The organism is Streptomyces sp. NPDC101160, assembly GCF_044768205.1.
Classification (GTDB): Bacteria; Actinomycetota; Actinomycetes; order Streptomycetales; family Streptomycetaceae; genus Streptomyces.
Genome location: NZ_JBIWPJ010000001.1, coordinates 4,986 through 115,557, shown reverse-complemented (window position 1 = coordinate 115,557; position 110,572 = coordinate 4,986). Strand labels below are relative to the sequence as shown.

Below are 110,572 nucleotides of genomic sequence, written 5' to 3'. Positions count from 1 at the left end.
TCACCGCGGTTGATGGGCGCTGCGGTGGCGACTCGGCGGTGTTCCCTATTGACGGGTGAAGGCCGGGAGAAGGCCGACACCGAGGCGTAGCCGACGCTTCTGGCCACGGCCGGCAGCGCGTATCGGAGCCGTCACGGAGGCGCCGGCCGGCCAGTTCCAGGCGCCAGCGGGTGAGGTACGCCAGGGGTGACTCGCCGACGAGGTCCGTGAAGCGGCGGGAGAGCGTGGCGCGGGAGACGCCGACCCGGTGCGCCAGTTCCTCGACGGTCCACGGCCGGGCCGGGTCCTCGTCCAGGAGCGAGATGGCGGCGGCGATCTCCGGGTCGCGCAGGCCCAGGATCCAGGAGGCTCCGTGCTCGTCCCGGTCCGCGGTCCAGCGGCGCAGGATGTGGACGAACAGCACGTCGGTCAGCCGGTCGATGACCGTCTGGGAACCGGGCCGGGGTTCGGCGAGTTCGGCGGTGAGCATGCGCAGGGTGTCGGCGAGTTCGCTCCGCTCGGGCGTCTTGCCGTCGGTAGTGGGGAGCACCAGCACCGGTGGAAGAGTGAGCAGGGGGGGAGACGCGTCCGTCGAAGCGGTAGCCGCCGCAGATGATCCGGGTGCGGGGACCGGGGCCCGGGATGTGGATCTCCGACTCCCGGTGTCCGGGGCGGGCGGCCACGAGGTCGTCATAGGCGGCCGCCGGGCCGCTCGCGGCGTCGGACATGACGTGGCCGGCGCCGACGGGCAGCAGGACCAGGTCGCCGGTGGAGAGTCGGATCGGCTCGGTCCCCGGGCGGCGCAGCCGGCAGGAACCGCTGACGACGGTGTGGAAGACCGCGATCGGCAGCTTCGGGAACTCGATGCCCCAGGGTGCCGCCACGACGACCCCCTCGCCAATCTGGCCAGCCTCCGGCGCATGCTCGACCTGGGCCCCGAGCGGCTGCACGCAGGTCACGGCGGCATGCTGGACCCCGAACCGGTACGGCGGTGGGTGGCGAAGGAGCAACGACGACTGGAGCGACTGCAGGCGAAGGGACGGTTGCGGGTACGAGCGGATGGTGACGTTCCCGTCGAGGCCTGAGGGCCCGTCACCGCCAGGCGTCACCAAGGCCGTTGAAGGTCCGGGCGTCGCCCCGAAGCCACGCCCCGCGCCGAGCCTACGAGCCTCGTCGCACGCGGGCGGCCTTGCGGGCCTCGGCCGTGCGCCGTGCCTCGGCGGACTTCCGGGACTCGTTCTTGGCGCGGCCGGCCTTCCCCGGGACGGTGCCGATGCCACGGAAGGCCGCGCCGCGCCGGTCGCCGCCCGCGGAGGCGGGCTTGCCGGCCTCGGGGGCGCCGGAGGGCGTCCTGGCCCCGGTGATGCGTCGCAGCTCGGACTCGCCGGGGCGGACCTTGGTGATCCGGGGCCGGACGCCCGCGTCCGCGAGGAGCCGCGCCAGGTCACGGCGCTGCTCGGGCAGGGCCAGGGTGACGACGCTGCCGGAGGCCCCGGCCCGCGCCGTACGGCCGCCGCGGTGGAGGTAGTCCTTGGCGTCGGCGGGCGGGTCGACGTTGACGACGAGGTCGAGGTCGTCGACGTGGATGCCGCGGGCCGCGACGTTCGTGGCCACCAGGACGCTGACCGCGCCGGTCCTGAACCGCTCCAGGGTGTCGGTCCGCTGCGGCTGGGACTTGCCGCCGTGCAGCGCGGCGGCCCGTATCCCGCTGCCGACGAGGTGCCGGGTGAACCGGTCGACGGCGGCCTTCGTGTCCAGGAACATGATCACGCGCCCGTCGCGCGCGGCGATCTCCGTGGCGGTGGCGAACTTGTCGGCGCCGTGGACGTGCAGCACATGGTGCTCGACCTCGGACCCGGTCTCCTCGGTGAGGTCGACCGCGTGGACCACCGGGTCCTCCAGGTACCGGCGTACCAGCAGCTCGACGTCCCGGTCCAGCGTGGCCGAGAACAGCATCCGCTGCCCGCCGGGCCGTACCTGGTCGAGCAGCTCGGTCACCTGAGGCAGGAACCCCATGTCCGCCATCTGGTCGGCCTCGTCGAGGACCGCGATCTCCACCTGGTCGAGGCGGCAGTCCCTGCGCTCGACGAGGTCCCGCAGGCGGCCCGGAGTGGCGACGAGGACCTCGGCCCCGGCGCGCAGCTCGCCCGCCTGCCGACCCGACTGCAGACCGCCGACGACGGTGGCGACGCGCAGCCGCAGGGCCTGGGCGTACGGCGTGAGCGCCTCGGTGACCTGCTGGGCCAGCTCGCGTGTCGGTACGAGGACCAGCGCGAGCGGCTTCTTGGCGTCGGCGCGCCGGCCGGCCGTACGGGCCAGGAGCGCCAGCCCGAAGGCGAGCGTCTTGCCCGATCCCGTACGGCCCCGGCCCAGGACGTCGCGGCCCGCGAGGGCGCTGGGCAGGGTGGCGGACTGGATCGGGAACGGGGCGGTGACCCCCTCGGCGGCCAGCGTCGCCAGGACCGCCTCGGGCAGCTCCATGTCGTCGAAGCGCTCCGCGGCCGGGAGCGGCGGGGTGCCGGTGGTGCCGGTGAGATCGGCGAGGCCGGTGAGATCTCCCGTACGGGCCGAGCGGTTCATGAGTGCCATGCCTTCTTCGATGGGGTGCCCACCAAGGAAAGCACGGCGGGCACGGGCCGGCCGAATCCCCGGGACGGATCAGGACGATCATGTGACCGCCGTTTGCCCGGGTGGGAGCGGCTGCGGCCGTCCCCGTCGGTCGGCGGAAAGCCCGGCGGAACGCCGGGGCGGGCCCTCCGCTGGTCGCAGCGCGAGCCCGCCGGTGGCACGCTGAAGGTAAGGAGGAAGGATCCGTGCCGCCGAGCCCCGGGAGGATCCGATGGGACGTGACGTCCCGGCTCTGACGTTCACGCGTGACGACCGTCGCCGCTTCCGCGACAGGACGCACGCCTCCCTCGATGTCCTCGCCCGCATGCTGCGCGAGGCCCGCTTCGACGTCGAGCGGCCGCGGGTCGGCCTCGAGATCGAGCTGAACCTCGTCGACGAGACCTCCAGACCCGCCATGCGCAGCACGGAGGTCCTCGAGGTCATCGCCGACCCCGCCTGGTCGAGCGAGCTGGGCCGGTTCAACCTGGAGATCAACATCCCGCCCCGCCGTCTCACCGCGGGCGGCCCCGACACCTGGGAGGAGGAGATCCGCAACGCCCTGAACCACGCCGAGGCCAAGGCCGCCGCCATCGGCGCGCACCTGGTCATGATCGGGACCCTCCCGACCCTGGAGCGCGGGGACGCGAACCGCGCCGCGCTGTCCGAGAACCCGCGCTACCACCTCCTCAACGACCAGATCTTCGCCGCACGCGGCGAGGACCTCCTCATCGAGATCGACGGGGTGGAACGGCTGCGGACCTACGCGGACACCATCACGCCCGAAGCGGCCTGCACCAGCACCCAGTTCCACCTCCAGGTCGTGCCCGAGGAGTTCGCCGCCCACTGGAACGCCGCCCAGGCCATCGCCGGCGTCCAGGTCGCGCTCGCCGCGAACTCGCCCTTCCTCTTCGGCAAGGAACTGTGGAGCGAGACCCGCATCCCGCTGTTCGAACAGACCACGGACACCCGGCCCGACGAGATCAAGGCCCAGGGAGTTCGGCCCCGGGTGTGGTTCGGCGAACGCTGGATCACCAGCGTCTTCGACCTCTTCGAGGAGAACACCCGCTACTTCCCGGCGCTCCTGCCGCTCTGCGACGACGAGGACCCCGAGAAGACCCTCGACCGCGGCGAGATCCCCCACCTGGCCGAGCTCACCCTGCACAACGGCACCGTCTACCGCTGGAACCGTCCCGTCTACGCGGTCGTCGACGGCGTCCCGCACCTCCGCGTCGAGAACCGCGTGCTGCCCGCCGGACCCACGGTGGCCGACGTGATGTCGAACGGCGCCTTCTACTACGGTCTCGTCCGCGCCCTGGTCGACGAGGACCGGCCGGTGTGGAGCCGGATGTCCTTCGCGGCCGCCGAGGACAACCTGCACACGGCGGCACGACGCGGCATCGACGCCGAACTCTTCTGGCCCGGCACGGGCCAGGTGCCCGCGACCGAACTGGTCCTGCGCCGCCTCCTCCCGCTCGCCCACCGGGGCCTGGAGACCCTGGGCCTGAACACGAGCTGGCGCGAACCGCTGCTCGGCATCATCGAGCAGCGCTGCGTCTCCGCCCGCAACGGAGCCGTGTGGCAGTCGGAGATGTTCCACCACCTCCACGACATCGCCCACCTCGACCGGCCCGCCGCCCTGCGCCGGATGACCGCCCAGTACATCGACTTCATGCACCTCAACGCCCCGGTCCACACCTGGCCTGTGGAGTGACCGACCGCAAGCCGCCGAAGCGGTTGTCGCAGCCCTGACGAGGGTTGTTCCTCAACAGCCGCTCGCGCCGTTCCGAGGCCGGGCCTCCGGAGAGCTTCTGCGCGCCTTCGGGCCGAGGGGAGGCTGGCCGTGCGACGGTCGTGGCGGCGGTCGCTCTTCGTCAGCGCCGCGCTGCTGTGGACAGCATTTCTCGGTACACCGGACGTGGTGGATGGGCAGGTGGCGGCATGGCAGGGGCGGAGGCACGGCGGGTGCTTGCTCCGCTGGCATTGGCGCAGTTCATCTGCAGCTTCGCCGGATCGAACATGAACGTGATGATCAATGACATCAGCGAGGACCTGGACACCACGGTGCAGGGTGTGCAGGTCGCGATCACGCTCTTCCTGCTGGTGATGGCAGCGCTGATGATCCCGGGCGGGAAGCTGACCGACAAATGGGGACGCAAGCGCTGCCTGCTGGCGGGTCTCGTGATCTACGGGGTGGGGGCGGTGCTCAGTGCGGCCGCGCCGGGGCTGGGCGTGCTGATCATCGGGAACTCGATCCTGGAGGGCGTGGGCACGGCGCTGCTGATTCCGCCGGTCTACATCCTGACCACCCTGCTGTTCACCGACACGGCGTCCCGGGCGCGCGCGTTCGGCGCGATCATGGCGATGGGCGGGATCGGGGCGGCCGCCGGTCCGCTGATCGGCGGCCTGATCACGAGCGCCATCAGCTGGCGGGCCGCGTTCGTGTTCCAGGCGCTTGTCATCGTGGTCATCGTGGTGCTCAGCCGCAAGCTCGCCGATCCGCTGCCGCCCGACCCTGCCCGGCCTTTCGACACGGTCGGGGCGGTGCTGTCGGCGGCGGGTCTGGTGTTGCTGGTGACGGGCATCCTGGCCGTCGACAACAACGGCTGGCTGGCTCTGAGCCTGTTGCTGGCCGGTGCGCTGGTACTGGCCGGCTTCTTCGGCTGGGTGCGCGGCCGCGAGCGCAACGGCCGGGAGGCGCTGCTGTCGACGGATCTGTTCCGTAACCGCACCTCCAACCTGGGCCTGGTCACCCAGAACACGCAGTGGCTGATGCTGATGGGCGTCTCGTTCACCGTCGCCGCCTACCTGCAGGTCGTCCGCGGCTACGACGCGATCGAGACCGGCGTCATCTTCACCGCCGCGACCCTGGGCATCCTCGCTTCCTCGCTGGCCGCCGAGAAGCTGGCCCGGCGCCGTGCCCAGCGAACCCTCATCATGGCGGGCTTCGTCGTGACGATCGCGGGCATCGCCGCGTTGTTGGCGCTGGTCGCCTGGAAGCCCGGCGCCTGGGCGTTCGCCCCCGGCCTGTTGCTGATCGGCCTGGGCCTGGGGGTGATGCTCACCCCGTCGGTGAACGTGGTCCAGTCGTGCTTCCCCGAAACACAGCAGGGCGAGATCTCCGGCCTGTCCCGCAGCGTCTCCAACCTCGGCTCCTCGCTCGGCACGGCCGTGGCGGGCACGATCCTGGTGGCAGGACTCAGCAAGGGCGCGTACGCGGCGGCGATGGCGGCGCTCGCGGTCGCCGGCGTGGGCGGGTTGGTCGCCGCGGCCCTGCTGCCGCGCACCGGCCGACCGCCCGCCGCCGCAGCCAGGACGGCGCCACGGCGGTAACCCACGCCGGTGCACCGTCAGCCGGTCATGCCCTCGGCGCGGTCGAGCTCCTCGTCCAGGGCGATGGCAGCGTCGATCAGGGCCAAATGGGTGAAGGCTTGCGGGAAGTTGCCCAGCTGCTCACCGGAAGGGCCGATCTCTTCAGCGAACAGGCCCACGTGGTTGGCGTAGGTGAGCATCTTGGAGAAGGCATAGCGGGCCTGGCTGAGGCGTCCGGCCCGGGCGAGCGCCTCCACATACAGGAAGCTGCACAGGTTGAAGGTGCCCTCGGAGCCGCGCAGGCCGTCGGGGGAGGCCGCGGGGTCGTAGCGGTAGACGAGGCTGTCGCTGACGAGTTCTTCGTCCATCGCGTCGAGGGTGGTCAGCCAGTCGGGGTCGGTGGGGGTGAGGAAGCCGACCTTGGGCATCAGGAGCAGGGAGGCGTCGAGGACGTCGGTGTCGTAGTGCTGGACGAACGCCCGCCGTTCTTCGCTCCAGCCGTGTTCGACGATCTGCTGCAGGACGGCGTCGCGTGCGCCGAGCCAGCGGGTGACGTCGCCGGGGCGGGAGTGGGCGGTGGCCAGTTTGACGGCGCGGTCGAAGGCGACCCAGGTCATCAGGCGGCTGTAGGTGAAGTTCTGGCGGCCTCCGCGGGTCTCCCAGATGCCCTCGTCCGGGCGGTCCCAGTTCTCTACCAGCCAGTCGATGAGGCGGGTGAAGTCGCGCCAGCCGCTCAGGCCGCCGATGTCCTCGGCCTGTGCGAGGGCGTAGGCGGCCTCACCGTAGATGTCGAGCTGAATCTGGTCGGCGGCCGCGTTTCCGGCCCGTACCGGGGCGGATCGGCGGTAGCCCTCCAGATGGTCCAGGACTTCCTCCGTCAGGTGTGGTTCCCCGTCCACGCGGTACATGATCTGCAGCGGCTCGCCGGAGGCGGTGCCGCCGGCGTCCAGGCGGTCGCGCAGCCACTGGCGGAAGGCGTTCGCCTCCGTGGTGAAGCCGAGGTCGATCAGAGACCGGACCGACAGGGAGGCGTCGCGGACCCAGGTGTAACGGTAGTCCCAGTTGCGTTCCCCGCCGACCTGTTCGGGCAGCCCCATGGTCGCTGCGGCGATCGGGGCGCCGGTGGGGGCGTAGGTAAGGAGCTTGAGCGTGATGGCGGATCGGGTGACCATCTCGTGCCAGCGGCCGCGGTAGCGGGAGGCCCGGAGCCAGTTGAGCCAGAACGCGCTGCACGCCTCGAAAGCGTCGAGGACCGCCTCGATGGAGGGTGTGGCACCGCCGGGACGGCCACTGAGAGCGCCCGCCGTACCGGTTTCGCTGGTGAGGACGACCGCGGCCCGTTCCCCCGCCTGCAGGGTGAAACGGGCGGAGACGTCGGTGCCGTCCGGGTGCAGGGTGATCGGCGCGGTGACCTGCAGGTGCAGGTCCGTGCCGGGACCGCGGAACAGCATCGACCCGTCGTCCAGGCGCGTGAGGTCGTGCGGTGCGCGGCCGTAGTCGAAACGGGGCCGGCAGATGAGCTCGAAGGGCAAGCTGCCGCGCACCACCCGCACGGCCCGGAACAGCCGGTGTCGTGCCGACGGCGTCGTCGACGGATCGGGCGGCATGAAGTCGACGACTTCGCCGACACCGCTCGGTGCCATGAAACGAGTGATGAGGATCGCGGTGTCGGGGAGGTAGAGCTGGCGGACGGTCGCGTCGTCGCCGACATCGGCCGCGAGACGGCAATGGCCTCCGCGGTCGCTGTCGAGCAGCGAGGCGAACACGGCGGGGGCATCGAACCGGGGTGTGCACCACCAGTCCACGGTGCCGTCGGCGGCGATCAGCGCCGCCGTCTGCAGGTCGCCGACGATGCCGTGGTCCGCGATCGGGGGGTAGTCCTTCACAGCGCCTCCTCGGCTGCGGCAGTGCAGGGCGCACAGGGTCCTCGCACCAGCGCGATCCCACGGAAGGTCGCGTGGTGTGGTGGACGGCGTTGCCGCCACGGCCAAGCGTCGGCCGTTGTGCCCATCATCGCGACATCGGGCGGCCCCAGCCACTCGTGGCCGCAGCGCCTTCCACAGGCCGCGCCGTCGGCTGGCGGGGCCGTCGTGAGGAGCCGGGAATCACCCGGCACTACGGTACGGTCGAGCGCCGGGTGTGCACGGCGTCCAGGAGACGGACCCTGGCCGAAGCGGACGGGCCGACCGCGAGGACAGCCCCGCGCCGTGCGAATTACGCGGGGCCGCCTACAGAAGCACCCATCGGGGGTGTCAACGCGACGGTACGGCGCGCGGTGGAGGCGTGCATGTCGGGCCGCCGCGCCCGACGTCGGCGACGACCGCGTCAACTCAGGTCCAACTTCCAGCCGTACCCTTCGACGTTCCTCCACCCTGCTCGTAGTTCCAGGACGGGTGCCCCGGCGTCAGCTGCGGGGAGGACCGCCGGCGGGTGGCGTACGGCCCGCGAGCCTGCGAGCCCCACCGGCACCCCGTGGGAGATCGTGGCGGGATGACGGAACAGCGGTTCGGCGCGTGGGTAGCCGGTGACGCCTACGAGCGGTACATGGGGCGGTGGAGCCGCCTGGTCGCGGAGGAGTTCGTGGCGTGGCTCAGCGCCGACGACGGTCTGCGGTGGCTGGACGTGGGGTGCGGTACAGGTGCGCTGACCAGCACGGTGGCTGTCCGGTGCCGACCCGTGACGGTGGTCGGACTCGACCGGTCCGCCGGGTTCGTGGCCTCGGCCAGGGCGGCCGCCCCCGCGCCGGCCCGCTTCGCGGTGGCCGACGCGCTGTCGCTGCCACTGCGCGACGAAGCGTGTGACGCGGCGGTGAGCGGGCTGGCGCTCAACTTCCTCCCTGAACCCGTCGCGGCCGTGACCGAGGCGGCCCGGGTGGTGAGGCACGGCGGGCTCGTCGCCGCGTATGTGTGGGACTACTCCGCGGGCATGGAGTTTCTGCGCTGCTTCTGGGATGCGGCGGCCGTCGTGGATCCTTCGGCGGCCGCGCTGGACGAGGGCCGCCGATTTCCCGTATGCCGTCCCGAACCGCTGCGTGCGGCGTGGGCGGAGGCGGGGCTGACCGATGTTGCGGTCGCCCCGATCGAGGTGCCCACTGTCTTCGCCGTCTTCGAGGACCTCTGGGAGCCGTTCCTGGCCGGCCAGGGCCCCGCCCCCGGTTACGTCGCCGGTCTCGCTCCGGCTGCGCGGGACCGCCTGCGCGACGCGCTCAGGCGGACCGTGCCCGTCAGGCCGGACGGGTCGATCGCGCTCACGGCTCGGGCCTGGGCTGTGCGGGGAAGACGGCCGGGCCTACGTGAGCGGGCCCGGCGACGCGGCGAGAGGCGTGAGACACGCGTATGAAACGGAGGTCCGGGCGTCTCCGTCCGTCTTCGGTCACCACGGCATTCTGGACCGGATTCTGGACCGGCCAGGTCGGCCGCCGAGCAACACGAGAGGTCTGCCGGCGTCCTAGATCGATGCCAGCACCCGGTCAAGCGCGGCACGGCCCGCGGGTCCCCATGTGGGTTTGCCGCCTGGCAGGCCCCGTTCCCCGGCTCGGCCGATGAGGATGAGGGCGAGGCTCTTCGCGGCAGCCAACCCCCGTGCGCGCCGGATCGTCGCCTGGTCCGCGTCCGCGTACGCGTCGAAGAACCGCGCAGCCGCTCCCGCCGGGAGGAGAACCCAGGCAGCCGCGAGATCGACCGCCGGGTCGCCGGCGCACATGTCACCGAAGTCGACCACGCCCGAGAGCGTGCCATCGGAGACGACGACGTTCGCCGGGTGAAGGTCGCCGTGCAGCCATACGGGCGGGCCCGCCCAACCGGGAGCCGCGACGGCCTCGTCCCAGATGGCGCGGACCTTCCGGAGTTCAGCGGTGGCGCCTCCGAAGGCGACCTCGACTTCCGCGAGCCCCTCGTCGAAACCGTCCGAGAGCGTTGCGAGGGGAACGCCGCGATCACGACTGACCGGCGCGTCTGCCGGCGCCGTCACATGGAGCGCCTTGAGGAAGCCCGCCAAGGTGTCGGCAGCGCTGTCGTGGCTGATGGGGGCGCGATCCGCAGGCTCACCGGGGACCCACGTGGCGATGGTCCAGGGCTGCGGGAAGCGTGCGGACGGTTCACCGATCCGGATCGGGGTCGGGACCGGGAGGGGCAGGCGCGGGGCCAGGGCGGGAAGCCACCGGTACTCCTTGCGCAGGAGGGACGGCGCACGCTCAGAACGAGGCATGCGGACCGCCAACCCGTCCCCGAGACGCCACAGTCGGCTGTCCCAACCGCCGGCCACCTCACGCAGGTCAAGTCCCGCGAGGTCCGGATGCTGCTCACGTACAAGAGAGCGCACCAGGTTCTCATCTATAGCGAAGTCGTCCATGACGTCACCCAACCATCGACACACCTTCCTTGTCCGGGGCGGCGCGGCAGCAGAGGATCCAGGTGCCCTGGGCCGCGAGCGAGGTGTCGGCCGGCTGCTGGTTGATGCCGAGGACCTCGCCCGAGGGGATCGGGGCGGCGGCGGTCACCGCGATCGCGGAGAGGTCATCGGGCCCTGCGGGAGGGTCGGCTGGGTCGGGTCGGTCGCCATGCTCGCTCCTGGCGGAAGCCGAATGGGACCGTACGCCGTGCCGGTCCGGGTGGCTTGGGGAAAGGGCGCCAGGCGGGCCGAGTGGGTGATCAGGCCGGGCATCCGGCGGAGCGGGGTCCCGCGCGGCCCTGCCCGGGCGGCTTGTGCCGCGCACAGTGGAACCGTGGATGTCGACAAGGTCGAGGCGGAGCTGTACGGGCTGAAGCCCGGCGACTTCGTCGCGGCGCGGGACGCGTACGTCGCCGAGGCTCGCAAGGCGAAGGACCCAGCGGCCGCCAAGGCGATCGCCGCGCTGCGCCGGCCCGCCCTCGCGGCGTGGGTCGCCAACCTGCTCGCCTGTCGGCGGCCTGAGGAAGTGCGGCAGTTCCTGGTGCTGGGGGAAACACTGCGGGAGGCGCATCGGATGCTCGACGCCGAACAGCTGCGGACGGCGAGCAGGCAGCGGCATCAGCTCGTCGCCACGCTCGCCCGTACGGCCGCGGCCTTGGCCGGCGAGGCCGGGCAGCCGGTGAGTGACACGGTGCTGAGCGAGGTCGAGCAGACCCTTCAGGGAGTGCTCGCCCACGCGGACGTCGCCGAGCTGTGGGCGAAGGGCCGGCTGGCCAAGGTGCCGGAGGCCGCGGTCGACTTCGCCGCCGTCGCCCCGGAGGTTGCGCCCGTCCGCGTGGCGGCCCCGGTCGAGCAGTCGACGCCGAAGGAGCGGCCTGCCCGCGCCGCGGCGCTGATCGAGCAGCCGATGTCGAAGCAGAAGCCGGCCCACGCGGCGACGCCGGCCACACAGCCGACACCGAAGCCGAAGGAGAAGCCGAGCCGCGCGGAGGAACAGCGGCTGCGCGATCTCGAACGGGCTCGTACGGCGGTGGCGGAGGCCGACGCCGACGTCGTCCGGCACGAGCGGGAGCTCGGCGAGGCGCACCAGGCACAGCGCGCCGCGGCGGCGAAGGCGAAAGAAGTGGCCGAGCAGGTTCGCCGTCTGGAGCACGAGCTGCAGGAGGCACGACAGGCCGAACTCGACCAGGACGCGGCCGCGGCGAAGGCCGGCGCGGAGGCGAAGGCCGCGGAGCGTGCCCTGGAGCGGGCGCGCCGACTGGCCGAGCGGGCCCGCCGTGAGGTCGAACGGCTGGAGCGACAAGCGGGGTGAGGGCCGGCTCCCTCCACCGGAGAGCGGGTTGCCGCCTTTGCCGGTGGTCGCGTCCGGGTGCCCGGACCACGGCCACCATGCCGGCGTCCGTGGGGCGGCGCGGGGACGGGCGTACGGAGCGCGGCGCGACTGGAGGGCTCACGGGCCCTCCGTACCGCGGAAGTCTGCGGCGCCAGTGCCAGTGCCAGTGCCAGTACCAGCGTCCGCGGCCGTGTCCGCGGCCGTGTCGGCGCCCGCGTCGGCGCTCCCGCTACGGCGGAAGACCGCGCGGTACGTGCTCGGAGAGTGGCCCGTGTGCCGGCTGAAGAGCGTCGTGAAGGTGCCCGGATCGCGGTAGCCGACGCACGTGGCGATGGCAGCGACCGTGCGGTCGGTGGTCTCCAGCAGATGGCGGGCGCGGCGGACGCGCGAGGACTGGAGGTGGGCGAGCGGGGTGCGGCCGGTCTCGGCCGAGAAGCGGCGCAGCAGGGTCCGGGTGCTGACGCCGAAGGCGGCGGCGAGAGAAGCGAGGTCGTAGCGGGCGGCGAGGTGCTGGTCGAGGTGGCGCATCACCCGCTCGGAGAAGGCGCGCCCGGGCTGCGGGAGGAGCCGGGCGTCGACGTACGGCGTCTGGGAGGTGCGCGCGTCGTCGACGAGGGCGAGCCGGGCGGTCGTACGGGCCACACGGGGCCCGCCGTGCCGGCGGATCAGGTCCAGGGCGAAGTCGTACATGGCGCTGAAGGCGGCCGTCGTCGTCACCCCCGTGTCGGTGACGACGAGTTCTCCGGGGCGGACGTCGGTGGCCGGGCGGCGGCGGGCCAGGGCGTCCGCGTGGAGCCAGGAGGTCGTGGCGCGGCGCCCGTCGAGCAGCCCGGCGTCGCCGAGCAGGAAGGCGCCGACGCAGAGCGAGACGACGGCGGTGCCCGCGGCGAAGTGCGCGCGGATCGCGGCGATCTCGGGGCCGAGTGCGCCGAGCCGGGCGTCGAGGTCGGCGTCCGGCAGCAGCTCGAAGCCCGGTACGACGAGGACGTCGACCTCACGCAGCGGGCCGACGTCCAGCCGCGCGCCGCCGGAGGCGGTGACCCGGCGGCGCGGCGAGACGATCGCCACCTGATACCCGGGCCCGTCGGGCCCCGCGACGTGTGCGGCCATCGTCAACAGGTCCGGCACGCCGAAGACTTCGGATCCGAAGCAGCCCGGATACGCCAGGACACCGATCCGCAGTGCGCTCATGATGGCGAGATTACCCGTGAACCTGGCGATCTCGCCCCTCACCGGACCCTCGCTCGACGGGCGACGCTGTGCCCATGACTCCTTCCGCCGACGATCCGATCGACGACTTCACCCACCGGCTCACCGAGGTGGACGGCGTGGTGAAGACGGTCCACACGGCCGGTTCCGGGCCCGCCGTCGTCGTCCTGCCCGAGATGCCCGGCATCAGTCCCGACGTGCTGCGCCTCGCGCGCTGGGTGCGGGACGCGGGCTTCACCGTCCACGTGCCCTCCCTCTTCGGGACCGACGGCGCGTTCCCCACGGTCGAGGGCGGTGGGGAGGTGGTCCGGCGGGCGTGCGTCAGTGCGGAGTTCCGGGCGTTCGCCGGGGGTGGGACGAGTCCGGTCGCGGCCTGGCTGCGCGGTCTGGCGCGCCGGGCACACGCCGAGTGCGGCGGCCCGGGCGTGGGCGCGATCGGACTGTGCTTCACCGGCAACTTCGCCCTCACCATGGCCCTGGATCCGGCCGTGATCGCACCCGTCGTCAACCATCCCTCCCTGCCGCTCGACGACCCCGGCGGGCTCGAACTCGACGAGGCGGACGCGCGGGCGATCCGGGAGCGGGTGGCCCGCGACGGACTGACCGTCCTCTCCTACCGCTTCGAGGGCGACCGCTGGTGCACGGGCCACCGCTTCGCCGCGTACCGCGCGCTGCTCGGCGACGCCTTCGACGGCCGTGTCCTCCCGGACAGCGCGGCGAACCCCGAGCCACCGCCGTTCTTCGCCGAGCTGGTCGGCACGCCGCACAGCGTCGTCACCGCCCATCTCGTCGACGAGGCCGGCCATCCCACCGTCCGGGCCCGGGACGAGATCCTGGCCTTCCTGGCCGACCGCCTGCTTCCGACGGTGTAGGGCCTCGCGGCTTCGTGGCGTGGGCCGGGCGGCCGGCAGCCTTCACGCCGGCCCCAGCAGCCGCAGGTGCGAGCCCCGACGCAGTGGCGGCGGTGAACGGCAGATGTCAAAGCGCCCTCTCACCAAGGGAGTTGTCGGCCCCTGCGATACGTTGAAGCCGTGACCGACATCGAATCGCGCATCGACACCTCCCGGCCGCACACCGCCCGGATCTGGAACTACTGGACCGGCGGCAAGGACAACTACCCCGTCGACCGGGAGGCCGGCGACCGGATCCGGGAGCTGCATCCCGGGATCGGGGAATACGCGAAGGCCGACCGGCTGTTCCTGGGGCGCGCGGTGCGGTACCTGGCGGAGCAGGAGGGCATCCGGCAGTTCCTGGACATCGGGACGGGGCTGCCGAGCGCCGACAACACGCACGAGGTCGCCCAGCGCGTCGCCCCCGACGCGCGTGTCGTGTACGTGGACAACGACCCGCTCGTCCTCGCGCACGCCCGTGCCCTGCTGGTCGGGACGCCCGAGGGCCGCACCGACTACCTGGACGCCGATCTGCGGGACGTCGACACGATCCTGGCCGCCGCGGCGAAGACGCTCGACTTCTCGCAGCCGGTGGCGCTGATGCTGCTCGGGGTCGTCATCTTCGTGGAGGACGACGAGGAGTCGTACGCCGTCGTCCGCCGGCTCCTGGACGCGCTCGCCCCAGGCAGCCATCTCGTCCTGTCCCACACGGTCACGCACCCCGACATGCCGGACGTCGACGCGGCGGTGGCGTTCTGGAACGAGCACGGCACGCCGAAGCTCACCCAGCGGACCCCCGAGGCGATCGCCCGCTACTTCGACGGCCTGGAGCTGCTCGAGCCCGGCGTGGTGTCCTGCTCCGCGTGGCGGCCGGAGACGCCGGCGCCGGACGTCGCGATGTACGCGGGCGTCGGCCGCAAGTAAGGGGCCGCCGGCCGCCCCGCCGAGCGGGACGCGCGCCGGCGCCGGTCCTACGCCTCGCAGCCGTACTGCTGCGACAGGCGCCGAGCGGGACGCGCGCCGGCGCCGGTCCTACGCCTCGCAGCCGTACTGCCGCGACAGGTTGTCCACCGCCTCCAGGACGATCTTGCGGGACGCCTCGGTCAGGGATTCGTCGTTCCAGTTCCGCGCCACGACGACGCCCGGGGCGACCTTCAGGACGACCGTCACGTACGGGGCGTCCGTCCGCATCTTCTGGGCGCAGCCGGCGGGCAGCTGGACCTCGCTCTGGCGGGGCCCCACCCAGCCGGAGCGGCCGCTGCCCGGCGGGACGGCGCCCGCCGCCGGCGCGTCGAGGACGTCGGTGGCCCGGACGTCGAGGGTGTACTGGGTGCGGTAGGCCGTGTCCTTGGCCGCCTTGCGTCCGACGAAGCAGATGGTGGAGAACACCGGGTCTCCCTTCGCCGCCTCCGGCTCGTGCTCGTCCACCGTCAGCTCGCCGCCCCTGCGGTCGTCGAGCCCGCCCGCGGTCTGCTCGGTGAGCATGCCCAGGCACAGGTTCTGCGCCCGCAGGTCCTCCAGTTTGCCGGGCCACAGCTGGACGGCGGCCACGACGGCCGCCGCGACCACCAGGACGGCGGGCAGCACGAGGTACTTCCTGTCCATCAGTAGCGCTCGCCCATCTTCATGTCGGCGTCCTTGATCCCGTTCTGGTACCACTGCTGGGCCGTCGGCTGCAGACCGTCCTCGTACTCGCCGGGGCTCGCGTCCAGCTCCGCCGTGGCGAGGCCGCGCTCCTTCGCCATCTGACGCAGCATGGCGTACATCTCGCGCTCGCCGTTGTCGTAGTGGTTGATCATGTTGTTGCGGGTCTCGGCGTCGACCTTGGCGTTCAGGCCGTTCATGTACTCGGCCGTCGCGACGTCGACCGAGCGCTGGATGGCGTCGCCCGCCACGGGGATGGCCGTCAGGGGCGTGCCGATGACGTGGTAGTTCATCATCTTGTTCCAGCCGTTGGCGTCCTTCTGCGCCTGGCCGAGGTCGTAGATCACGTCGCCGCGCACGCCGTCGAGGTGGCCGAGGACGGACGAGGACTGCTTGATCCAGGCCCGCAGCTCCGGGTCCTCCTTGCGGAAGGAGTCCGCCGGGAAGCGGTCCAGGCCGTCGGCGATGACGGCGGTCTGCGAGGCGTGGATGACGCCGAAGGCCTGGGGGTCCTCGGCGGTGGACCGGATGATCCGGGTCAGGGCACCGCGGTCGATGTCGAGGTGGTTGAAGTCGGTGGGCCCGTCCATGTTCTTGCCGAGGATCTGGTGCACGTCCGAGCCGTAGTCACCGATCATCTCGCCCATGGCCATGCGCATCGGGACGGGAACGGCGCTCTGGTTCTTCTTCGTCGCCTCGGCGTACTCGTCGAGCACCCGGTCGAGGATGGCGGTCTGCGCACCGTCGTGGTGGGTGCCCACCGGGTGCAGCGGGCTGCCCGGCTCGCGGCCCGTGGCGGCGGCGTCGACGGCGGCCGCGAACTCGGCACGCGCGGAGGTGCGTTGCAGGTCCTCGGGCATCTTGTCCTGGACGTCGCCGCCCGGCCAGTGCCGGTCCTCCATGAAGTACTTCAGGTTGTCGCCGGTGTTCGGGTCGAAGTAGTGGGTGGCGGCGGACGGGTTGCGGCTCATCGCGTTGAGGAGGCCCTTCATCGGGTCCTCCTGCGTGCCCTGCCAGTTCTTCATGACGCCGTCGTAGGCGTGCTTGTCGTGCGTCTCCCACTCGCGGATGGAGTCGCCGACCTTCGTCAGGAACGCCTGGCTGTAGACCGGGTCGCCCTTGTCCTTGCGGAACGGGCTGTCCTTGGGGTTCGTCGGGTCGTACGGGTTGTCGCCGGCGTCCGCGGCCATCAGCCGGGTGAGGGCGTTCAGGCCGGCCGCGCCGCCCTTCAGCTGTCCCGGGTGCTGGTCGGGCAGACCGTTGCCGTCGCGGGCCATGGCGACGAGCCGGTCCGTCCAGGCCGAGGTGACGCCACCCGGGGAGCCGATCGCCGAGTCCGGGCCGGTGGCCGTGGCGAGGGTGCCGGACAGGGCCTTGTAGAGGCGGGCGTCGGTCGCGGAGACCTGCCCGTCGCGGCCGCCGTGCTCCAGGCTGCCGGCCAGCAGCAGCACCGCCTCCTGGTCCTTGCGCCCGTTGTAGTCGAGGTTCGTCATCAGCTCGGCGGCGAACGCGGGCGAGTCCTTGCCGCCCTCGACGAGCGTGAGCAGCCGCGCGCGCTCCTTGTCGTCGAGGTAGTCCCAGCGCCCGTACAGTCTGGCCGCCTCGCGGCCGTTGGCGGTCTGCCGCTGCTCCTCCTCGCGCAGCTTCTTCGCCTCGGCGACACCCTCGATGTTCGTGCTGCCGAAATCGTTGGGGTGGTTCTTGATGAGCGCGCGCAGGCCCCAGGCGCACAGTTCGTCGGCCTCGGCCGCACGCTTCAGGATGCCTTCGAGCTTCTCCCTCAGCGCGTCGAACTGGGCCTCGGTGGCGACGGGTTCGGTGCTGTCGGCCGACCGCCGGTCGGGATGGACGCGGTGGCTCAGTACACCGTTCGGGTAGATCGTGATGCCCGGCGGCGGGTTGTCGTACGCGGCCTTGAGGTCGTCCTGCGCGGACTTGAGCAGGGTGTGCGCGTCCTGGAGGAGGTCGCGTACGGACTGGGCCTCGGTGACGGCGTCGCCGAACTCCTTGGCCGTCTTGGTGACGAACTCCTTCGTCACGGAGGCGTTCTCACCCCGCCAGGTCGACTTGTCGGCCTTCGTCTTCATGGCTGACGCTTCGGTCTGCAGCTGCGTCAGCTTGGCGATCATCTCGGTCCACTGGGTGGCGGCGGTGTCCATCGGGCCGAGCTTGGCGTTCAGGAGCTGCTCGAACGTGGGCATGGGTGGCTCGGCTCCTTAGCGGAAGTACTTGTCGATCTGAGAAGCGGACACGGCGCCGTCGGCGCCCGGCGCGACCGGGCCGACGATCCGCAGCTGCGCGGCGATCAGGTCGTCCTCAGCCCGGTTCGACTTCTTCGTGTAGTTCAGGTGGTTGGAGATGTGGGCGCAGGCCTGGAGCAGTGTCCTGACCTGCGTCTCCCACGTCTTGTTCACCTCGCTGAGGGCCGCACCGGAGTCGAAGCCGTCGCCCTTCAGGCTCGTGCCCGCGCTCTCGCTCGCCGTGCTCGCGTGCTTCCCGGCGGGTTCCAGCCCGCTGAAGAGGCCGTACGCGGCGTGCCCGATCTCGCCGAGATCGTCGTCCTCGATCACGTAGTCGGCCGACCCCTTCGCGGGCGACGAACCGCCCGTGCTGTCCGCCTGGTTCAGCCGCATGGCCACGGCCGCCTTCTCCGCGGCCCACTCTTCGTCGAACGACATCACGACACCCCCGTGCCTGATCGAAAAGGCTGTCCGCTGCGCCACGCTACCGGCGCCCCCGGGGGCCCGGCCCAGATCGTCGATCATGCGTACGGATTCTTTACGTGCGACGGGCGCCGGCTTTGCACATACGCCGGCGCGAAGCCGGACGGTCGCCGTCCGGCCGTCACGGGACCGCGACGGCCGGCCCGTGGTCCGGAATGTCAGTGCAGGCCACTAGCCTTTTCGTGTGGCACTCACCGACGCATCATCCGACCTCCCCCACCCGCCCTCCGAGACCCCCGAGGCTCCCGCGACCTCCGACGCGGTGGGCGTGCTGCGCCGTGTCTTCGGTTACGACTCCTTCCGGGGCGACCAGGAGGCGATCATCGAGCAGGTCGTCGCGGGCGGCGACGCGCTCGTCCTGATGCCGACCGGCGGAGGCAAATCGCTCTGCTACCAGATCCCGGCGCTGGTCAGAGAAGGCACGGGCGTCGTGATCTCGCCACTCATCGCGCTGATGCAGGACCAGGTGGACGCGCTCACCGCCCTCGGCGTGCGAGCGGGATTCCTGAACTCGACGCAGGATCCGTACGAGCGGCAGGCCGTCGAGCGGGCGTTTCTCGCCGACGAGCTCGACCTGCTCTACCTCGCTCCCGAGCGGCTGCGCACCGAGGGCTGCCGGCAGCTGCTCGACCGGGGCAAGGTGTCGCTCTTCGCGATCGACGAGGCGCACTGTGTGGCCCAGTGGGGCCACGACTTCCGGCCCGACTACCTGACCCTCTCGATGCTGCACGAGCGCTGGCCGAAGGTGCCGCGGATCGCGCTGACCGCCACGGCGACCGAGGCCACGCACGCGGAGATCGCGGCGCGACTGGGCCTGGAGGACGCCCGGCACTTCGTGGCCGACTTCGACCGGCCGAACATCCAGTACCGCATCGTCCCCAAGAACAACCCGCTCAAGCAGCTCCTGGAGCTGATCAGGACCGAGCACGCCGGGGACGCCGGAGTCGTCTACTGCCTGTCCCGCTCCTCGGTGGAGAAGACGGCGGCCTTCCTCGTGGAGCAGGGCATCGACGCCGTGCCGTACCACGCCGGCATGGACGCCGCCACGCGGGCGGCGAACCAGGCGCGCTTCCTGCGGGAGGACGGGGTCGTGGTCGTCGCCACGATCGCCTTCGGCATGGGCATCGACAAGCCGGACGTGCGCTTCGTCGCCCATCTCGACCTGCCGAAGTCGGTCGAGGGCTACTACCAGGAGACCGGCCGAGCGGGGCGTGACGGCGAACCGGCGACCGCCTGGCTCGCTTACGGCCTGCAGGACGTCGTCCAGCAGCGCAAGCTCATCGACGGCTCCGAGGGCGACGAGACGCACCGCCGCTCCCTGGCCGCGCACCTGGACGCCATGCTCGCGCTCTGCGAGACCGTCGAGTGCCGGCGCGTACGGCTCCTCGCGTACTTCGGCCAGTCGGGCAAGCCGTGCGGCAACTGCGACACGTGCCTGACGCCCGCCGAGTCCTGGGACGGTACGGTCGCGGCGCAGAAGCTGCTGTCCACCGTGTGGCGGCTCGCCAGGGAACGGCGCCAGAAGTTCGGCGCCGGCCAGATCATCGACATCCTGCAGGGCAAGAAGACGGCCAAGGTCGTCCAGTTCCAGCACGACGGTCTGTCGGTGTTCGGCGTCGGGGCGGACCTGGGCACGGCGGAGTGGCGGGGCGTCGTGCGCCAGCTCCTCGCACTGGGCCTGCTCGCGGTCGAGGGCGACTACGGGACGCTCGTGCTCACGGAGGCCAGCGGCGAGGTGCTCGCGGGGCGCCGCGGCGTCCCGATGCGCAAGGAGCAGAAGCCGGCCGCACCGTCCCGCAAGGACTCGGGCTCGGGTACGGGCTCGCGCTCCGCGAAGGGCGCCCGGGTGCCGGTCGACCTGACCCCGACGGCCGTCCCGGTCTTCGAGGCCCTCCGCGCCTGGCGGGCCGCGACCGCCCGCGAGCAGGGAGTCCCGGCCTACGTCGTCTTCCACGACGCGACGCTGCGCGAGATCGCGACGCTGCTGCCCGGCACGGTGGCGGAGCTGGGCACGGTCGGCGGCGTCGGCGAGGCCAAACTCGCCAAGTACGGCGAGGGCGTCCTCGCCGCCCTGGCGCCGTTCGCCGGAGGCCGGCCCGCCGCGCCGACGGCGCCGGACGTCCGCCCGGGGCAGCGGGGCGACCACCCGGAGCCGCCGGACGACGAGCCGCCCTTCGACCCGGAGGAGCCGGAGGAGATCGACCCGCCCTGGGACGACTGGCAGTAAGGACGCGCCAAGCCCCGCGCGGCGGCCGGATCCGAGCGGGGCCGCCCGGTACGGCCTCGCCCGACCGGTTCGGCCGAACGGCGGGGATAGCGGTGCAGACCGGTGGCGGCGACCTCGTCGCGGGTATGGCGGCGCGCATGAGCGGAATTCACATCAGCAGCAGTGCCTTCGACGACCACACGGTGATCCCGCGCCGCTACAGCGGCGAGGGCGAGAACGTCTCACCGCCCCTGAGCTGGTCCGGGGTGCCCCACGAGGCCACGGAGCTGGTGCTCCTGTGCGAGGACCCGGACGCGCCGGGGACGACGTTCGTGCACTGGCTGGTCACCGGGATCGACCCGGGGACCACCGGAGTGGTGGAGGGGCAGAAGCCCCAGGGCGGCCTGCCGTGGCCCAACGGTTTCGGGCAGGTGGGCTGGGGCGGCCCGATGCCCCCACCGGGCCACGGACCGCACCGCTACTTCTTCCGCCTGTACGCCCTGTCGGAGCCACTTCCGCTGCACGGCCACCCCGGCGCCGAGGACGTGCACCGCGCCCTGAAGGGCAGGGAACTGGCGTCCGGCGCCCTGGTCGGCACGTATCAGCGCTGAGTGGAGTGGCGGCCACCCCCGTCGGCGTACCGCAGCAGCGCGCCGACCTGCTCGTACAGCCGCAGCTCGGCCTCCGGTACGACGACGAGCTCGGCGCCCGTGCCGACGAGGGCCCGCACGAGCGCCTCGTCGGCGCGCTCCTCGCGCGGGGCGCGCACGCCGAAGGACAGGAGCTCCGCCTCGGTCAGGGCGAGCTGGGTCGGCCGGGAGCCCACCCAGAGCCGGGCCGAGGGCGGGGACCCGGGCGGCCGGTTCAGCAGGAGCGCCGCGACCTGCCCCCGCTGGAGGGCGGCGACCGTGGCGGCGAGCCCCTCCGCCACGGGCCCGTCGACGGCACGCCGGTGGACGAACAGATCGACGATCTCCCGGTCGTGCGCGGCCATGTGGCCGCGGAAGACCCGGTCGAGCTGGGGTTCCAGCAGGGCGCGTCCGGTGTCGGTCGGCGTGGGGCCGCCGACCCGTACGACCCGGTCCCGCAGGGTGCGGGGCAGACGGCGGACCAGCACGTTGCAGGCCCACTCGTTCCCACCCACGACGACGGCGTCGGCGTGCGCCCGCCGCGCCCAGGCGTCCAGCTGGTGGCCGAGCCGTGCGGAGGCGCGGTGCCAGATCGTCACGGGAACCCTGCGGAGCAGGCGCTCACCCGGGGTGACGGTGGACGCGGGCCAGCTGCCGGCCTCCGCCTCCAGCGTCACCCAGCCGTGGGTCTCGGCGGTCGGGAGGCCGCCGTAGTGGACGACCACGGCCAGGTACGGGATCTCCGGCACGTGCTGGGCGACCAGGGGCATCGCGTCCGGCAGCGTGCCGTAGCGGGCGGAGTCGTGCTCGGGCGGGCTCGGCAGCTCCCCGTCGAGGACGAGTGTGCCGTGGGCGGCGAAGACGGCCTGCCCGTGCACGCCCGGCACCTCCGCGTCGGCGCCGACCACCGCCTCCAGCCTATTCAGCAGCGCCGCGTCCGCGCCCTGCCGGGACAGGCTCTCGCGCAGCCGTCGCCAGCGCAGCGCGATCGCCCGCTCGGGGTGGTCGCCGTCCCGCGAGGTGTTCATGTACACGGAGACGTACGGCCCCGGCTCCGCGTAGAGGCTCTCGAGAAAAGCCAGCCTCATCGCTCATCGCCTCTCCTTGTCGATCGTCGCCCCACTTCCGATGATGCTCCCGGCCGGCGGCCGGGCGTGGCGCCGGCGGCGGAGCCACAGGAACAGGGCCAGGCACGGGAGCAGCAGTCCGACGGCGGTGACCACGACGAAGGCCGTGAGACTGTCGATGTGGGCAATCAGCCAGGAGAAGTTCTGGCCGAAGAAACCGACCACGAACGACAGCGGCAGGAACACGGTCGCGAGGATGGTGAGCTGCTCCATCGTCGCGCTCTGGCGGAGGTTGATCTTGTTCTGCTCGACGGAGACCACCGCGATGTTCGCCTCCAGGACGGTGGCGAGGAGGTCACGCTGCGCCGCCACCTCCTCGTTCACCAGGAGCAGGTGGTCGTGCACGTTGTGGAGGTACGGCAGCAGCTCGGGCGGAGCCTTGCCGGGCTGCAGCTGGCGGGCGAGCACGGAGAGGAGCGGGTGCACGGCGCGGTAGAAGTCCGTGGCCTCGCGGCGCAGGAAATAGATCCGCTCGGTGGGCGCGACCTCGCCCGAGAACACCGTGCCCTCGATCTGTTCGATGTCCCGGTCGAGTTCCGCCACGACGGGGGCGTAGCTGTCCACGACCTGGTCGAGGATGGCCCACAGCGTGGACGCGCTGCCGGCGCGCAGCAGCTCGGGGCGGCCTTCGAGCCGGGCGCGGGCGCCGTGCAGCTCGCTGGCGATGCCCTGACGCACGGTGATCACGAAGTTCTGGGCGAGGAAGACGCTGATCTCTCCCGTGTCGATCTCCTCGCGGTCGTCGTCGTAACGCGCCGTACGCAGGACGATCAGCTCGGTGCCGTCCTCGTACCGTTCGGCCTTCGGCCGCAGGTGGAACGTCTGGGCGTCCTCGACGGCGAGCTCGTGCAGCCCGAAACTCCGGCGCACCTCGCTCATCTCCGGCTCCCCGGGCTCGAAGAGCCCCAGCCAGACGAAACCACCCTCTTCGCGGCACGCGGCCGCCTGCTCGAGCGGCATGGGGCCCTGCTGCTGGCGGCGCCCGTCGCGGTAGTGCGCGCAGTCGACGATCATGGCGTTCCTCCTCGCGTCCGCCACCGTGCGCCGCGCGTCGCCGCCGCGGGCGGCATGGCTCGCGCCGCGAATGTGTCCTACTGCCATGGTTGCCGACGTGGTGCTGCTCGTCGCCCCTGCCAGCGAGCAGCACCTGGAGCGGCTTCGGGCTACTCCTCGTCGAGGAGGGCGGCGAACCGCGCGACGGGGTTCCCGGTGAACGGGCGCAGCGCGGGGGCGAGGAGGCGCGCGCCGGGGAAGCGCAGGCCGCCGAGGAAGGCGAAGCGGGTCGTACGGTCGGTCTCCGGGCGGGCCGCCATGCCGCCGAGGACGAGGCGGCTCTGCATCAGGCACCAGCCGGGTGCGAGGTCGATGGCGAAGGTCGCGCGGAGCCGGGTGTGGCCGTGGATCCGGGCCCGGAGCGGAGCACCGGCCGACTCGGGGGTGTCGAGACGGACCGTGCGGACATCGGGGATCCACAGCGGCATCGTACGTTCGAGGTCCTGGGCGAGCGACCAGACCCGTTCGAACGGCGCGTCGAGGACGGCCTCGCCGATCCGCAACGCTCCGGGCGCGCTCGCGGCGATCACGTGCAGCCGGCGCACCGGGTCGAAGCCGGCGACGGGCCACTGCGGCATCGGGGTCTCGGTCACTGCTGCCACGCCTTTCGGAAGCTGAGTCGGGCCCGGGAGAGCCGGGACTTGACCGTCCCGGGCGCGACCTCGAGCAGGGCCGCCGTCTGCCGTTCGTCCAGCCCCTCCACGTCGCGCAGGAGCAGTACGGCGCGGTGCTGCGGCGAGAGCCGGGACAGCACGTCGCGGATGTCCGCGGCCAGTTGGGGGTCGCCGGGGGCGGGGAGTTCGCCGAGCTCGGCCGGCTGCGAGCGCGCCGAGCGGGTGGCGTACCGCACCGCCTCCCGTACGGCGATGGCCCGGACCCAGCCGAACAGCGCGTCGGGATCCTTGAGCTGCCGCAGCTTGCGGAAGACCGCGATGAGCGCCTCCTGGGTCGCGTCCGCGCCGTCGTCCAAGGCGATCGGGCCGCAGAGCCGGCGGACGTACGGGGTGATCAGGTCCAGCAGCCGGCCGACCGCGAGTTGGTCGCCGCCCTGGGCGGCCCGGACCAGCTCGGCCAGGCCGGGCGGTGGCTCCTGCATGGTGCGTTCTCCGTCGATAGGTGACAGGGGTCCGTGGAGGGAGGCGCCGGGACGGCGAAAGGTTCCCCGCGACTTCCGCGCGGCCGCAGTGTTCCTCGTCACAGGAACGGATCGGCGGGCGGGGTGCTCCTTCGGGTGTCCAAGCGTCCTGACACCCCGTGAGGTGACGACATGAAGCCGGTGAAGTCGGCGAAGACCCGCAGCAAGGCCGCCGCGATCGGCGCGGTGCTGGCGGCGGACGGCCTGATCCACCTGTACTGGGCCACCGGGCGGACCTGGCCGGTGCACAGCACGCCCCGGCTCTCGCAGCTGGTGCTCAACACCCAGGTGCCGTTCACCCCGCAGGGGCTGGTCCCGCTCGCGGCACTGCTCTTCTCCGGCGCGACGCTGGTGCTCGCTCGGGGCGGCCGGCTGCCGGCCCTGGCCCGCCGGCTGCCCGCCGCGCTGCCGCGTTGGGGGAGCCGGGCGGTGGCGGCCGGACTGCTGGCCCGTGGCGCGGTCGGCCTGGTCTGGGTGACGGGGGCCTGGGCGGATCCCGCCGACACGTTCTACTGGCTCAACCTGCTGCTCTACACGCCGCTGTGCCTGCTGCTCGGCCGGGCGGCCTGGCAGGTGTCGACGGCGGGCGCGGCGGCGGGCACGGAGGCCGGTGGGGCGAGGAAGGCGCGGCCCGCGCGGGCCTGAGCGTCAGCGGGCGGGCCGCCGCTGCCGTTCCTCGCTCGCCGAGGCGGAGGCCCGGACCGGTACGCGGTCCGGGCCCCCACCCTGCTGGGCCTCCACCCTGCTGGGCCTCCGCCCTGCTGGGCCTCCGCCCTGCTGGGCCTCCGCCCTGCTGGGCCTCCGCCCGCGGTGTCAGCGCAACTGCCCCGCGGCCCACTGCGCCCACTCCCGGCGCATCGCGTTGAACCGGAGCCCGTATTCCAGGGCGATCCGGCCGTGCACCGACAGCGGGTCGTCGCCCCAGTCGATCGAGGCCTCCAGCCGGCGCAGGTTCTCGTACTCCTGCTCGGACAGCTCCTCAAGCCCGGTCAGGTAGTCCCGAGCCTGCTCAGGGGTGAGCACTCCCAGGAAGAACACCCGCAGCAGGATGTCGCTGCGGGTGTTGCGCTGCGGCTTGGTCTCGGTCAGCCAGTGCCGCAGCTCGGTCAGCCCCTCGTCGGTGAGGGTGTACTCCTTGCGGCCCCGCGGGCCCTCGGCCGATACGTCGATCAGCCCGGCCGCCGCCAGCTTGGACAGCTCCGAGTACATCTGGCTCTGGGTGGCGGGCCACACGTTGGCCAGTGAGGTCTCGAAGCGCTTCAGCAGGTCGTAGCCGCTGGCGGGGCGCTCTGACAGGAGTCCGAGAAGGGCGTGTCGAAGGCTCATGACTCCCACTCTACATTCCACTCTTGACATGTCAGTTGTGGAAGGTCTACTTTCGCCATGTCGCAACAGGAACATGAGTCCGGCGGACCAACCGACGGACCGACCAACCGACCGGGGGATTTCGATGTCGTACCTGCGCAGCTTCCTGCCGTGGATCGTCTTCGCGGTGATTCCGTCCGCCCAGTGGCAGTGGGGCGCGCTGGCCGCGCTGGTCGCTGCGGTGGCGATCATCGTCCAGCAGCGCCGCGAGGGCGCCGGCTTCGACGCGCTGATCATCGAGATCGGCTCCGCGGCCTTCTTCGCGGTCCTGGCCGGTATCGCCTTCGCCGACCCCGGCTCCGGCGTGCACGGCTACTCGGCCGCCCTCTCCTCGGGCGTCCTGGCCCTGATCGCCGGAGTCTCGCTGCTCATCCGCAAGCCCTTCACCATGGGCATAGCCAAGCGCAGCACGCCCCGCGAGGTGTGGGGCCTGCGGCCCTTCGTACGGGCCAACACCGTCATCACCGGCGTCTGGGCGGGGGCCTTCGCGCTGACGGCCGCCGGCCTCGCGCTGCTCGCCCACGCCGGCCAGGGCCACTCCACCGCGGCCACGCTCGTCCAGGCGGCCGGCTTCGTCCTCCCGATGCTCTTCACCAGCCGCTACGTCGCCGCCACGCAGGCCAAGGCGGGCGCCCGATGAGCACCGACGCCCAGACGCCCGGCACCGCCACCGCCAGTCCCGCCGGCGCCACGCCTCGCCATCTGACGGGCAACTACGCACCGGTCGCCGAGGAGCTGACCGCGCACGACCTGCCCGTCACCGGCCGGATCCCCGACGCCCTGTCCGGCTGGTACCTGCGCAACGGCCCCAATCCCGCCGACGCCGCCTCCGGCCACTGGTTCTTCGGAGACGGCATGGTCCACGGCGTCCGCCTGGAGGGCGGCCGGGCCGTCGCCTACCGCAACCGCTGGGTGCGCACCACGCGCCTGACCGACGGTGCCCGGATGTACGACGCGCAGGGCCGCCGCGACCTCGCCGCCGGGCCGGCCAACACCCACGTGATCCGGCACGCAGGCCGCACCCTCGCCCTCGTCGAGACGGCCCTGCCCTACGAACTCGCCCCGGACCTCGGCACCGTCGGCCCGTACGACTTCGGCGGCCGGCTGACCACCGCGATGACCGCGCACCCCAAGGCCTGCCCGGTCACCGGAGAGCTGCACTTCTTCGGCTACGGCATCCTGGCCGCCCCCTACCTCACCTACCACCGGGCCGACGCCTCCGGCGAACTGACCGTGAGCCGGCCCGTCGAGGTGCCCGGGCCGACGATGATGCACGACTTCGGCCTCACCGCCGGACACGTCGTCTTCATGGACCTGCCGGTGGTCTTCGACCCCGCCCTGCTCGGTGCCGGCATGCCCTACCGCTGGGACGACGCCTACGGGGCACGGCTGGGCCTGCTGCGCCGGGACGATCCGCACGGCCGGGTCCGCTGGTTCGGCGTCGAACCCTGCTACGTGTTCCACGTCCTCAACGCGTACGACGCACCGGACGGGACGGTCGTCGTGCACGTCATGCGCTACCCGGAGCTGTGGCGGCGCGACCGTGCCGGGGCCGTGAGCGGCAGCCGGGAGGCCGTGCTCTGGAAGTGGACCCTCGACCCGGCCACCGGGACCGTCCGCGAGGAGCAGTGCGACGACCGGCCGGGCGAGTTCCCCCGTGTCGACGACCGACTGACCGGCCGCCAGGCCGACTTCGGGCACATGACCAGCGCCAACTCACTGCTCCGGTACGACCTGCGGACCGGAGCCGCGACGGCCCACGACTTCGGGCCGGGCCGCACGCCCGGCGAGGCGGTGTTCGCCCCGGCCGACGGGACCGCCGGCGGGCCGGGCTGGCTGGTGACGTACGTCCACGACGCCGCCGACGACCGCAGCGACCTGGTCGTCCTCGACGCGGCCGACCTCGCCGCCGACCCGGTCGCCGTCGTCCACCTGCCGGCCCGGGTCCCGTACGGGTTCCACGGCAGCTGGCTGCCGGACGGGCCATGAAGGGCCAGGGCCTGTCGGGCGGATCGGGGTCGGGCAGAGGCTAGGCGAGCGCCGCGCGGGCGCGGTTGAGGAGGTCGCGGAAGACCGCGCGCTCGTCGGCCGAGAAGTCCCGCAGCATCTCGTCCTCCAGCTCCTGGACGGCCGTCGCGTGCAGGGCCAGCAGGTCGCGGCCGGCGCCGGTGAGGCTGATGACGTGGCGGCGCCGGCTCGCCGGGTCGGGGGACCGGGTGATGAGACCGCGCCGCTCCAGCGCGCCGACCAGGTCGGACATGGACTGGGGCGTGACGAAGGAGTTGCGGGCGAGCTCGGCCCCGGACATGCCGTCCCGGCGCTCGAGCACGGTCAGCGCCGTGTACTGCAGAGCGGTGACGCCCGAGGGCTTGAGCAGTTCGTCGAGCCGCGCGCGGGTGGCCAGTTCGACCTGCTTCACCGAGTACAGCAGAGACGGCGGAGCGACGTCCTTCACATGCTCTCCCCAGGAACCTTCCGAATCCCCATCGTCAGGAATCCTGTCGAAAATTCTAACTCAACCCCTTGCCCGGCGGCGGCGCATCCTCCGATACTCAGGATTCCTGATGATTGAGGAGCCTTCCCTTGAGCACGCTTTCCATCGACCGACGCGACGGAGTGGCGGTCCTGACGCTCTGCCGCCCGGCCAAGCGCAATGCCCTCGACGACGCCACTGTGCTGAGCATCGAGGAGTTCTTCCGGAAGCCGGGCCCCGACGTGCGGGCCGTCGTCCTCGACGCCGAGGGCGACCACTTCTCCGCCGGACTCGACCTCGGCGAGCTGACCGAGCGGACCACCGAACAGGCCCTGGAACACTCGCTCATGTGGCACCGCGTCTTCGACACGATCGAGGGCGGACGGGTCCCCGTGGTGGCCGCGCTGAAGGGCGCGGTCATCGGCGGCGGCCTGGAGCTGGCGGCCTCCGCGCACATCCGCGTGGCCGATCAGTCCACGTTCTACGCGCTGCCGGAAGGGCAGCGCGGGATCTTCGTCGGCGGCGGTGGCTCGGTCCGGATCCCGCGGCTGATCGGCGCGCACCGGATGGCGGACATGATGCTCACCGGCCGCGTCCTGGACGCGGCCGAGGGCCAGGCCGCCGGCCTCTCTCAGTACCTCACCGACGAGGGCGGGGCACGCGCCAAGGCCCTCGAACTCGCCGGCCGGATCGCCGCCAACGCCCCGCTGACCAACTTCGCCGTCCTCCAGGCCCTCCCCAGGATCGCCGAGGCCTCGCCGGCCGGCGGCCTCCTGCTCGAATCCCTCATGTCGGCCGTCGCGGCCGGCAGCGACGACGCCCAGGAGCGGATGCGGGCGTTCCTGGACGGCCGCGCCGCGAAGGTCACCACCGGAAAGGCCGCCCGGTGAACGAGATCCTCAGCACCCCCGGCCCCACCGTCAGGGCGGACTCGGAGATCGGCCGCTACCTCGGCTGGCTGGAATCGGAGCGACAGCTGCGCTTTCCCGACTACGACAGTCTCTGGCAGTGGTCCGTCACCGATCTGGCCGGCTTCTGGTCGTCGGTCTGGGAGTTCTTCGACGTCCGGCCGCACACCCCGCCCACGGCCACCCTGGGCCGCAAGTCCATGCCGGACACCGAGTGGTTCCCCGGCGCGACCCTCAACTACGCCGAGCACGCGCTCGGACGCGAGGGGTCCGCCGACGACGCGGACGCCGTCGCGGTCGTCGCCCACTCCCAGACCAGGGCACCGCTGGAGCTGACCTTCGGCGAGCTCCGCGACCAGGTGGCCCGCGCCCGCGCCGGGCTCCTCCGCCTCGGCGTCGGCAAGGGCGACCGGGTCGTCGCGTACCTGCCGAACATCCCCGAGACCCTGGTGGCCTTCCTCGCCACCGCGAGCATCGGTGCCGTCTGGGCGGCCTGCGCACCCGAGTTCGGCTCCCGCAGCGTGGTCGACCGGTTCGCCCAGCTCGAACCGAAGGTGCTGCTCACCGTCGCCGGCTATCGCTACGGGGACCGCGACATCGACCGCCGTACGGAGGTGGCGGAGATCGCCGCCCGGCTCCCCACCGTGGAACGGATCGTCCACGTCCCGTACGGGGAGAGCACCCTGCCCGACACCCTGGGCTGGACCGAGCTGCTCGCCGTACCGGAGCGACCAGACCGGCCGGAGGGGTCGGTGGAAGCGACGGAACCCGCGGAACTCGCCTTCGAGCCCGTGCCGTTCGACCACCCGCTCTTCGTGCTCTTCTCCTCCGGGACCACCGGCATTCCCAAGGCGATCGTGCACCGGCACGGCGGCATCCTCCTGGAGCACCTCAAGAACAACGCGCTCAGCTGGGACCTGAAGCCGGGCGACCGGATGCTCTGGTTCAGCACGACCGCCTGGATGCTGTGGAACACCCTGGTGTCCGCGCTCCTTGTCCGCGCGTCCATCGTCATGATCGACGGCAATCCGGTCCACCCCGACCTGCGGGAGCAATGGCGGATCGCCGCCGACACCGGGGCGACGCTGATGGGCGTGAGCCCCGGCTATCTGATGGCCTGCCGCAAGGCCGGGATCCGGCCCGCCGATGAGTTCGACCTCTCGCGGCTGCGGCAGCTCGGCGCGGCGGGCAGCCCGCTCGCCGCCGACGGATTCCGCTGGGTGGCCGAGCAGTTCGGGGAGCGGGTGCTCCTCAACGTCGGCTGCGGAGGCACCGACGTGTGCACCGGCATCCTCCAGGGCGGCCCGCTGCAGACCGTGCGCGCCGGGGAGATATCCGGCCCCTGCCTCGGGGTCGCCGCGTACGCCTACGACAGCAAGGGCGAGCGCGTGGTCGGCGAACTGGGCGAGCTGGTGATCACCGAGCCGATGCCGTCGATGCCCGTCGGCTTCTGGGGCGACACCGACGGCTCCCGCTACCGGGCCGCGTACTTCGAGGAGTATCCGGGCGTGTGGCGGCACGGCGACTGGGTACGGTTCGCGCCCGAGGGCCACTGCATCGTCGCCGGACGCTCCGACGCCACCCTCAACCGCGGCGGGGTCCGGCTCGGCACCGCGGAGTTCTACGCGGTCGTCGAGGACCTCCCCGAGGTCGACGACAGCCTCGTCGTCCACATCGAGGACCCCGAAGGCGGCAACGGAGAACTGCTGCTCTTCGTCGCCGGACCGGTGGAGCTGGACGACGCCCTGCGCACGAGCATCGCCCGCGCGCTGCGGTCGGCGCTGTCGCCGCGGCACGTGCCGGACGTCATCGAGCGAGTGCCCGCCGTCCCGCGCAACCGGACCGGCAAGAAACTGGAGGTGCCGGTCAAGAGGATCCTCCTCGGCGCCCGACCCGAGTCCGTGGCCAGCACCGACGTCCTGGCCGACCCGCGCTCCCTGGACCCCTTCGTCGCGTTCGCCGCCGGAAGACGAGCCGCCGAAGGACGAGCCGCCGAGAACGGGGCCGACACCGGGCCCGGCACCGGGGCCGGCACCGGGACCCTCCCCGGGGGCGGCGCCGGTGCCGGCACAGGGGCCGGCACCGGGCACGGGAGCGCGTCATGAGAGTCGCCGTCGTCGGTACCGGGGTCATCGGTGCGTCCTGGACGACCCTCTTCCTGGAGTACGGGCACGAGGTCGTCGCGACCGACCCCGCGCCCGGCGCGGAGGCCCGGCTCCGGGCGGCGGTCCCCGCCCACCAGGAGCGGCTGTCCTTCACCACGGACCTCGCCGAGGCGGTCGCGGACGCCGGCTTCGTCCAGGAGAACGGCCCGGAACGCCCCGAGCTGAAGGACGAGGTCTTCGCCGTACTCGACGCCGCCGCCCCACCGGGGACCGTCCTGGCGAGCAGCTCCTCCGGACTGCTGCCGTCGCGGATCCAGCGCGCCTGCGCCGCCCATCCCGAACGGGTCCTCGTCGGGCATCCGTTCAACCCGCCCCACCTCATCCCGCTGGTCGAGGTCGTGCCGGGCGAGCGGACCTCCGCGGTGGCCGTCGAGGAGGCCATGGCCTTCTACCGGGACCTCGGACGCCGCCCCATCCGGCTGCGCCAGGAGCTCCCGGGCCACGTCGCGAACCGGCTCCAGGCGGCGCTGTGGCGCGAGGCGTACTCCCTGGTCGAGCGGGGCGCGGCGAGCGTCGCCGACATCGACGCCGCCATCGCCCACGGTCCCGGGCTGCGCTGGGCGCTGCTCGGGCCCTTCCTCAACCAGCACCTGTCGGGCGGCCCCGGCGGCATCGCCCACGTCCTGGAGCACCTCGGCCCGCCCATGGAGGAATGGTGGGCCGACCTCGGCGCACCACGTCTCACGCCCGAACTGACGCGCGCGATCAGCCAGGGCGTGGCCGACGAGCTGGCCGGCACGCCGGAGGCCGACCTGGTCGCCGCACGCGACACCCTCCTGAACCTCCTCCTCGACGCGAAGAAGAGGACCGAACACCTGTGAGCACCCCGATGAACCCCGCCGCCCTCACCGACCCCGCCGACCTCACCGCGATCGACTTCCACGTCCACGTGGAGCAGGACGCCCACGGCCACCTCGCGCTCGACGCCGAGCTGATGGACGCCTCCGCCGCGTACTTCAGGGCCGGCCAGGACCGCACCCCGACCGTCGAGACGATCGCCGCGCACTACCGCGAGCGCCGGATGGCCGCCGTGATCTTCACGGTGGACGCCTCCACGGGCCTGGGCCACCCCGCCCTGTCCAGCGAGGAGATCGCCGACGCCGCGGCCGCCCACCCCGACGTCCTCATCCCGTTCGGCTCGGTCGACCCGCACCGCCCGGACGCCGTCGCCCGGGCCCGCGCGCTCGTCCTCGACCACGGCGTCCGCGGCTTCAAGTTCCACCCCAGCCTCCAGGCGTTCGCACCGAACGCCCCCGAGCACTACCCGCTCTACGAGGCGCTCCAGGAGCTGGGCGTCCCCGCCCTGTTCCACACCGGGCAGTCCGGCATCGGCGCGGGCCTGCCCGGCGGACGCGGCATCAAGCTGCGCTACTCCGACCCGATGCTCCTGGACGACGTCGCCGCCGACTTCCCCGGCCTGACGATCGTCCTGGCACACCCGTCGGTGCCCTGGCAGGACGAGGCGATCTCCATCGCCACGCACAAGGCCAACGTCTACATCGACCTGTCGGGCTGGTCCCCGAAGTACTTTCCGCCGCAGCTCGTGAAGGCGGCCGGTTCCTTCCTCCGGCACAAGGTGCTGTTCGGCTCCGACTTCCCCGTCGTCACGCCCGACCGCTGGCTGGCCGACTTCGGCGCCCTCGACATCAAGCCGGAGGTCCGCCCGCTGATCCTCAAGGAGAACGCCGTCCGAGTCCTCGGCCTCTGACGCGGGCCGGGGAGCCGGGAAGCGGGGGAGTCGGGGCCGTGGTGGCAGGGGGAGTCCGGGGAGGCGGCGTGTTTGCAATGCATGTTGTCACTGGTCAGTATGGTTACGTGAATCACGCATTTCCCTGTGGGACGCTCTGCCTGGATTTCGTCGGCACGCTGCGGGCACGGCGCAACGCTGCCCCGCTGGAGAAGCTGGCCACGCCCGGGCTCCTCGACGACTGGTTCATGGAGTCGGAGATGCTGGACCTGCCGCCCGGCGCGAGCGAGGCGGAGGTGGTGATCGCCGTGCAGTTGCGCGAGGCGATCTACGACCTGGTGGCCGCCCGGCTCGACGGCCGTGCCCTGCCGGCGGAGTCGGTGGCGGAGGTGAACCTGCACGCCTCCGGTCTGCCGGTGACGCTGCGGCTGACGCCCGACGGGGTCATGCGGTCGGGGTCGGTCGCCCAGGGGCTCGCCGCGCTGGCCCGTGAGACGGTGCAGCTGGTGGGCGGGGACGAGGCCGCGCTGCTGCGGGAGTGCGCCCGTCCGGAGTGCACGCAGGTCTATCTCGACCGCTCGCGTGGGCACCGCCGTGAGTGGTGTGCGATGCGGACGTGTGGCAACCGGGTCAAGGCGGCCAACTACCGGGCGCGCCGGCACGCCGCCCAGGGCTGACTGCCCGGCCCCGGAACCAGCCAGGACAGCCTTCGTCACCTGTTTGACCGGTGATGGAGGCTGTGCCAGTCTGGAGGGGTGTCGCGTCCTTCGGTGAGGTGGCACGCCCAGGCAGACCGGTCGGCCTCGCGAGACCGACCCGAGTGACGCGATGTACGAGAGGGCGGTGACGGGCGATGGCCGGCGACGAGGAACGGGCCGTACTGGCAGGCGGCTGCTTCTGGGGCATGCAGGAACTCATCCGCAAGCAGCCGGGTGTGCTGGCGACGCGGGTCGGGTACAGCGGTGGCGAACTGGCACACCCGACGTACCGCCGCCACGACGGGCACGCGGAGTCCGTCGAGATCGTCTTCGACCCGAAGGCGACCGACTACCGGGCTCTCCTGGAGTTCTTCTTCCAGATCCACGACCCGACCACGAAGGACCGGCAGGGCAACGACATCGGGGACAGCTACCGCTCCGCCGTCTTCTACCTGAACGACGAGCAGCGGCGCGTCGCCGAGGACACCATCGCCGACGTCGAGGCCTCGGGCCTCTGGCCGGGACCGGTGGTCACCGAGGTCACCCCGGCGGGCCCGTTCTGGGAGGCCGAGCCCGAGCACCAGGACTATCTCCAGCGCTACCCGGACGGCTACACCTGCCACTTCCCGCGCGCCGGCTGGCGACTGCCCCGGCGGGACGAGTCCTAAGCTGTCCCCGTGCCCCGGCATGTCACACGACTCACCGGGGCAACGGGGCGCGGGGCGCGGCGTGGCGGCGCCAGGCGCAGGCCCGCACGAGGCCGCGGACGTCCTGCACGGACCTCAACTCCCGCGCCACCGGCCTCACTCACGCCACCCCGCACGCGACCGTCGCCGGAGCACCCCTCCACCCGCGCGTCGGATTCCGGCCGAACTCGCCCCTGCACTTCTTCGCCCTCAAGGGCTGACGGGCCCGGTCAGCCGGGGGCGCGCCACACGTTGTCGAAGGCCGCCTGCTCGACGGTCCGCCGCTGCCGTACGCCCTCCAGCTCCAGCAGCGCGTCGCCGACGGCGGCCAGCACAAGCGTCACCGAGCCGTCGAGAGCCTCGACACGATCCGGTTCCGGCGCCTGCTCGGCGCGCAGACCCAGCTCCTCGGCGAGACTTACGAGCACCGGGTCGCCGGACGACCACAGTTCCGCCGCCCGGCGGCGGGCCGGCGAATCCTCCCGGACCTGCACACCGTCCGCGAGCGGGAGCCCGCGACGCCGCCGCCGGGTGAGCGCGCCCTCCGCCTCCAGAGCCGTGAGATACGCCTCGGCCAGCCCATCGCCTCTGCGCCACAGCCAGTCACCGACCGTCTCGTACGGCTCCTCCCGGCGCAGCGAGGCGAGCGCCCGCGCCAGGAGGTCATCGGACGGGACGGGATCCCCGACGGGCACGACGAGTTCCGCCCGCAACGCGACCGCGTCGGCCCCCAGCAGGTCGACGAGCTCCGCCCCGGCCAGTGCGAGCGACAGCTCGCCCAGACGCACCTCCCGGCCGGGCTTCCCGTCCAGGACGACCATGAGAAGGTCGCGTGCTGTCGTCATGAAGCCCTCACATCCATGCGCAGGCGAGCGGACAGATACGTGTCCCACCTTACGGCCGAGAGCGGCGGTCAGCCCGCCGCGTGCTCGCGGGCCGTCTCGACCGCCTTGCGCACCGGGCTCCGGTACGCGGGCCCGTGACCGGGCAGGCCGGCGTGTGCGCGTGGTGCGACCGAGCCGCGCGTGCGCGTCAGGCGGACTCGGCAAGCGCGTACATCACGGACCGCTGCTGCTTGTGACGCCGGATGCGCCCCTTGGCCACGAGCGACTCCAGGGTGTTGCGCACGACCTGCGGGGTGGGGTCGCGGTCCGGGTGCTTCTCCATCAGTTCGTCCCGCAGTTCCTTCGCCAGGCGCGGCTCCTCATGACCGGCGAGCAGGGACATCAGGATGTCTCCGAGCAGCGGCTGCCGCGACTTCCCCTTCGCGGCCGGCCGCGCGGCCTTTGCTGTTCGTGCCTTTCGTGCCGTCGGCCGCGAAGGGGTACGGGAGGTGGCCGAAGCGGATGCCCGGCGCGACGTCGTCCCGGTGGACGCGGCCTCTTCCTGGGGCTGCTCGGTCAAAGTCGAGGCTTCCGCCAGACCCTCGTACCGTTCGGCGAGCTTGAGGATGTCGACAAGGAGGGCTTCCTCCTGCTTCAGCAACCTGACCTTCTCGGCCAGCTCCTGCTGACGTCGACGGTTCGCTTCCAGATCCGACCTGGCCTGATCGACGAGCCGCGCTCGGAACGCGGGGGCCGGCTTGCTGGTCACAACCATTCACTCCCTAGCAATGCATGACGTTGCGCATGGTACCCACGCCGAAGCCTCCCCACAGAGAGCCCTTGAGGCGGCGTGACGCCTCCTTCCGTACAACACGCGTCAAGGAAAGCAGGCGTCCCGTCGGCACACGCCCTCCGTGGCGAGCCATGGCGGCCTCCTTCGGAGGGGGTTGGCCGGACCAAGGCAGGGCCGGCCAGTGCCGTAATCGTGTTGACCGCCGCCGGTTGGCAGTGCTGGAGTCGGCACGTGGACAGCATCCCCGCCAACCGGCGGCTCTGGAACCGGATCAGCAGCGCCTACCAGCACGCGCACGACCCGCGAATCGGTGCCGAACCCCGGCTGTGGGGCATGTACTCCATCCCCGACGCGCACCTGCACGCCCTGGGCGACGTCACCGGCAAGCGCGTCCTCGAACTCGGCTGCGGCGCCGGCCAGTGGTCCAGGGCGCTGGCCGCCGAGGGCGCCCACGCGGTCGGGATCGACCTGTCCGAAGCCCAACTCACGGCAGCGGCCCGCGCGATGGGAGCGGCCCGTTACCCGCTGGTGCAAGGCGCCGCCGAACAACTCCCCTTCGCCGCCGACAGCTTCGACCTGGTGTTCTGCGACTTCGGTGGGCTCAGCTGGGCACCACCGCACCTGGCCGTCCCGCAGGCAGCACGCGTCCTGCGCCCAGGCGGGCGTCTGGTGTTCAACGTCGCCAGCCCATGGTTCGAAGCCTGCTACGACGAAGCCGCCAGCCGCGTGACCACGACGCTGCAGCGGGACTACTTCGGGCTGAACACCATCGCCGAAGGCGACGGCGCGACCAGCTATCAACTCACCTACGGCGGCTGGGTCAGGGTCCTGCGAGGCGCGGGTCTCATCATCGACGACCTCATCGAGCCGCGGCCCGAACCGGGAACACCCAACGGCTACAACGAAACCGACCCGCCCGACTGGGCACACCGCTGGCCGGCGGAACTGCTCTGGGTGACCCACAAACCGTAATCCGCCGCGCCGAGATGGCCCGCGGAGCGAGCCGGGCGACCGGAGCGGGAGCGACGGTCCGCCTCCGGGCTTAGGACCTGCGCCCCATGTGCGCCGTGAACCCCGCTGGCTAGGGTCGGCATCCATGCACACCACGGAGATCAATCGCCGCAACTCGGCGGAGCGACGGCGCGACACCCTCGAACGTCTCGACTCGGAGCGCGACATATGGGTGTCGACGGCGCATCCCGAGCACGGCCCGCATCAGGTGCCGCTGTGGTTTCTGTGGGACGGACAGGCGGTTTGGATGTGTACCAGCGCGAAATCCGCGACCGCGCGCAACGTGCGCACGGAACCGCGTGTGCGGCTGGCGCTGCCGGATACCGTCGACGTGGTGCTGCTGCAAGGAGAGGCGACGTGCTTTTCCGCGCGGGAAGTGCCGCAGGACGCCGCAGATGCGTTCGCAGGAAAGTTCGGCTGGGATCCGCGTACGGAAGAGACCCCCTTCGTGTACCTGCGCGTGACGCCGCAGACAGTGCGCGCCTGGCGCGGAGTGCCGGAACTGCGAGGCAGGGTCGTGATGCGCGACGGTGTGTGGCTGGGGTAGCACGGCGTGGTTTCGCGCCGGCCGGTGACGGGCTCGTCCGCCACCGGCCGGCGCACGGTGGGGAGGCCCCGTCTCCCTGAGCGTCCCGTCGGCCGGCCGCAGCCCGGCGGTTCACCCCGATCGCTGCGAGGAACCGTTCGCCGTGGCTGGCCACCGCCGACTTCGAGACGCAGGACCTGATGCAGGACAGTCGGGTTCGACGCCCAGCGGGCTGATCCGCGGTCGCATCCCGACATGCAGCCGTATCCCGATGGTGGTTTCGTGGAAGGGAGCGCATGCCTCCCCCGATCCCTCACGTCTCTACCGATTCCGAGGTGGGCAGGATGCCTGACTTCAAGCTCGGAGACTCCCTGGACGGCTACGACGACGACGTCGTGAGGATGCCGCCGCCGGTCGTGTTCCGTGCCCAGCCCGACAGTTACGTGGTACTCAAGACACCCGAGCAGCTCCGGGCCTGGGAGCAGTCGGTCCGTCAGACGACCGGACTGGAGATCGTCGCCGACAACCTGGCGGGCGTGGCGTCCGAGACCGGCTGCTCGTACGGCGAGGCCAGCCACAGCGACGACTGCGGTCTGGCGTGATCCTTTCCGTTTCGGTCCACGAGGACCTCCACGCGCTGGCCGTCCAGCACGCGGTACGGCGTCGGGGCCGGGAGTTCCACATCGTGGAGAGCGACGGCATCGGCGGCCGGCGGGCCTTGTCCTGGCGCTCCGACGGCGCGTTCGGCTCGGCCACGGTGATGACGGCGGACGGTGCCCGTGTGGCGCTCGAGGAGGCCCGGGTGCTGTGGTGGCGGCGGCCGAGAGCGGACCAGACCGTCGCCGCCGGGGCGACGAGCGCCCACGAGCGCAGCCTGGTCAACAACGACTGCCGGGGCGCCCTGGGCGGCATTCTCGCCGCCTCCTTCCATGGGCAGTGGATATCGCCGGCCGACGCCACCGACCGCGCCGCCGACAAGGTCTACCAGCTCGCGGTCGCCCGTGACGCCGGCTTCCGCGTGCCCCGTACCCTGGTCTCGCAGTCACGCGACGAGGTCGTCGCCTTCACCCGCGAAGTCGGCCGGACCATCGTCAAGCCCGTGGTCGGCGCGCGAGGGCCGTCGCTGTGGACCCGGCGCATCGACTCTCCGGAGACCTTCCCCGCGTCCTCGTTCGAGGTCTGCCCCGCCACCTACCAGGAGTACATCGAGGGTCGCCGCCACATACGCCTGAACTGTTTCGGCGAGCAGATGTACGCGGCGCTCATCGAGACACACGAACTGGACTGGCGTCCCGACCTCGACGTTCCCATCCGCCCGTGGCGCGTACCCCACACCCTCCACCGTCAGGTGACGACGGTCCTGCGGCGCCTCGGTCTGCGCATGGGCATCATCGACCTGAAGCTGACCCCGCAGGGGGAACCGGTGTGGCTGGAGGTCAACCCGCAGGGTCAGTTCCTGTTCCTGGAACCCCTCACGGGCGAGCCCTTGACCGAACACTTCGCGGACTTCCTGACGTCAGCGGAGGAGGCGGAGGAGGGGGAGGAGGTGCCGTCCGCGGACTCTGAGCGTCGCGACGATCTGGATGCCGTTACGGGAACCACCGGGACTGGACGGTGATCGAGGAGTGGGCCGACGGCCTCGCGGGCCGGTTCGCCTTCCGCCGGAGGTGCGCCATGTCCATTCACGAGGCGGCACTCATCGGGGGAGCCGCTTTGTGCTGCGACTAGGGCTTGCTGAGGTCAGAGCCCCCGTCGGGCCGCACTCCGGGGTCTCCCGTTCTCGGCTCGCGCATTCTTCCGCTCCCCAGGCCGCACCTCAGAGCGAGTGTCGCGATCACCTCGAAGAGAGTCGTTCGCGGCACTCGGCCTGGATGCGGACCCTCCGTAGCGTCGATGAGGCAAGCGACCGGCTTTCGAGGAAAGGACCAGCGATGACCGACCTTCCAGCCCCGACCACGCCCTACCTGGAGCCCGAGGCCAAGAAGCTCGCCGACGATACCGACCCACACCCGCGGATCTACGAGCTTCCGCCCGAGGAGGGGCGCAAGATCCTCAGCGACCTGCAGAGCGGCGAGGGCGTCGAGCGCCCGGACGTCGACGAGGAGTGGGTCGATGTCGACGCCGGCCAGTGGGGCACCGTCCGCACCCGCATCATCAAGCCCAAGGGCGCCACGGGCCCGCTGCCCGTGGTCTTCTACATCCACGGCGCCGGGTGGGTCTTCGGCGACGACAAGACCCACGACCGCCTCTTCCGCGAGCTCACCGTCGGGGCCGGTGCCGCCGGCGTCTTCCCTGTCTACGACTGGGCGCCCGAGAAGGGGTACCCCACGCAGGTCGAGCAGAATTACGCCGTCGGCCAGTGGCTGCAGGAGAACGGCGCCGGCCGCGGCCTCGACACCTCCCGCGTCGCCGTCGCCGGCGAGTCGGTCGGCGGATGCATGTCCGCGGTCTTCGCGCAGATGAACAAGGACCGAGGCGGGCTCGCGCTCAAGGCGCAGATCCTGCTCTACCCCGTGACCGGGCCGGACTTCGACACGCAGTCCTACCACCAGTTCGCGGAGCACTACTACCTCACGCGCGACGGGATGAAGTGGTTCTGGGACGCGTACACGACCGACGAGACCAAGCGCGAGGAGAAGTACGCCTCGCCGCTGCGGGCGACCCTCGAGGACCTCAAGGGGCTGCCGCCCGCCCTCGTCATCACGGCGGAGGCGGACGTCCTGCGGGACGGGGGCGAGCTCTACGCCAACAAGCTCCGTGAGGCCGGCGTCGAGGTGACGGCCGTCCGCGTCAGCGGGACCGTCCACGACTTCATGCTGTTGGACATTCTGCGGGACACCCCGGCCACCAACGTCGCACGGAAGCTGTCCGTCGACGCGCTGCGCGAGGCTCTCCACCAGGAGTGACCGCAGCCAGGATTACGGGCGGCAGACCCGGCAGGGTCTGCCGCCCATCGCCGCGCCGACCACGGACTTCGAGAAGACACGATGAGCCCGACCGCGCCTCCACGCCCCCCACTCCGTCGAGCACCCTGCGCGGACAGCGGCCATGCACCCGCGGCGCACCTTCCAGCGACGGTTCAAGGAGGCTACGGGCCTGACCGCGACGGAATACATCCAGGCGGCGCGCATCGCCAAGGCAAGCGAGTTTCTGGAGCTGACCGACGAGCCGGTCGCCCGGATCTCCCGCAGCGTCGGCGACGTGGACGTGTCGAACTTCCGTCGCTCTTCCAGCGCGCCACGGGCGTCACGCCGTCGGAGTACCGGCGCCGGTTCGGCATCGCGGCACGAGTCAGCCGACAGGAGAACCTGTCGGCGGGTCAGCCGGCGAGGATCCGTTCCACTCCCTCCCGATAGCTCGTGACCGGGAAGTCGGGAAAGCAGGCCGCGAACCTCGAGCTGTCGAAGACGTTGTCGTCCACCCCGTCGCAGCGCGAGACTGTCAGCTCGCACGTCGACGACGCGGTATCGAAAGGCGCGACCGTGCCGGCCGGAGGCAAGCCCGGTCCGACCTCGGGCCACTGTTCTACGAGCCGACGATTCTGGCCGGCGTGACCCCGCAGATGACGCTGTTCGACCACGAGACGTTCGGCCCGGTGGTGTCGATCTACCGCCACCGGTCGGTCGACGAGGCGGTGGCGATGGCTGCACGCCGGCACCGTCAACGAGACGTTGGCCGCCCCCATGGGCGGCATGGGCGACTCGGGCCTCGGTCGTCGTCACGGCGCCGACGGGCTGCTCAAGTACACCGAAGCCCAGACCGTCGCCCACCAGCGCCTCCGGGGCTTCACCCCGCCCGGCGCGGTGAAGTACGAGCAGTGGGCGCGGATCCTGACCCGGGCGTTCAGGACGCTGCGTGCCCTGGGCGTCCGCTGACCGATCACCCGCCACGACGCGGCCCGCCGCCTCGCCATCCCGGTCCGCATGAAAGAAGATCAGCCATGACCAAGCGCGTCCTCAACGTCGTCACCAACGTCGGTCACTACGACGACCCGTCCCACGCCACCGGCCTGTGGCTCTCCGAGCTCACGCACGCCTGGCACGTCTTCGAGGAACACGGCTACGAGCAGACGCTTGTCAGCCCGGCCGGCGGCGCGGTACCTCTCGAACCGCGTGCGCTGAAGTTCCCGAACTACGACAAGACCGCCAAGGCCTGGCGCGCCGACCCCGGGAGGATGGCGATGCTCGAGAACACGGCGAGCCCGGACCAGATCGACCCATCAGAGTACGACGCGATCTACTTCACCGGCGGTCACGCGGTGATGTACGACTTCCCCGACAGCGAGGGCCTGCAGCACATCACCCGCGAGATCTACGAGCGCGGCGGCATCGTCTCCTCCGTCTGCCATGGCTACTGCGGCCTGCTCAACACCCGGCTTTCCGACGGCTCATACCTCATCGCTGGCCGCAAGATGACGGGATTCGCCTGGACCGAGGAGGTCCTCGCCCGCGTCGACAAGCTGGTCCCCTACAATGCCGAGGAGAAGGCCAAGCAGCGCGGCGCGCTCTACGAGAAGGCGACACTGCCGTTCGTCTCGTACGTCGTGACCGACGGCAACCTCGTCACCGGCCAGAACCCGGGCTCAGCCAAGGCCACAGCGAAGAAGGTCGTCGAGGCCATCGAGGGCAAAGCGTCGAAGGGGCGAGGCTGAGTCGCGACGCAGCCGTCCGCGCCCTGGCCCGGCTCGCCTGTTCGACACCGGGATGACGCTGCAGAGCGCCCGTCGGTTCGTCGAGCACCCGGAGGCCGCGGCCCGGCTGACGAGGGCGGCGTCCTGGCGGTGACGGTGAGCGACGACGGCGTCGGCGTCCCGCCAGGCGCCGCCCGCAGTGGACTGCGCGACCTCACCGAACGGCCGAACGGCTGGGTGGCGAACTGTCGGTTCGAGGGCGGCCGACCGCGGCGGGCGGGAGCGTACTCGACTGGCGCGTCCCCCTGCCCTACGGCCAGGGGGAAGGCATCGGCGCGGTGAAACCTGCCGCGGCGCGCCGTTCACCCGGATGCTCTGCGCGCAGTGGCTCGTCCTCGGCCGGCCGGCCGAGGACGCCGCGCCGGGGGATGAGCCTGTGGACCCCGTCTCGTTTGCCGCCCTCTCCGACGGGTCACCTGTGACGACGTCAGTGGGACGCGCGAGGGAGTGCAGCCGTGAGGGAGTGCAGCATGGCGGGAGCGGAACGGGAGGAGTGCCGGGTCGAGGCGGTCGACGTGCATGCCTTCGAGGTGCCCACCGACGGCCCCGACGGCAAGGAACAGGACGGCACGCTGGAATGGGGATCCACGACGATGGTCCTCGTCCGGGTCCACGCCGGCGGCAGCACCGGCCTCGGCTACACCTACGGAGACGTATCGGTCGCCTCCTTCGTCGCCTCGCAACTGGCGCCGCTTCTCGAAGGGCAAGGCGTCCTGGCGCCGCCGGCCCTGTGGTACCGCATGGGGACGCACATCCGAAACGCCGGCCGGCCCGGGGTGGGCGCCATGGCACGCTCGGCGGTCGACGTGGCGCTGTGGGACCTCAAGGCCCGGCTGCTCGGCCTGCCCCTGGTGCACCTGCTGCCCGCCTGTCACGACCGGGTTCCCGTGTACGGCAGCGGCGGCTTCACGAACTACCCGCCGGGCCGGCTCACCGAGCAGCTCGCCGGCTGGGTCGACCAGGGCATCCCGCGGGTCAAGGTGAAGACCTCACGCGAGCCGGACCGCGATCCGCAGCGCCTGACGGCCGCGCGCGAGGCGATCGGCGACGAGGTCGAGCTCTTCACCGATGCCAACGGCGCGCTCTCCCGTAAGGAGGCCTTGTACTGGGCCCGGAGGTTTCACGAGGAGTGGGACGTGCGCTGGTTCGAGGAGCCCGTCAGCTCGGCCGACCTGGAAGGGCTGCGGCTCCTGCGTGACCGGGGCCCCGAGCGGCTGGAGATCGCCGCCGGCGAGTACGCCTTCACCTCACAGGACTTCGTCAACCTCGTGGAACCCCCCGCCGTGGACTGTCTGCAGGCCGACGTGACCCGCTGCGGCGGCATCACCGGCCTCCTGGAGGTCGCCGGCCTGGCGGCGGCCCGGCATCTCGACCTGTCCGCCCACTGCGCTCCGGCGCTCTCCGCCCACGCGTTCTGCGCCGTGAGCAGGCTGCGGCATCTGGAGTACTTCCACGACCACGCGCGTGTCGAAGAGCTGCTGCTCGACGGCACCCTGTCGCCCGCCGGAGGCGCACTGCGCCCCGAGACCGACCGCCCCGGCCTCGGCCTGGACGTCAAGTGGGCCGACGCCGAGCCCTACCGCGTGTACGGGGCGCGCCCCGTCGGCCCGCACGCGCACAGGGAGAAATGAGATCCGCTGACGGCTTCGCGCCCGCCGCCCGGCATGGGACGGCCCCGTCACCCGCACGGACCGGACTTCAGGGCGCCCGAGGCAATGTGGTGACAGGCTGTAAACGTCGGGACACGTCTGCCATCCGGCAGGCCTGTGCCGCCGATTCGACCTGCAACCTGCGCGCCGAAGCCCCCGCGTGCGTGATGTCCTACCTGACGGAACGAGGGAGCGCACATGCCCGAGACGCCGCCCGACGGCCGCATCACGTCGCCCATCCCGGTGGGCGACAGCAACCGGTCATCACGGCGTGCCATGCCACAGGCCGCGGACATGCCCGATCTGCGGCGCGTGGGCGCCAACCCGGACTACTGGTACCCGGTCGCGCTGTCGCGGGAGGTGCGGCGCGGGCGAGCGCACGCCACCGCATTCGGTGGTGAGCGGATCGTGCTCTTCCGCGGGGCGAGCGGGGCCGTGCACGCCTTGGAGGACCGGTGCGCCCACCGGCAGGTCCCCCTGAGCATGGGCGTGGTGGAGGGAGAGGCCCTCCGCTGCTGCTACCACGCCTGGGCGTACCGCGGTGACGGCCGCATCTCCGAGATCCCCTACCTCGCCAAGGGGGACGCCCGACCACCACGCGGGGTCCGTGCCTTCCCCGTACGCGAGGCGTACGGACTGGTATTCGTCTTCCCGGGAGCCCCGGACAAGGCGGCCGACACCACGCTGCCCCGCCTCGCCGCCTTCTCTTCCGCGCAGTACAGAACGATGACGTTCTGCCGGACCGTGCACTGCCACTACTCGTTCATGCACGAGAACCTGCTCGACATGAACCATCAGTTCCTCCACCGGGGCGTCGTCGGCAGACTGCACCCGGAACTGCTGGGGCACACAGCCGGGCCGCACTCGGTCGAGGCCAGGTACCTGTTCAGTCACGCGGGCGGAAAGCGCAGCCGCAGTGCCGGCCTCCTCTCCGGGGAGGGCCTCGGCAGCGGCTCCCGGGACGTGATGACCATCCGGACCGAATACCCGTACCAGACCCTCGACCTGGTCCCGGAGAACGAGGAGCAACCGGCTCTTCGCCTCTGGACCGCGTACGTCCCACTGGGCGCCGACCAGCGCAAATGCCGCGCCTACGGCCTGCTGATGATCAGGAAACCGGGAGTCCCGGGCGTTCTCCGGCTGGCCTGGCCTTTCATCAGACGGTTCACCGAGCGGGTGTTCGCCCAGGACCGCATGGCCGTCGAAGCCGAACAGCGGGCCTGGGACGAGCAGGGCGAAGACCGCAACCACGAGGTCTTCCCCCTGATCCTGAACGTCCGCGAAGTGCTGCGGTCCAACGGCGTTCCCCTCCGGTCCCCGGCTCCCCCCTGCGGCACCGCTGCCCGTGAGGGCACGGTTCCTGGGCATTCACCCCACCACGAGTAAGACCATGCTGTTCAGGACCCGGAGCCGGCCTCCTCGCTCCCGGATCTCTGAGGACGTCAGGTGCTTCGGTCCTTGCGCAGGAACGTGCGCAGCCGCCGCAGCGGCCAGGTGTTGATCACGTCGTCAGGGGTGAGCCATCCGCGCTGCGCCGTGCCGACTCCGTAGCGGAGGTACGCGAGGTGGGGGAGCGCGTGGGCGTCGGTGTCGACGGCGAACTTCACCCCGTACTCCCGGGCCCGCAGGATGTCCTCGTCGCACAGGTCGAGACGGTCGGGCTGGGCGTTGATCTCCAGGGCCGTTCCGGTACGGGCGCAGGCGGCGAACACCTCGTCGAGATCGGCGTCGATGCCCGGCCGTCTGCCGATCAGTCGGGTGGTGGGGTGACCGATGATGTTGACGTGGGGGTTCTCGCAGGCGCGGACGAGCCGTCGGGTCATCGCGTCCCGGTCGAGGCCGAAGTGGGAGTGCACCGAGGCCACGCAGATGTCGAAGCCCTGGAGGAACGCGTCGGGCCAGTCCACGTCCCCGACGGGGTCGATGTTGAGCTCGGTGCCGTGCAGGAGCCGCATCCTGCGGTGCCTGCCGTCCAGCGCCCGCACGTGCTCGCGCTGGGCCAGCATCTTCTCGTCGGTCATGCGCTGCATGGCCATGTCGGGCGCGTGGTCGGTGACCGCGTAGTACGCGAGACCCCGCGCGGCGGCCGCCGCCACCATCTCCTCCAGCGGGGCGAGGCCGTCGGTGAGGTCGGTGTGGGTGTGCAGGTCGCCCCTGACGTCGTCCTCCGTCACGACCTCGGGCAGCTCGCCGCGCAGACCCGCCTGGATCTCCCCACGGTCCTCGCGCAGCGGGGGCGGGATCCACGGCAGACCGAGCCTGCCGTACACCTCCTCCTCCGACCGGGAGGCGATGAGCTGTCCGCTCTCCGCGTCGAACAGGCCGTACTCGGAGAGCTTCAGCCCGGAACGGACGGCGATCGTACGGGTATGGATGTTGTGCGCCTTCGACCCGGTGAAGTACTGCAGAGCCGCGCCCCATGAATCCGGCCGCACCACTCTCAGGTCGACCTGGATCCCCTTGACCGTTCGGACGGAGGTCTTCTTGGCGCCGTGGACGAGAACCTCGGCGGTGGAGGGCAGCTCGGTGAGCGCGTCCATGAACGGTGCGGACCGGTCGGCGGCGACGAGGACGTCGAGGTCGCCGATGGTCTCCCGCATGCGGCGCAGCGAACCCGCGTACGCGCAGTCCTCACAGCCGCTGATCCCGGACAGGGCCGTGACGATGTCTTCGGCGGTCTCCGCGGCGGTGCTCAGCAGGATCCGGTCTCCCGCCTGTCGCATGAGGTCGATGCCGTGCAGGATGTTCGCCTCGGTCTTCTCCCCGAAGCCCCTCAGGCCGCGCAGCCTCTCCGCCTTGATGGCGTCGGCCAGCTCGTCCACCGAGGAGATGCGCAGGTCCTTGTACAGCATCATCGCCCTCTTGGGGCCGAGGGTGGGGATGGCCATCAGCTCGCGCACCCCGGCCGGGATGCCGGCCCGCCGCTCCTCGACCACCGCGACCTTGCCGGTGCGGAAGTACTCGATGACCTTCTCCGCGATCGACCTGCCCACGCCGGGGATCTCCCGCAGCTCGTCCGCGCCGAGGTGGGACACGTCGTGGGGGTATCCGCCGATCGCGCGGGCCGCCTTCTCGTAGGAGCGCGCCTTGAACGCCTCGCCCCCGGTGATGGCGATGAGGTCCGCGTACTCCTGAAGGAGCGCCTCGACCTCCTCGTTGGTCCGGACCACGTCTTCCAGTCTAGGAGGCGGGCAGGAGACGGACAGGACGATCTTCTCGCTCGCGGCCGGGCTCCTGGCGGGAGCGCTCAGAAGAAGCTGGGCACTTCGCGTGCCAGGCTGACGCACCTGTTCGACACATGGTGTGAACCCGATCCAGCGAGGGAGCCCGCGTGAGCCCGGTCAACGGCCTGCCCGTGCACTTCATGCTCGTGCATTTCGGAGATGGGCGGCACGGGGCGAGGAGGAACCATTCGGCCGAACCACCGGTCGGCCGCTCAGCGGCCAACCGGTGAAACGGCTGGTGTCGAGGGACGCGTGGTCAGTTCGCCGGTGAGGCGGACGGCCGGGCGCCGGGGAGCGGGGCGTCGATCTCGCGGGCCGCGATCCGCCACTCGTCGTGGTAAAGCCGGAACGGGATGGCCCTCTCGAACAGGGGGGTCCCCAGGATGGCGATGCGCGCCAGGACGGCCCCGTTCACGTCGAGCCCGCCGTAGAGCGAGGCCTTGCCTCGGACGGCCGGTACGCCGTCGCCGGAGTCGATGCCGACCGTGCCGTCCACGTCCGCACGCAGGTACGGCTCGACGGTCGCTTTGAGGCCCACCGCGTCGTAGAGGGCCACGGAGCCTTCGGCCGTCAGGCCGGTACGGACCGAGGCGCGGCCGGTGAACGTCGCCTTGACCGGGGACACCTTGGTGCTGACCGGCTCGGTGGTGGAGGTCCAGCCGCCGGCCTTGGTGTAGTCGGCGTGGACGGCCCAACTGCCGTCGAACGTCTGGGTGGTGTCGACGGTCACGGTGCCGTCGGCGGTGGCGACGGCGTACACGGTGGTGTTGAGGACGATGACGACGGGAACCTCGCCGACCATCACCACCGGGGAAGCGGCGAGCGTGGCGATCGGGATCCTGACCTCCGTGGAGTCGGAGAGGCCGGCGGTGAGGCGCCAGTCGGCGTGCGCGCCCAGGTCGAAGCCGACCTTGCCCTGCTCCGGGGCGAGCATCCCGTGGGCGCCTCGGTACAAGAAGGCGACGCTGGGATCGAGCGAGACCGAACCCGCGAGCGTGGCCTTGGCGCCGCCAGGCAGGGGCACGACGGTGTTCGCGTCCAGCTGCAGCACGGCGGAGGCTGAACCCTTGCCGCCGTCGGGGTTCGGGACGTAGGACGCCTTGAGGTCCTTGAGCTTCGGGATCACCTGGATCTTTCGCGGGTCCAGGGCGCTCTTGATGTCGGCCCAGCTCTGTCCGAGGAGCTCGGATATGGCAGCCGGACGGGTGCTGACCTCGAGCCTCCCGTCGCCGGCGGGCTCGACGCCGGTGATCGCGAGCAGCGCGCCCTGGGGTGCGACGGCCGACGGAGGGCTGTCGATCAGTTGCCCGGGCCGCACCGCCGCGACGGCCGCCGCGGTGGTGGAGGGGCTCGGCGTGCCCTTGCCGGCGCCGGGCATCGTGAGCACTGCCTTGCCGGTCCGCCGGTTGTAGGCGTCGAGGCTGAGGCCGCGGGTGCCGTCCACGACGGAAGGCTTCCCGGACCCGGACGACGAGCGGGAGACGATGACGGGCGCCTTCGCCGCACCGACGTCGGTCGAACGGGCCGACGACCCCGCGGACGAGGCCGTCGGCCGGCTCCCGGCCCTGGCGGCCTTCGGGCTGCCGGTGGTCGCCGCCGCGGGCAGGCTGCCGTCGGCCGGCTGGGTCGCTCGGGGCAGGGTGTTCTCGACGGCGGTGTCGGCCGGGTGAGCGGGCGTTGCCGTCTGGCCGCAGGCGCTGAGTGTGACCGCCACGGACATGGCGAGCGCGGACACGCGTAAAGCGCGCATGAGGGTATGCATGGACATGCGGAAGGGTCCCCCTGGACATGGGTGGTCAGTGATGCGAGCAGGCCTGCGCGCCGCATGCTACTGACAAGTAATCGGGGAGCGTTAACTGCACCTCAAGGGAACCTCAACTGGCATGAACAGCACACGAGATGAGGGGGCGTCGGGCGGCTGTCACGGCAGGCTCAGGAGTCTGCCGGACGGGAGGGGAGACGCGCTTCCTTCCGGACGGCGGAGATCAGGTGTGCGGCCCGTTCGAGCTGGTCACGCTGGGAGCGCAGGTCCATGGCTCCGAGGCGTACGACGATGTGCCGGGCACCGGCGGCGGCGTACCGCCCCAGGCGCTCCAGCACCTGCTCGGCGGAGCCGGCAACGACTGCCTGGATCTTCTCCAGCTCCCGCAACGGCATGCCGTACGTGCCCCGCGCGTAGTCGTCCAGTGCTCGAAGGCCGCCCTCGACGTCGTCGTCGATCCGGACCGTGACGAAGAGCGCCGGAGTGATGTCCTCGGCCGTGCGCCCCGCGTCGGCTGCCGCTGCGTGGATGTCGCGGAGGCCCGATGCGTAGTCGGCGGGGTCGGGCGGATAGGGAAGCCATCCGTCGTACATCCGGCCCGTGCGGGCCAGCGCCGCGGGGGTCGCGCCGGCGAGCCAGACGGGCGGGCCACCGGCCCGGTACGGCCTGGTCGTCGGCGGGATGCCGTCGAACCGGAGCATCTCGCCGTGGAAGGAGCCGGCCCCGTCCCACAGGGCCCGCCATAGCGCGACGGTCTCGTCCAGGCGGGCGAAGCGGCGCTCCCACGGCACCTCGGACAGCGTGTAGAGGGGCCGTCCGAAACGGCCGGGGAAGCCGGCGCCGACAGTCACGGCGAGTCGGCCACCCGACAGCAGGTCGATCGACGCGAGCGCCTGCGCGGCCTGGATCGGCCGGCGCAGGAACGGCATCAGCGCAGCGGTGCCCAGCGTCACCGTCTCGGTTGCCGGGGCGAGCGCCGCCAGCAGGGGCCTCAGCGGACAGGGTAACCGTAGGTGTAGCCCTGCTCCTTGAGTCGGGGGAGGAGCCGGCGCAGGGCCTGGACGGTCTGGGACCGGTCGCCGCCGGCGTCGTGGAAGAGGAGCGTCGGTCCGTTGCGGAGTTCGCGTTCGACGGTGGCGACGATGGCGTCGGTGCCGGGACGTTCGAAGTCCTTGCTGTCCACGTTCCAGCCGAGTGGACGCATGCCGCGCGAGGCGGCGAGGTTGCGGCTGTAGGGGGTGAACGCCCCGCCGGGTGCCCGGTAGTAGACGGGACGTATGCCTCCGGACGCTTCGGTGATCATGCGTTCGGCGTCGAGGATCTCCCGCTTCTGGTAGGCCTGGGAGGCCTTGTCCATGGCGGTGTTGTGCGAGACGGAGTGGTTGCACAGCCGGTGTCCGTCCGCGACGACCTTCTTGACGAGGTCCGGGTGCGCCTGAGCCTGCGTCCCCACCATGCAGAACGTGGCCTTCACGCCGTACTCCCGCAGCACGTCGAGGACTTGAGGGGTCCATGTGGGGTCGGGGCCGTCGTCGATGGTGATGTTGACGCCCCGCGCACCGGCGTCCGAGGCGTGCGCGATGATCGCCGACACCGGCTTGGCGACATTGCCGGAAGTGGCCGGCGTGCTCGCCTTCGGCGGCGAGTCGCTCGTGGGGTCGGCCTGCGCGGTCCACACCGAGGCCCCGGTGGCGAGGACCGTCACCCCAAGCGCCGCCCCGACCAGCTTGCCGTACCAGCCCCGCGCACTACCGTGCCGCGCCATGTGTCCGCCCCCACTCTCTTCCGCGGTTCCGCACCGACTCCCGGTCGCCCTGCGACCACTTCTCAGGACGACGCTCGGCGGCCGGGGGATGCGTCCGTTACCGATCGCGGACAATTTCGGGAGAGTTCAGGGACAAACCGCGTCGGCGCCGGCCTATGCCCTGCTCCGCCGGCGGCAGGGGAACGGCACCTGGCAAGGCACCTGCTCCTTACCCACGCCTACGACTCCGGCAGGCGCGGCGAGTCGATCAGAGACTTGAACAGGTGCACGTCTGCGTGCCCGCCAGGGACACCCGGTGTCCGACCGGTCTCCACGAAGCCGTGGCGCTGATAGAAGCCAGGAGCTTGGAACGTGAAGGTGGAGGTGGAGAGGTGGTCGCAGCCACGCCGCCTTGCCTCGGCCTCGGCTGCCTGCAAGATCCTGCTACCCCAACCATCCTTGCGACTGTCCTCGCGCACCCACAACAGCTCGATGCTGCAGAGGCCACCCCAGGTTCGCGCGGTCAACCCACCGACCAGGTCACCTGCTTCATCGGTGACCTTGATCGAGAACGTGCCCCGGTCGGGAGCGCCTGTGGCCGCACTGTTGAAGGTGATCAACGCATCGGTCAATCGCTCGGTGAGCTCGGAGTCACGCTCGCTGACGGTCATGGCCAGGCCGGAGCTGTGGTCAGTCATCACGGCGCGGAGTATGTCAGTCAGACTGGCGCCAAAGCGCGCGAATACTCGCGACCTTGACCTATTTCCTATACACGCCCTGGCTGCAGGACAACGGTCGGCAGGTGTGGGGACGCCACCCGACTCGATCTGCCGGTCACCGGTTTCGGGGGGGGGCGAGCCGATGGGCCTCGGGCGTCAACGTGCGCGGCGGACCCTTGGGGTGGGTCGTGCCCGCGAGCGAGAGGGCCGGTGCACGACGTGGTGGACGGGCGCCGGCGATGAAGCCGCATCGGCCGTGGTGCCGTCGGGCCCTCCTCAGGTCGGGTACGTGATCGAGCCCAGCGGCGGGCACGGGACGAGCGTGGTGTCGGCGCCGGGACGTTCGACGAAGGCCCGGGCCTCGGCGGCCCGCAGGCGCCGGGAGTCCAGCTCGTCGGCGTGCCAGGCGTCGAGCCGCGCACGGGGGTCGTCCCAGGAGTCGTCGATGAGGCTGAGGCTGGTATTGCCGGAGCTGCGCTGGAACTCCGCCTTCAGAACGGTCTGTTGGAGTGCCGTCTGGGTCGCGGCCAGATCGATCCGGGTGATCAGGACGCCGAGGGTGTTCGGTTCACGGGTCGGCATGGGGGCCTGGGGAAGCGGCGACACCCCGGTGTCGAGGCGGCCGATGTTGTCGACGCTCGCTTGCTGGGCCTCCCTCGACATGATCTGCATCTCTTGGTGCAGCCAGAAGAGTTCGTCGAGGTCGGCCGCGGTGATGCGCATCCGCTGATACAGGGCTCGGAACCGGGGATCGTCGTGCAGCGCACGTATGGGGTCGGCGTGGAGCGTCACGCAGTCGTTGTAGCCCGCTGTCACCGCAGCGTCGAAGTGGAGGACGGCTTGATCCCTCTGTCCGTTCACGCAGGCAAGGACACCGAGACCCGCATGGCCCGCGGCGACGAGCCACGTGCCGTCGGGGCCGAGCGCCGTGGCGCGCGCGACGACATCGTGGAGGCCCGCGGTGCCCACCGCGGCGGGACCACGGGTCAGGAGCGCCACGAATAGTTCGTGAACGCGGGCGGCCAGTGAGTTGACGGTGTCGACCATGTATCTCCTCGAACCTCGGTGGTGAAGTGAAGAGCGAAAGGACGTTGGTTCCGTTGAATCTCTGGAGATCCCCGTGGACATGACGGGCGGAAGGGGCGAGTGGTTCCCGGTCGGCCGGGCCGTGATCACCGTGCTCCGGCGACGACGAGCATCCCGACCGATTCCCTTGATCGGTCGGGATGCTCGTCATTCCCGGAGCTCTCCGGTGCCCGTGCGACGGAGCGCGGCCGCAGCCGGCGTGTGGGTCAGGTCAGGCGGCCGTCGCCACGTTCGTCAGCCAGGCGTTCCAGTCGCTCTCGTAGTCCAGCGAGGCGAGGAAGGAGCGGGCGGCGGTCCAGTTTCCGGTGCGGTAGTAGCCGAGAACGGTGGCGACGTCGGCCGGGTGCTTCTCGATCATGTAACGGGCGGCCAGGTAGCCCCAGTTGTAGGTGCGGTTGACGTCGCTGTTGTCGTAGGTGGTGTCGAACAGCGTGCGCAGGGAGTACGTGTGCTTGCCGGCCTCGGTCAGCGCGTTGGAGTAGGTGACGCCGCGGTAGGAGTACGAGATGTACTCCGCGACGCCCTCGCCCCACCACACGGTGGGCGTGGTCTGACTGGCGTTGAAGTCGCCGTACAGGTCGAAGCGGCCGTCGAGGTAGTGGGTGTACTCGTGGTTGAGGTTCCAGATCTGCCAGCCGGGGCTCACGTCGGTGCGCTCGTAGCATATGAAGCGCGGCTGGTTGCCCGTCTTGGCCGGGTCTCCCTCCAGGTACATGCCGCCGTTGTTGGTGTCGATGCCGTAGATCCTCCCCGCGTAGGCCTTGTAGTCGGCGCTTGAGTTGAAGACGTCGACCTCCAGGGTGGTGTTGTAGTCGTCCGCGACGGGCCCTGAGTCCTTGACCACGCTGTGGAAGTAGGCGTCCTGGTTTGCCAGGCTCGCGCAGGTCGCGTTCAGCTGGTCGGTGGTCATTTCCTGGGCGCGGATCCGCAGCGACGGGCTGCAGATGTGGACGATCGGCAGGATGCGCGATTCCAGCCTGCCGCCGGTGGTCCCGGTCGCGCCGGGAGCGCCTTGGACTCTGCCGTGGGCCGGGCGCTGGCCTGGGTCGGCGAAGACGTGATCCGCCTTGGGGTCGACCTGGGAGGCCTGCGAGGTCTGCGAGGCCTGCGAGGCCTGGGCGGGAGAGGCCGCGATGGCGGCTAGGAAGAGGGCGGTGGCGACGGCCATGGCGCGCAAGGTTGGCTCCTGGAGGGGGAGTAGGGGTCGTCCCGTCCGCAACGGGCTGCGCTGTAAAATTGCACATGTCACATGGCTTTTCAATGATTTTGACAGGGACACATCGATTCCCTTTCGTCGCCTGGGGCGGCGCATGCGCCTGGAAGACCGGTTCCGTTCGGCCTGGCGGCAGGGGGAACGGCAGTGGAAACAGGCGCAGGCCCGCCCTGTCGGTGAACTCGCGCAGTTCCCGGAAGCGCCCAACTCGCCCCCGACGCCCGGCTGGCAGCCGTACGCGCCGGAACGAGGGCGCCGCGCAGACATCAGCCACGACCGCAGACGAGAGCTGACAGCTGTGTCCCCACCGGACCCTGACGCCCTGACCGGCGAGGGTCACGCCGGTTGCTCTCGTGGCGCAGTGGGCGCGCGGCGCGCACATTCGTGCTCCCGCGCCGGCGTGGTGTCCCAGGCGCGGCCGCAATACTGGCCGCCATGGCAGAGACCCCCGACACCACCCCGGCGGCCCCGTTCTCCCGGATCAAGATCCGGACCGGGGCCGTCGTGTTCTGCGGCAACGACGTCGCACTCATCCGCCGAGACCGCTCCGACTCCACCCACTACACCCCGCCCGGCGGCAACGTCGAAGACGGCGAAGACCTCCACCAGGCCCTCGCCCGGGAACTCGCCGAAGAGCTCGACCTCGACATCGACCAGGCCGAAGGCGGCGACCTGATGTGGGTCGTCGACCAGCGCGTCACCCGACCCGGCCTGACCCCGCCGCCGCGCAAGCTCCATCTGATCTACCGCCTGCACATCACCCCCGAAGTCCGCGCCACCCTCGCCGAGACCGAGCAGGACGAACTTCCCGACGGCAGCCACGAGGCCGGCGTCATCGAATGGATCGACTACCGCACGACCGTCGAGCTGCCGATCTTCCCGCCCATCGGCCCCGCGCTCGCCGCCCTGCCCGACCCCCGCGCCGCAGTCGCCGAAGTTGCCCTCGAAGCCGTCACTGACGAGAACTACACCTGGGTGTGACTTCGGGCTCCTGACGGTCAGGGCATCTGGTACGTCGAGGCCGGGCTGCGAGGGCCGGGCCGCTCCCTCCAGGTAGCTGCGGAGGCGGAAGCGCAGACAGGCGGCGCAAACTCGCGTGAGCGTGCGGTGCTGGATCTGCAACACTGCCCCGGATGAGTACTTCGAACGCCCTGCCAGTTCTGCGAACCCCTGATCTACGGGACGCTCACCATGCGGTGCAGCGCCTGCTCGGCCTTGCCATCCCCATGGAGAAGTTCCAGGTGAACGCGGAGGCGCGGGCGCTGACGCTCGCCGAGGCGCAGAAGATGGCCGCCGCCTTCCCGGATGCCGTCGTCAGCCCTGACGACCCGTACCGCCCCGAGTCCCGTGATGAGGTCCGGCGCATGATCTCATCGGGGGACCCGCGGACAGAGGCTCTGCTCCCGATCACACTCCACGTTGAGAGCCGGCCGGTCGGATCGATCGAAGAGACGTTCTTCGGTGTGATCGGCTCCGGACCGGGTTCGATCGACTGGGACCTCTTCAGCTGGCCCGCGGTTCCGGAACTCGGCCTGGAGATCCGCAACAAGGACGCCTACGTCCAGATCGCCATCAACAGCCAGGACGTCTACCGGGAGATACCCGCCACGGATCACACGGTCTTCATCCACTTCCGACAGGGTGACGTGGCGCGTGCCGAATGGCTGGCCCAGCAGGTCGGGCTGCAGCCGATCGGGCCGGTGGAGTGGGGCTGGTAGCCGTCGGCAGTGCTCCGGCCCCCCGTCGACGGTGCCGCCGGTGCGCCCACCGCACGTCAGCCCACGTGGTCCGGAGGGCGGCGGGACCCGCGATGATGAACGCATGGGGAGCCGAACCGAACAACTGACGCGCGCGCTGGAGCGAGCCGGGCTTGAGCGGGTGGGTACCTGGTACGTGGACCGGGGGATGCCGCCGAACCGCGCACGCCGGTTGCTCGCGTGGGCGGCTCCGGCGCCGGCCGCCGTGCTGCCTCGCACGGCCACGGACGCGTTCCGGGAGGAGTGGCGGCGACTGGCGTACGCGGCTGGGCTGGCTGATCAGGACGGTGTCGTGCTCGTCGACGGCGGGCAGGCGATCTGGGCGTACGCCCGGCTGGACGCGGAGGCGGACCCGTACGCACTGCTGGACGACGGCGCGGGCGACAGCGCTAGCGCCGGCGACGGCTACGGGTTCCAGACGATGTCGACAGACGGTGAGACGCTGCTCGCTGTGACCGTGGCGGGGGAGGAGATCCGGCTCTCTGTCCTGGACCGCCTGAGCGAGCGGAACGAGGAGGCGGCGCGCGAGGCCGTACGGGAAACGGCGCAGGAGCGCGAAGCGGCATGGGCCTCGCTGTTCGAGCCTTTCGAGAAATGCGCGACAGTCGAAGAATCCGTGGCAGTCGAAGAATCGATGGAGGGAGGGCTGTCCGAGCGGCTCCGCCACGCGTGGGCTCGCGGGCTCGCGCGGAACAAGACCGTGCCGGCCCATCTCCGGCACGGGCTGCTGGGACTGAACGTCTGGAGCCTGTACGGCGCTTTGCCGCCCGAGACGATCGAGGCGGCCCTCACCCATCCGGAATGGAGAGTGCGCGCGACCCTTGCCGAGGTGCATCCGCATCTCACGGGGGAGCACTGGGAGCGCCTGATCCTCGGCGAGGAGCCCGAGAGGCACCGCTGGATCCTGGCCCTGCTCGCCGCCGAACGGCGCGCCGAGGTCTCCGAGGAGGCATGCCGGCAGCTCGCTGCCGACCCGTCCACCCGGGTGCGGCAGGAGGCGGCACGTCTGACCGGCCTGCCCGTACCGGTCCGCCGCGCCCTGGCGGCCGATTCCGACGGCACCGTACGGGCCAACGCGTGCCCGACGGCCTGGCCGTACCTGGACGACGCGCAGCGCCAGGCGCTCCTCGCCGACCCCGTGGCCGGCGTGCGGACCGCTGCCCGCCGTGCCCATCACCAGCAGCACCCGGTCACGAAGGCGGACCTCGACGCGGGTGACCTGCCCGGCGACGTGCTGGAAACGTGCCGCCTGGACCGGGAGCCGGCCGAACACCTCGTCCGCCACGGCGACCCCGCCCAGCGGGCCGCTCTCGCCGAGAACCCGCACCTGGAGCCGGACCTGGTCGCCGAACTCGGCAGGGACGCGGACGCCCACGTGCGGCACCGGGTAGCCCTGCGCCCCGACCTCACAGAGCAGGAACGGGCCTCGATCGATTTCGAGTTCGACCCGGCCTCGCGACAGCACACGCTGCCTTGGGTCGCCGCGCTCCATGACGATCCCGACGCCATGCGTCGCCTCGCCGCCTCCGCGCACCCGCTGATCCGGAGAAGCGTCGCCCGCGCCCCGCACCTCCCGCAGGACGTGGTCGGGAAGCTCGCGGTCGACGAGGACCGGGTCGTGCAGCTCTTCCTCGCGGAATCCTGCGAGGACGCGCCCGCCGACATGCTGCTGCGGGTCTGGAAGTGGTGGACCGGCAACCTCAGCTTTCCCGGTCGCCCGCGCAGCCACCCGAACTTCCCGCGCGAAGGACTCCTGCGGTACGCCGACGACCCGGACCCGCGCATGCGTCAACTCGCACTGGACGACCCCCTGTCGTCCGCCGAGCTCGTGGAACGGTTCAGCCGGGACACGGCCACCGAGGTGCGCTACCGCGCCGCGACCGACCCGCGCCTGACGCCCGCCTCCGCCGTCCGTCTCCTCAGCGACCCGGAGCGACACATCCGGTCCGCCGCGCTACGCGACCACCGGCTGCCCGCGACCGTACTCGTGCCGCTGCTGCGCGACGTGGAAACCGCCGACGATGCCGCGATGAATCCGGCTCTGCCTCCGGACGTGGTCGACCGGATGATCGCGCTCAGTGGTCAGATATCCCGGCCATAGGGCCTGGGACCGATAGTTCGCGGAAGCCGTACCGGCCGACTGGCCCCCGCGGATGGCGGACGACGACCTGGGCAGTCGGCCATCGAGGATGGCGGCCGGAAGCTTCGGCATGTTCCGGAACCGGCGTTCGACGCGATGCGAACCGCCGCGGCCACGCTCGCCGCGAGAACGCGTGCTGTGTGGCCTCCGGCGTCACTGTAGGTGCGCGGCGAGACCCCGGCCGCCCCGGCGATGTCCTCGACCCGCACGTGGTCGGGTCCGCGCCGCCTTCACAGCCATAGCCCAGCGGTATCGGAGGTGACGGGCCCCGCGCCCGAACAACAGAAGCTCCCCGAACGCGTCTACGAAACAACCCTCCCCTCGCTCATCGTCAGGACCCGGTCGCAGACGTGCCGGACCGCCGTGTGATCGTGGGAGATGAAGAGGAACCCGAGTCCCAGACCGTCCTGAAGGCCCATCAGGAGGTTGAGGATCCCGGCACGCAGCGAGGGATCGAGCGCGGAGGTCGGCTCGTCGAGCACCAGCAGCTCCGGCCGGGTCGCCAGCGCGCGGGCGACGACGACCCGCTGGCACTGACCGCCGGACAACTCGTACGGGCGCCGCTCCCCGTGCTCAGAGGTGAGCCCCACGAGCGCGAGGAGTTCGTCGACCCGTGCCGGACCGTCCGCCGGCGACCAGAGCCCGTGTACGCGCAGCGGCTCCGCGATCTGCTCGCGCACGCGGCGGCGCGGGCTGAGCGCCCCGTAGGGATCCTGGAACACCGGCTGCAACCGAGGCCGCAGCGGGCGCAGTTCGCGTCCACGCAGGGCGGTCAGTTCGATCCCGGCGAAGCGGACCGAACCGGAGTGCGGCCGCAGGAGTTGCAGCACCGCCGAGGCCGTCGTCGACTTGCCGCAGCCCGAGGGGCCGACGAGCCCGACGGACTCGCCGGCGGCGACCTCGAAGGAGACGCCGTCGACGACGGTTCGCGCCCCGTACCGCACGACCAGATCGCGCACCTGGAGAAGGGAAGTCACGCCGCAGTCTCCTCGTACGGATGGTGACAGGCGACGCGCCGGCCGTCGACGACCCTGAGCGCGGGTTCCTCGTGCCGGCAGACATCGTCGGCCTGCGGGCAGCGGGGCGTGAACGCGCACCCTGTACCCATCGTCCCGGGGGCGGGCGGGGCGCCGGAGAGTACGGGGAGCCGCGAGCGGTGGGGGAGCCCGGGTGTCGGCAGGGAGGCGAGCAGGCCCCGGGTGTACGGGGCGACGGGACGCCCCAGCACCTCGTCAGCGGAGCCGAGTTCCATGACGCGTCCGGCGTACATGACGGCCACCCGGTCGGCGTGCCGCCGTACGGCCGCCAGGTCGTGGCTGACGAGGAGCAGCGCTGCTCCGGCCGCCGCGCACCGCTCCCTCAGCAGCGCGAGCACCTGTTCCTGCCGCTCGGGGTCGAGCGCCGTCGTGGGTTCGTCGGCCACGACGATCTCCGGCCCGTTGACCAGGGCCGTCGCGATCACCGCACGCTGCTGCATCCCACCGGACAGCGCGTGCGGAAACGCGGCGGCCCACTCCGGCGCGAGGCCGACCTCCGCCAGCGCGCGGCGGGCGGCGGCCAGCGCCTGACCACGCCGCACTCGCGTCACCGACCGGACGGCGAACGCCGCCTGGTCCTCCACACGATGCACGGGCGAGAGCGCCGACATCGCGTCCTGCGGAATCCACGCGAGGCGTCGACCGAGGTCGGCGGGCCCGACCGGTCTGCCGCGCAGGAGCACACGGCCCCCGACCAGAGCCCCGCGCGGCACTGTTCCCAGCAACGCCCGCGCTGTGAGGGACTTGCCCGCTCCGGACTCACCCACCAGGGCGAGGACCTCACCGGCGTACAGGTCGAAGGAGACGCCGCGCACCGCTTCGCCGTCGGCGAAGCCGATCCGCAGGCTGTCCACCCGGAGCAAGGGTTCGTGGGATTCAGACGAGTGCAGCGGCATCGGGCCGGGCCTTCCTCGGTGCGACGACGGAACGGAGCAGGGAGCCGCGGCGCGGCGGCCGGGCGCCGCGGGGCGACAGGCAGACCGCGAGGGCGGCGAGCATCGCCAGCGCCACCGCAGGAGCCAGCGCGGCGACCGGCGCACGCTCGACGTAGTCGGCCGACTCGTCCAGCAGCAGCCCCCATTCGGGCGACGGCGGCTGCGCGCCCAGGCCCAGGAAACCGAGCGACGTGAGCGCGAGCGCGATGCCCGGCAGGCGTACCACCGCGTGCCGGGCGACGGGCCCGGCCACTGACGGCAGGACGTGCCGGGTCCAGACCCACAGCGGCCCGGCGCCGATCGCCCGCTGCGCCACCAGGAAACGCGACGCCCGCGTTTCCTCCACGAGCGCCGCCGCGTGCGCGGCGAGCGGCGGCCAGGACACCAGCGTCACGGCGAGCGCCGCCGCACCACTGCCCGGCCCGGTCACCGCCGCGACCAGCAGCCCCGTGAGCACCGGCGGCAGCGCGTTCGCGACATCCGCAGGCCCGGCCGACACCTGGGGAACGAAACCCAGTACGAGCGCGATCAGCCCGCTCAGGAACGTCACGGCGACGGCCGTGCCGACCGTCGACGCCGCACCGTGTCCGAGCCGCGCCAGCACGTCCCGGCCGAGCGCGTCCGCGCCCAGCGGATGCCCGGCCGAGGGCCTGGCGAGCCGGGCCGCAAGATCCACCGCGTACGGATCGCGAAGGAGCCCCCAGCCGATCACGCCGGCCAGGACCGTCCCCAGCACCAGCGGTACGACGACGGGGATCCGGTGGGGGAGCGGCTGCGGCAGGCTCAACCCGGCCTCCCGCAGCGCGGGCCCGAGAAGCCGGCGCCGTACCAGCGCCGCCGCCGTGCCGACGAGCAGACCGAGTCCGAGCAGGGCGAGCACGCACCCCTGGAGCAGCGGCAGGTCCTGCGAGGTGGCCGCGCCCAGCGCGGTGCGGCCGATCCCGGGGACGGCGAACACCGTCTCGACGGCGACCGCGCCGCCGGTCAGGCCGACGGTCACCATGCCGAACTGGCCCATGAGCGCCGGCAGCACGCGCCGGAGGGCCGCAGCGGTGATCCGGGCCCTGCCGGTTCCCGCCCCGCGCCACAGCTCCACCCAGCGTTCGTCGAGAACGGCGGGAAGGGCGTCGGCGACCAGCCGGCCGAGCAGCGCGCCGGCGGGGATCCCGAGGGCCAGCGCGGGCAGCACCAGATGGGCCGGCCCCGCCCAGCCGGACGTCGGCGCCCACCCCAGCCACACCCCGGCGGTGAGCAGCAGTACGAGGGAGAGCAGGAACTCCGGCAGCGCCGCGAGCACCGCCGCCACCGTCCCGCCCGTCGCCCGGCCCAGGAGCAGCACCGGTGCGGCAAGCAGCGCCCCGACGACCAGGGCGACCAGCAGGGCCGCGCCCATCAGGGTCAGCGACACCCCGAGGCCGGCCGTCACCGACGGCAGTACCTCGGCACCCGACACCCAGGAGACCCCCAGGTCGCCCCGGAGCACCCGGGTCAGCCAGCCGCCGAGGAGACGCGACGGCCCCGCGTCCAGTCCGAGATCGGCCCGGACAGCGGCCAGCGCCTCGGGCGTCGGGGCCTGTTCGGCGGACCGGGCACGCAGCAGGGAGAGCGCCGGATCCCTGCCGGAGAGCCAGGGCAGCAGCCCGACCGTGGTCACCACCGCGGCCAGGGCGAGCACCCGGGGCGCCCCGGCCTGCAGAGCCGAGCGGATCACGCAGGACAGCGCCGGCGGCGAGGCGGTGCGTCCGGCCGGGCCGCGGAATGCGTGGGACCTCACCGTACGTGGGTGTCGACGGTGACCAGCTCGCGCTCGCGCGGGTCGTGCGCGGCGCCGACGACGTGCTCGGCGTCGCCCTGGATGACCCGCTCGTGCAGCAGCGGGACGGCGGCGTCGGTGGCGAGGACAGCGGCCTCCGCGGCGACGACGGCCCGCCGGCGGGCATCGCCGGTGGCCGCCGCCGAGGCGGTGGCGAGCGCGGAGTCGACGGTCGGGTCGGAGAGCTGGGAGATGTTGAAGGAGCCGTCGCCCGCGAAGTCGCTGTACAGGTAGGCGGCCGGATCGCCGGAGTCCAGCACGGTGGCCCGCGACAGGACGAAGGCGTCGAACTTCCCCGCCAGGGCGTCCGCCTCGATGTGCGCGTACTCGCGCACATCCAATTCCACCCTGAACCCCGCCTTGCGCAGCTGCTGTTGGAGGAGCTGGGCGACCTCGGGCAGTTCCGCGCGGTCGGTAAAGGTACCGATGGTGATCGTCGCGCCCTTAGGGTCCGACGCGGCGGTGTGCCGTACCGGGGTGCGCAGCGTCGCCGCCCAGGGCAGGGCCGGCCCGAGCAGCCCGCGGGCGAGGTCCGCCCGGCCCTCGTACACACCGGAGACGAGGCTGCGGGCGTCGACGGCCTCGCGGGCGGCGGCCCGCAGCGCCGGATCACGGAAGACACCGCGCCCGGTGTTCAGGTAAAGGGTGTTGGTCCGGGGCATCGGGACCTCGGTGATCAGTTCCTGCTTCAGGAGCCGGGCCTGGGAGACCGGGACCGCCTCGACGATGTCGGCCTCGCCGCTGCGCAGAGCGGCGGCCCGGGCGGTTCCGTCGGGCACGTAACGCACGTCGATGCCCGCGGCCTTGGCCCGGCCGCCCCAGTAGCGGTCGTAACGGTCGAGCGTCGCCGACGCGGCGCCGTCGGCGCGCACGAGAACGAACGGCCCCGTCCCGGCGCCGACCGGGTCGACGGCCCTGCCCCGGTACGCCTTGGCGGCCAGGATCGACAGCTGAGGCGAGCTGAGCCGTTGGGGCACCAGGGGGTCCGCCAGCGCCGTGGTCACAGTGACCGTGTGCGGGCCTTGTGCCCGCACGGCGAGCTCGACGCCGTCGAGGATCCGCGGCTTGGGGGAGGCCGTCGCGGCGGTGGTGAGGGAGCGGACGACATCGGCGGACGTGAGCGGAGTGCCGTCGTGGAAGGTGACGCCCCTGCGCACGGCGAAGGTCCAGGTACGGCCTTGCTGACGCCACCCGGTCGCCAGCGAGGGGACGGCGTCGCCGTCGCGGTCGAGGCGGACGAGGGTCTCGGCGGTGGACCAGCGCGACAGCTTGAAGGCGTCGTCGGACAGCGGCGACAGCCCGGACCGCGGCGGCTGCATCATCGCGACCCGTATGCGCCCGTCGCCGTTTCCTGCTCTGTCGCCGGCCGCGGTTCCGCCGCCGGCGAAGCATCCGCCGAGCAAGGCGGAGGCGCTGATGAGGGTGAGGGTGGTGAGCAGGACGCGGCGGAGTCTGTGGGTGCACAGGACAAGGCGAGACACGGGATTCCTCAAGAGTGCGGAGGGGACGCCCCGACCCTAGCAGAATGAAAATCGTTTTCAGTACGGGGCCTGCAACATGGCCACTGGCCCGTCTCGTCCTCGCGGTGGCGGCGGTGTACCTGCTCGCCCGACTGGCCTTCGATACCCTCGACTTGCCGCTGCCGAGCACCATCGCCCTGCGGGCGATCATCGCCCGCCCGAAGTCGGCCCGCAGCCCCCCGGCCGGCGCCTGACCCTCTGTCCGCCGCGGCGAGAGGAGGGTCGGTCGGCGGTTTCCGCCGACCGCCGAGGCCGCCTCGGTCACCCGATCGGTGGTGCGAGGTATTCCAGCGCATAACCCTCGCCGGAGGGGGTTACGTGGGCGAAGCCGGGTGAATCGAGGTGGGAGCCGGCTACGAAGTGGTCCGGCTGGATCAGCCGTTCGAGGAGGGCCGCTCGCGCGGCGCGGGCCTGGGGCTGGTCGCCGTCGAACTCCCAGGCCACGTTCGGCCGATCGAACTGGAGCCTGATCGGGTGGCCCGGCGGGTGCGATGACGTCACGATGAGGGGGAGGGGGCCGATCCCGCTGTCGGCTGCCCACCTCCGGGGAGCCGGGGCAGCGGGTAGCCGAGGCAGCGGCCCGGCGTGCAGACGCGTGCGGAGAGGACGACCCGATGGACCCGACGGACGTCGCGTGGGACCTGATCGTCTCGGGGCCGGCCGATGCCCGGCAGACCGTACTGCTGCTCCCCGGTGGACTGAACCCCGCCCGGTCGTACGCCGAGGTGATGGCCGAGCCCGCGCTCGCCCGCACCCGACTGGTCGCCGCGACGCTGCCAGGACACTGCGGAGCGGCACCACCGGAGGACTTCACGATCGGCACCCTGGTCCGGCACACCGCCCGGCTGGCCGACGAGCAGGCCAGCGACGTGGTGGTGGGATTCAGCATGGGAGCCACGGTCGCGCTCGAGATGCTCGCGACCGGCGCGTTCACCGGCCCGACCGTGTTGTTGGGCAGCAGCATGTCGCCCGCGGACGAACCCGCCTTCTTCCGGGCCATCTGCCGACTGGGCGACGTCCTCGGCCCACTTCCCGCCGCCGCCCTGCTGAAGCTCATGGGCCCGGCCTCGAAAGGCATGCGGGTCTCGCCCGAGCGCCGGGCCGAGCTGCTCGCCGACCTGCGAAGCAACGATCCCCGCACGGTGCGCCGCATCTTCCGGGGCTACCTGGACCACCTCCGCGGGCACGAGCACACGGCCGAGCGGCTGTGCGCGGCCGGAGTACCGGTCTGGATCGTGCACGCGGAGAAGGGCGACGGCGGGCTCACCGCCGATGAGCGGCGCACGTTGGAGGCCTGCCCGCACGCGACGGTGGTCACGATCCCCGGCACCAGCTACTTCCTCCCCAACGAGGAGCCGCGACGGATCGCGGAGCTCGTGGTGGATGCGCTGGCCGCCGCGGGACCGGAGCCTTGCTGAGACCGACTCATTTCGCCGTGCGTGTCGCGTGTGACGGACCTGGCCGGACGGCCGTCGAAACGAGCCGGTGGGCCGGGAGGCGTGCCGGCTTCCCGGCCCACCGGGCCATGCCGTGAGGGCGCGTCAGACGCCGGCTGCCGCGGTGTAGCGGGCGATGACGTCGTCCCAGTTGACGAGGTCCCAGAGCTTGGTGACGTAGTCGGGACGCACGTTCTTGTACTGCAGGTAGTAGGCGTGCTCCCAGGCGTCGAAGACCAGCAGCGGCGTGGTGCCCTGGCCGACGTTGCCGTGGTGGTCGTAGACCTGCTCCACGATCAGGCGCTTGCCGAGCGGCTCCCAGGCGAGCACACCCCAGCCCGATCCCTGGACGGACGCGGTCGCCACGGTGAGCTGCTTCTTGAACTGCTCGAAGCCGCCGAAGTGTTCGTCGATGGCGTCGGCGAGAGCGCCGTCGGGGCGGTCGCCGCCGTCCGGGGAGAGGTTCTGCCAGAAGATCGAGTGCAGGACGTGGCCCGAGAGGTTGAAGGCGAACGTCTTCTCCAGCCCGACCAGCCCGGTGGGCGTGATCTGGTCCTTCTCGCGGGCCTCGGCGATCTGCTCAAGGGTGTCGTTGGCGCCCTTGACGTAGGCGGCGTGGTGCTTGGCGTGGTGAAGCTCCAGGATCTGCCCGGTGATGGCCGGCTCCAGCGCGGCGTAGTCGTAGGGCAGGTCGGGAAGCGCGTAGGTGCCCATCAGGCACGTCCCCTTTCCGGGTGGGTGATCGTCCGGGGACAGCCTAAGCCTTTATTGCGACTGACTTGCAACAACGTTATGAATGCATCAGCATGATCCGTGGCGGGGTCGGCCCGTCAGTCTTCGGTGTCCGAGCGCCATCTGTCCGTCCGGCGTGTCCTCCCCGGAGAGTGATCGTCTTCTCACCCGGCACCCGCCGGTCCCGGCCGACCCCGCTCTGGCGTGGGACGACCTCAGCCCGGGTGCGGTGGGGGGACCGTCATGCGGCATGAGGAGAATGCTCGGATGACCGCCTTCGACATCTACGGCACGAACGCCTACACGGCCAAGGAGTTGTCCGGCCTGCTCGCCGACCGACTCGCCGTGACCTTCGCCTCGCGCGAGAGCGACTACCTCGGCGCCTACTTCCTTGCCACCCTCGCCGATACGACCCGTATCCAGGTCCAGCCGAACGCCATTCCCGGCGACGACGGGGAAGACGATCTCTACGAGGACGAGCACCCCGGCCTGCCGGTCCTCCTGCTCGTCACATCGCCGGCTGCCGACGGGTCACTCAGAGACGAACTCTCGGCGATCGACGGACTCACCCGGATCAGATCGGCTCGAAGCTGAGTCAGAAACCGAGTGCCGACAGCGCCCGTTCGCCGGCCGGGTTGCCTACCGCCTCGCGGTTCCCGCGGCCGGGCTGCGCGTCGCCTCCGTGGCATTCAGGAGGCGGGGCGGCTGCGGTGTCACCCGGAGGTGCAGGGCGGCGAGGAGCAGGCAGAGCGCGGCCATCGTGGACCACAGTGTGGTCGTCCCCGTACGGGCCAGCAGCTGGGTGCCGAGGATGGGGGCGAGCGTCGCGGCGACGCCCCAGCTGGTGCCGAAGACGGCCAGGTATCGGCCGGTTGCGCCGGGCGGTGCGAGGTCGGTGACGAGCGCGTAGATGCGGCCCATGACCAGCAGGTCGCCCAGGCTCCACACGGCGGCTGCGGTGAGCAGTGCGGGCAGGGTGCGGGCGAGGGCGTAGCCGGTCAGTCCTGCCGCCAGGAGGAGATGGGCGAGGGCGAGTGCGGCGGGTGTCGTGAGCCGGCTCGTCCAGGGCAGCCGGATCAGCGGCTGGGCGAGCACGGTGGTCGCCGCGGTGGCGGTGAACAGCAGTCCGGCGTCGGCGGCGGGCAGGCCCTGTCGTGTGAGCGCCAGTGGCATGGTCATCACGGTCTGCTGGTTGATCAGCGCGTAGGCGGTTCCAGTGGCCAGGACGCTCAGCAGGGCTCGGTCCCTCAGCGGTCGGACGGTGGTGCGGTCCTGGTCGGCTGCGCGCGGTGCCGGACGGTCATGGGGAAGAGCGAGCCGGATCAGCAGCGCACAGGCCAGGCAGGTGACGGCGTCCGTGACGAAGAGCCATCGCAGGTCCCAGCGTCCGACGAGCGCGGCGAGCAGCCCGGCGCCCATGCCACCTGCCGCGAGCGCGGCGCTGAACAGGCTGAACGCGCGCACTCGTTGCTGTTCCGGGACGGACTCGCCGATGATCGCCTGGCTGGGTGGCTCGTAGAGCTCGAAGGCCAGGCCGAGCAGTACCGCCCCGGTGACCGCCCAGGTGAGCGATGTCGAGGCCGCGATCGCCAGCTGCGCCACGGCGCATCCGCAGAGGCCGAGCACGATGGTCGTGCGTCGGCCGATACCGTCGGCGAGTCGTCCCCCGGCCAGCCGTGAGGGGATGGTCGCGATCCCGAAGGCGGCGCTGACCAGCCCGGCAGTGGTCAGGCTCGCTCCGTGGTCGGCAGAGATCAGCGCGGTGAGGAAGGGCAGCGAGAAGGCTCCGAGTCGGTTGACGATCCGGGCGAGCAGTAGCAGGCGGACGGTGCGGGGCAGCGGTGCGGAGCGCGGCACAGCGCCTCCCGTCACTGGTCAATCGTCTATTGTCGGTGACGAGCACCGTAGGCGGGCGAAAGGTAACTGGTCAAGTGTTGTTCGACAGTCACATGCGTACCCTGCTCGACGCCTCGGCGGCGCTCGTCAACGCACTGACCGACGGCCAGGCCCGCGGCCGTCACTACCTCGCCCCCCAGGGCGCCGAGCGCGTCGGCGCGGTCCGCGCGGCACTCTCCGCCGGGGCAGACCTCGGACTCGACGACGCCAACCGGCTGGCCGAAACCGCCCGCGTCCTGCGCACCGTGTTCGAAGCCGTGGCCGCCGGCCGCCTCGACGACGCGGCTCCGGCCCTCAACACGCTGCTCTACGAGACCGGCGCCCGCCCCCAGCTGGACCGGGCCCCCGGGGAGCCGTGGCAGGTCCACTTCCACGGCGCGGACGACTCCTACGCCGTCGGCTGGAGCGCCGGCTGTGCCACCGGCCTCGCCATGGCACTCGGCGGCGACTACTCCGGCCGCCTCGGCGTCTGCGCGGCACCGCGCTGCGACCGCGTCTACGTGGACACCTCCCGCAACGCCGGCCGCCAGTTCTGCTCGACGGCCTGTCAGAACCGCGTCAAGGCAGCGGCGTTCCGCGCGAGACGCGCGAGCGGCGAGGGGTGAGCGGCCATCTCTGCGCCGAGGCTGCCGGGACGCCCGCTCAGCACCTCGAACGCCTCCTGCCGGCGGGCAGGGTCTACGCTGTGACTCGCGGCCACCGCGTGATCTTCAGTCCTCACACACCGATGATCAACAGTGGCCGCGCCCGTCTTCACCGCCCCTCGGTCACGACGCGCGAAGACGGGGCCGCATCCCTTCCGTGTCCCGCACGGGGCACGCAGCGTTCGCCCGCCGTCTCGTGCCAGGAGGACACATGCAACGCGGTGAAGTCTGGTGGGTCGACTTCGACGAGCGACGCCCGGTCGTGCTGCTCTCGGACGAGGAGTCATCCGGGTTTCAGGCGATGCAGGTCGTCGCGCCGGCGGGCGTCGACATCGGCGGCCTGGGCGTCGAAGTGGCCGTAGGAGCCCCGGAAGGACTGCCCTTCGAAGGCGTGCTGCGGTTCGCGTTCCCGCGTCCAGGCCTTACTCCGTGCACATGGCAGACCACCGTGGCCCGGGACGACCTGATCGAGCGGGCGGGCGTGTTGTCCTCCGTGAAGCTCAGCGAGGTCGGAGAAGCCCTCCGTGCCGCTGGAGAGACGAGGGAATGGACCCCGTTGGCCGCTGTCAGGATCAGCGAGATCAAAGATGCCCGCCGTCTCGAAGGACTTGAGTAGCGGACGCCTGTGCTGCGCAGCTCGGTCTCGTCGACGACTCACCGCTGCCCTCGCTCCACCCCACTCCAGCAACAAGATCACGATCTACGGCTGGAGTACTAGCCGTCCCTACGGCCGTAGCGTTCCCTGTGCCACGCCACTTGCCCGGCGGTCATGGACGACGAGATCTTGTGCACGTCGCCGACGAGGTCGTTGCCGCGCCGTCGATGCCGCCCCCACTCGCGTTCCCGGAGGGCCGTCACGGACACCTGGGATGCCGGCTGCCAGTGCAGGGTGAAGGCCGGGGCGTTGGCGTCCGGGACGTCCTCCAGGCGCAGGCCGCGGTTCGCCAGCAGATGGCGCAGTTTGTCGAAGCGGAGGTGACGGTCGAAGCGGCCGTACCGCTCGCGAATCGCCTTGTTGACGATGCTGCTGCCCCAGTACGAGAGCCGATGCACCTGCAGGGAGAAGTGGTGCCCCTCCCACGGGTGGTCGGGTGATTCCCGGAGCCAGAAGAACTCGACCAGTCCGTAGTCGCGCCACATGCTGTGGTCGTCGAGGGAGTTCTCGGCGAAGTCGGGACCCAGGAGGGCGGTGACCTGGTCGGGACTGTCTGTCGGTTTGGCGCCGAGCACCGTTCCGGACGTGACCACGTCGACGTAGAACGCGAGGGAATGCGGAGTCAGCTGCTCTCTCCTTGATCGGGTTGACGAAGCCGGGAAGCCATGAGGCCGGGAGGCCGGGAAGCCAGGAGGCCGGGAAGGCCGCCCCCAGCGTATGTGGCGACACGGGTGACGCGAAGATCCGACCGGCAGGCCCTACGCCCGGTTGCGTGGGTGGTTGCGCGCCGTGCGCTCGTTGCCGTGCTTGTAGGCGCCGGTCCAGCGGGCCATCACCAGTTGGGCGTCCCCCGCCTCGACCTCCCCAAGGAACTTCTGGGCACGCGCGCCGCGCAACGTACCGGCCGGACGGCCCTGGTGGGTGATGGTCACGGTGCCGTCAGGGCGGTGGGTAAAGACGAATCCGAAGGGTCTTGGCATGGCCGGGATAGTAGGCAGCCCGGCCCGGAATCCGCATCCGCATTTCGATCAGCGAGTACGGGCGTCGCGTGCAAGGTTGCCCGGAGGGGGCGTGGTTCGGGCCGGGCGAGCCGGTCCTGGCCTCGGTCAGGGCGATGACGGTCGCGCTGGAGCCTGCGTCTGGTTCATGTCGCCGATCGTCTGCCACAGCCGCAGCGCCCGCCCACGGTGCCGGCGCGCCAGGTCGTGGACGCCGGCGGCGGCGTCCAGGTCGCCGATCAGTTGCCAGCACGCGGCCTCGTCCTGACGGTCGCCGTGCCGGTGGAACAGGTCCGCCGCGCGCTCCAGCGCCGGGGTCGCCCGGTCCCGGTCGTGCTGACCGGCGTACACGCGGCCGACTTCCAGCAGCGTGTACGCGGCGCACCGTTCGTCGGCCAGTTCCTCGAAGGTGGCCAGCGCCTGCCCCAGGCAGCTCAGCGCCTCGTCCGGATCACCGCGCCGATCGTGCAGCCGGCTGAACCGCCGCAGTACGACCGCCACCCGATGCCCGTCGTCCAGCGCCCTGGCCTGGCGCAAGGCCTCGTCGAACCAGGACGCCGCCTCGTCGAGTCCGCCCTGCATGAGCCGCATGACGGCCATCGAACAGGTCAACTGTGCTTCGAGGTGCCGGTCGCCCTCGCTGACCGCCATGGCCAGCGCCTGCTCGACAAGCTCGACGGCTTCGTCGTCACGGCCCTGCACCCGGCTGACCGTGCCCAGCATCGCCACCGACAACGCCTCGCCGCGTTTGTCCCCGCCGTCCTGACACAGCTCGACGGAGGACTCCAGGGCACGGGTCGCCCCGTCGAACTCGTCCCGGTAGATGTGCAGTTGGCCGAGACCGCGCAGCAGAACCGCAGCGCCGCGCAGGTTGCCGGCGGCCTCGGCCGCGTCCAACGCGAGCCGGTGCCCGTGCTCCCAGTCCTGATACAGGCACCGGTGGTCGTAATAGGTCACCGGACCGGCCGCCAGCTCCCAGGCCAACTCGTCCAGTCCCCAGTCCACGGCCAGCTTCACCGCACCGAGCAGGGTGTCGCGCTCCGCGTCGAACCAGCCGACCGGGTCGGCCGTCAGCCGCTCCACGACCGCGTCGGGCAGCGACAGGCGCGGCGCCGAACCGGGCTCGCCCATCAGCAGTCCGGCCGGCATCCGATCGGTGGCGCGCCCGGTCAGGTCGAGCCAGGTGGACAACACCCGGACCATCGCCTCCCGCTTGTCCGCGGCCGGCAGCTGGGCGGCGATCTCCACCGCACAGGTCCTGATCAGGTCGTGCAGCCGGTAGCGCGGCTGGCCGAGGGAGTCGGTGGCGGTGAGCCGCACCAGGCTGGCGTCGACGAGGGTGTCCAGCACCTCATCGGCGTCCGGGCGATCCAGCAACGGACCGACCACCCAGCCCGGCAGCGTGTAGGCACCGAGCAGACCCAGCAGGCTCAGTGCGCGCACCGCGTCGGCCGGCAGCAGCCGCAGGCTCAGCTCTATGCTGGCTCGCACGCTGAGATCCCCGACCCTCAGCTCGGCCAGCCGCCGGGACTCGTCCTCGATCCGTTCCCGCAGCACCCGCAGCGACCAGGCCGGGCGGCCGGTGAGCTTGGCGCTGGCGATCCGGATCGCCAGCGGCAGGTTGCCGCAGCAGCCGAGGATCGCGTCGGCCTCCGCCGGTTCCCCCTCGACACGCCGCCGCCCGACGATGCCGGTGAACAACTCCCGCGCCTCGGCCGGGCTCAGCACGTCCAGGTCGATGTGCCGCGCGCCGGGAAGCTGCGTCAGCAGAGTGCGGCTGGTGATCAACACCGCACAGCCGTCGGCCCCCGGCAGCAACGGCAACACCTGATCCGCGGGACCGGCATCGTCCAGCACGACCAGCATGCGGCGGTCCGCCAGCAGGGACCGGTAGAGCGCGGCCCGCTCGGACAGGCCGTTCGGGATCGCGCTGCCGGCGACCGAGAGCGCGCGCAGCGCCTCGGCCAGCATCAGCCCCGGGTCCCGGGGCTCGTCCGATGTGGCGGCCAGGTTGAGGTAGAGCTGTCCGTCGGGGAACGAGGAACTCGCCAGCCGCGCGGCGTGCGTCACCAGGCAGGACTTGCCGACACCGGGACCGCCCACGACGACGACCACCGGGACCCGGTTCGGCGCCGACCCGTCGAGCAGCCCGGCGACCTCGGCCAGCGGCTCTGTCCGGCCCACGAAATCGGGGACATCGAGCGGCAGTTGACGCACCGGCATGGCCATGGTCGGCCCGCCGGCCGCCGCTTCGGGACTTTCCGGCGGTGTGTGCGAGGGACCGCTCGCCGGGACCGGAGCCGCCAGAGCGGGATCGGCGTTCAGGATGCGCTGATGCAGCGCCTGGAGCGGCGGGGCGGGATCGACGCCGAGTTCGTCGGCCAGTGTCCGGCGCAACCGCTCGTACACCTGCAGCGCCTCGCCCTGCCGCCGGCACCGGTAGAGGGCGACCATCAGGTGTTCGGCCACGTGCTCGTCGTAGGGGTGCGCACCGAGGAGGGCGGCCAGTTCGTCGACGACCTCCCGATGACGCCCCAGGTCGAGTTCGATGCTCAGGCACAGTTTGTGCGTGGCCGCGCGCTTCTCGTTCAGCAGTGCCGCATCGAGCTCCAGGACCCGGCTGGAGATGTCGACCAGGGCGTCGCCGCGCCAGCAGGCCAGCGCCCGCCGGAGCGCGACAGCTGTCTCGTACGGGGCCTTGTGCCGTTCGGCGAGGCGCCGCTCCTGGTCGAACGCCAGCAGGTCGAGCTGATCCGGAGTCAGATGGATCTCGTAGCCGCCACGCCGCGTGCTGATCAAGGACGCGGGTGCTCCGAGCGCGGCGAGGTTGCGGCGCAGCCCGGACAGAGCGTCCTGAACCTGACGGACCGCGGTCGCGGGTGCCTGCCCGTCCCACATCACGGCGACCAGCCGCTCCATGGCGACGAGGTTGTTGGCGTCGACCAGAAGCGCGGCCAGCATCTTGGCCTGCCGCGGTCCGTCGAACCCGACCTCGCGCCCGGAGATCTGGGCGCGTAACGCCCCCAGTACGCCGAACCTCATGCTCCCCCCGGCACTTGACGATCAGCGTCGATACCCCCGGCCGACCTCGCACTAGGACGAATCTAGGACGGCCGACGGAGACGTGTCCATAGCGTCGCAGCAGCGGGGCTCACCGAAGACCAGTGGGCGGGCGATGCGTGCGGAGCACGCCTGCGGATTCCGCGCTTGAGGCGACCAGGGGAGGCGGCCGGATTGATCAATGCCAGGCACGACTCGTCCGTCGCGCCTCTCGGCCGGTCGACGGCGTGCATTCGTTTACGGGGGACGAGGACGGCGCACGACATGACGCCTCGTCGCCGACTGGCGCGAGAGACTCCCCGACCGAGTTGCCTGCTACGGCGCCTGCGCGCCGCGGTGCGACCGGAAGCGTCTGCACGGCCCCACCAGCGCACGACTCGTCAGATTGAGGAGACCGGAACCATGTTCAAGCTCCGAAGCACCCGACGCGCCCTCGCAACGGCCGCCGCCACGCTCGCGCTCGCCGCCGGCGTCAACGTCGCCACGGCGGGCAGTGCCAGCGCCGCCTGGCGGAACGGCGAGATGTACAACTTCGCGAAGAGCCAGTGCCTCGACGGGGGCGGCGGCTGGGTCAGCACCTGGGACTGCAACGGCTCCCCGGTGCAGATCTGGCAGGACATCGCCGCGTCTACGGAAAGCACCTACCAGCTGCGCGACGGCGCGGGCCTGTGCCTCGACGGCGGTCAGAGCAACGGCCTGTTCTCGTGCAACGGCGGCGACTGGCAGAGGTGGACCGTCGAGTACGCGGGCTCCGCCGGCGGCCGTACCTACTACCGCTTCCGCTGGGCACACGACGCCTCCAAGTGCCTGGACGGCGGCCAGAGCCGCCAGGCGATGTGGTTCCCCTGCAACGGCGGGGCATGGCAGATGTGGTCCTGGAACTGACCCAGGCTGACGGTGCCGCCCGCCGGTCCCGGCGGGCGGCACCGGAGCGCCGTAGCTCGGCGACCGTCGCGCACGCCAAGCTCTGCGAAGCCCGTACGCCCGCCGGCCCGGCTCCGGTGAGGCGCAGCGCACACCTGCGAGAGCTGCCTGGCCTCCCTCGACGAACGGCGCTGTGGGCCCGTACAACTCCTCGATCCTCCCCAGGACTTGTCCGGGCGATCTCGGCGTCTGCGGCCCTTGACCTCAAGCTGACTTGAGGTCTCAGGATGATCTGCATGAACACCGAAACCGAAACCGCAGACATCAAGGCCATCGAACAGGTGGTGGCTGCGGTCGAGCGCACTCAGCGTGCCAAGGACGTCAAGGGTTTCCTCGCGCTCTTTCACCCCGACGCCCTCTGGACGACTGCCCACGGCAAGGTCCTCATCGGCTTCGACGCGATCGCCGAGTTCACCCGCGCCGTCCTGCCCAGCGCGAGCTGGGACGGCAAGGTCACCTACGAGGCAGTGCACACGCAGTTCTTGCGGCCCGACGTGGCCGCCGTCAAGGTCCGGCAGGTGTACCACTCGGCAGAGGGCAACACGGAGGGCGCCCCTCTGTACGTCATGACCAGGCAGGGGGACGGGAGCTGGTTGCTGCACGCCTGCCAGAACACCGAAGTACGGGTCGATTGAGGACCCGTCAGAGCGATCACGTACGGAGCCAGATGACCACAGCTGTGGCTGTGGCGGTGCCGAGGGTCAGCGACCCAGGCGCGGAGTAGTCACATGATCGGCCGGCCAAGTCCTAGCCGAGGGCCGGAGGGCGTTCGGCCGGACGGCGTCCCCACGCCGTGATCAGTGGTGCGAGTGTCAGGTCGAGTTCGCCCGCGTCGATGGCGGCCAGGTGTGCGTCGATCTCGGCGTCGTCGGCCAGGCCGGCCGCGATCAGCTCGCCGCGCACGTGCCGGATGGTCGCCGCCTCCAGCCGGTCACAGGCACGCCCGCCGACCGGAAAAGTGCCTGCCGCGGCGACATCCACCAAGCCGGCCTCACGCAGGGCCCGCGGCAGCGTCCGCCCGTAGCGCAGGTCCGCGCCGCGGCGCACCAGCAGCTCCCGGACCGCGTCGCGCAGCCGGTTGGCCCGCTGTTGTGCTGGGCCGCTTTCGTCGAGGCATGCCAGTGGCTGCAGAGCGGTATCGGCGTCCTCGACCAGCAGCCAGCCGCCGGGCCGTAGCGCTGCCGCCATCGTGGCCAACGCGCGGGCCCGGTCGGGTACGTGGACCAGCACGAGCCGGGCGTGCACCAGATCGAACGTCCCCGGCTCCGGGGGCGGATCAGCGGCGACGTCGTGCCGGCGCACCTCGTACCCGTCGCCTGCCTTCAGCCACGACGGGTTGATGTCCGTGGCCAGCACGTAGCCGGTCGGACCCACGGCCTCCGCGAGCGCCTCGGGGATTCCGGGGCCGCCGGCCCCCACCTCCCAGCAGCGCGAGCCGGCCCCGACCCCCAGTCGATCGAAGTGCCCGCGCGTCACACCGTCGAACAGCTCGGCCAGCCAGACGAATCGCTCGCCCGCCTCGGCGCGCGCGTTGTCCAGCAGGTACCCGCGTGCGGGAGCGGACTCTCCGCCGGGCGAGTCAGTCCCGCCTGTCGGATCCGGTGGGCCATCGACGTGCGGCGGGCGGGGCGACGAGGTCATGACTCCATGGTCGACCTTCTCAGGCCACCGGCGCTACGACGACGGGGGAGGGATATGTCACCCAGTCGGCGAACTCCCCAGTCCTGCAGCACAGTTCGTGCACCGCCATCGTGGCCGTTCACCGCAAGGGCTCGGCCAGGAGTCGGCGAGTCGAGAGAAGAGCAAAGTGACTGCTGTGACTCGTTTGGTGACCTTTGTGGATCTGGACATGCTGCCACGGACGCCCGGCATACGTCGGTGACCGCACGGCTTGAGGCTGTACTCGCAGATGACCGCAGCCTGGTGCTGCTGGACGACCGAGGGTGGAGCTGGATCTCATCGGCTCCGATGGACACCCTGTCGCGCAAGGAATCGCTCCGCTGCTCCCGCGCAAGCTGTGCGGGAGCAACGGAGCGCTTCTTTATCTCCCCCGGGCCGCCCGTTACGCCACAGACCGTCGGCTGAAAGGGCAGCAGCCCGAGGCGGGACCGACGCTGTCGTGCATACGGTCCCGTTGCCGGTTACTTCGCGAAGCCGTAGTCCAGCAGCTTCTTCACGTCGGCCGCCCGGTTCGCCTCGTTCGGCGCACCGAGCACCGCCCCGATGACCGTCTTGCTACCACGGGTGGCCGCGAAGACGAGGCAGTACTTCGCCGTCGGACCTGAACCGGTCTTCACACCGATCGCGCCGCTGTAGGTGCTCAGGAGCTTGTTGGTGTTGGTCCACGCCATGTACCGGTAACCGCCGGTCTTGGTGGTCACCTTCTGGCTCGTGGACTTCGTCTTGACGATGGTGCGGAACGTGGAGTCCTTCATCGCGCTGCTCGCGATCTTCGTCAGATCGCGAGGGGTCGAGTAGTTCGACCCGTTGCCTATCCCGTCGAACGAGTCGAAGTGCGTGTTCGTCAGGCCCAGCCTCCTGGCCTCGGCGTTCATCTTTCCGATGAACGACTTGACCCGGTCCGCGCGCGTGGAGCCGGTACCGAACTTGTCGGCCAGCGCGTAGGCGGCGTCACACCCCGACGGCAGCATGAGGCCGTAGAGGAGCTGCCGGACCGTCACCTTGTCCCCGACGATGAGGTGTGCCGAGGAGGCGTTGTTGGCGACGATGTAGTCGCTGTAGGCCTTCTGGATCGTGACCTTGGCGTCGAGGTTGAGGTTCGTCTGGGCCAGTACCACCTTCGCCGTCATGATCTTGGTGGTGGAACCGGTCGACCGGCGGCTGTCCGCGGCCTTCCCGAACAGCGTCGTGCCCGTCCCGTTGTTCATGACGAAGCCGCCCGGAGCGGTGATGGACGGGGCGGGCGGCGTCGCGGCCTGCGCCTGCCCGGCGAAGAGGCCGCCGGCCAGCACGGCCGAGGTCGTGACCGCGACGGTCACGGCACGGCGCACACCCAGTGTCGTAGTTATCAAAATGCTCTGCCCTTGGTAGGAGTCGCTGTCGTACGGGTCCGCCGGGTCCGCACAAGCTTTGCGCGAGCGGCGAAGGCCAGCCGACCGGGTTCTGCCGGTCGGTGCCCGCGCCTGGCGGCGGGCCCGGCGCACAGAAGATGCACGAGGAGGCCCAAGGGTTGTACGGCTGGGGCAGTGATCTTCCTTGCATTCCGACGCCCACCGCGGACAGAGGACGGCTGTCGACCTGGCGGCCTCCCCGCAAACGCTTCGACGACGCGCACGGAGCGCCGTACCAATGGGACGTGCGGGCTGCGGCCTGCCTCATCGCCAGACGTCGGGAGCGGTTGCGGAGACGGTGGTGAGGCGGGTGGCGGGCCGCGCCGGGCCCGGCAGCGGGTGGCCGGGCCGCTCCTCGCGGGCTGTGCTGCGGGGAGCGGTCCCGTCCGAGGAACTCGCCGTCTGCGACGACTGCCGCTTCCGCCAGGGCCTGAGACTCTCGAAACTGCCGCACCACAAGACGCTCGGCGAGTAGCTCGTCTGCAAGGGGCATGAGCGGGCACACGGAGGTCATGACCGTTTCCAAGACCGGCATCCTCGTCCTCGACAGCACCGACCCCGAACCCCTCGCCCGCTTCTACGCCGAGCTGCTCGGCGCCACCGTCGAGCCGAGCGGTGGAGACCCCGACCTGCTGTTGATCTCCGGCGCCACCGGAATCGTCCTGGGCATCCACCGCGACCCCGGCCACGCGCCACCGAGCTGGCCGCGGCCGGACGACTCCCTGCAGGCCCATCTCCGGATCGTCGTGGCCCCCGACGCGCTCGACGAGGCCGAGCGCGAAGCGGTCTCCCTGGGTGCACGCCCGGTGGCCGCCGAACAGAACGGCACCCGAACGGACCGGCGCACCGATGTGCGCTGCTTCATGGATCCGGCCGGGCACACCTTCGTACTGGCCCCCACGCACGGTGTTTCACCGTGACGCCGATGGGCAGCCGCTCCACGTGGCGCCCCTCCGTGCGAGGCGGCGGCACGAGATGTTCGCGCGGGACAGGAGGAGACCATGGGCCACCACGAACGCCGACGCACACTGCCCGCGGACACGCCGCCACGGACCACCCCCTCCAAAGCCGTCGGCGAAAGCGGCGACACAGAGGCGCGCCGGGAGGCCGAGGAGGCGGAACAGGGCCGCCGGGTGGAGGACGCGGACGACGAGCGCGGCATGACTGCCAAGCGCCAGTCCCCGGGCGTGGGGCGCGAGGAACAGCGCCGACCGCTCGGCCACAGGGGCGACGCCGAGAGGGACTAGGGACGGTCTCTTTGAACCGTCCGTGAGATCGTCGTGCTCGTGCCGAGGGCTGGCGAGGATTTCCACTCGTCCCAGGGGTCGTTCGGGTCGGTGATGCGTCGGTGATGCGTCGGAGATCCATGTCGGAGATCCATGAGGACGGCATCGTCGAGCTGCTGCTCTGCGGGCCGCCCCCCGCAGTAGCAACAGCTGCCTGGCCTTCAGTCTGCCTTCCCCGCCGGGCGGGGAAGGCACAGGGCCGCCGCGAGGCCGAGCAGGGCGACCCCGGCGCCGACCGTCCAGACGGTCCGGTAGCCGGGGAGGTTGTCGTCCTGTGCGGCCAGGATTGCCGCAGTGGTGGCCGAGCCGGTGGCGATACCCAGGCTGACGAGCAGTTCGAACAGGCCCTCGGGGGCGGCGGTCTCCTCGACGCGCACGCCGTCGATCACCAGGACCCGGGTCGCGCCCGTGATCAGCCCCAGCCCGGTTCCCGCGAGGGTGAGCGCCGCCGCGACCTCGACCGCGGTGGAGGGCCGCAGCAGCATGACCATCGTGCCCGCGACCAGCAGCGCGGCGCCGGTCACGGTGACCCGCCGGAAGCCGGCGACCCGTCCGAACCGGCTGGTCAGCGCGCTGGACGCGGCCATCGCACCGAAGGCCGGAAGCAGGACCAGCCCTGCGGCGGCGGGTTTCAGTCCGAGCCCGCCACGGTCCGTCAGGTAGGCCGTGTAGGAGACGTGGCCGCCGATGACGACGAAGTTCACGCAGCAGCCGACCGCGAACACCGGTAGCAGGCGCGGCCGGAACAACCGGCGTATGTCGATCAGCGGTGTGGCGGAGCGCAGTTGGAGCGCCGCCCAGGCGGCGACCAGCAGCAGGCCGGTGCCGAGGCAGGTGAGCGTTGCGGGTGCGGTCCACCCCGAGGCCGTGCCCTGGTGCAGTGCGAGCACGGCCAGCACGAGGCCGGCCGACAGCAGCGCCGACCCGGCCCAGTCGACGCGGCCTGCCGCAGGCACTTCAGCGGACGGCTCGTCGCGGGGCACCGTGCCCATCAAGGCGAGCCCCGCGAGTGTGCCGACGGTGGGTGCCAACAACGCCGGCACGGGGCCGGCCGCGTGCAGCAGCAGGGAGGTGCTCACGCTGCCGAGCAGTAGGCCCAGCATCAGCGCCCCGGACAGGTAGGGGCTGCGCGCCCACCATGCCGAACTGCTGGTCACCACGTACGGCGACGGCAGCCGCTGGCGCCTGGGAACCCTAAAGCTGGCCCAGCGCGAGACCGCGATCGGCGACACCGCGGCCCGCGACGAGCCGGTCCGGCGCCTGGACGAACTCGACGAGCAGCTGATCCGCATGCTGACGACCGACGCACGCCTGCCGACCACTGAGCTCGCCACGCGCCTCGGGGTGAGCGAACCGACCGCACGGCGCCGTCTGGGCCGGCTGATGGCCGACGGGCGGATGCGGATGCGTTGCGAGGTCGCCCAGTCGGTCTCCGGCCGGCCGGTGACTGCCGTGCTCCGCTGCCGCGTGCCGGCGGCGCAACTGGACAGCGTGGCCCGCTCCGTCCCGGCGCTCCCGGAGATCAGGCTCAGCGTCGGCCTGACCGGACCGGAGAACCTGCACCTGATCGCCTGGCTCCGCGACGTCTCCGGGCTCCCCGCACTGGAAGCGTCCCTGGCTGCCCGCTTCCCCGAACTCGCCGTGGCGCGCAGCGCGGTGTCACTGCACACCCTCAAGCACATGGGCCGACTCCTCGTCGAGCGCGGCCTGGCCATCGGCTCGACGCCGGTGGACATCTGGCGACCCGACCCCCGGCGGCACCACGGCACGACCGGCCGGGGACGGTCCCCGCAGGGGAGCATCCAGCAGGACCCGCCGGCGGCCCAGCGACCGTACCCGAGATACCGAAGCCGAAGAAGAAGGCCCCGGCCACGAAGACCGCGGCCACGAAGACCGCGGCCACGAAGACCGCGGCCGCGAAGAAGGCCCCCGCCCCCAAGACGGCGGCGAAACAGACCACCGCGTCCCGGCGCCGCAAGTCCGCCTAGCGGAGGACCTGCTCGATGTAGTGGTCGAGGACGCGTTCGGCGGCTTCCGGGGTGCGGTAGCCGAGGGCGATGTCCACGCCGAGGCTGGTGGCGAGGGACCAGCAGATGTCGGCGTCGGTACGTCCCTCGCCGTGCTGCTCGCTGCCCCGCTCCTCCCGGGCCGCCGTGATGAGGCCGGCGGTGAAGGTGAGCAACTCGTCGTCGCCCGGTGCCAGGACCTTGGCCATCGTCGGATCGGAGGCCGCCCGGCCCGCAGCCGCCAGCGCGAAGCGCATCAGCCGCGAGCTCTCCTCGGCCGGGCTGATCAGAGCGTACAGACAGGCGCGGAGGACGGTCTCCGGGCTGGTCGTGTCGGCGGCGGCGACCGCGTTCTCGATGGTGGTGTTCACGGCCCGTACGGCCCGGTCCAGGGCGTCGCGGATCAGGGCCTGCATGGAGGAGTAGTAGTGCTGGACCTGGCCCATGGAGACGCCCGCCTCCTCGGCCACCTTGCGCAGCGACACCTGCTCGATGCCGCCGCGCACGGCCAGCGACCAGACGGCCTCGACGAGACGCGTCCTGCGCGCTTCGTGATCCACGATCTTCGGCACGATGCCGCCGCCTTCCCTCGTCACCTTCACCATGCGATCGCATTGCAAAACCGAGCACCATCGGTTTACAGTGCAAGTGCATGGTAAACGGCAACCAGGCTGAGGAGAAACTCATGAAATACGGCCTCTACCAGGCCCTGGGCATGGCCCTGCTCGTCATCGGAGCCCAGGGCGCAATCCGCCAGCTCGTCGACCACGACAACGCCGGCCTGCTGGGCTGGCTACCGGGAGGCTTCGCCGCGAGCATCACCGTGTACGTACTGGCCGTCGTGACCGGCGCGGTCATCGCGGGGCGGGCTCACGGTGCTCGAAAGGCGGCTGACGGCTGACCCGGAGCGGGGCATCTGCCCAGGCGCCCTCACCCGCCACACCTCCCGCCATCCGGCGAAATGCCAGGTCAGACAGCGAAATCCTGCTGGAGTACTAGGCCGGCCGAGCGGGATCTGGTGGGTTCCGGCCGCCGTAGTGGTGGGCTACGTTGTCCTGTGCAGGCCGTGTGTGGCCCGCCGGGCCGGCGGCGAAGGCGCGCAGCACGTTTTCTGTCACAGTCCGGGTGAACGTTCCCGCCTTCCCGTCGAGCCCGTGGTTCCCCCTCCCGCCGTCCCGGGCTTCGAGGGCCTCCACCCACCGCATCGTGCCTGTCGTGAACAGCCCGGCTCCCGAGGGCAGCGAGGCGTATACCGTGTCCGCGGAGCTCGCCAGGCCCTTGCACAGCACGGGGGAGTGGGCCAGGATTTCCGCCGGCCGCGGGGTCGGGTACCGCAGGTCGATCCGGTCGTACTCCACGCCCACCAGGTGTGCGAAGGTGTCGCCGGCCGCCGCGCCGGTGCCGGTCAGCAGCCAGTGGTCCGGGTGGGTCACCACGTATGGCGCGTCGACCGGGTACCCGTCGTAGAGCACTCCCAGCAGCGCGCTCTCCGGTTCGGGCAGCGGAGCGTGGCGGAACTCGTGTGTGGGCGGCAGTCCCTGCTGGAACCCGGGGTCGCGGGCGTAGTCCGTTTTGTAACAAACCATCACCCGCTGGGGTCCGACGGCGGAGGGCTCGAAGCGGACCCGTCTGTAGCAGCAGTTGGCCCCGAAGACGGCGAGGTTCGTGCCGCGGTCGCGGGCTGCGGCCACGTGCCGGCGTTGCTCGGGGCTCCAGTACTCGTCGTGTCCTGGGGAGAGCACCGCCCGTGCCCCGTGCAGCAGTTGCGGTTCGCGCGCCAGGTCCGGACCCGTGGCGTAGGCCAGCGGCAGCCCGATCCGCTCGGCCATGCGCAGCAGGGGCTCCTCATAGCGGGGGAACTGTCCGGCGCCGTGCGCGCTGCGGTACGGCCGGTCGAAGCTGACGGCGAGCGAGCGCGAGGCATACCGACTGTCGGGCCCGCCATAGAGGTCCGCGTTCCCCCAGCGGTTGTAGGCGTGCCAGGTGCCCACGGCGTTGACGAACACCGACCGGCCAGCGGTGGACGCTGAGCGCACGGTCAGAGGGACGTATCGCTGGGCGGGCTTTCGTGCGCCCACCGCGTCGAGCCGCAGCAGGTAACAGCCTTCCGGCCAGCCCGCGGTGGACAGCTGCGTGGTCTGCTCCCAGTCCGCGTATGCCATGCGCGTGTCCGGGCTTGTCCGGGCCGGCTGCTGAAGCTGCCCGGGCAGTTCCCCCGAACGCCACACCAGGCGTGCCCCGGCACCCCCGTACCAGCCGATGCGGAAGGCCGTCACGGTGAAGCGGGGCGCGGTCGTGGACACACGCAGCCCGACCGTGCCACCCGGCGGCACAGAGCATTGATCGGCGAAGCCTTCGAGGGCGCGGGCCGTTCCTGGGGTGGTGATCCGCCAGGCGGTCGCACCAGGCAGACGGTTCTCCGCGCGAACGTCGAGGCCGGGCCCCGTGCCGTGGGCCGGGGAGGCGGCAGTGGCGAGCGTGCCGCAGGCAGCGGATGCCGTGCTTCCCCGGCCCGCGGTCGCCGCCCCGCCGAGGGCCAGGGCAGCCGCCGCCCCCAGGACCTGCCGACGTCCGGGCCCTGCCGCAGACACGGGTACGGCCGAGGGTCCGCACCGCGTTGGGCGGGCGTCACCAGCTCTTTCCACGGCATCTCCTCCATCGCAGGTGGCCACCGTAAGCCGCTCCGGCGAGATGCCGGAGGATCCCGCGCGCAGGTGTGCCACGGACGGGCGCTTCGCGCACTGGAAGCGTCCGCACGCCACCCTGCTCACGGCTGTCTTCGCCTTCGGCCTGCACACGTTCCACCACGCTCGGCCCGGTCCTCTTGCGCCTGCGCCTGATGCGCACCGCGAGATCATCCGCGCCTGGCGCGACTCCGGCTATGCCGGACGGCTCGTGACCTGGGCATGCAGTCTCCGAACCTGATCTTGAAGACAGTCAGCCAGCTGAGGAATGCTCCAGTACCGGCTGACGCCCCGTCGGGTCGTACCGCCGAGGAGGGTCGTACCGCCGCGGAGCTTCGTGGCCCCGCCCCGCCGCCGAGTCGTCGAACGCTCGATCGCCTGGATCATGTACGCGCGCTGGCACGCACCCGACCACGAATCGACCAGGTCGAACATCGAACCCCTCCCCAGCTGCTGACTGCGATGCCAGAACACGGTCGGTCCGCAAACTGGTCGATCACCTGCGCAGGAACATAGCCCGGTCCGTCCGGATCGGCCGCGAGGCCTTGCGGTCCCTACTGGCACGCCACGGGATCACCGGCCAGCGGACGAAGACCTGGAAGACGTCCCCGGAAGCGGCGCTCGGCGCCAAGCTGGAACGGATTGAGTACGCGGTCAATGGGCGCGCCCGGACCGCACGTTCGCCTTCGACGGGTTCGGGCCGCTTGGCATGCGTCCCACCGCCGGCTCCTGTTGGCAGAAGCAGAGCAGCCCCCGACCGACTGCCTGGCGTGCCGAACGGAGAGGGAAGGGTCTGGACATCGGCCGGTTGCCCGAACACGACCTGCGCCGGATCATGGACGCCATCCGCTACGTCGACCGGACCGGGATCCCCTGGGGTACCTGCCTCACGACTTCGCCCCATGGGAAACCGTCTAACCAGCTCAATGGTCTCCTGCGGCGCCTTGTCCGGAAGGCCGAAGGCCGCAACGCCGAGCCGAGTGCCTGCGTCCTGGACGCCCAGAGCATCAAAACCTCCGCGAACGTCCCGGCCACTGGCCAGGGCATCGACGCCGGCAAGAAGATCGCAGGCGCAAACGCCACATCGGTGTCGACACACTCGGCCTTCTCCTGACCGCGCTGGTCACCGCTGCCAGCGTCTCCGACAATGCCGGCGGCAGCCATGTGCTCTCGGACATCGCCGCCGACCATCCCCGCATCACCAAAGCATGGGCCGACACGAAGCCGCTGGTCCTTCACTGCACTGGACGGTCTCGACCGGGTAGCGTGAGGCACAACACCAACCCCGCCTTGGGAAATGAAGTGCAGGATGCACCTCCTGGACGACCTCACCGGTCTTTCCACTCGTGCAAGAAATCTGCTTGAACGCACCGGTCGGCGGGAGCATCCGACTGAGCGCCGACTCTCAACGGAGTTCCTTCGGATCCGCGACCGCTTCGGCCGGCCGATCCCCACGCCCATGTTGCTCGTGATCCGCCGCGAGGGATTCGAGCAGAGGTACGGCGGGCTCCCGCTATCAAGTCCGAAGCAGTTTCACCGTCGAGGGCGAGCGCCACGAAGTGCTCCGTGACTGGCACTACGACCTTGGTCAGGGCATGTGGACCGACTCCGCCCGCAGTTGGTACTTCGACTGGTTCGGCGAACGCGTCTCGTCTCCGGTGCGCTACCTGGTGCACACCAACGGATCCGTCGGAGTCGACGACGGAGGTGGTGCGTTCCTCGAAATCGCCCCGTCTATTCCGGCCCTCATCGAATCCCACGCGCTCACCGACATGGTCTCGACCTGGGACCGCACCACCGTCGAGATCGACAGCTTCGTGCTCGCCCAGCAGTTGGACGGCCTCACCGACGTTCCCGAGGCCTCAGGCCGCACCATCCGTTGGCGGGTTTCCGCCAACGTGGTGGTTCAGGAGTTCCAGCACTGGAGCAGCCAGGCATCGCGTCATTGGCGTGCATTCGTCTGGACCCAAGGCGAAGCCGGCCGACACCAGGTGGAAGAGGCCACTGTCCGAACAGTGGCGCAGCCATAGATGATGCCCCCCGGATGACGGCTGCTGCTTGACAGAACTGATTCCACAGAACGCCCCGGCCCACCGTTGGTACTTCACCTGGTGGCACGACGACGGCACCGTCGAACGCATCCATGACGCCCTGCGCGAGCGCGTCCGGGCGGCCGACGGCAGGGATGCAGAACCGACTGCCAGGCTGATCGACTCGCAGTCCGTCCGCAGCGCAGACACAGTCCCGGCCGCGACCAGAGGCATCGACGCGGGCAAGAAGGTCAAGGGACAACGAATGATCAAGCGCGGACCTCGGCGCCAAGTACTGCGAGAGCGGCACTACCGGTGTCCCCGGCCGGCGTCGGCGAATCTGCATCGCCGCCCGTACCCTCTCGTTGGTGAGGCCAGGTGACGTCCGGGCGTCCGTCAGGGCGAGTCCGGGCCGGTGCTCCGCCGCTGCCGCCAACGGCGCCTTCCGCGTCGTCGGCTTCCGCGGCGGCCTGGAACCCGCCCGTCTCCAGCGCCTTGATCAGGCCGACCGGCAACAGCACCGATTCCTCGGCGATCACCGCGCGCAGGGCAGCTCCGCGGTGATGGTGGTGGGCCCGCCCACAGGGCTGCTGATGTGGAAGGCTCCGTCGAGGGACGCTATCCGCTTGGCCAGCCCGGTCAGTCCCGTGCCGGCGGCGGTGTCGGCACCGCCCAGCCCGTCGTCGGTAACGCGTATGCGCAGCATCTGGCCGACCTGATTGACTGTCACCTCTGCGCGCGTCGCGTTGGCGTGCTTCGTTGCGTTGGTCAGCGCCTCGGAGATCACGAAGTACGCGGCTGACTCCACGTTGGGCGCCACCCGCTCCTCCAGGCTGACCTGCAGCCGCACCGGCAGGGGGGTGCGGGCAGCCAGCCCGGACAACGCCGCGTCCAGACCTCGGTCTTCGAGCACGGCCGGGTGCAGCCCCCGCACCAGGTCGTTGAGTTCGGCGATCGCCTCCTTCGCCTCCAGGTGCGCTTTCGCGATCAGCTCGCGGGCATCACTCGGCAGGTCCGGGCGGGTGGCCATGGCCAGACCCAGGTTGACCGCGAGAGACACCAACCGCTGCTGGGTGCCGTCGTGCAGGTCGCGCTCGATCCGGCGGCGCTCCGCGTCGACGGCCTCGATCAAGTCGGTCCGGCTCACGGCCAGCTGATCGACCCGTTCCTGGAGCCGCTGCGCCCGGCTGGGCCCGAGCAGGCCCGACGCCAGCCGCGCCTCGGCCCGGGCTACTGCCCGAGCGGTCCAGGGCAGGGCACATAGCAGGAGGAGTCCAGCCGCTGTGTAAGCCGGCAGCTCGGTCAGGTAGCCGAACCCGTCCTGGCGGATTGCGGTTGGCAGCGTCCATGACCAGGCGTAGACGGTGACGCCCGCCAGGCCCGCCGCTGCCACCGCGAGCACCAGCAGCTCCAGCAGTGCGAGCAGCGGCCCCAGCACGAGGTGGTAGCCGATCTTGCGCCACGGCCGCGTCGCCGCGAGCCACCGGGTCGTCGAGGCCCACGTCCATTGTTCTGGCGCCGTGGGGGTGAGCCGGGGGACGTCCACACCGATGAGTACCTGGTAGCGAGTCCGCTGAACGGCCGTCAGCATCGGGGTGCCGAGCAGGACCAGGGCGGCCGATAGGGAAACCGTAAGGAGCCAGTTCCCCGTCCTGGCGGTAGTCGTCGCCGCCCAGGCCCACACGGGCACCATCGCCAGGTGCGGCAGCAGACCAGCGGCAAGAAAGCCGGTGTCCCGCCGCGCCCGGAGAACCGTGCGTCTCAGTCCAGCTGGAATCGTCATGGCACGACGCTAGGGCACCGCAGGAGGACGGTGCCATGAAGCCTGTACCCGATCTCATGGTGAACCTAGGTGCACTGTCGTCGAGCACCGGCTCGCTGAAGTCGGCCGGCTGGGGGTGGCCGAGCGGGCGCGTCCAGTACCTCCGAAGCTCGCCGGGGGCGGAACGCCACACTGTTCCGCCGGTATCGAGGCCCGCAGCGCCGACCTGGACCTTCGCGGGAGAGCGGCGACGTCTGTGCGGCAGGCCCGAGCGATGCGCAGGGGGCCCACAGGCGCGGTGACCGGCGGTTCAGCCGTCACCGCGCCCGCGGTCTACAGGTGTGTCAGGCCGTCGGCACGGGGAACGGGTCGAGGTCCGGCGTGAGGACCTGTCCAGGCTTCGGCGCGGTCTGGTCCACCAGGTAGGAGGTCACCAGCGCGTTGAGCGCCTTGCTGCGGCCGACCGCGCAGTGCTCGATCATGTCGACCGTGACCAGGACGGAGTTGCCGAGCTCCCGCTGCATCTTCTGGGCGAACCTGTACTGCGTGGCCGGGTCGAAGGTGTTGCCGATGACCATGACCGGGTTGGCGGTCCGCTTGTTCCACGGGCCGGTGTACCGCTCGGAGGCGCGTGCGGGCGACGGCCAGGTCGCGCACGCGGGCGAGTCGTAGGCCTGGTAGCGGCCGAAGGTGGGCGCGTCCAGCTCCCAGGCGCGAGCCAGGTTCGCGAAGGCCTTGGGATTCGTCGGGTACGGCTTGTCCTGGCAGTTGACGCCGAAGTAGGAGTCGTCGGCGGTGTACGGGGAGTCGGCGGGCGCCTCGCGCAGTGCGGCCGGGGCGACCTTGGCCAGCCGGTCCGCCTCGTCCGAGGACACTCCCTGGGCCACCGTGACGCCGAAGCCCGGCCGCGGGTTGATCACCTGGTCCAGCGCCTGCAGCGAGCGCGCCAGCGGCGCCAGTCGGCTCTGCGCGTACAGGGCGTTGGCCACCTGACTGGTGAAGCTGCTCAGCGTGACCGTCTCGCCACTCGGCAGGGTTACCGGGCTGGTGCGCAGATGGTCGCGGATCGCGTCGAACCTGGCGCGGGTGTCGCCCTCGGCGAATGCGCAGCGCGGCGCGCCGGCGGCCGTGCAACGCTTGAGGAACTCGTCCAGGGCAAGCTCGAAGCCGCCCGCGGCGCGCTGCCGGTCGTACTCGAGACCGTTGTGCAGGCGAAGCTGCGGGTCGACGTTGCCGTCGATGATGACGGCCCGCACCTTGTCCGGGTACATGTTGGCGTAGGTGGAACCGATCAGCGTGCCGTAGGAGAAGCCGGCGAAGGTGAGCTGCGCGTCGCCGACGGCCTGACGCATCCGGTCGAGGTCGCGCACCACGTTGATGGTGGACATGTGCCGGATGAGCGGACCCGCGTTACGGGCGCAGGCATCGGTGTAGTCCTTGGTGGCCGCGAGGGTGTCGTCCACCTCCGTCGGCGTGACGGGCACACCCGTCATCCGGCCGAAGACCGCGTCGGCCTCCTCCTTCGTACCGAAACACCGCAGCGGGTTGCTCCGCGCGACGCCGCGCGGGTCGAAGCCGATGAGGTCGAAGCGTTCCAGGACCTTGGGCTCGAAGCGGGTCGTGGTGGCCCACAGGTATCCACTGCCGCCGGGACCGCCGGGGTTGAGGAACAGCGAACCGATGCGCTTGGCCGGGTCGCCGGCCCGTCGCCGCAGCATGGCGATGCCGATCTTCTCGCCGGACGGGTTCGCGTAGTCCAGCGGCACCGGGTAGACGGCACAGTCGTAGATCTTGGGATCGGGCTTGGACGGGTCCGGGTTGCAGGGCGTCCAGACCACCGGGTCGACCTGCTCCGCGGCGGTGGCCGGGGCGGTCTGCGGGATCGTTTCCCCGACAGCCTTCGCGGGCGCCGCCGAGGCTGTGACGGCACCGCCGGAAACAAGGGCGACCGCGCTGGTGAGCGCCACCGCCAGAGTGGATATGCGAGACAAAGAACCTCCTCCTGATTCTCAAGCCCGGTCAGAATGGCAGTAGTTGGAGAACCGGTAAAGGCGGCCGAGTATCTGCCCGTCGGTCCGCCTCCCGATTCTGATGGATCATCCAGGCCTGTTCGGCCCGCTCAGCGCGGCTCCCAGGGCGGTCGCCGGGAGCGAAGGCAGCTGCGGCACGGTCCGTCGTGGCAGCTCTCGCGTCTTTTCTCCTGCTGAAGAGCGGGGCGCAGCCGCCCCCTCAAAGCCGGGTCAGCGTCCCTGGTTCTATCGGCTCCCTCCCTCCTGAGTGTGGAGCGGACGCCGATGACGAACGTCGACGATTCCGACCACCCATGACAGATGGGCATCGGAGCCGCCTGTCACCGGCAGTGTGATCCACTCCGGGACCTCGTAGCCGTGCTTCTGGTGGACCGATGACTGGAGCTCGGGCCGCCGCTCGACCGTCGTCTTGTACGAGATCCGCCGTTCCTCAGCGGTCTCGATGTTGTTCTTCCACCGGCAGATGGCGATGAACGGCTGGTCGATGTGCCGCCGGCGGCCAGCCGGGCTTCGACCGCCCCTCCCCGTGCGAGTGCCTTCGATTTGTCCACCTCATCGATGGTCGTCTGAGACGGACCAGGATCGCCTCGTGCTTCGGACGGAGGATCACCGACGCGATGTTCACCAGCCGCCGGTAGGCGATGTAGTGCCGCAGCGCCGCCACCTCCACCTCGCCCCACGCCGTGAGCGCCTCGGCCGGCTCCGGTGAGATGCGGCTTTACAGCGATGCGCTGCACAGGCCCCATCCCACGGCTGCCGACTTGTGTCGCCGTCACCTCGCCGCTGCCTCCGAGAAGGAATGATCCGCCAACCCGGCGAACCTTCCCCGTCAGAGCACTAGGCCGTTTCCTTCGGATCATCTGGCCAGCCGGCTGATCCGAGAGCGTCGATCTATCCGCTACCCCCGAGAACTGTCACGGATCTTTTCGGTCTTTTTTGCACCTCTAGTACCCTGAGGCCACTTTTGGGACGAAGCGGGGCGGAAATTAGTCATAGTCCCGCGATGTGACGCCGCCATGTGAACAAACTGCGTAGGTTCTGGGCTCGGCTCGGGATGTCCTGTGGCGCCCGGCCACAAAGTTCGTCCACAGCAACCGGAGGGGAAATCGCATGGCTGACATCGACCTCGGCGTGGCGTCCGACTGGGACGAGGGGGACACCCACGGCCGCGTCAAGCTGCGGCAGAACCAGGTCTACCCGAACTCACCGAAGAAGGACGTGCTCATCAGCTCCCCGGTGAGCATCGAGCTGTCCGTGAACACGAACTACTCCTCCTCGCAGGAGGCTGACAAGATCTACTTCACGACCCACCACGGCTCCACGAAGAAGATCATCGCCGTGCTCGACTCCGACGGGAACCTGCACATCGCCGGCCGCCTGATCACCGAGCAGAAGGACCTCGGCTACTAGGCAGCTTCTCTCGGATCATCTCGCCGACCAGATGAAGATGGCGGCGAGGTGGAGTCCGGCGAGGTAGATAGTGGCGGTCTTGTCGTAGCTGTGTGGCAAGGCCGCGCCACTGCTTGAGTCTGTTGATGCACCGCTCAACGGCATTGGACTGCTTGTAGGCCTCGCGGTCGAAGGCAGGCGGACGGCCGCCGAGCCGGCCGCGCCGCTTGCGGTTCGCGGCCCGGTCGGAGGGCTCAGGGATCACCGCCCGGATCCCGACCGACGCAGACGGGTTCGGATGGCGCGCGACGAGTACCTCTCTGCGGTGCCGGCGCTCGTGCGTCTCCCGGTCCAGGACCCAGTCGGTGAGCGAGTCGGCCAGCAACTCGGCGCCGACGCTCTCCTCGTGACTGAGGACGCGGGCCGGGCGTCAGGTCGACCGCGAGCTGGTCTCCGCCGCCGTTCTCGCCGAATACGATCCACCCGGGTGATCCGATGACCCCTTGTACTGAGGCGTCGGGCCAGGTGACGACCGCCTCCCTGGCCGCGAACTCCCAGCGGCAGTGGCGGGTCGAACTTCGAAGACACCGTCCGCCGTCTCGTAGTCGTCGACCCAGTCCTCCCAGTCCTCCCAGCGTGCCCGGGGCAACCGGTAGAGCACCTTGAGTTCCTCGGGCAGGCAGACGCCCAGGCGTGTTTCGGCGGCGGCGATTTCCTCCTCCGTCGCGCCGAGCTCCTCCTGTATGTCATCGGTCTGGCGGGCTCGACCGGGCTGTGGCACCGGGTGTGGGAGGGCCAGACTCCAACCGCTTCGCCCGATGCGACCCGCCACGCGTATGGGCTCGGCACCGGCCTTGCCCGCCTTGGCGGCCCGCGAGAGCCTCAGTACGGGCTGCCAGGTCGCGAAGTCGCGTATCGATTGCCCAGGGGAGTCTGAGTAGCCATGCGCAGACCGTACGCGGGGGCGGCTGGCACCCGGTGTCACAGGAGAGGTCCGGTCGCACTGCGAGCCGTGTCATGCCTCCACCGGCCGGAACGTCGCGGTGATCGCACATCCGCGCCGGGCGAGGAGATCTAGTTCGACTGGCTTGAGCTTCCGGAGGCGCCCGAGTCGTGGGGGGGCGAGCATCCTCACCTGCTGGTCGGCGCGCTCGCGCATTCGGGCCGGTGCCCTCCACGTCCTGCCCGGCCCGTACGACAGCGCGCTTCACCTTCCTCTTCCTCAGGATGGCCTCTGACAGTGCTCCTCAACGCCATGGGAGCCGGCGAAGAACGCGCAGGTAGTACGAGTGCGACTCTCACGGCGGATCGGCTGTGACCGGACGCTGAGCAGGGCAGGGGTCCGCCGGAGTACGACGGAAACACGCCGTTCGAGCTCCGCTTGAGACGCAGATGTCGGCTGGTGGAGGGGCCCACTCGATGCGGGCAGGGGTGGCTACGTTAGGGGGCCGCCCGTGTTTCGGATCATCTGCTGGAGCACTTTCAGTGTGGTGACGTAGTCGGCGTCATTGATGCCCTGATGGATGCGGGCCCGGATGGCCGGGGCGTGCTGCTTGAAACCGACACGAGCCTCCTCGCCCGACTCGGTGATCCACAGTCGTCCCTCGGCATCGTGGGTGAGCCAACCGCGCTCCAGCAGGACTTCCGCTTCTGCCTTCAGGTCGTCTTCGGGCCTGATGTAAGAGCTCATGGTCTGCTGAAGTTCAGGGATGGTCATGCCGCGTCCGTCGGGTGAGATGTCGTTCTTCGACAGGTTGCGCAGCAGCCAGAACTGGGGCTGGGTGAAGCCCAGTTGGGCCTGCTGAGATCGGGTGAACGAGATGATGGCCTCGTAGGCAACTCCGGTCCAGTACGCAGCCGGCTGAGCGGCAAGTTCGGCGTCGGATGTGTGCTGGGTCGTCATGTGCGGTGCCCCCTAGGAATGATCGCTGGTGCAAGCACCGTAGAACCTCAAGCAAAGTTGAGGTCAAGATCGATCTCCGTGTTGCGCTGGTGGCGGTTTCTTGGGGCGGCCCGTCCCACCATCGCCACCTCGCTGGGGCGGACTCCGTGAACACCGCGGGCAGCGACTTCGTCTGATCGTCACCGATCAACAGGACCCGGCGACCTTCGGGCGCCGGGTCCTCACACGTGCTCTTGACTCCCCATATCACCCATTCGCTTCAAAGTGCAACAAAGCGGAATGAAGGGCGTCCTTAGCCGATTTCAGAGATCCTCATCAGCTCAGCTCAGCTCAGCTCAGCTCAGCTCTTGCGGTCACTCAGGATGCAGAACTCGTTGCCCTCTGGGTCGAGGAGGGTCACCCAGTGCTGTCCGTCCTGCGCGGTGTCGACGCGCCGGGCGCCGAGGGAGAGCAGTCGGGCGACTTCGGTCTCCTGGTCGTCGGGGCGGAAGTCGGGGTGGAGTCTGTTCTTCGATGTCTTGCCCTCGGGGACGGGTACGAAGAGCAGGCCCGGCATGCGGTCCGGCTCGGGCCGGATTTCGATGATCTCTTCGGTTTCGTCGACGACGACCCAGCCAAGGGCCTTGGCCCACCAGTGCCCGAGAGCGACGGGGTCGGCGGAGTCGACGATGATCTGTTCCCATTCCAGTGCCATGGGCCTGAGCATAGGCAGACCGGCGACCCACCCTGCAAAGCCGCCCCCCTCCACTCCGAGCACCTCGGTTCGTGCCCTCCTGCCTGTTCCGGAGGGGGCCACCGGCCTCGAAGGTTCTGGACGTCTGCGTAAAGCAGCCAGGAGCGGCAGGGGGTCCACTCGGCAGCGCGCTCCCGGTAGGGGAGCACGGCGCGGGTCCTTGTTCCGCTGCCTGAAGCTGTGGGGAGACCAGGGCCGGTGTCCTTTGACAGCGAAGTTAGTTCTGCTGTTCTCGTTGACCTGCGGCGACTGGATTGGTTGGCAAACGGTCAGGTGAGGTGGGTTGGGTGCGTAACCGGGACTCGACACTGATGTGTGAGCGCTGGTTGCCGTTTGGGTGGTTTTCCGTCACATGGGGAGCGAGAGCAGTCGTACTGGCCCTGTGGGCCAGCGGGCATCGTCGCGCAGGGGCGTCACCATGGTCCGCAGCGGCATGGTCACCAGGCGGCCTTCGGGTTGTTCGACGAGTACGTCGTTGTCAAGCGGGTGCCATCCGAGGCGCTGGTAGAGCGGCACGAGGGGAGGCCGGCAGAACAGGAGAGCGTGCTGAGAACCCATCGTGCGGGCGTGCTCGAGGGCGGCTGCGACGACGAGCCGAGCCAGGCCCTGGCCTTGCGTGCCCGGTGCGACGGCCACCCCGCCGACGCCCACCACCTCTGTCGCTGCGTCGCCGATCGAGACCGGCAGTCGCAGGAGGCCCGTGTGTGCCACGAGCCGACCTTCGTGTCTGATGCCGAAGTGTTCTTCCTTCGGCAGCCAGGTCAGACCGGTCGAGGCGACATTGAAGGGGTCATCGCTGTTGCCAAGGATCTCTTCCCGATCCGCCTTGGTGTACTGGGGGAGCCGTATTACGGTCGGTGCAACAGCGAATCGGTTCTCAGGCATTGCCACATGATGATGATTCTGCCGAGCACTGGCCAAGCGATTCTCCGCCGGCATTGCAGGGCTCGCGTTAGTCCGGCAGGTTCGACTGGAGCCGTTCAACGTCTTCCCGATGCTCGCCGCTGTCCGGGAGCGGCAGGGCCGGATCGTGGAGGCGATCGACCTGGTGCGCCGCCGGGACACCACGTCGGTCAATGGCCGTGACGCGCTGGCCGATCCTCTGGCTGGTGCTCTGACCAGGAAGGTTCACCGGTCCGCGGAGGGCTCGGCGCGGCAACTCGCATGTCGTCTGCCACTTGGCCGGTTGGCCTGGCGGACGGTTCGCTCATGGCAGGCGGTCCCCAGGGCGGGCGGTGGGTCATCGGCTCACCAGGCAGGGCGGACCGGTCCCGGCGGTGCAAGGAGTGTCAGGTCGGCGACGAGTTCGCTGAAGCGCGCCGGGCCCAGTACTTCTCGCCACGGTGCGACGGCAGCCCGGGCTGCCTGGTCAGCGGCGCGCGTAGCGGCCCAGCCGTTCTCGGTCAGTCCCAGGAGGCGGGCGCGGGCATCGTACGGGTGTGGATGCCGCTCCACGTACCCCTTTCGTACCAGCTCCTCGACCAGCTGGGCGGCGGCCTGCTTGGTCACCCCCAGGTGCTCGGCGAGGTCGGCCGTGGTGGCGTCGCCTGCAGAGATGCGGGCGAAGGCGAAGCCGTGTGCGGGTCGTAGGTCCTCGAATCCCTGCTGGGACACGCTGTTGTGGATTTCCTGCACCAGCTGTCCGGAGAGTGCCAGCACGAGTGCGGAGAAGGCCAGGGCATCGTCCATGGACTTGACTATAACTGGTCAAGCGGCTTGTCTGTATAGACAAGTACCTTGTCTAGAAGAAGGCTGGAGCATGCCGTTCATCCGCAGTGACGAAGCTGTCGTACACGAGATTCACGGTGGCCGTTTCGTGTCCTACGTCCGTCCGGACACCGGCAGCCGGGACCTCGCCGCCTGGCGCGTCGAGATCCCGGCCGCAATGGTGGGGCCGACCCACACGATCAGCGACGAGGAGACCTTCTACGTCCTCTCCGGTCGCCTCCGACTCACCATCGACGATGAGAGCGCCGAACTCCGCGCAGGTGACGCGGCAGTGGCACCTGCAGGCTCCGAACTGGCAGTCGCCAACACCACCGACCAGCCCGCCAGCATGTGGGTCACCACACGTGTCGGGCTCATCGCCAAACTTGCTGACGGCAACACCATCACCCCGCCCTGGGCTCACTAGTGCTGCTCCGCGGAAGTTCGTGGAGGGGAGTTGATCACCAGGTGTCCTGCACACCTGGGGCTTCGCGCTCTACCTCGCCAGCCGGGACGGCTACGCCGACACCTTCCTGCCCCAGCGGACTGCTGGCCTGCTCCCCAGAAGAAGCCCCGGACTGCGCTTGCGGGCTCTACCTCGATCACCGAACAACCCTCCACGAATTTCCGCAGACCAGTGCCGCCAACCCCGCCCATGAACGACAACGGCGCCGTCCCGAGCGGGAGGTTCTCGGCTCAGTCAGGGGCCGACGTATTCGAATACGCCCCCATGCGGGTGGCGCAGGACCGCTCGGTGACCGTTGGGCGTGGGCTGCGCTGGCATCACCACCGTGGCACCGGCTGCAACCCCTTCTTCGACGGCAGCGGTCAGATCTCCGACCGCCAGAGTGGCACTCACCCCGGCGACCTTCTGCACTGCCTCGTCCGGACCGCAGAACAGCAGGAAGGGCCCGACACTCGCCAGTTGCACACCGGCGAACTCGAAGCGGCTGGCCTTCCGATCCGTAAGCCGCTCGTAGAACGGGAGCGCTGCCTCCAGGTCGTCAACGCGCTGTCGTGCGATCACTGAGTCGATCTTTATCGGCATGCTGGAACCTCTTCAGGGTCGGTTCTGCGTTATATACAGTCATTGTCATCGATTAGAACGGGCCGTGGCTACGAACGGTCAGCCATCAGCCGCGGCCTGCCCGGGGCCGCTCGCGCAGCGAGATGCGGTTGCCGTCCGGATCCACCGCCTCGATGCGGATGCCGAACCCGTAGTCCTCCGGCTCCGGCTGGTCGAAGGTCACACCGCGGTCGCGGAACACCTTGAAGTCCTCCCGCAGGTCGTCCGACTCAAGGAAGACCGGGCCGGGCGCGGCGCCGAGCAGTACCTCGGTCGGCTTCCCCGCGGCCGCGGCGTGCGCCCACAGGACGAGCTCAACCGGACTGCCGGGGACGCCCACGGTGAGAAATCGTCCGTCGGGATTAGGGAAGTCGATGCGCTTCTCCAGGCCGAGCTGCTCCGTGTAGAACTTCAGCGCGCGGTCCTGATCGGTGACGTAGAGCGTCACGTACATGACGTTGGTCAGCAATGTGTTGGTGTCCTTCCGTGAGGAAAAGTCAAGAGCTCTGGATGGGTGCCGGGTGTCGGGGGCGTCATTCGTTTGCTCGCCAGTGCAGTGGTCGGCGGCGGCGTTCCCAGATCTCGTCGGTCACACTGGGAGCACCATTCCTGGATACGGGTGGCGGCCTCGGTCAGCGCGAGCGCCGCCCGATCCTCATCCATGAGGAAGCGCGTTTCGCGCCACGCGATGACGTCGCGCACCGCTCGCCAGCATCGTCGGCCTTCTTCGCCAACGTGCTCAAAGCGAAAACGCAGGGGCTCCAGCCGCTGAGCCGGCCGGCGCGCGGGTGGACCAGCGGCAGCAGACGCTTGTCGACGCGCCCGCCTGAATCACCTTGTCCGGCTGCGTCGCTGAGCGATCCCCGCGAACAGCTCGGGGCACCCCACACGTTGCCGGCGTGCTTTCATCGTCCTACTCCTTCATCGGTTACCAGCGCCCTTCCGGGCCCGTCATCACCCATGACGGAGCGGATCCGAGGAAGGTAACAACATGCCCGACACCAGCCCCACCGCCTCGATAGCCGAGGCATTCGAATCCCAGCGCGACCGGCTGCGCGCGGTCGCCTACCGCATGCTCGGATCACACGCCGACGCCGAGGACGTGGTCCAGGAGGCATGGCTGCGGCTCTCCCGCCAGGACACAGCGGCCATCCAGAACCTCGCCGGCTGGCTGACCACGGTCGTCGGCCGGATCAGCCTCGACGTCCTGCGATCACGCCAAGCCCATCCCGAGACGTCCCTGAACGACCGTCTGCCCGAGCGCATGGTCACGCTCGACGACAGTCCGGCCCCGGAAGAGGACGCGCTGCTCGCCGACTCGGTCGGGCTCGCGCTCCTCGTCGTCCTCGAATCACTGCGGCCGGACGAACGGCTGGCGTTCGTGCTGCACGACCTGTTCGCGGTGCCGTTCGAGGAGATCGGCAAGATCCTCGGCAAGTCCACCGGCGCCGCCAAAATGCTCGCCAGCCGCGCCCGCAGGAAGGTGCAGGCGCCCAAGCAGCCGACAAACGTCGAACGGGGGCAACGCGAGGTGGTCCAGGCATTCCTGGCGGCAGCCCGCGACGGCGACTTCTTGGAGTTGCTGCGGGTGCTCCACCCTCAGGTGAGCCTGACCGTCGACACCCCCGCCGGCGTGGTCGTCACCCTCGGCGCCACCAAGGTCGCCGCCGGCGCGCAGCTGGCCGCCAGCGCAGCCCCACTGGGGCGAGCGGCGTTCGTCAACGGCCTGCCCGGAGTCATTTCCTGGGGCGAGGACGGCTCCCCGCTCTCGGTCCTCGCGTTCACCGTCGTCGATGGCCAGATCATCGGCATCACGGCCGTCGTCGACCCGGCCAAGCTCGCGCAGATGAACCTGCCCGCGCCATGATCACCGTCTGTCGGCGGGGTCGAGGGGCGGGAGCCGGATGACGGGGGCGAGGGCGGTTGCGGCAGAGCTCACCGAACCGGTACGGGCACGCTTGGAGCGGCTGGCGGCGTCGGTAACCGGGCAGGTCCGACAGGTGCTGCGGGCAAGGATCGTGCTCGCAGCGGCGGACGGACTGGCCAACGGTGCCATCGCGCGGGAGCTGAAGGTCTGCGTGAACACGGTCCGCAAGTGGCGGGCCGGTTCGCCGCCCTCGGACTGGCGGGCCTGGAGGATGCGAAGCGGTCGGGGCGGCCCAAGACCTACGGGTCTGAGGTACGCGTGGCGGTGGTGGCCGCCGCCACGAGCGCGCCGCCACACCCGGAGTCGACCTGGTCTCACCGGGCGATCTCCCAGTGGGTCGCCGGTACCGTCTTCGCGAAGATCTCCCCATCCCAAGTCGGGCGGGTCCTGGCCGATCTGGACCTCAAACCGCACCGGGTGCGAGGCTGGCTGGCCCGTCGCGACACCCTCTGGGACAGGGCCGCCGACGTCTGCCGCCTGTACCGCACCCCGCCCGCCGGAGCGGTGGTGCTGTCCATCGACGAGAAGACCGCGATCGCTGCCCGATCCCGCAAGTACTCCGCCAGGTCCGCCGCTCCCGGCACCCCCGTCCGCCAGGAGTTCGAGTACCTCCGGCATGGCACCGCCTCGCTCGTGGCCGCCCTCGACGTCACGACAGGCGAGGTGCTCACCGAGCCCATCGCCCGCAACAACGCCGTCACCTTCACCGCCTTCCTCGACCGATTGGACGCCGTGATCGGTCTGGGCAAGGAGATCCACGTAGTGCTCGACAACGGCTCCTCTCACACCGCCAAGCACACCAAGGCATGGTTCGCCGCCCATCCGCGCTGGCACGTGCACTGGACTCCGCCACACGCCTCCTGGCTCAACCAAGTTGAGCTTTTCTTCTCGGCGTTGACCCGCCGCGTGATCCGGCACGGCGACTTCGTCAGCCGCGATGACCTGATGAACAAGATCGACGACTACGTCGTCGGACACAACCAGACCGCCAGACCTTACCGCTGGACCTACGACGGCACCCCACTCAAGACGACGTGATCAACTCCCCTCCACGAACTTCCGCGGAGCAGCACTAGTGTGCTGGTGACCGCGTAGGTTCGCCGGGTTCTTCAGGCTGCTGTGGCGAGGGGTGTCCGCCCCAGGGATGCCCTTTTCGCCTCAGATGCGGGCGCGTTGTTTTCGACAGGGTGTAAAGGGGACCGCTCGGGCGGTGAGCACGGGAACCACGTGTCGGGCAACGAGAAGGGGGCCCATCCGGTCTGATCTTGTGTGACATGCCGCTTTCGGCGTAATGCAGGTCGTGGGCCGGACGGTTCACGCTGTGCGCATCGTTCAAGGTCGTGTCACGACACCGGGATCGACCTGACGCCGGTTGTGCACCCCGTAATGGCCGCGCCACCGTCAGAGCTACTACTCGGTGCCGGCGGTTCATCGGCGCCAAGGCGCGGGTGAAGCTCAAGGCCAGCGAGGTGTGGATCTTCGACGGGCGCAGGGGCGGCGCCCGTCATCCGTGACTGACGCGCCGCTACACCTCGCACGACGTCCTTGATCACTACCTGGAGATTCTGGTGCTCAAGCCTGGTGCGTTTGCCGGGGCGGCCGCGCTGGCGCAGGCCCGCGCGGAAGGGGTGTTCAGCAAGACACAGGAGGCTGTGTAGGTGAAAGCCGGTTCTGGCACAACGTCTGTGGTGTCGAGCCGAATCTCAATGTCCGAGGCCGGGGTACGCCGGGAACCGGCAGGTCAGCGTTACGTGCGAAGGCGTGCGAAGGCCAGCCACTCGATGCATGTACGCGAGTTCCGGCTCTGGCTCAACTTCTGTGGCCCTGGAACGGCGTCGCAGTGCGGGCGCAGAACAGCTCGCCGGTCGGCTGCGGTACCGACGGGATTTGAACCCGCGGACAGATAGGGGCAGGCCCGCCCCGTCTCCGTCAGTCGCCGTGAGCGGGGCCTCGCCCACGTCGATCGCAATGGCCGCTCTGCCACGGCACCGCAGCCTGCGAGAATGCGCGCCATCCCGCTCCGGTTCACGGTAGAGGAGCGCCCTCTGCGCAGCGAGCCTTTATCCAGTGTCAGCAACCACTGCAGTAGGTCCACAGAAGTTGAGCCTGAGCCCGTTCTCGGGTTCTGGCTCACTTTCCGTAGAGTGATTATGGGGAGTCAGATCTTGGGAGCCAGGCGATGGCGGTCTGGATGAGCGCGAAGCCTCGGTGAGGTGAGTTCCAGGGCCCGGTTGTCGCGTCCGGCGCTCATGTGGTTGAGCCAGCGTTCGTACCAGTCGAGGAAGTCGGTAGCGGAGGAGACGTTGGGGCCCCAGTAGCCGTCGCTGTTACCGATGAGGACGCGGCCGGTGAGGGGGCCGGTCACCGCGATGACGCATACGTCGGTGCAGCCCATCTCGATGATGTGGAGGAAGAGATCGCGTCCGTGGGCCTTGGGGTCCCTGCCGTCGAAGCCGCGGGGCTTCCCTGGTTCTCCGCGGGGATTCATGATCAGCAGGGAACACTGCTCCAGCGGCATGAGGCCGTAGAACGGTGCCGCGCCTGAGCCACCGACGTGCGTGAGGAACTGCCGATAGGCGTCAGGCAGGACGATGTCGTGCTCGGCCTCGAACGCCGCGACGCGCGGTTCCGCCAGCTTCGGGCCGAGGCAGAACTTGTGCTGCTCTTCCCCGAAGGAGTGGCTGCGCAGTGGTTGGAAGGGGATCGCGGCCAGCTTGCGGCGCAGGCGGGGTACGCGGGGATCCATCGTGCTCTTCTCTCGTCCCCGTCACCCTATGGGTGGCTGTCCTCACTTGGCCAGAAGAACCCTGTTCCGCAGCAGAGCGAAGCCGGCCCGTCCGAACATCTGGCGCGTGAGCATCTTGATCCGGTTGACGTGTCCTTCGACGACACCGGAGCTCCAGGGCAGGGTGAGGCCGGCGATGACGGCATCACGGTCACGTTCGATGCCCGCGGCGAGGGTGTGGAGGCTGGAGAGGTTGTCTTGCCGGACAGCGTCCAGCCACTCCGGTAGCCGTTCGCCTTGGCGCTCGGTGAGCATCTGGGCGAAGGACCGGACGTGACCGGTGAGGGCGTCGAGTTCGGGGCAGTGGGCCAAGACAGCCTTGAGTCGAAGGTGGTCGATCTCCGGAAGGGCCTCAGGTCTCCGGAGGATCCAGCCGGCGACGACGCGGGGCGACGGTGGCCGAGCTGTGATCGAGTTGGGAGAGGTCCTCTTCTCCCGTAGGCGTGAACACGCTGGTAGCTGCCCTGATAGCCGAGCGGCACGATCTCCCCCCTACCGCCCAGGCGTTGGTGCAGCCCTGGTTCCAGCGGTCACCCAGGTAGGGCTTGAACGCGTCCAGTTTGGACGGTCGGCCCTGCCACTGCCCGCGAAAGAGGTCCTCCGGGGCGGCTGCGCCGGCGAAGAGCTTGATGGTGCGCGAGGTCATGCCGAGTTGGCGGCCGATCGCCCTCCGGCTCAGTCCGGAGGCCAGCAGTTCGTGGACGGTCGCATGCTTGGCGCGGGTGCGGTCGGCAAATCGATGTCCCGTAGGCCAGGGCGATCCGGACGGGTCTTCGAATTTCTCCGGCTCGAGCGCAGACTCAGCTGGATCTGGCGCCAGCACCCGTAAGCATCCGCGGTGGTCTGCGACACAACGCTCGGCGGCTCGCTCAGGTTGTGCCAGAGGTGCCACCTGTCCGCCACCTGCACCGCCTGGGGTGCCCCGGCTGTGGCGCCTTCGGCGAAGAACGGTGCCCGATCGCGGCATACCACCTCCACTGTGGGCCGCTTCGTGAGCCAAGCGGTCACGCTGGATGCCTCCCGGTCGGGCAGTAGGTCCACCGGCCTATGGCTTTCGACGTCGACCAGGACAGTCCCGTAGTGGCGGCCCTTCCGGGTCGCGTACCCGGCTCTCGATGCAGCCGCCCACCAGATGCTTGCAGCCAGCCGAGGACGGACCAGACAGACCACGACACCTCGGCCACCGGCCCCGCAGGCGGCTCGGCTTGCCGCCAGCTGAGACTCGTTTCCGGCACCCGTCTCTCTCCGAGTTGCTCGCCATCGGGGCTGCCCCCTACCGCACCGCTCCAGAATCGCCACGCAGTACCGACATGACATTCGAGGCCATCACGGCCCGTGCCTCGTGCTGTGACGGGGATGGTTCATCGTGATCGGAGGGCGGCTCGCGGGGCGAGCGCACGCGAATGGGCTGGTATTACTGGGGTATGCAGGAAGAGATTGCACGCTCCGCGATCGACACGTTCATCTCGGCGTTCAACGCCTCGGAGGACAGCTATGTGACTGCCTTGCTCTCTCAGGCTCTGACCTCGGACGTAGTTTTCTGGGGGCCATTGGGGCGTAGCGAAGGAATTGCGGCGGTCGAGCGGTTCGTGCTGGACATCCGGCGCCATCCGGCGGGGACCGGCACGATGGTGCGCTGCTCGGCGGTGGACATGCCTGACGAGTGGGCCCGGTACCAGTGGGTGTTTACCACGCCGGATGGAGGTCCCCGCCTGGCGGGAACGGATGTCGTCCATCTGCGGCGGAGCCTCATCGACCAGGTCATCGTCTTTGCGGGGGAGATCGAGCCGTCCGCCTCCTGAGTCGTGCTTCTGTCGTTGTCCTTCTCCTGAAGTTGCCCCCTTCGGCGCTCGGGGTCCTGCGGTTCGCGGTTGTCAGGCTGCGGTGTTGAGGGGGCGTCTGCCCCAGCGTGCGCCTCGTTTCGAGGTGCCTTTCTTGTGCGAGTACTTCACTACGATGCCGCGCTTGCACCTGCCTCCCGGGTTCGCAACGCGGACGCGGTCGCGCAAGGTCGGTGTAGGGCGCGGCGGTGGCTGTCGGAATCCCGGCCACGAGAGCCGCCGTAATCGCTGTGCTCAGGACGCTCGCGCGTCTTCGATACGGTGAAGTGATCATGTGCGGTACAACGACCGCCCCGGGTGCGGGTGTCGTCGGCCCTCTGACGCTGCTGCGTGACGTCGTCCCGCCCGTCTTGCAGACACCTCAGCCTGCGACTGCATGGCCGGTCCGTCGTCCGCCCACGCATGACTCCGACTGACACCGTCGTGGGCTATACGCCGATGACGGTGTCGAGGGCATCGAGCAGCCCCGGAAGTACTTCCCTAAGTACGGTCACAGCATTGTTGGCAAGGGACTTCGCCGCGCACAGCACGACACCAGACAGCACGAGGACACCGGCCTTCTGCGTCGCGGTGAGCCAGTCGGCACCGCCCAGACCGATCGTGACGTCCGGGTCTTCGTCCTCGGGCCCGAGCCGCCTGACCGGCACCGAGTCCTACCGCCTTGCCCACACCAAGGCCCAGGCCGAACAAGCACACGACAGCTGAGGGCCCGGGCGACTGCCTGGCTGAGGCACTCTCGCGCCCCGCTCGGCAGTCACCCGACTCGGTCCGATCAGAACAGCGCAGGTTCCTCGTCAGTGGCCAGCCGGGCGTGACGCTCGACGTCATAACGCATGCCGCCATACGCCAGTTTCTGACGCTCGATACCTTCCACTGCAAAACCCGCGGCCAAGGCCCCCCGACAGGAAGCCGGGTTGTTGACCCGATGTCCCAACTCCAGCCGGAAGAGTCCCGCGTCGTCGAAGGCCCAACGCGCAAGCACTCGGCAAGCCTTTGAAGCGACGCCCTGACCCCGTGCTCGCCGCGTCGTCCAGTACGACACCCAGCCCGTCGCATGGCGCCGATTCACCGCACCCACCGCGACATTCCCCAGCACGGAGTGCTCTCCATCGACCGCCGCGAAGGCGAAGGCGAAGCCGCGGGCCCACTGATCAGTTTGAACCTCCAGCCATCGATCAGCAGCGTCCAGCGACTCAATCGGCTCGTTGACCTGCCACGTCATCATGGGGTCCGCGAATGCGGTCAGCACCGCCTGGGCGTCATTTGCTGACCAACGACGCAACCACACCCTGAAGACACCGCTAAACGATCACGCGTTTCGGAAGTCTCTCGCATTTGAGGCCCTGCGGACCAGCACTACTTACCAAGTTCACCGACGCAAACGTCTTGCGCGGGCAGGAGCCCTCCACGCAGACGAACCGGCGCCCCCACATGGCCGTGGTCCGGGCCTCCATGTCTTGCGACAGAGTCAGCCACGTCGACCGACTCCACCGATATGTTCTCCACCGATCCGAACAAAGCAGCTGGGCGGCTTCGTACTCTGGGAGGGCAGTCGTTGTCGTCTAGCGGCCGAGGATGACGTACACCTGTTCGCCGGATGCGTGATCCGGGTTCGAATCCCGGCGGTGACTGCGTGGCCGGTGCGAGTGGACTGATTCCTCCCCGAGCCTGGTCGCGTGCGACGCCGTTAATTCTGGTCATCGTGAACGGCGGGCTTGGTCTGCACCAGCTGGCGATCAGGTCGACGGTGCCCCGCACAGCGGGGCAGTGTGCGGCGCGACCGATCAAGCACCCGGAGACGCACGTGGGACGAGGAGACTGCCGGGGCGCAGAGCATTCGCGGAGGCCGGGAAGCGCGCGGGCTTGCGAATTCCAGAACCCGGTACAGCATGAACCCGCGCGCTCGACACCGCTGAGGGCTGCCGGGAGTGCGGGTTCATTGAGTTGTGTGGCCGGTGATATGGCTCAGCTGTGTGCCGTCCCGCCGCGGACGGCGGTGACGAGCCAGGAGCTGCTGCGCAGCCGTACCCCGTCGTCCGCTTCATGGTGTTGCAGGGCGGCTGTCAGCGCTCGGCGCGCCGCGTCCTGTTGGGGCGGGGTCACCTGGTCGAGGAGGTGCCGGCCGGGGCCGGAGTCCAGGAGGAAGGCCGCGGCGTCCGCTGCTTGCGCGCCCCAGTTCCCCACCGCCTCGATGCGCTGGACGTCCACCGCGTCGAAGCCGCCCGCGGTGACCAGGTGGCGGATGCGGTCGGGATCGGCGAGGGAGAACATGCCGGGGCCGCCGGGCTTCCCGAGGCCGCTGAGCGGCAGGATGTGTTTGAGGGAGGCCAGTGCGGCGAGCCACTCGTTGGCCTCGGCCTCGGCCGCGCAGATGAAGGCCAGCCGGCCTCCGGGGAGCAGCGCGCGGTGGAGGTTGGCGAACGCGGCGGCCGGGTCGGTGAAGAAGGTCATGCCGTACCGGCTGATGACAGCATCGAACGCCTCGGCGTCCAGGGGGTGGACCTGGGCGTCGCCCTGCACGAAGGTCACGTTCGCGACCCCTTCGTGTGCGGCGCTCTCCCGGGCCTTGCCCAGCATCGGTCCCGACAGGTCCAGGCCGAGTGCTCGGCCGCGTGTGGCTCGCCGGGCGGCGAGGCGGGTGGTGCGGCCGGCTCCGCAGCCGACGTCCAGCACGGCGTCGGTCTCGGAGATGGCCGCGGCGTCCAGGAGGGGCTGGTTGAAGCCGTCGTTGATGGCGTCCCAGCGCTCCTGGCTGCGGGCCCACTGGGCGCCCTCGTATCCGTTCCACGCCTCGGCCTGCGCGGTGTTGGCGAACTGCCCCATGGGTGGACTCCCTCCCGCCGGGGCGCGGCAGGGCGCCCCGGCCCTAGAATGGGCAAGTGCCCAAACAGTATGGGCGAACGCCCATACTTGCAAGAGGCCGACGGGAAGGGGCTGTTGTGTCACCTCGTGGAGTGGCGATTCCGGACTTGCGCGAGCGGTTGTTCGCGGCCGCGGAACGGGTGGTGTCCCGTGACGGCGCCGCGGCGCTGACCAGCCGCGCGGTCACCGCGGAGGCGGACTGCGCAAAGGGCGTGCTGCACACGCACTTCTCCGGCCTGGACGAGTTCGTCGCCGAGCTGGTCCTGAACCGTTTCGCGCGCAGCGCCCGCCAGGCCGAGGCCCTCGGAACCAAGGTGGGGCAGGCCACGGTCGCGGAGAACCTCCAGGAGGTCGTTGGGGCCCTGCTGGACTCCCTGCCGCCGGCGGTGGTGGGCCTGGCGATGACCCGGCCCGCGGCCGCGTCGCACACCCGAGAGGGATTCCGGTCCGGCGCGCCGGCGTTCGACGCGATCCAGGACGCCTTCACCGCCTACCTCCAGGCGGAACAGCGCACCGGCCGGATCCCCGCTGACAGTGACGCCGCCGCCATCGCGCTTGCGCTCGTCGGCACGACCCATCACCTGCTGATGACGCGCAGCCCCGCGCAGACCGCCGACACCGCAGCGACCGTGAAGCGCCTGCTGGCTGTCCTCCTTGGCCGCTGAGCACCGGTCACCGCCCCGGCACTTCCCGGTTCCAGGGTCCTGGGCACGCTTGCGTGCCTGCTGCTCAGGGGTGGTGCTGTGGTCGGGGCTCACGGCGCGGTGGCGCCGTGAGCCGCTGCACCAGCTCATCAAGCAGTACGCCGCCGATGGGGTCCTGACGGCCCGGCAGGCGGAGTATCTCGACTACGGACGGCAGATCCGCAACGGCATGGCGCACGGCCAGACCACGTACGCGGCGATGCCGCAGGCCATGGTGGTGCCTATGGTGACGACCTCGTTCACGATCGTCTCCGAGCTCTGCGCCGCGCCACCCGGCTGCTTGTCCTCTGCCGCCGAACCTGGATCGTTTGCCAGGGAAGTCGGACAACTAATATTGCTCGCGGCCGTCGCCCGAGCAGGCCTCGACGAACTGCCCGTCACCTTTGACGAACTGCCCCGTATCACCTTCGACGAACCGCCCGTCACCTTCGGCGGTCGGCCGCGACGGCCGGCAGCTGGTGAGCCGGCCAGGTCCCCCCGCATCCTTCGACACCGTACTCCGCTTCGCTCCTGGGGCCGGCCTCGGCGGCGGCCTGCCGATCACGCCGCCCGACGGTCCATCGAAGCCACTTGGCTCAGCGGTTGGGCCTGCCCGCACCAGACAGCGCTCAATCTGCGCTCGTGTCGCGGGATGTGCAGTGAGTGAGCAGCACGGAGATCGGGCCGTTGACGAGTCGGTAGCGGACAATCCTGCCGTTCTTCTCGCCTTCGACAACGCCTGCGGCCCTCAGCAGCCGCAGTGCCTGGGACACGGCCGTGTCCCGCATTCCGGTGGCGACGGCGAGGTCCGAGACGGCGATGGGACCGGCCTCGTGGAGGGCGAGCAGCAGGGCGAGGCGTCCAGGGTCGGAGAGCAGGGAAAAACGATCGGCCCAGGCGCGTACGCGCTCGGGCTCGCCGACGGCTGCGATGGCATCGCAGACGCGGTGGCCGTCGATGGTGCGCTGCCCGGCGCGTTCCGCAGGGACGAGGTGCATGGCCCCATCATCGCAGCCGCCCGCCGTCCCCTCCATACCTGCTCAGATATGCAGCCTTGCAGCTATATCCCGTGACCCCATAAGGTGACCAGGCCGTGGTGTACGGGAAGACCGGTGACAGCCCCTCAGGGGCTCAGGCCGGAGCGGCCCTCGCCACTGTGATCGGGAAGTTCCCGCCCCATGCGTTGCCACTGGTCTCACGGCCGGGAAGGCAGGGGCGGGCGCGTCGACCCGTCAGCCAGGAGACCGGCCACGGCATCACGAAGCTGATCCACGAGGTGCTGGAGCGTGACCGCATGACCGTGTCCCAAGGCGTGCCCGAAACCGCCGGCGCCACGTCCTTTCGCTGGCGACGCGAGGACACCGTCCGAACCGCAGGCCTGCTGGCCGTGATCGTCGCTCTGCACGTGGTCGCCTTCGGGATCCTCTTCCTGCTCGTGATCCCGCATCACTACGAGGTCGGTACCAAGGCGTTCGGCGTGGGTCTGGGCATCACTGCCTACACCCTCGGTATGCGGCACGCCTTCGACGCCGACCACATAGCGGCGATCGACAACACCACCCGCAAGCTGATGGCCGATGGCCAAAGGCCGGTGTCGGTGGGCTTCTGGTTCGCCCTCGGGCACTCCGGTGTCGTGGTCGTGATGGCCGCCCTGGTCGCCGGCGGGGCGAAGCTCGCCGGCACCCTGATGAACGAAGGCTCCCGGACCCACCAGGTACTCGGCACAGTCGGCACCACGGTCTCCGGAAGCTTCCTGTACCTCATCGCCGCCCTCAACCTCGTCGCCCTGTTCGGTATTGTGCGCGTCTTCAGGGCCATGCGCGGCGGGCAGTTCGACGAGGCTGAGCTGGAGGCTCACCTGGACTCGCGCGGCTTCATGAACCGCATCCTGGGCCGGCTCACCAAGTCCATCCGCCGCCCCGGCCAGATGTTCCCGCTCGGCTTCCTCTTCGGCATCGGCTTCGACACCACGACCGAGGTCCTGCTCCTCGCGCTGGCCGGCAACGGCGCCGCCGCCGGCCTCCCGTGGTACGCGGTCCTGTGCCTGCCGCTGCTCTTCGCAGCCGGCATGAGTCTGTTCGACACCCTCGATGGCACGTTCATGAACTTCGCCTACCAGTGGGCCTTCTCGAACCCCGTCCGCAAGGTCTTCTACAACCTCACGATCACCGGACTGTCGATCGCCGTCGCCTTCTTCGTCGGCACCATCGAGCTGGTCGGCGTCCTGCACGACAAGCTCGGCCTGAGCGATGACGTCACCGACTGGATCGCCGGCCTGGACCTGGACAACGTCGGCTACGTCATCGTCGGCCTGTTCGTCGTCGTCTGGGCCGTGGCCATCGCCTACTGGCGCCTGGCCAAGGTCGAGCAGCGCTGGAGCAGCCGCACCGCCGACGCCGGCTGACGGCACATCGGCCGGCGCCTCGGCCCCGGCACTGCACGAGGCGCCACCTGCCACCGCGAAACCGGAGCGAGGCCACGGCTTCCCCATCGTCGCAGCGGCCGGGGGCTTTCGGGCCCCGCCCTCGTCTTGCACCGGGAAGGCCGTCCAGCCCAACGACGACGCCACCACGGCACGCAGCGCGCACGGGGTTCCACGCCAGCCTGTGAAGGGCCGGCAAACCGAGCTGATCGATCGCTGCAGAACGATGCAGCCCTGACGGTGCACCAGTGCTCCGCGTCCTCCCGCCGCTCGCACCGACCCCGTCAAGCCACCGCTGCCGGCGGCCGCTGAGGCGCTGGGACGTTCATGGGTGAATGGAAGCCTGGGACACGCCCGCCACCTTTCCGCTACCGTCGGCCACGAGGCTGGATCCTTTACCGGGGGGCGCTGTGGTTCCGGGGGCGGAAATTGCGGTCGGCTACATCTTCGCGTGGCTCCTGCGGAAGGCGGGCCGCGTCGGCCAGCGGGCGGACGGTGAGGTGGACCGGGCTTTGGAGGCCGGAATGGACCGCCTCCACGAAGCGGTGAGCCGTCGACTCGGCGAGGACCCGGCCCTCCAGCGGGCCGGCCAGGAGGTACGGGAGGGACGCGGGGAGCTGTCCGCGCGTACGCGTCGACGTCTCCTGGACTCGTTGGAGGACGCCGCCGAGCACGACGGTGAGTTCGCGGCGCTGATCAATCGCCTGGTGGCGGAACTCGACTCCCTGCAGCAGGTCGAGCGGTCTGGCGGTGACCGGATCGATTTCAGTGGCGGCACGTTCAACGCTCCCGTGCAAGGCAAAGGTGTTCAGCACATCACCTACCACGCCCAGCCCGAATGACAGAGGCCGCCGATCACGGGCCCCACGGAGATCACATCGACTTCCGGGGAAGTGTCTTTTCCTGGTGGGACGCGGCCGGCCGCGCCGGGCCGCTGACGGCCTGCCAGTTACGGACACGCCGCTTCCACGACGCCTTCCGCAACGTCGCCGCCTGGGGCTACTGGCGGGATGCGGAACCCGCGCCGGACGCCCCCGAGGGCGCCATCCGCCTCTACTCCCTGCCCGACCACGGCTGGTTCTGGACGCTGCACGACGGCACCCTCAGCGTCGGCCTCGTCACCGACAAGCACTCCTTCGCCGAAGGCCGCCGGGCGCTCGGCGGGACCGAGGCCCTCTACGCGGACCGGCTGGAGCGTACGCCGGCGCTCGCCCGACTCCTGGCCGACGCCGACCGGGTGACCGACCTGCGGGTGGAGAGCGACTACTCGTACGTGGCCGACCGGTTCTGCGGACCGGGATGGTACGCGGCCGGCGACGCGGCCTGCTTCCTGGACCCCCTGCTGTCCACCGGCGTCCACCTCGCCTTGTACAGCGGCATGCTCGCCGCCGCCTCCGTCGCCGCCACCTGCACCAGGACGCCGGCGAATCCGAAGCCGCCGACTTCTACCAGGGCGCCTACCGGCACGCCTACGAGCGCCTGCTCATCCTCGTCGGCGCCTTCTACGACATCCACCGGGGCCGCGACGCCCACTTCCGCCGCGCCCAGCGGTTGAGCCTTCGCGACCAGCGCCCGCTGCGGCTGCACGAGTCCTTCCTGAACATCGTCACCGGCGTCGAGGACCTCCACGACACCCAGGACGACACGGTCTCCCACCTGTTCGGCGCGCTGCGCGAACCCCTCGCGAGCCACGAGCGGGTGGGACTCGGCGGGCACGGGGCGAGCGCGATGACGCCGTGGCCCACAGCCCCCGGCCAGGCGGTCGCCGGACTCAGGCTGACGCTGGAACCCCGCCTGGGGCTGCGCCGGGCCAATACCTGACCCGCCCTGTCGGTGCGAGATCCCGGTCAGCGTCCGGGGCTTGGGGGGAGCGCGGTTCACCGCGGCCCTGCTGACCGCTGCCCCGTAAATGATTGTCGGCGGCTGGAGCGCCGGTGAGGTGCGCGGCGAGCCGGGCCACAGCTGTCCATCGCCTATTACCACGCCCGTCGGGGCGACTCCGTCTTCTACAGCGGTGACCTTGCGGTCCGGCTGGGGGAAGCCGACATCCCAGGGCTCGACAAACCGGAACAACGTTGTCTGGGCATACCTGTCGGGCCGGGTCGACGCGGACCGGATGCGGCAGGCCCTGGCCTCGGTGCCGCTGCCGCGATCGGCGGACGGCCGGCTGGTCCTGGCCGTCGATGTCACTTGCTGGCTGCGGCCGGACGCTCACACCTCACAGCAGCGGATCCTGTGTCACACCCACGGCCGGGGCAAGGACCAGCACATTGCCGTTCCCGGCTGGCCCTACTCGATCGTCTGCGCGCTCGTGCCCGGCCGCAGCTCGTGGACCGCGCCGCTGGACGCGCGCCTCGCGCCCGGGGACGACACGGTCACCGTCACCGCACGGCAGCTGCGCGACCTGATCGAACGGCTGATTACCGCAGGTCAGTGGCAGAGTGGGGACCCGGACGTTATGGTCGTCGCGGACGCCGGATACGACGCATCCTGGGCCGCAGCCGACGACACCCTCCCGACCGTCGAGGGAACCGCGATCCGCCCGGACATCGATCACCTGCCCAGTGGAGCCATCTCAAAGCCGGCCCGGCTGCAGTGGTCAGGCACTGTGGACGATCGCGTAATTTCCCAGGCGACGGTTCACGTGATTCCCCAGCTGCTGACGTGAACCGGTGGTGAGTCGGTCAGCGTCAGTCCCACCAGAGCACGACGAGAAGCTGCCGTTGGAATGCAGCATGGTAGAACTCGCGCAAGGCGTTGAAGTGCCCTCAGCAGGTACCTCTTCGGGCCGCCGACGATCTTGTCTGCGCCGTTGCCGATCAAGGCGGCGGCCTCCGCTTCGTCTGTCGGCAGGGCGGCCAGGAGGGCCGGAAAGTCGATCTGCCTGAGCAGTTCCGCAACGCGATCCACTTGAGCCGCTGAGAGGGCCGTGGGGTCTGGCCCGAAGGGGCTGATGGCATGCGGATGCGAGTTGAGGAAGGCGAGGTCGATGGCAGTCTCGCCGTCGAGAGCCTGCCGAAGAGCACGTCGATGGACGTCGTCGAGACCTCCCAGCTCGCAGACCCGTTCGATCAGGAACGGCGCCCAGTCCAGGTTGAGAACGTCCGCCGACGGCGGATCCCAGAGCGGATCTCCATCCGGCGATGCGTCGGCTGACTGGCGGCAGGAGGCGAGATACTCCGCCGGGATTCGGGTGAGTTGCTGAGTGACGGCCATGACGGCAGTATCCTGGCCCGTCGTCACCGCAGTTCGGCGTGCCGCCGGGGGCCCCCGCCCCCCCCCGGCCCCCCCCCCCCCGCAGAGCCCGGACCTCACCGCGGCCGGGAGCGGGGCGGGCGCCGCCCCCGGGTAGGCGACCCCGCGCCCGGGGAAGTGGAGCACC

The 110,572-nt window shown here is 70.6% G+C and carries 108 protein-coding genes, 1 tRNA gene, 11 pseudogenes and 1 riboswitch (1 of these 121 running past the window's edge); of the genes and pseudogenes, 59 read left to right on the top strand and 61 right to left on the bottom strand.

Going from position 1 to position 110,572, the window contains the following annotated elements; genetic code table 11:
* Both ACIRSU_RS00620 and ACIRSU_RS00615 read right to left on the bottom strand, forming a co-directional pair.
* A protein-coding gene (locus tag ACIRSU_RS00620) for a helix-turn-helix domain-containing protein (protein ID WP_403789360.1) crosses the window boundary here: on the bottom strand, window positions 1-403 show its 5' portion. Its footprint begins 179 nt before the window's first position; 403 of the gene's 582 nt are visible here — the first part of the coding sequence; its start codon is at window positions 401-403; its stop codon lies off the left edge, out of view.
* 27 nt (window positions 404-430) lie between these two features.
* A pseudogene (locus ACIRSU_RS00615) lies at window positions 431-824 on the bottom strand (cupin domain-containing protein); the annotation flags it as partial.
* On the opposite strand from ACIRSU_RS00615, the gene ACIRSU_RS00610 reads away from it, so the two are divergent.
* Window positions 711-1,064 (top strand): hypothetical protein, encoded by a 354-nt coding sequence (locus tag ACIRSU_RS00610; RefSeq protein ID WP_403789410.1) that lies wholly within the window; start codon window positions 711-713, stop codon window positions 1,062-1,064. The pseudogene ACIRSU_RS00615 and the gene ACIRSU_RS00610 overlap by 114 nt on opposite strands.
* A gap of 76 nt (window positions 1,065-1,140) precedes the next feature.
* Here the strand turns inward: ACIRSU_RS00610 and ACIRSU_RS00605 are convergent, their stop codons facing one another.
* The gene (locus ACIRSU_RS00605) at window positions 1,141-2,559 is read right to left on the bottom strand and encodes a DEAD/DEAH box helicase (RefSeq protein WP_403789359.1); all 1,419 of its coding nucleotides are present in this window, start codon (window positions 2,557-2,559) and stop codon (window positions 1,141-1,143) included.
* A 259-nt stretch (window positions 2,560-2,818) separates the two neighbouring features.
* Here ACIRSU_RS00605 and ACIRSU_RS00600 point away from each other — a divergent pair, with 259 nt between their 5' ends.
* On the top strand, window positions 2,819-4,297 hold the full coding sequence (locus ACIRSU_RS00600; protein ID WP_403787572.1) for a glutamate-cysteine ligase family protein: 1,479 nt from the start codon (window positions 2,819-2,821) through the stop codon (window positions 4,295-4,297).
* Between the two features lie 227 nt (window positions 4,298-4,524).
* The gene (locus ACIRSU_RS00595) at window positions 4,525-5,916 is read left to right on the top strand and encodes an MFS transporter (protein ID WP_403787569.1); all 1,392 of its coding nucleotides are present in this window, start codon (window positions 4,525-4,527) and stop codon (window positions 5,914-5,916) included.
* Between the two features lie 17 nt (window positions 5,917-5,933).
* Here ACIRSU_RS00595 and ACIRSU_RS00590 read toward each other — a convergent pair whose 3' ends face one another.
* The gene (locus ACIRSU_RS00590) at window positions 5,934-7,781 is read right to left on the bottom strand and encodes a glycoside hydrolase family 15 protein (protein ID WP_403787566.1); all 1,848 of its coding nucleotides are present in this window, start codon (window positions 7,779-7,781) and stop codon (window positions 5,934-5,936) included.
* Window positions 7,782-8,385: 604 nt separating this feature from the next.
* On the opposite strand from ACIRSU_RS00590, the gene ACIRSU_RS00585 reads away from it, so the two are divergent.
* Window positions 8,386-9,234, top strand: coding sequence for a class I SAM-dependent methyltransferase (locus ACIRSU_RS00585; RefSeq protein ID WP_403787563.1), 849 nt, complete (start codon window positions 8,386-8,388; stop codon window positions 9,232-9,234).
* A gap of 108 nt (window positions 9,235-9,342) precedes the next feature.
* On the opposite strand, the gene ACIRSU_RS00580 is transcribed toward ACIRSU_RS00585, so the two are convergent.
* The gene (locus ACIRSU_RS00580) at window positions 9,343-10,245 is read right to left on the bottom strand and encodes an aminoglycoside phosphotransferase family protein (protein WP_403787560.1); all 903 of its coding nucleotides are present in this window, start codon (window positions 10,243-10,245) and stop codon (window positions 9,343-9,345) included.
* 4 nt (window positions 10,246-10,249) lie between these two features.
* The gene (locus ACIRSU_RS00575; protein WP_403787557.1) at window positions 10,250-10,393 is read right to left on the bottom strand and encodes a hypothetical protein; all 144 of its coding nucleotides are present in this window, start codon (window positions 10,391-10,393) and stop codon (window positions 10,250-10,252) included.
* Between the two features lie 225 nt (window positions 10,394-10,618).
* Here ACIRSU_RS00575 and ACIRSU_RS00570 point away from each other — a divergent pair, with 225 nt between their 5' ends.
* On the top strand, window positions 10,619-11,596 hold the full coding sequence (locus ACIRSU_RS00570; RefSeq protein WP_403787554.1) for a hypothetical protein: 978 nt from the start codon (window positions 10,619-10,621) through the stop codon (window positions 11,594-11,596).
* Between the two features lie 138 nt (window positions 11,597-11,734).
* Here ACIRSU_RS00570 and ACIRSU_RS00565 read toward each other — a convergent pair whose 3' ends face one another.
* Window positions 11,735-12,808 (bottom strand): GlxA family transcriptional regulator, encoded by a 1,074-nt coding sequence (locus tag ACIRSU_RS00565; RefSeq protein ID WP_403787551.1) that lies wholly within the window; start codon window positions 12,806-12,808, stop codon window positions 11,735-11,737.
* Between the two features lie 74 nt (window positions 12,809-12,882).
* On the opposite strand from ACIRSU_RS00565, the gene ACIRSU_RS00560 reads away from it, so the two are divergent.
* Window positions 12,883-13,698 carry a dienelactone hydrolase family protein gene (locus ACIRSU_RS00560; RefSeq protein WP_403787548.1) on the top strand — a complete coding sequence of 272 codons (816 nt, stop codon included), beginning with the start codon at window positions 12,883-12,885 and terminating at the stop codon, window positions 13,696-13,698.
* Window positions 13,699-13,857: 159 nt separating this feature from the next.
* Window positions 13,858-14,640, top strand: coding sequence for an SAM-dependent methyltransferase (locus ACIRSU_RS00555; RefSeq protein ID WP_403787542.1), 783 nt, complete (start codon window positions 13,858-13,860; stop codon window positions 14,638-14,640).
* 108 nt (window positions 14,641-14,748) lie between these two features.
* Here the strand turns inward: ACIRSU_RS00555 and ACIRSU_RS00550 are convergent, their stop codons facing one another.
* From ACIRSU_RS00550 to ACIRSU_RS00540, 3 genes are read right to left on the bottom strand one after another with little or no spacing between them, the layout of a single operon-like run.
* Entirely contained in the window at window positions 14,749-15,321 is a 573-nt protein-coding gene (locus ACIRSU_RS00550; protein WP_403787539.1) for a hypothetical protein, read from the bottom strand.
* Window positions 15,321-17,561: a DUF6571 family protein gene (locus ACIRSU_RS00545; RefSeq protein WP_403787536.1), complete on the bottom strand. Its 2,241-nt coding sequence runs from the start codon at window positions 17,559-17,561 to the stop codon at window positions 15,321-15,323. The genes ACIRSU_RS00550 and ACIRSU_RS00545 overlap by 1 nt, the downstream gene beginning before the upstream one ends.
* Before the next feature lie 15 nt (window positions 17,562-17,576).
* Window positions 17,577-18,038, bottom strand: a complete 462-nt coding sequence (locus ACIRSU_RS00540) for a hypothetical protein (RefSeq protein WP_403787533.1) — start codon at window positions 18,036-18,038, stop codon at window positions 17,577-17,579.
* 229 nt (window positions 18,039-18,267) lie between these two features.
* Between ACIRSU_RS00540 and recQ the strand changes: the two genes are divergently transcribed.
* Window positions 18,268-20,310, top strand: a complete 2,043-nt coding sequence (gene recQ, locus ACIRSU_RS00535; protein WP_403787530.1) for a DNA helicase RecQ — start codon at window positions 18,268-18,270, stop codon at window positions 20,308-20,310.
* Between the two features lie 137 nt (window positions 20,311-20,447).
* The gene (locus ACIRSU_RS00530; protein WP_403787527.1) at window positions 20,448-20,900 is read left to right on the top strand and encodes a YbhB/YbcL family Raf kinase inhibitor-like protein; all 453 of its coding nucleotides are present in this window, start codon (window positions 20,448-20,450) and stop codon (window positions 20,898-20,900) included.
* Here the strand turns inward: ACIRSU_RS00530 and ACIRSU_RS00525 are convergent.
* From ACIRSU_RS00525 to ACIRSU_RS00510, 4 genes are all read right to left on the bottom strand, one after another.
* Window positions 20,891-22,006, bottom strand: a complete 1,116-nt coding sequence (locus ACIRSU_RS00525) for a hypothetical protein (protein ID WP_403787524.1) — start codon at window positions 22,004-22,006, stop codon at window positions 20,891-20,893. The two genes, ACIRSU_RS00530 and ACIRSU_RS00525, sit on opposite strands and share 10 nt — an antisense overlap.
* A gap of 3 nt (window positions 22,007-22,009) precedes the next feature.
* Window positions 22,010-23,146, bottom strand: coding sequence for a CorA family divalent cation transporter (locus tag ACIRSU_RS00520; RefSeq protein ID WP_403787521.1), 1,137 nt, complete (start codon window positions 23,144-23,146; stop codon window positions 22,010-22,012).
* Between the two features lie 62 nt (window positions 23,147-23,208).
* Window positions 23,209-23,691 carry a hypothetical protein gene (locus ACIRSU_RS00515; RefSeq protein ID WP_403787518.1) on the bottom strand — a complete coding sequence of 161 codons (483 nt, stop codon included), beginning with the start codon at window positions 23,689-23,691 and terminating at the stop codon, window positions 23,209-23,211.
* Entirely contained in the window at window positions 23,688-24,194 is a 507-nt protein-coding gene (locus tag ACIRSU_RS00510) for an RNA polymerase sigma factor (RefSeq protein WP_403787515.1), read from the bottom strand. The genes ACIRSU_RS00515 and ACIRSU_RS00510 overlap by 4 nt, the downstream gene beginning before the upstream one ends.
* A gap of 171 nt (window positions 24,195-24,365) precedes the next feature.
* On the opposite strand from ACIRSU_RS00510, the gene ACIRSU_RS00505 reads away from it, so the two are divergent.
* Window positions 24,366-24,878, top strand: a complete 513-nt coding sequence (locus ACIRSU_RS00505; RefSeq protein ID WP_403787512.1) for a DUF3995 domain-containing protein — start codon at window positions 24,366-24,368, stop codon at window positions 24,876-24,878.
* Window positions 24,879-25,046: 168 nt separating this feature from the next.
* On the opposite strand, the gene ACIRSU_RS00500 is transcribed toward ACIRSU_RS00505, so the two are convergent.
* The gene (locus ACIRSU_RS00500; protein ID WP_403787509.1) at window positions 25,047-25,559 is read right to left on the bottom strand and encodes a PadR family transcriptional regulator; all 513 of its coding nucleotides are present in this window, start codon (window positions 25,557-25,559) and stop codon (window positions 25,047-25,049) included.
* 124 nt (window positions 25,560-25,683) lie between these two features.
* Here ACIRSU_RS00500 and ACIRSU_RS00495 point away from each other — a divergent pair, with 124 nt between their 5' ends.
* Together ACIRSU_RS00495 and ACIRSU_RS00490 are read left to right on the top strand one after the other, a co-directional pair.
* On the top strand, window positions 25,684-26,238 hold the full coding sequence (locus tag ACIRSU_RS00495; protein WP_403787506.1) for a hypothetical protein: 555 nt from the start codon (window positions 25,684-25,686) through the stop codon (window positions 26,236-26,238).
* Entirely contained in the window at window positions 26,235-27,587 is a 1,353-nt protein-coding gene (locus ACIRSU_RS00490; protein ID WP_403787503.1) for a carotenoid oxygenase family protein, read from the top strand. The genes ACIRSU_RS00495 and ACIRSU_RS00490 overlap by 4 nt, the downstream gene beginning before the upstream one ends.
* A gap of 40 nt (window positions 27,588-27,627) precedes the next feature.
* Here the strand turns inward: ACIRSU_RS00490 and ACIRSU_RS00485 are convergent, their stop codons facing one another.
* Entirely contained in the window at window positions 27,628-28,053 is a 426-nt protein-coding gene (locus ACIRSU_RS00485) for a MarR family winged helix-turn-helix transcriptional regulator (RefSeq protein ID WP_403787500.1), read from the bottom strand.
* A gap of 128 nt (window positions 28,054-28,181) precedes the next feature.
* Between ACIRSU_RS00485 and ACIRSU_RS00480 the strand changes: the two genes are divergently transcribed.
* The 7 genes and pseudogenes from ACIRSU_RS00480 to ACIRSU_RS00450 all read left to right on the top strand — a co-directional run.
* Window positions 28,182-28,961 carry a crotonase/enoyl-CoA hydratase family protein gene (locus ACIRSU_RS00480; RefSeq protein ID WP_403787497.1) on the top strand — a complete coding sequence of 260 codons (780 nt, stop codon included), beginning with the start codon at window positions 28,182-28,184 and terminating at the stop codon, window positions 28,959-28,961.
* Window positions 28,958-31,084 carry an acetoacetate--CoA ligase gene (locus tag ACIRSU_RS00475; RefSeq protein ID WP_403787494.1) on the top strand — a complete coding sequence of 709 codons (2,127 nt, stop codon included), beginning with the start codon at window positions 28,958-28,960 and terminating at the stop codon, window positions 31,082-31,084. The genes ACIRSU_RS00480 and ACIRSU_RS00475 overlap by 4 nt, the downstream gene beginning before the upstream one ends.
* The gene (locus ACIRSU_RS00470; protein ID WP_403787491.1) at window positions 31,081-31,965 is read left to right on the top strand and encodes a 3-hydroxyacyl-CoA dehydrogenase NAD-binding domain-containing protein; all 885 of its coding nucleotides are present in this window, start codon (window positions 31,081-31,083) and stop codon (window positions 31,963-31,965) included. The genes ACIRSU_RS00475 and ACIRSU_RS00470 overlap by 4 nt, the downstream gene beginning before the upstream one ends.
* 8 nt (window positions 31,966-31,973) lie before the next feature.
* Window positions 31,974-32,852 (top strand): amidohydrolase family protein, encoded by an 879-nt coding sequence (locus tag ACIRSU_RS00465; RefSeq protein ID WP_403789358.1) that lies wholly within the window; start codon window positions 31,974-31,976, stop codon window positions 32,850-32,852.
* 107 nt (window positions 32,853-32,959) lie between these two features.
* Window positions 32,960-33,508: a CGNR zinc finger domain-containing protein gene (locus ACIRSU_RS00460; RefSeq protein ID WP_403787488.1), complete on the top strand. Its 549-nt coding sequence runs from the start codon at window positions 32,960-32,962 to the stop codon at window positions 33,506-33,508.
* Between the two features lie 176 nt (window positions 33,509-33,684).
* Window positions 33,685-34,197 carry a peptide-methionine (S)-S-oxide reductase MsrA gene (gene msrA, locus ACIRSU_RS00455; RefSeq protein ID WP_403787485.1) on the top strand — a complete coding sequence of 171 codons (513 nt, stop codon included), beginning with the start codon at window positions 33,685-33,687 and terminating at the stop codon, window positions 34,195-34,197.
* Window positions 34,198-34,316: 119 nt separating this feature from the next.
* Window positions 34,317-34,436 (top strand): annotated as a pseudogene (locus ACIRSU_RS00450) (GNAT family N-acetyltransferase); the annotation flags it as partial.
* 9 nt (window positions 34,437-34,445) lie between these two features.
* Here the strand turns inward: ACIRSU_RS00450 and ACIRSU_RS00445 are convergent.
* Window positions 34,446-35,060, bottom strand: coding sequence for a GPP34 family phosphoprotein (locus ACIRSU_RS00445; RefSeq protein ID WP_403787482.1), 615 nt, complete (start codon window positions 35,058-35,060; stop codon window positions 34,446-34,448).
* Window positions 35,061-35,247: 187 nt separating this feature from the next.
* Window positions 35,248-35,808, bottom strand: coding sequence for a hypothetical protein (locus ACIRSU_RS00440; RefSeq protein WP_403787479.1), 561 nt, complete (start codon window positions 35,806-35,808; stop codon window positions 35,248-35,250).
* A 255-nt stretch (window positions 35,809-36,063) separates the two neighbouring features.
* On the opposite strand from ACIRSU_RS00440, the gene ACIRSU_RS00435 reads away from it, so the two are divergent.
* From ACIRSU_RS00435 to ACIRSU_RS00390, 10 genes and pseudogenes are all read left to right on the top strand, one after another.
* On the top strand, window positions 36,064-36,804 hold the full coding sequence (locus ACIRSU_RS00435) for a class I SAM-dependent methyltransferase (RefSeq protein WP_403787476.1): 741 nt from the start codon (window positions 36,064-36,066) through the stop codon (window positions 36,802-36,804).
* Window positions 36,805-36,928: 124 nt separating this feature from the next.
* Window positions 36,929-37,390 (top strand): pyridoxamine 5'-phosphate oxidase family protein, encoded by a 462-nt coding sequence (locus ACIRSU_RS00430; protein WP_403787473.1) that lies wholly within the window; start codon window positions 36,929-36,931, stop codon window positions 37,388-37,390.
* Window positions 37,391-37,713: 323 nt separating this feature from the next.
* Entirely contained in the window at window positions 37,714-37,971 is a 258-nt protein-coding gene (locus tag ACIRSU_RS00425; protein ID WP_403787470.1) for a hypothetical protein, read from the top strand.
* Window positions 37,968-38,987 (top strand): RimK family alpha-L-glutamate ligase, encoded by a 1,020-nt coding sequence (locus ACIRSU_RS00420; RefSeq protein ID WP_403787467.1) that lies wholly within the window; start codon window positions 37,968-37,970, stop codon window positions 38,985-38,987. The genes ACIRSU_RS00425 and ACIRSU_RS00420 overlap by 4 nt, the downstream gene beginning before the upstream one ends.
* Window positions 38,988-39,300: 313 nt before the next feature.
* The gene (locus ACIRSU_RS00415) at window positions 39,301-40,275 is read left to right on the top strand and encodes an alpha/beta hydrolase (protein WP_403787464.1); all 975 of its coding nucleotides are present in this window, start codon (window positions 39,301-39,303) and stop codon (window positions 40,273-40,275) included.
* A gap of 142 nt (window positions 40,276-40,417) precedes the next feature.
* Window positions 40,418-40,732 (top strand): helix-turn-helix domain-containing protein, encoded by a 315-nt coding sequence (locus ACIRSU_RS00410; protein WP_403787461.1) that lies wholly within the window; start codon window positions 40,418-40,420, stop codon window positions 40,730-40,732.
* 53 nt (window positions 40,733-40,785) lie between these two features.
* Window positions 40,786-41,244: pseudogene (locus ACIRSU_RS00405) on the top strand (aldehyde dehydrogenase family protein); the annotation flags it as partial.
* A gap of 65 nt (window positions 41,245-41,309) precedes the next feature.
* On the top strand, window positions 41,310-42,020 hold the full coding sequence (locus tag ACIRSU_RS00400) for a type 1 glutamine amidotransferase domain-containing protein (protein WP_403787458.1): 711 nt from the start codon (window positions 41,310-41,312) through the stop codon (window positions 42,018-42,020).
* A 509-nt stretch (window positions 42,021-42,529) separates the two neighbouring features.
* The gene (locus ACIRSU_RS00395; protein ID WP_403787455.1) at window positions 42,530-43,690 is read left to right on the top strand and encodes an enolase C-terminal domain-like protein; all 1,161 of its coding nucleotides are present in this window, start codon (window positions 42,530-42,532) and stop codon (window positions 43,688-43,690) included.
* Between the two features lie 294 nt (window positions 43,691-43,984).
* Entirely contained in the window at window positions 43,985-45,094 is a 1,110-nt protein-coding gene (locus ACIRSU_RS00390; protein ID WP_403789357.1) for a Rieske 2Fe-2S domain-containing protein, read from the top strand.
* 56 nt (window positions 45,095-45,150) lie between these two features.
* Here ACIRSU_RS00390 and polX read toward each other — a convergent pair whose 3' ends face one another.
* Both polX and ACIRSU_RS00380 read right to left on the bottom strand, forming a co-directional pair.
* Window positions 45,151-46,878, bottom strand: coding sequence for a DNA polymerase/3'-5' exonuclease PolX (gene polX / locus ACIRSU_RS00385; RefSeq protein ID WP_403787452.1), 1,728 nt, complete (start codon window positions 46,876-46,878; stop codon window positions 45,151-45,153).
* Between the two features lie 310 nt (window positions 46,879-47,188).
* A complete protein-coding gene (locus ACIRSU_RS00380) occupies window positions 47,189-48,376 on the bottom strand; it encodes a hypothetical protein (protein ID WP_403787449.1) in 1,188 nt (395 codons plus the stop codon).
* Between ACIRSU_RS00380 and ACIRSU_RS00375 the strand changes: the two genes are divergently transcribed.
* Window positions 48,366-48,602, top strand: a complete 237-nt coding sequence (locus ACIRSU_RS00375) for a hypothetical protein (RefSeq protein ID WP_403787446.1) — start codon at window positions 48,366-48,368, stop codon at window positions 48,600-48,602. The two genes, ACIRSU_RS00380 and ACIRSU_RS00375, sit on opposite strands and share 11 nt — an antisense overlap.
* 262 nt (window positions 48,603-48,864) lie before the next feature.
* Here ACIRSU_RS00375 and ACIRSU_RS00370 read toward each other — a convergent pair whose 3' ends face one another.
* The 5 genes and pseudogenes from ACIRSU_RS00370 to ACIRSU_RS00350 form a co-directional block, all read right to left on the bottom strand.
* On the bottom strand, window positions 48,865-49,677 hold the full coding sequence (locus ACIRSU_RS00370; RefSeq protein WP_403789356.1) for an LLM class flavin-dependent oxidoreductase: 813 nt from the start codon (window positions 49,675-49,677) through the stop codon (window positions 48,865-48,867).
* 8 nt (window positions 49,678-49,685) lie between these two features.
* The gene (locus tag ACIRSU_RS00365) at window positions 49,686-50,459 is read right to left on the bottom strand and encodes a polysaccharide deacetylase family protein (RefSeq protein ID WP_403787443.1); all 774 of its coding nucleotides are present in this window, start codon (window positions 50,457-50,459) and stop codon (window positions 49,686-49,688) included.
* 218 nt (window positions 50,460-50,677) lie between these two features.
* Entirely contained in the window at window positions 50,678-51,136 is a 459-nt protein-coding gene (locus ACIRSU_RS00360; RefSeq protein WP_403789355.1) for a GNAT family N-acetyltransferase, read from the bottom strand.
* Window positions 51,137-51,433: 297 nt separating this feature from the next.
* Window positions 51,434-52,204, bottom strand: coding sequence for a hypothetical protein (locus tag ACIRSU_RS00355; RefSeq protein WP_403787440.1), 771 nt, complete (start codon window positions 52,202-52,204; stop codon window positions 51,434-51,436).
* 262 nt (window positions 52,205-52,466) lie between these two features.
* Window positions 52,467-53,222 (bottom strand): annotated as a pseudogene (locus tag ACIRSU_RS00350) (collagenase); the annotation flags it as partial.
* Window positions 53,223-53,891: 669 nt separating this feature from the next.
* Here ACIRSU_RS00350 and ACIRSU_RS00345 point away from each other — a divergent pair.
* The 3 genes from ACIRSU_RS00345 (at window position 53,892) to ACIRSU_RS00335 (ending at window position 57,314) form a co-directional block, all read left to right on the top strand.
* Entirely contained in the window at window positions 53,892-54,437 is a 546-nt protein-coding gene (locus ACIRSU_RS00345; RefSeq protein ID WP_403787437.1) for an NUDIX hydrolase, read from the top strand.
* A 152-nt stretch (window positions 54,438-54,589) separates the two neighbouring features.
* Entirely contained in the window at window positions 54,590-55,174 is a 585-nt protein-coding gene (locus ACIRSU_RS00340; protein WP_403787435.1) for a hypothetical protein, read from the top strand.
* Between the two features lie 103 nt (window positions 55,175-55,277).
* Window positions 55,278-57,314 (top strand): PE-PGRS family protein, encoded by a 2,037-nt coding sequence (locus ACIRSU_RS00335; protein WP_403787432.1) that lies wholly within the window; start codon window positions 55,278-55,280, stop codon window positions 57,312-57,314.
* Window positions 57,315-57,655: 341 nt separating this feature from the next.
* Here ACIRSU_RS00335 and ACIRSU_RS00330 read toward each other — a convergent pair whose 3' ends face one another.
* From ACIRSU_RS00330 to ACIRSU_RS00315, 4 genes are read right to left on the bottom strand one after another with little or no spacing between them, the layout of a single operon-like run.
* The gene (locus ACIRSU_RS00330; RefSeq protein ID WP_403787429.1) at window positions 57,656-58,330 is read right to left on the bottom strand and encodes an ATP-binding cassette domain-containing protein; all 675 of its coding nucleotides are present in this window, start codon (window positions 58,328-58,330) and stop codon (window positions 57,656-57,658) included.
* On the bottom strand, window positions 58,327-59,244 hold the full coding sequence (locus ACIRSU_RS00325) for an ABC transporter ATP-binding protein (protein ID WP_403787426.1): 918 nt from the start codon (window positions 59,242-59,244) through the stop codon (window positions 58,327-58,329). The genes ACIRSU_RS00330 and ACIRSU_RS00325 overlap by 4 nt, the downstream gene beginning before the upstream one ends.
* A gap of 22 nt (window positions 59,245-59,266) precedes the next feature.
* A complete protein-coding gene (locus ACIRSU_RS00320) occupies window positions 59,267-61,045 on the bottom strand; it encodes an ABC transporter permease subunit (protein WP_403789354.1) in 1,779 nt (592 codons plus the stop codon).
* Between the two features lie 50 nt (window positions 61,046-61,095).
* Window positions 61,096-62,619, bottom strand: a complete 1,524-nt coding sequence (locus ACIRSU_RS00315; RefSeq protein WP_403787423.1) for an ABC transporter substrate-binding protein — start codon at window positions 62,617-62,619, stop codon at window positions 61,096-61,098.
* A gap of 44 nt (window positions 62,620-62,663) precedes the next feature.
* Between ACIRSU_RS00315 and ACIRSU_RS00310 the strand changes: the two genes are divergently transcribed.
* Entirely contained in the window at window positions 62,664-62,852 is a 189-nt protein-coding gene (locus ACIRSU_RS00310) for a hypothetical protein (RefSeq protein ID WP_403787420.1), read from the top strand.
* Between the two features lie 67 nt (window positions 62,853-62,919).
* On the opposite strand, the gene ACIRSU_RS00305 is transcribed toward ACIRSU_RS00310, so the two are convergent.
* A complete protein-coding gene (locus ACIRSU_RS00305) occupies window positions 62,920-63,159 on the bottom strand; it encodes a hypothetical protein (RefSeq protein ID WP_403787417.1) in 240 nt (79 codons plus the stop codon).
* Between the two features lie 113 nt (window positions 63,160-63,272).
* On the opposite strand from ACIRSU_RS00305, the gene ACIRSU_RS00300 reads away from it, so the two are divergent.
* Window positions 63,273-64,076, top strand: coding sequence for an alpha/beta fold hydrolase (locus ACIRSU_RS00300; RefSeq protein WP_403787414.1), 804 nt, complete (start codon window positions 63,273-63,275; stop codon window positions 64,074-64,076).
* Between the two features lie 123 nt (window positions 64,077-64,199).
* Here ACIRSU_RS00300 and ACIRSU_RS00295 read toward each other — a convergent pair whose 3' ends face one another.
* Complete coding sequence (locus ACIRSU_RS00295) at window positions 64,200-64,808, bottom strand: superoxide dismutase (protein ID WP_403787411.1); 609 nt, start codon at window positions 64,806-64,808, stop codon at window positions 64,200-64,202.
* 285 nt (window positions 64,809-65,093) lie between these two features.
* On the opposite strand from ACIRSU_RS00295, the gene ACIRSU_RS00290 reads away from it, so the two are divergent.
* A complete protein-coding gene (locus tag ACIRSU_RS00290; protein WP_403787408.1) occupies window positions 65,094-65,420 on the top strand; it encodes a hypothetical protein in 327 nt (108 codons plus the stop codon).
* 45 nt (window positions 65,421-65,465) lie between these two features.
* On the opposite strand, the gene ACIRSU_RS00285 is transcribed toward ACIRSU_RS00290, so the two are convergent.
* The gene (locus ACIRSU_RS00285; protein ID WP_403787405.1) at window positions 65,466-66,698 is read right to left on the bottom strand and encodes an MFS transporter; all 1,233 of its coding nucleotides are present in this window, start codon (window positions 66,696-66,698) and stop codon (window positions 65,466-65,468) included.
* Window positions 66,699-66,775: 77 nt separating this feature from the next.
* On the opposite strand from ACIRSU_RS00285, the gene ACIRSU_RS00280 reads away from it, so the two are divergent.
* Together ACIRSU_RS00280 and ACIRSU_RS00275 are read left to right on the top strand one after the other, a co-directional pair.
* Window positions 66,776-67,327 (top strand): CGNR zinc finger domain-containing protein, encoded by a 552-nt coding sequence (locus ACIRSU_RS00280; RefSeq protein WP_403787402.1) that lies wholly within the window; start codon window positions 66,776-66,778, stop codon window positions 67,325-67,327.
* Between the two features lie 250 nt (window positions 67,328-67,577).
* Window positions 67,578-67,982, top strand: a complete 405-nt coding sequence (locus ACIRSU_RS00275) for a type II toxin-antitoxin system PemK/MazF family toxin (protein ID WP_403787399.1) — start codon at window positions 67,578-67,580, stop codon at window positions 67,980-67,982.
* A 98-nt stretch (window positions 67,983-68,080) separates the two neighbouring features.
* Here ACIRSU_RS00275 and ACIRSU_RS00270 read toward each other — a convergent pair whose 3' ends face one another.
* The 3 genes from ACIRSU_RS00270 to ACIRSU_RS00260 form a co-directional block, all read right to left on the bottom strand.
* Window positions 68,081-68,647, bottom strand: a complete 567-nt coding sequence (locus ACIRSU_RS00270; protein WP_403789353.1) for a hypothetical protein — start codon at window positions 68,645-68,647, stop codon at window positions 68,081-68,083.
* A gap of 132 nt (window positions 68,648-68,779) precedes the next feature.
* On the bottom strand, window positions 68,780-69,001 hold the full coding sequence (locus ACIRSU_RS00265) for a hypothetical protein (protein ID WP_403787396.1): 222 nt from the start codon (window positions 68,999-69,001) through the stop codon (window positions 68,780-68,782).
* Window positions 69,002-69,127: 126 nt separating this feature from the next.
* The gene (locus ACIRSU_RS00260) at window positions 69,128-72,061 is read right to left on the bottom strand and encodes a BTAD domain-containing putative transcriptional regulator (RefSeq protein ID WP_403787393.1); all 2,934 of its coding nucleotides are present in this window, start codon (window positions 72,059-72,061) and stop codon (window positions 69,128-69,130) included.
* A 420-nt stretch (window positions 72,062-72,481) separates the two neighbouring features.
* Between ACIRSU_RS00260 and ACIRSU_RS00255 the strand changes: the two genes are divergently transcribed.
* Window positions 72,482-72,964 (top strand): RICIN domain-containing protein, encoded by a 483-nt coding sequence (locus ACIRSU_RS00255; protein WP_403787390.1) that lies wholly within the window; start codon window positions 72,482-72,484, stop codon window positions 72,962-72,964.
* Window positions 72,965-73,230: 266 nt separating this feature from the next.
* The gene (locus ACIRSU_RS00250) at window positions 73,231-73,638 is read left to right on the top strand and encodes an SgcJ/EcaC family oxidoreductase (RefSeq protein WP_403787387.1); all 408 of its coding nucleotides are present in this window, start codon (window positions 73,231-73,233) and stop codon (window positions 73,636-73,638) included.
* A 112-nt stretch (window positions 73,639-73,750) separates the two neighbouring features.
* Here the strand turns inward: ACIRSU_RS00250 and ACIRSU_RS00245 are convergent, their stop codons facing one another.
* Together ACIRSU_RS00245 and ACIRSU_RS00240 are read right to left on the bottom strand one after the other, a co-directional pair.
* The gene (locus ACIRSU_RS00245; RefSeq protein WP_403787384.1) at window positions 73,751-74,644 is read right to left on the bottom strand and encodes a methyltransferase domain-containing protein; all 894 of its coding nucleotides are present in this window, start codon (window positions 74,642-74,644) and stop codon (window positions 73,751-73,753) included.
* Window positions 74,645-75,144: 500 nt separating this feature from the next.
* Complete coding sequence (locus ACIRSU_RS00240) at window positions 75,145-76,014, bottom strand: D-alanyl-D-alanine carboxypeptidase family protein (protein ID WP_403787381.1); 870 nt, start codon at window positions 76,012-76,014, stop codon at window positions 75,145-75,147.
* 439 nt (window positions 76,015-76,453) lie between these two features.
* Here ACIRSU_RS00240 and ACIRSU_RS00235 point away from each other — a divergent pair.
* From ACIRSU_RS00235 to ACIRSU_RS00225, 3 genes and pseudogenes are all read left to right on the top strand, one after another.
* Window positions 76,454-76,546: pseudogene (locus tag ACIRSU_RS00235) on the top strand (AAA family ATPase); the annotation flags it as partial.
* A 40-nt stretch (window positions 76,547-76,586) separates the two neighbouring features.
* The gene (locus ACIRSU_RS00230) at window positions 76,587-76,994 is read left to right on the top strand and encodes a VOC family protein (protein WP_403787378.1); all 408 of its coding nucleotides are present in this window, start codon (window positions 76,587-76,589) and stop codon (window positions 76,992-76,994) included.
* Between the two features lie 81 nt (window positions 76,995-77,075).
* Window positions 77,076-77,321: a hypothetical protein gene (locus tag ACIRSU_RS00225; protein WP_403787375.1), complete on the top strand. Its 246-nt coding sequence runs from the start codon at window positions 77,076-77,078 to the stop codon at window positions 77,319-77,321.
* Between the two features lie 200 nt (window positions 77,322-77,521).
* On the opposite strand, the gene ACIRSU_RS00220 is transcribed toward ACIRSU_RS00225, so the two are convergent.
* Window positions 77,522-78,520 carry an MFS transporter gene (locus tag ACIRSU_RS00220; protein ID WP_403787372.1) on the bottom strand — a complete coding sequence of 333 codons (999 nt, stop codon included), beginning with the start codon at window positions 78,518-78,520 and terminating at the stop codon, window positions 77,522-77,524.
* Here ACIRSU_RS00220 and ACIRSU_RS00215 point away from each other — a divergent pair.
* A pseudogene (locus tag ACIRSU_RS00215) lies at window positions 78,486-78,743 on the top strand (Lrp/AsnC family transcriptional regulator); the annotation flags it as partial. The gene ACIRSU_RS00220 and the pseudogene ACIRSU_RS00215 sit on opposite strands and share 35 nt — an antisense overlap.
* A gap of 601 nt (window positions 78,744-79,344) precedes the next feature.
* Here the strand turns inward: ACIRSU_RS00215 and ACIRSU_RS00210 are convergent.
* A complete protein-coding gene (locus tag ACIRSU_RS00210) occupies window positions 79,345-79,971 on the bottom strand; it encodes a TetR/AcrR family transcriptional regulator (RefSeq protein ID WP_403787369.1) in 627 nt (208 codons plus the stop codon).
* Between the two features lie 47 nt (window positions 79,972-80,018).
* Between ACIRSU_RS00210 and ACIRSU_RS00205 the strand changes: the two genes are divergently transcribed.
* Complete coding sequence (locus tag ACIRSU_RS00205) at window positions 80,019-80,267, top strand: hypothetical protein (protein ID WP_403787365.1); 249 nt, start codon at window positions 80,019-80,021, stop codon at window positions 80,265-80,267.
* A 94-nt stretch (window positions 80,268-80,361) separates the two neighbouring features.
* Here ACIRSU_RS00205 and ACIRSU_RS00200 read toward each other — a convergent pair whose 3' ends face one another.
* On the bottom strand, window positions 80,362-81,669 hold the full coding sequence (locus ACIRSU_RS00200; protein ID WP_403787362.1) for a N,N-dimethylformamidase beta subunit family domain-containing protein: 1,308 nt from the start codon (window positions 81,667-81,669) through the stop codon (window positions 80,362-80,364).
* 1,090 nt (window positions 81,670-82,759) lie between these two features.
* Between ACIRSU_RS00200 and ACIRSU_RS00195 the strand changes: the two are divergent.
* Both ACIRSU_RS00195 and ACIRSU_RS00190 read left to right on the top strand, forming a co-directional pair.
* Window positions 82,760-83,271: pseudogene (locus ACIRSU_RS00195) on the top strand (transposase); the annotation flags it as partial.
* Window positions 83,272-83,645: 374 nt separating this feature from the next.
* On the top strand, window positions 83,646-84,080 hold the full coding sequence (locus tag ACIRSU_RS00190) for a hypothetical protein (RefSeq protein WP_403787359.1): 435 nt from the start codon (window positions 83,646-83,648) through the stop codon (window positions 84,078-84,080).
* A 269-nt stretch (window positions 84,081-84,349) separates the two neighbouring features.
* Here ACIRSU_RS00190 and ACIRSU_RS00185 read toward each other — a convergent pair whose 3' ends face one another.
* The 4 genes from ACIRSU_RS00185 to cutA all read right to left on the bottom strand — a co-directional run bounded on the left by ACIRSU_RS00185 (window position 84,350) and on the right by cutA (window position 88,292).
* Entirely contained in the window at window positions 84,350-84,619 is a 270-nt protein-coding gene (locus ACIRSU_RS00185; protein WP_403787356.1) for a hypothetical protein, read from the bottom strand.
* On the bottom strand, window positions 84,616-85,863 hold the full coding sequence (locus tag ACIRSU_RS00180; RefSeq protein ID WP_403787353.1) for a sensor histidine kinase: 1,248 nt from the start codon (window positions 85,861-85,863) through the stop codon (window positions 84,616-84,618). The genes ACIRSU_RS00185 and ACIRSU_RS00180 overlap by 4 nt, the downstream gene beginning before the upstream one ends.
* 323 nt (window positions 85,864-86,186) lie before the next feature.
* The gene (locus ACIRSU_RS00175) at window positions 86,187-87,833 is read right to left on the bottom strand and encodes an alpha/beta hydrolase (protein ID WP_403787351.1); all 1,647 of its coding nucleotides are present in this window, start codon (window positions 87,831-87,833) and stop codon (window positions 86,187-86,189) included.
* A gap of 264 nt (window positions 87,834-88,097) precedes the next feature.
* The gene (cutA, locus tag ACIRSU_RS00170; RefSeq protein WP_403789352.1) at window positions 88,098-88,292 is read right to left on the bottom strand and encodes a divalent cation tolerance protein CutA; all 195 of its coding nucleotides are present in this window, start codon (window positions 88,290-88,292) and stop codon (window positions 88,098-88,100) included.
* A gap of 690 nt (window positions 88,293-88,982) precedes the next feature.
* Here cutA and ACIRSU_RS00165 point away from each other — a divergent pair.
* Window positions 88,983-89,282 (top strand): DUF6342 family protein, encoded by a 300-nt coding sequence (locus ACIRSU_RS00165; protein ID WP_403787349.1) that lies wholly within the window; start codon window positions 88,983-88,985, stop codon window positions 89,280-89,282.
* Window positions 89,283-89,297: 15 nt separating this feature from the next.
* Here ACIRSU_RS00165 and ACIRSU_RS00160 read toward each other — a convergent pair.
* From ACIRSU_RS00160 to ACIRSU_RS00140, 5 genes and pseudogenes are all read right to left on the bottom strand, one after another.
* Window positions 89,298-89,606: pseudogene (locus tag ACIRSU_RS00160) on the bottom strand (transposase); the annotation flags it as partial.
* 1,090 nt (window positions 89,607-90,696) lie between these two features.
* Window positions 90,697-91,164 (bottom strand): MarR family transcriptional regulator, encoded by a 468-nt coding sequence (locus ACIRSU_RS00155; RefSeq protein ID WP_403787346.1) that lies wholly within the window; start codon window positions 91,162-91,164, stop codon window positions 90,697-90,699.
* Between the two features lie 340 nt (window positions 91,165-91,504).
* Window positions 91,505-91,858, bottom strand: coding sequence for a VOC family protein (locus ACIRSU_RS00150; protein ID WP_403787343.1), 354 nt, complete (start codon window positions 91,856-91,858; stop codon window positions 91,505-91,507).
* Window positions 91,859-92,245: 387 nt separating this feature from the next.
* Window positions 92,246-92,782, bottom strand: a complete 537-nt coding sequence (locus ACIRSU_RS00145; RefSeq protein WP_403787340.1) for a GNAT family N-acetyltransferase — start codon at window positions 92,780-92,782, stop codon at window positions 92,246-92,248.
* 363 nt (window positions 92,783-93,145) lie between these two features.
* Window positions 93,146-93,586, bottom strand: a complete 441-nt coding sequence (locus ACIRSU_RS00140; RefSeq protein WP_403787337.1) for a MarR family winged helix-turn-helix transcriptional regulator — start codon at window positions 93,584-93,586, stop codon at window positions 93,146-93,148.
* A 70-nt stretch (window positions 93,587-93,656) separates the two neighbouring features.
* Between ACIRSU_RS00140 and ACIRSU_RS00135 the strand changes: the two genes are divergently transcribed.
* Entirely contained in the window at window positions 93,657-94,031 is a 375-nt protein-coding gene (locus ACIRSU_RS00135; RefSeq protein ID WP_403787334.1) for a cupin domain-containing protein, read from the top strand.
* A gap of 273 nt (window positions 94,032-94,304) precedes the next feature.
* Here the strand turns inward: ACIRSU_RS00135 and ACIRSU_RS00130 are convergent, their stop codons facing one another.
* Both ACIRSU_RS00130 and ACIRSU_RS00125 read right to left on the bottom strand, forming a co-directional pair.
* A complete protein-coding gene (locus ACIRSU_RS00130) occupies window positions 94,305-94,652 on the bottom strand; it encodes a VOC family protein (RefSeq protein WP_403787331.1) in 348 nt (115 codons plus the stop codon).
* 85 nt (window positions 94,653-94,737) lie between these two features.
* Window positions 94,738-95,139, bottom strand: a complete 402-nt coding sequence (locus tag ACIRSU_RS00125) for a VOC family protein (RefSeq protein WP_403787329.1) — start codon at window positions 95,137-95,139, stop codon at window positions 94,738-94,740.
* Window positions 95,140-95,661: 522 nt separating this feature from the next.
* Between ACIRSU_RS00125 and ACIRSU_RS00120 the strand changes: the two genes are divergently transcribed.
* From ACIRSU_RS00120 to ACIRSU_RS00110, 3 genes and pseudogenes are all read left to right on the top strand, one after another.
* A complete protein-coding gene (locus ACIRSU_RS00120; RefSeq protein ID WP_403787326.1) occupies window positions 95,662-96,537 on the top strand; it encodes a sigma-70 family RNA polymerase sigma factor in 876 nt (291 codons plus the stop codon).
* A gap of 37 nt (window positions 96,538-96,574) precedes the next feature.
* A pseudogene (locus tag ACIRSU_RS00115) lies at window positions 96,575-96,724 on the top strand (hypothetical protein); the annotation flags it as partial.
* Window positions 96,725-96,765: 41 nt separating this feature from the next.
* Window positions 96,766-97,635: an IS630 family transposase gene (locus tag ACIRSU_RS00110; RefSeq protein WP_403787323.1), complete on the top strand. Its 870-nt coding sequence runs from the start codon at window positions 96,766-96,768 to the stop codon at window positions 97,633-97,635.
* 834 nt (window positions 97,636-98,469) lie between these two features.
* On the opposite strand, the gene ACIRSU_RS00105 is transcribed toward ACIRSU_RS00110, so the two are convergent.
* The 5 genes and pseudogenes from ACIRSU_RS00105 to ACIRSU_RS00085 form a co-directional block, all read right to left on the bottom strand.
* A tRNA-Arg gene (locus ACIRSU_RS00105) sits at window positions 98,470-98,587 on the bottom strand.
* A gap of 168 nt (window positions 98,588-98,755) precedes the next feature.
* Window positions 98,756-99,343 carry an SMI1/KNR4 family protein gene (locus ACIRSU_RS00100; RefSeq protein ID WP_403787320.1) on the bottom strand — a complete coding sequence of 196 codons (588 nt, stop codon included), beginning with the start codon at window positions 99,341-99,343 and terminating at the stop codon, window positions 98,756-98,758.
* A gap of 42 nt (window positions 99,344-99,385) precedes the next feature.
* A complete protein-coding gene (locus ACIRSU_RS00095) occupies window positions 99,386-99,694 on the bottom strand; it encodes a transposase (protein ID WP_403787317.1) in 309 nt (102 codons plus the stop codon).
* Window positions 99,695-99,734: 40 nt separating this feature from the next.
* Window positions 99,735-100,205, bottom strand: a complete 471-nt coding sequence (locus tag ACIRSU_RS00090) for a hypothetical protein (RefSeq protein WP_403789409.1) — start codon at window positions 100,203-100,205, stop codon at window positions 99,735-99,737.
* Between the two features lie 53 nt (window positions 100,206-100,258).
* Window positions 100,259-100,699 (bottom strand): annotated as a pseudogene (locus tag ACIRSU_RS00085) (transposase); the annotation flags it as partial.
* Between the two features lie 107 nt (window positions 100,700-100,806).
* Between ACIRSU_RS00085 and ACIRSU_RS00080 the strand changes: the two are divergent.
* Entirely contained in the window at window positions 100,807-101,184 is a 378-nt protein-coding gene (locus tag ACIRSU_RS00080) for a hypothetical protein (RefSeq protein WP_030739679.1), read from the top strand.
* Window positions 101,185-101,651: 467 nt separating this feature from the next.
* On the opposite strand, the gene ACIRSU_RS00075 is transcribed toward ACIRSU_RS00080, so the two are convergent.
* From ACIRSU_RS00075 to ACIRSU_RS00065, 3 genes are all read right to left on the bottom strand, one after another.
* A complete protein-coding gene (locus ACIRSU_RS00075; protein WP_403787313.1) occupies window positions 101,652-101,870 on the bottom strand; it encodes a hypothetical protein in 219 nt (72 codons plus the stop codon).
* A gap of 125 nt (window positions 101,871-101,995) precedes the next feature.
* On the bottom strand, window positions 101,996-102,511 hold the full coding sequence (locus tag ACIRSU_RS00070; RefSeq protein WP_403787310.1) for a GNAT family N-acetyltransferase: 516 nt from the start codon (window positions 102,509-102,511) through the stop codon (window positions 101,996-101,998).
* 677 nt (window positions 102,512-103,188) lie between these two features.
* On the bottom strand, window positions 103,189-104,046 hold the full coding sequence (locus ACIRSU_RS00065) for a class I SAM-dependent methyltransferase (RefSeq protein WP_403787307.1): 858 nt from the start codon (window positions 104,044-104,046) through the stop codon (window positions 103,189-103,191).
* Window positions 104,047-104,162: 116 nt separating this feature from the next.
* On the opposite strand from ACIRSU_RS00065, the gene ACIRSU_RS00060 reads away from it, so the two are divergent.
* Entirely contained in the window at window positions 104,163-104,750 is a 588-nt protein-coding gene (locus ACIRSU_RS00060; protein WP_403789351.1) for a TetR family transcriptional regulator, read from the top strand.
* 647 nt (window positions 104,751-105,397) lie between these two features.
* Here ACIRSU_RS00060 and ACIRSU_RS00055 read toward each other — a convergent pair.
* The gene (locus ACIRSU_RS00055; RefSeq protein WP_403787304.1) at window positions 105,398-105,766 is read right to left on the bottom strand and encodes a metalloregulator ArsR/SmtB family transcription factor; all 369 of its coding nucleotides are present in this window, start codon (window positions 105,764-105,766) and stop codon (window positions 105,398-105,400) included.
* Between the two features lie 79 nt (window positions 105,767-105,845).
* Window positions 105,846-106,036, top strand: a riboswitch (cobalamin riboswitch).
* A 26-nt stretch (window positions 106,037-106,062) separates the two neighbouring features.
* On the opposite strand from ACIRSU_RS00055, the gene ACIRSU_RS00050 reads away from it, so the two are divergent.
* From ACIRSU_RS00050 to ACIRSU_RS00030, 5 genes and pseudogenes are all read left to right on the top strand, one after another.
* Window positions 106,063-107,172 carry a HoxN/HupN/NixA family nickel/cobalt transporter gene (locus ACIRSU_RS00050; RefSeq protein WP_403787301.1) on the top strand — a complete coding sequence of 370 codons (1,110 nt, stop codon included), beginning with the start codon at window positions 106,063-106,065 and terminating at the stop codon, window positions 107,170-107,172.
* A gap of 353 nt (window positions 107,173-107,525) precedes the next feature.
* Window positions 107,526-108,032 (top strand): hypothetical protein, encoded by a 507-nt coding sequence (locus ACIRSU_RS00045; protein ID WP_403787298.1) that lies wholly within the window; start codon window positions 107,526-107,528, stop codon window positions 108,030-108,032.
* Entirely contained in the window at window positions 108,029-108,745 is a 717-nt protein-coding gene (locus ACIRSU_RS00040; protein ID WP_403787294.1) for an NAD(P)/FAD-dependent oxidoreductase, read from the top strand. Before ACIRSU_RS00045 ends, ACIRSU_RS00040 begins: the two co-directional genes overlap by 4 nt.
* Window positions 108,742-109,011, top strand: a complete 270-nt coding sequence (locus ACIRSU_RS00035; RefSeq protein ID WP_403787291.1) for a hypothetical protein — start codon at window positions 108,742-108,744, stop codon at window positions 109,009-109,011. The genes ACIRSU_RS00040 and ACIRSU_RS00035 overlap by 4 nt, the downstream gene beginning before the upstream one ends.
* Window positions 109,012-109,273: 262 nt before the next feature.
* Window positions 109,274-109,798, top strand: a pseudogene (locus tag ACIRSU_RS00030) (transposase); the annotation flags it as partial.
* Between the two features lie 32 nt (window positions 109,799-109,830).
* Here the strand turns inward: ACIRSU_RS00030 and ACIRSU_RS00025 are convergent.
* Window positions 109,831-110,406, bottom strand: coding sequence for a DUF1877 domain-containing protein (locus ACIRSU_RS00025; protein ID WP_403787288.1), 576 nt, complete (start codon window positions 110,404-110,406; stop codon window positions 109,831-109,833).
* Window positions 110,407-110,572 lie beyond the last annotated feature (166 nt).

Coding starts and splice junctions, on each gene's coding strand:
- ACIRSU_RS00165 (WP_403787349.1), top strand. CDS start 88,983: ATGGCTGACATCGACCTCGGCGTGGCGTCCGACTGGGACGAGGGGGAC.
- ACIRSU_RS00065 (WP_403787307.1), bottom strand. CDS start 104,046: ATGGGGCAGTTCGCCAACACCGCGCAGGCCGAGGCGTGGAACGGATAC.
- ACIRSU_RS00135 (WP_403787334.1), top strand. CDS start 93,657: ATGCCGTTCATCCGCAGTGACGAAGCTGTCGTACACGAGATTCACGGT.
- ACIRSU_RS00520 (WP_403787521.1), bottom strand. CDS start 23,146: ATGGCAGTAGGACACATTCGCGGCGCGAGCCATGCCGCCCGCGGCGGC.
- ACIRSU_RS00600 (WP_403787572.1), top strand. CDS start 2,819: ATGGGACGTGACGTCCCGGCTCTGACGTTCACGCGTGACGACCGTCGC.
- ACIRSU_RS00345 (WP_403787437.1), top strand. CDS start 53,892: ATGGCAGAGACCCCCGACACCACCCCGGCGGCCCCGTTCTCCCGGATC.
- ACIRSU_RS00120 (WP_403787326.1), top strand. CDS start 95,662: ATGCCCGACACCAGCCCCACCGCCTCGATAGCCGAGGCATTCGAATCC.
- ACIRSU_RS00250 (WP_403787387.1), top strand. CDS start 73,231: ATGATCTGCATGAACACCGAAACCGAAACCGCAGACATCAAGGCCATC.
- ACIRSU_RS00140 (WP_403787337.1), bottom strand. CDS start 93,586: ATGGACGATGCCCTGGCCTTCTCCGCACTCGTGCTGGCACTCTCCGGA.
- ACIRSU_RS00510 (WP_403787515.1), bottom strand. CDS start 24,194: ATGCAGGAGCCACCGCCCGGCCTGGCCGAGCTGGTCCGGGCCGCCCAG.
- ACIRSU_RS00205 (WP_403787365.1), top strand. CDS start 80,019: ATGGTAAACGGCAACCAGGCTGAGGAGAAACTCATGAAATACGGCCTC.
- ACIRSU_RS00180 (WP_403787353.1), bottom strand. CDS start 85,863: ATGACGATTCCAGCTGGACTGAGACGCACGGTTCTCCGGGCGCGGCGG.
- ACIRSU_RS00155 (WP_403787346.1), bottom strand. CDS start 91,164: ATGACGACCCAGCACACATCCGACGCCGAACTTGCCGCTCAGCCGGCT.
- ACIRSU_RS00565 (WP_403787551.1), bottom strand. CDS start 12,808: ATGAGCGCACTGCGGATCGGTGTCCTGGCGTATCCGGGCTGCTTCGGA.
- ACIRSU_RS00045 (WP_403787298.1), top strand. CDS start 107,526: ATGGAAGCCTGGGACACGCCCGCCACCTTTCCGCTACCGTCGGCCACG.
- ACIRSU_RS00055 (WP_403787304.1), bottom strand. CDS start 105,766: ATGCACCTCGTCCCTGCGGAACGCGCCGGGCAGCGCACCATCGACGGC.
- ACIRSU_RS00465 (WP_403789358.1), top strand. CDS start 31,974: ATGAACCCCGCCGCCCTCACCGACCCCGCCGACCTCACCGCGATCGAC.
- ACIRSU_RS00265 (WP_403787396.1), bottom strand. CDS start 69,001: ATGCCAAGACCCTTCGGATTCGTCTTTACCCACCGCCCTGACGGCACC.
- ACIRSU_RS00260 (WP_403787393.1), bottom strand. CDS start 72,061: ATGAGGTTCGGCGTACTGGGGGCGTTACGCGCCCAGATCTCCGGGCGC.
- ACIRSU_RS00050 (WP_403787301.1), top strand. CDS start 106,063: ATGACCGTGTCCCAAGGCGTGCCCGAAACCGCCGGCGCCACGTCCTTT.
- ACIRSU_RS00025 (WP_403787288.1), bottom strand. CDS start 110,406: ATGGCCGTCACTCAGCAACTCACCCGAATCCCGGCGGAGTATCTCGCC.
- ACIRSU_RS00540 (WP_403787533.1), bottom strand. CDS start 18,038: ATGTCGTTCGACGAAGAGTGGGCCGCGGAGAAGGCGGCCGTGGCCATG.
- ACIRSU_RS00550 (WP_403787539.1), bottom strand. CDS start 15,321: ATGGACAGGAAGTACCTCGTGCTGCCCGCCGTCCTGGTGGTCGCGGCG.
- msrA (WP_403787485.1), top strand. CDS start 33,685: ATGGCCGGCGACGAGGAACGGGCCGTACTGGCAGGCGGCTGCTTCTGG.
- ACIRSU_RS00490 (WP_403787503.1), top strand. CDS start 26,235: ATGAGCACCGACGCCCAGACGCCCGGCACCGCCACCGCCAGTCCCGCC.
- ACIRSU_RS00495 (WP_403787506.1), top strand. CDS start 25,684: ATGTCGTACCTGCGCAGCTTCCTGCCGTGGATCGTCTTCGCGGTGATT.
- ACIRSU_RS00210 (WP_403787369.1), bottom strand. CDS start 79,971: ATGGTGAAGGTGACGAGGGAAGGCGGCGGCATCGTGCCGAAGATCGTG.
- ACIRSU_RS00100 (WP_403787320.1), bottom strand. CDS start 99,343: ATGGATCCCCGCGTACCCCGCCTGCGCCGCAAGCTGGCCGCGATCCCC.
- ACIRSU_RS00500 (WP_403787509.1), bottom strand. CDS start 25,559: ATGAGCCTTCGACACGCCCTTCTCGGACTCCTGTCAGAGCGCCCCGCC.
- ACIRSU_RS00525 (WP_403787524.1), bottom strand. CDS start 22,006: ATGAGGCTGGCTTTTCTCGAGAGCCTCTACGCGGAGCCGGGGCCGTAC.
- ACIRSU_RS00295 (WP_403787411.1), bottom strand. CDS start 64,808: ATGGGCACCTACGCGCTTCCCGACCTGCCCTACGACTACGCCGCGCTG.
- ACIRSU_RS00190 (WP_403787359.1), top strand. CDS start 83,646: ATGTGGACCGACTCCGCCCGCAGTTGGTACTTCGACTGGTTCGGCGAA.
- ACIRSU_RS00280 (WP_403787402.1), top strand. CDS start 66,776: ATGCGTACCCTGCTCGACGCCTCGGCGGCGCTCGTCAACGCACTGACC.
- ACIRSU_RS00410 (WP_403787461.1), top strand. CDS start 40,418: ATGCACCCGCGGCGCACCTTCCAGCGACGGTTCAAGGAGGCTACGGGC.
- ACIRSU_RS00310 (WP_403787420.1), top strand. CDS start 62,664: ATGAAAATCGTTTTCAGTACGGGGCCTGCAACATGGCCACTGGCCCGT.
- ACIRSU_RS00395 (WP_403787455.1), top strand. CDS start 42,530: ATGGCGGGAGCGGAACGGGAGGAGTGCCGGGTCGAGGCGGTCGACGTG.
- ACIRSU_RS00245 (WP_403787384.1), bottom strand. CDS start 74,644: ATGACCTCGTCGCCCCGCCCGCCGCACGTCGATGGCCCACCGGATCCG.
- ACIRSU_RS00415 (WP_403787464.1), top strand. CDS start 39,301: ATGACCGACCTTCCAGCCCCGACCACGCCCTACCTGGAGCCCGAGGCC.
- ACIRSU_RS00255 (WP_403787390.1), top strand. CDS start 72,482: ATGTTCAAGCTCCGAAGCACCCGACGCGCCCTCGCAACGGCCGCCGCC.
- ACIRSU_RS00365 (WP_403787443.1), bottom strand. CDS start 50,459: ATGGCGCGGCACGGTAGTGCGCGGGGCTGGTACGGCAAGCTGGTCGGG.
- ACIRSU_RS00360 (WP_403789355.1), bottom strand. CDS start 51,136: ATGACTGACCACAGCTCCGGCCTGGCCATGACCGTCAGCGAGCGTGAC.
- ACIRSU_RS00275 (WP_403787399.1), top strand. CDS start 67,578: ATGCAACGCGGTGAAGTCTGGTGGGTCGACTTCGACGAGCGACGCCCG.
- ACIRSU_RS00290 (WP_403787408.1), top strand. CDS start 65,094: ATGACCGCCTTCGACATCTACGGCACGAACGCCTACACGGCCAAGGAG.
- ACIRSU_RS00130 (WP_403787331.1), bottom strand. CDS start 94,652: ATGCCGATAAAGATCGACTCAGTGATCGCACGACAGCGCGTTGACGAC.
- ACIRSU_RS00425 (WP_403787470.1), top strand. CDS start 37,714: ATGCCTGACTTCAAGCTCGGAGACTCCCTGGACGGCTACGACGACGAC.
- ACIRSU_RS00225 (WP_403787375.1), top strand. CDS start 77,076: ATGGGCCACCACGAACGCCGACGCACACTGCCCGCGGACACGCCGCCA.
- ACIRSU_RS00545 (WP_403787536.1), bottom strand. CDS start 17,561: ATGCCCACGTTCGAGCAGCTCCTGAACGCCAAGCTCGGCCCGATGGAC.
- ACIRSU_RS00080 (WP_030739679.1), top strand. CDS start 100,807: ATGCAGGAAGAGATTGCACGCTCCGCGATCGACACGTTCATCTCGGCG.
- ACIRSU_RS00430 (WP_403787473.1), top strand. CDS start 36,929: ATGCACACCACGGAGATCAATCGCCGCAACTCGGCGGAGCGACGGCGC.
- ACIRSU_RS00300 (WP_403787414.1), top strand. CDS start 63,273: ATGGACCCGACGGACGTCGCGTGGGACCTGATCGTCTCGGGGCCGGCC.
- ACIRSU_RS00595 (WP_403787569.1), top strand. CDS start 4,525: ATGGCAGGGGCGGAGGCACGGCGGGTGCTTGCTCCGCTGGCATTGGCG.
- ACIRSU_RS00150 (WP_403787343.1), bottom strand. CDS start 91,858: ATGGCACTGGAATGGGAACAGATCATCGTCGACTCCGCCGACCCCGTC.
- ACIRSU_RS00580 (WP_403787560.1), bottom strand. CDS start 10,245: ATGGACGACTTCGCTATAGATGAGAACCTGGTGCGCTCTCTTGTACGT.
- ACIRSU_RS00400 (WP_403787458.1), top strand. CDS start 41,310: ATGACCAAGCGCGTCCTCAACGTCGTCACCAACGTCGGTCACTACGAC.
- ACIRSU_RS00355 (WP_403787440.1), bottom strand. CDS start 52,204: ATGGTCGACACCGTCAACTCACTGGCCGCCCGCGTTCACGAACTATTC.
- ACIRSU_RS00040 (WP_403787294.1), top strand. CDS start 108,029: ATGACAGAGGCCGCCGATCACGGGCCCCACGGAGATCACATCGACTTC.
- ACIRSU_RS00230 (WP_403787378.1), top strand. CDS start 76,587: ATGACCGTTTCCAAGACCGGCATCCTCGTCCTCGACAGCACCGACCCC.
- ACIRSU_RS00560 (WP_403787548.1), top strand. CDS start 12,883: ATGACTCCTTCCGCCGACGATCCGATCGACGACTTCACCCACCGGCTC.
- ACIRSU_RS00530 (WP_403787527.1), top strand. CDS start 20,448: ATGAGCGGAATTCACATCAGCAGCAGTGCCTTCGACGACCACACGGTG.
- ACIRSU_RS00605 (WP_403789359.1), bottom strand. CDS start 2,559: ATGAACCGCTCGGCCCGTACGGGAGATCTCACCGGCCTCGCCGATCTC.
- ACIRSU_RS00340 (WP_403787435.1), top strand. CDS start 54,590: ATGAGTACTTCGAACGCCCTGCCAGTTCTGCGAACCCCTGATCTACGG.
- ACIRSU_RS00390 (WP_403789357.1), top strand. CDS start 43,985: ATGCCACAGGCCGCGGACATGCCCGATCTGCGGCGCGTGGGCGCCAAC.
- ACIRSU_RS00145 (WP_403787340.1), bottom strand. CDS start 92,782: ATGCCTGAGAACCGATTCGCTGTTGCACCGACCGTAATACGGCTCCCC.
- ACIRSU_RS00335 (WP_403787432.1), top strand. CDS start 55,278: ATGGGGAGCCGAACCGAACAACTGACGCGCGCGCTGGAGCGAGCCGGG.
- ACIRSU_RS00585 (WP_403787563.1), top strand. CDS start 8,386: ATGACGGAACAGCGGTTCGGCGCGTGGGTAGCCGGTGACGCCTACGAG.
- ACIRSU_RS00505 (WP_403787512.1), top strand. CDS start 24,366: ATGAAGCCGGTGAAGTCGGCGAAGACCCGCAGCAAGGCCGCCGCGATC.
- ACIRSU_RS00470 (WP_403787491.1), top strand. CDS start 31,081: ATGAGAGTCGCCGTCGTCGGTACCGGGGTCATCGGTGCGTCCTGGACG.
- ACIRSU_RS00445 (WP_403787482.1), bottom strand. CDS start 35,060: ATGACGACAGCACGCGACCTTCTCATGGTCGTCCTGGACGGGAAGCCC.